The organism is Paenibacillus sp. ACRRY (assembly GCF_022346995.1).
Classification (GTDB): Bacteria; Bacillota; Bacilli; order Paenibacillales; family Paenibacillaceae; genus Paenibacillus.
Genome location: NZ_JAKRNM010000001.1, coordinates 1903161 through 2018503 on the forward strand (window position 1 = coordinate 1903161; position 115343 = coordinate 2018503).

Consider the following 115343-nt stretch of genomic DNA (forward strand, 5'->3'; position numbering starts at 1 on the left):
CTTGATATTTTGGTAAAGGAATTTCACTTCCTGCATTTTGGCAGTTACTTTGCGATCTGCGTGTACGATACCGTTTCCGCAGAACGAGTAGTCCGAAGGACGATCGCCGAAATCGCCGCCGTATGCGAGGTATTCCTTGCCGTAACGATCTTTCTTATAGATGGACTGATCGATGTAATCCCAGATGAATCCACCTTGATACATCGGGTATTTGTCTTCCAGTTCCGTATATTTGTGCATGCCACCGATAGAGTTACCCATGGCGTGCATGTACTCACAGCTGATATAAGGCTTGGTCGGATTCGCATTCAGGAATTCCTCAATGTCTGCTGGTTTGGCATACATGCGGCTCTCCATATCACTTGTCTCATCAAAACGACGATCATGGAAAACTCCCTCATAATGCACCAGACGTGTTGGGTCTGCCGATTTGAAGTATTGGGATACTTTGTAGATGACTTCACCGCCATGTGACTCGTTACCACAGGACCAGATCAGAATGGATGGGTGGTTTTTGTCACGCTCCACCATGGATACAGCGCGATCCATGACAATGTCATGCCACTCTGGCTTATCTCCAGGAATCACCCAGGAAGGCTCAACGGCGCCAAGTTTTTGCCAGGAACCATGCGTCTCCAGGTTCATCTCATCAATAACATACAATCCGTATTCGTCACACAATTCATACCAAAGGCTTTGATTCGGATAATGTGATGTTCGAACCGCATTCATATTGTTTTGTTTGATGGTGCGCACATCCCAGAGCATGTCCTCTTTGGTAATGGCACGGCCACGGCGCGCGTTGAACTCGTGACGGTTAACTCCTTTGAATACAATGCGTTTACCGTTGATATGCATTACTTTATCGATCATTTCAAACTTGCGGAAACCAACGGACTGAGGCACAACCTCAACCAGCTGGCCTGCAGCATCATATACTCGAATGTATAAACGATACAAATACGGTATTTCCGCACTCCAAAGGTTTACCTTGCCAATCTCCTCCTGAAGATGAACAAGTCCATTCGTAACATCCACACCACCCAATGTTTTCACGGTGTTTCCTTCAGCATCGCGCAGTTCGGCTTCTACTCGTGCTCCCGCCGAAGCTTTACCTTCCAGCTTCAGATCGAGGTTCAGCGTACCGTTTGTATAGGACTCATCCAGATCCGTTACCACATGCAGGTCCCGGATGTGTGCTGCAGGTACCGTATAGAGATATACGTCTCTGAAGATGCCGGAGAAGCGCCAAAAATCCTGATCTTCCAGCCAGCTGCCTGTGCTGCGCTGATACACTTCCACAGCCAGTTTGTTCTCTCCGTCCTGAAGGAATGGCGTGAGATCGAAGTCCGATGGGGTGAAGCTATCTTCTCCGTATCCCACGAACTGACCATTAAGCCACACATAGAATGCTGACTCTACTCCCTGAAAGGAGATGTATACCGGATTGTTCTGCCATCCTGATGGCAGGTGGAACGTCCGAATGTAGCTTCCGACTGCATTTTTGTCCTGTGGCAGTGCTGGCGGACGCAGTTCGTTCAATCCATCCCAAGGATACTGCGTATTTACATATTGAATTTGACCATAACCTTGAAGCTGAATGTGACCAGGCACTTCGATATCATCCCAGCCTTCACTGGAGTAATCTGTTTGGTAGAACAGTTCAGGCCGGCAATCTGGACGAATGGCATAATTGAATTTCCAGGTTCCGTTCAGGTCATAACGCATCTTCATAGTTCCTGGTGTCTGTGCTTCCTCCATTGTGCTGTAATAACGATGATCCGAGTAAGCGTTTAGTCGGTTGACCTCAAAAACGCTTACATCTCCCAGCCAGTTGATATCTGCTTGTGTTGCTTTCATCGGCTCTCTCTCCCTCTAGTGCGAAGTGTATAGTATGAGTTATTCAAGATTCAGACCTGTAATTCCTCTTCCAATAACAAACAGAAAGACAGAGGTACACCATTGCTGGTGTCCTCTGTGTTTTTTCTCTACATCAGTCTTTTCAGATGACATCCACTATTCCATTATTTCACAGAACCAACCATACCAGCGACAAAGTGTTTCTGCATAATGAAGAACACTAATGCTGTAGGCAGCGTGGCGATGACAATCGCAGTCATGATCACCCCATAATCCGGCGAGTAACTGGAGCCGAGGTTGGAGATCAGCAATGGAATCGTTTGTTGATCTGGTGTCTGCAGCACAACGAGTGGCCACAGGTAGTTATTCCAGCTGCTCATGAATGTAATGATCGCAGCTGCCGCATATGTTGTTTTCATTGTAGGCATGTAGATCTTCAGGAAGATACCCAGTTCGCTAAGACCATCGATCCGGCCTGCTTCAAGCATCTCTTTCGGGAACATTTTGGTGTTCTGACGGAAGAAGAAGATCAGGAAGGCCGTTGTGATGGTTGGCAGAATGACTGCCGCCATCGTGTTAATTCCCATAAACGGTGCAATTCCCGAGATGGTTGCAAACATCCGATAGAGTGGTACCATCAACGCTGCGAACGGAATCATCATAGAAAGCAGCAGGATGTTGAAGACGATGTCACGTGATTTCGTCCGGTACACTTCAAAGCCGTAACCAGCCATGGAACCAATCAACAGTGCAAGCACTGTGGAAATAATGGACACAATGGCCGAGTTGCCCAGTGCCTGTACCAGATTGGTGGTATCCAGCAGCTTCGTGAAGTTATCCAAGAAAGCCGAGCCAGGTAACAATCTGCCTTTGGTCACATCTACCGAAGCATTCGTGGAGCTGACGAGCATCCAGAAAAATGGGAAGATCGATATGAAGGCCACAAGGGACAGGAATACATAGGTGAAAATGCGTTTCACTTTGTTCTTAGCCATTTTTATCACCTGCCACTTTAAACTGGATGATGGACAATACAATAATCATCAGCACGATGGAATACGAAACGGTTGCCGCATATCCGAAGTCCGGTGAATATTTGAACGAAAGGTTATAGATGTATTGAGAGATGGACATCGTTGCATTACCCGGTCCACCCTTGGTGATGTTCATGATCTCATCAAAGATTTGCAAGGTACCAATCGTTGATGTAATGGACGTGAACAGAATAATTGGTTTGAGCAATGGTACTGTAATTTTGAAAAATTGAGTAAATGCATTCGCTCCATCAATACGCGCTGCTTCATAGATCGATTGATCGATATTTTGCAGGGAAGACAGATAGAAAATCATGTTATATCCGGTCCAACGCCAAGTAACGGCGATTATGATCGTAATTTTAGCCCAGAACGGGTCGGTGATCCATTGAATCGGTTCAGCAATGACATGCAGATTCATCAGGAATTGATTGACCATTCCATCTGCAGAGAACAAATACTTGAATACAACAGAGTAGGCAACCAGTGAGGTTACACAAGGTAAAAATATTGCAGTACGGAAAAAGCTGCGGAAGCGCAGTGTGCTGTCATTCAATAGAACGGAAATGAACAATCCGAGAATGATCATGACAGGGACTTGAATGATCAGATACAAAAATGTATTTGATACGGCTGTACGGAACGTTGTATCAATAAACAACCTTTTATAGTTATCGAGCCCCGTAAATTCAAGATTGGCACCCACGCCAGACTTGAAAGATAAGAGCAGTGCCTGCAGCATCGGATAGAAGTAGAATGCAACGATCCCGATGACAGCGAGCGAAATAAAAGCCCATCCAGTCAAATTATTTTTCTTTTGGAGACTGTCTCCTGTATTCATGGCTTTCACAGTATGGCTCCTCTCTCTCCATGCAACATGGATAGAACCCATGGAGCCTTCCACCATGTCCGGTCGGCAGTGTGCTTCGCCAGACGGTGGAACGGCTCCGATGCTTCCTTGGGTTCTATAAGTTACCGTGGATCATCTTAGTTTAGTTGAGCTTCAGCTTGTTTTTGTGCATCAGCCAGAACGTCGTCAATTGCTTTGCCGTTCAGGAAGTTTTGCATTTCCACAACCAGAATGTCCTCAATTGCATATGTGTTGATACCGTAGTTTACGCTAGGGATTTCTTCAGTCCATTTTGCGAAGTCTGCAAACACTTTTTGTCCACCGAAGAACTCATCTTCTTTGTTAAATGCTTCACCTTCTGTAGCCGGTTTGTATGTTCCGATTGCGCCGATACCGTTAAGCAGGTCTTGATACAATTGTTTGTCAGAACCAAACGTACTGCCAAGGAAATCTGCAGCTTGATCTGCACCAGGAACATTGTTCATAACATACCAGGAGCTTCCTCCGAGGTTGGATGCATGTACAGAGTTTGGTTGACCAGCCATTTTAGGAAGCGGAGCTACCGCCCATTGACCGGATTGGGATGCTTCTTGACGAACAGATGGTGTAATCCAGTTACCTGTTGGGATAGTGGATACGTCACCGTTATTGAAAGCTGCTACGAACTGGCTCCAGTCGGAGTTCAGTTTAACCACATTGGCATCCATCATTGCTTTGTAGGTTACAAATGCTTCTTTCAATGCTGCATTTCCAGCCAGGTCTGGTGTTTTACCATCTTCAGCAGAATACCATTTACCTGCGGATTGAATCATCATACGGATCAGACCCAGGTCATTCGGATCAAGAGTGATCAGATCTTTACCTGTTTTTGCTTTGACATCTTTACCAATTTGGATGTAATCATCCCAAGTGATATCTTGCAGATCTTCAGCTTTGTAACCAGCTTGCTCCAGCAAGTCTGTTCTGTAGTAGAGACCCGTTACACCAGAGTCAAATGGTACACCGTATTGTTTGCCGTCATAAGCTGTCGGTCCCAATTTGTAATCGGCAAAGTCAGAAGCCGTGAAGTTGGAAGACAGATCCTTGAAGGCATCAGGGTAGGCGTTCAGGAAGCTTTGTGCACGGTAGTCTTCAATCAGTACGATATTTGGAAGACCGTTGCTTGTTCCCGAGTTCAAACCTGTGTTGAGTTTTTGGATAATATCATTCTGTGCATATTCAACAACGTTAATTTTTACATCAGGATGATCCTTAGCATAAGCTTCTTTTGCTGTATTCAATGCAGCAATGTTGAACGATGGGTCCCAAGCCCAGATCGTAATTTCATTGGATGCTTTATCACCTTCGCTTGCCGTGTTGCCTCCTCCACCGGAAGAACATGCGGACAATAGCAGGACAGTAACGAGCATCAATACCCACATTTTTTTCAAATCATTCAACTCCCCTTCAACCTCTTTGTGTGTAATTTGTTTGCGTTTTCTGAAAGCGGTTGCTTTCGATGTATTCATCTTATCATTCCCAAATCGGCATTCGTTAGTAATAATTTTGTACGGATTTGTCATCTTATTGCCACAATGAAAACCTTTACAGAAACCGGTTGCATTAAATTTGGTTTTTGGTAATTCCTTTTGATTTTGGAGTATATCGAGCCAAAAATTTTACCATTGAAGCAAAATACCGCTTTCATTAATAAAAATAAAAAAGCCTTTCTAGTGGAGACCACGCCACCACAGAAAGACTTTTTATCAGTTTAGAATGTGAGTTCATGTTGCATCTGTGCCATTTCTTCAGCTTGTAATCAGCGGAAGTGTAACCGTCACTCTTGTCCCCTCGCCTGGCGTACTCATAATCGTCACACCATAAGGGGCACCATACAACAGTTCAATTCGGTCATGCACATTACGAATGCCAATGCCGCTAAACAACTGCCGATTATTTTTGGGATTAGGCAATGATTCGCCCATCGCAAACCCTTCAATACCGTCTCCATTATCCATGATCTCGCATATGAGCGTTTCTCCTGCCCGTGAGACAAGAACATGAATGGTGCCAGTCTCTTTGCGGTTAAAGGCGTGGAAAAAGGCGTTTTCAATAAACGGTTGGATGACAAGTTTGGGTACATGGTAGTGATTACAGTCGGGTGCTACATAAAAGGCCGCTTTGATTCGTCCACCATAACGGACATGATTAATGAAGACATAATTTTTCAGGTTCTCCACTTCCTGCTCTACCATGACCGTTTCGCTTACGTCGCTGATCGTATTTTGCAGTAAGGCAATCAATGCGTTAATGGTCTCTGCTGCCCGGTCCTTATTTCCCTGCTGCACGAGTACCTTCACCGAAGCCAGGGTATTATACAAAAAATGAGGATTAATCTGGCTTTGCAATGCCGCAAGTTCTGCATTGCGCTGTTCCCGCTGGGTTAATACGAGCTGATCCACGTAGTCATGAAGCTCATCCAGCATGTAATTGTACGCATGACCAATCTGCCTGCTCTCATAACTTCCACTAACCGGAATGTAGTTATCGAGATCGCTTTTCGTAATATTGGACATTTGCTTCACGAGCCTGCGCAGCGACTTTGTAATTTGGTTGGTTATTAAAAACACCAGTACAAGCGCCCCAGCCACAATGGCTGCACAAATCAAGGCAATGGTTTTCAAATCAAGCAATTGTCCCACAGCCTGATCCTTGTCAACGACGTTAATAATATAGAAACGGTAAAACGGCAGATATTCGGACAGGACTACGCTATCCTGCTCCATGACCTTTGCATTTATTCCATTATTATTGCTTTTTGTGGCCATCTGTCTGGCGTAAGAAAGAAGATCCAGCTGCTTCGTGCCAATCCATTCCTCCCGGTTCGAAGACACAATTTCCCCATTTTCATTGAGGATGACCACATCGTTGCCTCTACTCGTAAAACTGCTGTAGAACTGACGGAACACATTCTCTCTAATGGTTACATAGAGCGTTCCGTAGATCCGGCTCTCGGTCCGATCCGCCAGTGCTTTCGTAGCTGAAATCATCTGCTGTGTGCCCACGTCGGCATCCGTTCGGTAATCGTCAAAAATCAGCCGATTCGGTGTCTCCACAGCTTCGATTGTAATCGGCAGTTCTTTTAGTTCCTCTACCGACATTCTCAGGTGGGATCGATCCGTAGAATAGGTGCGCCCATTAATTCCACTAATCGTAATGCCGACCTCATAAGATTCCATAATGGACTGGATACGATCCATCGATTCCCTCATATTGTAATAGGATTTTGCCATCGTGAGAGAATCCCCCTCTCCCTCCGACAGATAACCGCGAATTGCCCCGCTTTGGCTTACGTTGTTGGAGACGGCCGCAATCGCATCATTAAAGGATTCGAATGTGGTCTTAATCTGACTGAGCACTTTGGAGTTTGTAATGCTAAATGTCTCGGTAAACAGCTTCGTCGACATATGGACAGTAGTCCATAAAATAAGTACGGAAACGAGAATGATACTAATCACCATGACGAGAAACAGCTTGGGAAACAATCCGAGACGTGATAATCCGTTCATCCATTTCTTCATGATCTTTTCCTTCTGACTTTATGCCCAGAATTTCCGACGATATCGGCTTGGTGACAGTCCGGTAAATTTTTTGAACACTTTGCAGAAATAGCTGTGATCCGAATAGCCTACCATGCTGCTGATTTCGGAAATGGTAACATCATCCGATCGCAAGAGTTCTTCTGCCTTCTCAATGCGAATTTTGTTCAGATATTCGTTGAATCCTTCTTTTTTATGTGACGAAAAATAACTGGATAAATACGATGGATTAAAATGAAAATGCTTCGCGACTTCAGCGAGACCGAGCGGTTGATCGAAATGCTCATGCATATATTCAAGCAGCATCTTCATATTAGGGTCACTGCGCTTCCCACCATCACCAGCTGTGCATTCCTGCACTTCAAGCATGAACTGGTCAAGCACTTGCATGGCCTCATTCAGACTTGAAGCTCCGTCCACGTTTTTGAAATAAGTATACTTGCTCTCTTCCAGTGCCGAAGACTGTACGTCCATATCCGCAAGGGTAATCGTTACGTTGAAAATTAGATTGCCCAAAAAGGATTTGATTTCGAACACATCCGCAATGTAGTCACGTCCCAGCGTAAGGGCATGCTCTTTCAGATACTCCCTGGCTGACTCAGTACGATTCCGCTTCACATGCTGCAAGAACATATTGACATTAAACTGGTAACCTGCCGTATGCAGTGGTGGAAGTTCACTGTAGACAAGAATTGAACGATCCCCATAATAAAAACGATATTCCATAAGTTTAATGAGCTGATTACGGTACACATCACCCATCTGGTAAAATGATGTAAAGCTGTCACTTAAGACCCAGCTGGGTCCTTTAATGCCCGCTCCATTTTCAATGGCCATCTGTTTGATCCGCTCGACCATCCATTCCTCCTTGGCAGGTTCTACATTCAGCAGGAATATAGGCATTTCATTCTCCACCGGTACCATGGCACATTCCACATCGGCAAGGTAATTTAGCAGCTTGTTTTCCGTATCCTCCTGACTTAAGTGCGAATGCTTCCCGGACACAAGGAGGCGAAAGCAATCATGTGGAAACGTGTCTCTGACCATAGCCATATCTTTTTCGTCTTCCAATGCAAAACCCGATATCATCTTCTCCATGAACTGTCCCAGCTTCCACCCTTCGTTTGAGGGTTCATACTGCAGTTCAGGAATTTTCCCGGCCGTTCGCTGAAGTACCTGCAGCAGCTCGTCGGTGTCCAGCTTCGGTTTCAAAATGTAATCTGCAGCTCCGTGCTGAAGCGTCGATCGTACATATTCGAACTCACTGAAACTGCTGAGCACAATGACTTCAATCTGTGGCTGGCTGGCTTTTAGCGTTCGCACAAATGCTTCACCGTCCATGATCGGCATCACTATGTCGGTAATAACGATGTCAGGCTTCAGCAAACGTACCTGTTCCAGGCCTTCTTCCCCATTGGACGCTTCTCCGACAATCTGGAATCCTTCCGATTCCCAATTCATATGATGCTTGATCCCCTGGCGTACCAGAAACTCATCGTCAACAATCAGCACCTTGCACAACCGGTTCATGATCGCGACCCCCTTGTCTAATCTTTCCTCTATGTCTCTACAGGTTATACCTTTTTTATATCGGATATAACGGGTCCCCAGTGTTAGCGGTTACATAAATTTTAAAGTTTTGGTTCTCTCTTTATATCCCATAATCGTTGTTAAATCAATGGGAATTGAAAGTCAAACGTATTACTGAAACAAAATCCACTCATTCATTTTACACTATTATTCGACAAAAAAAGAAGCCATGGTTCACCTAAAAGCAATCGGTGTTCCAGGACTTCTTATCATATCTTACGATCTACTTAAAGTTCAATGATTACTTGAACAAACCAAACCTCTTCATCGTACATTGAAATTCCTGCTGTGATTTACTCTGCCTGGTGCACTCTGCCATACGCATGGGTCTTCTGCCCTTTAGCACCGGGTCTAATCACAAAGACTGAACCGGCATCGGGCGTCTCCACCAAACGTTCCTCACTGATGCCTATTCTTGCGGTTGTGATATAGAGATCCTTCAAGTCAGGCCCGCCGAAACAACAGGAGGTTACCTGGTCTGCAGGTATTTCAATCTGCTCCAGCAATTCTCCGTTATTCGGGTTCCAACGTGTCACTCTTCCGCCGCCCCAGTGTGCAACCCACAACATACCCTCGCTGTCCACCGTCATTCCGTCAGGAAAACCAAAATCCTCCGGCACCGAAATAACGCTTCTCCGATTTGTGATTTCACCTGCTGCGAGATCAAAATCAAATCGGTCAATGGAACGTGTTGGCGTATCGATATAGTACATAATCTGTTCATCCGGGCTCCAGCCTAGCCCATTGGAGGTAGACACATCTTGAACCATGGTTCGAACCGGTTTGCCTTCCTCGAGACAATACAGTGAGCCTGCTTTACTTTCGTCATGCAAACTCATTGTACCCGCCCAGAACCGACCAAGGGAATCACATTTGCCATCATTGAATCGGTTGGTGGCCTTATCGCTTTCAGGATCTTCGATTGCCTTCAATTCTCCCGTGCTCAGATGGTAGGTATGGAACCCGCTGCGGAGTGCCACAACAACTTCATCGCCGCGGTAGGGAACAACAGCACCCACATGTTCACCTACGTCGTAAGCCTGATCTTGCCCCGTTTCAGGATCATAGACATGTACCTTGTAGCTTTCGATATCTACCCATAACAAACGATTGTGTTCTGCATCCCAGCTTGGACCTTCCCCCAGCCGTGCCGGGGTATGTACTGCAATGTTGAGCTTGCTCAAGCAATCACATCCTTTTATGATTTGACGCCGCCTGACCATTCAAAACCGATGGCATCCAAAAATGCTTTGGACAAAATCATGTGGCCAGTTGCATCTGGATGAACACGGTCATGAGTCAGGACTGACGTATAGAAATGATCCCAGAACGGGACAAAGGCTGCCTGTGTATCCACGAAAATGGCATCAAACTCATTCGCTACTCTACGCACAGCTTCGCCATAGATATCCATCGTCGCTCGCATAGGATCTTCAGGATTGGCCTCCAAGTAATATGGAGTCATTAAGACAAGTCCTTTTAGATTGGGGCGAACAGAAGCCACAAGTTCTCTCAAAGTGGATTCATACTCTTCCAAAAATACATGCGAATCTGCTGAAAATGGACGGTCGAATTGACGCCATACATCATTAATGCCGATCATGATTGTCAACCAATCGGGCTTCAGATCAATGACGTCGCGGTCCCAGCGCTGCTTCAAATCGCGAATTGTATTCCCACTATTACCCACATTCTGAATACGCAGCATCAATTCCGGATAAATGGAACGCAAAAGTGCGTATACCTGTGCAACGTAACCATGTCCAAGTCCAGAACTGCCTTCCCCTACAGGATGTTCACGACCGCAGTCTGTGATGGAATCGCCGATAAAGAGCAGCTTGTCATTCTTTTGCAATTTCATAGTCGTATCTCCTTCGCCCTATAGCGCATTTATAATGAGGGGTAAACGGTTACCATCCTTGATTTTTGAGCCAAGTCAGACACAGATCCGACCACGCCCGGACGGCATGATCATCTTCAGCAAGGCCGAGACCATGTGATCCTTTTTCGAATACATGCAGATCATAAGGAATACCTTGGGCACCCAGTGCAAGCGCATAACGCAGGCTATTTTCGACAGGTACGGCCTGATCATCACTCGTGTGCCAGATAAATGCTTCAGGTGCGTCAGCTTTAACCTGCTGCTCTGCGCTAAATGCTCTAATCTGTTCAGACGAGGCATCCGGGCCCAGCAGATTTTCGCGCGAACCTGCATGTCCATACGATTCCATCGTTATAACGGGATAACAGAGAATAACCCGATCCGGGCGTGAGCTTTCGCGCTCAATCGGATCTTCGTGATTCGGCTGCCCCTTATCATATAGGGTACCAAGCGTTGCTGTAAGATGTCCGCCTGCAGAGAAGCCGAGCACAGCAATTTTGGAAGGATTGATACCAAATTCCTGGGCATGGGCGCGTACATATCGGATGGCACGCTGACCATCGGATAGTGGTGCAGGATGCTGATGAGGTGCTACCCGGTATTTCAGCACAAATGCACTAATACCTGCACGGTTGAGCAATTCGGCAATTGGGGCTCCTTCGTGATCTGCAAGAAACCCGTAACCGCCGCCGGGACACACAATGACAGCGCTCTCGGAACCAGGCTGAATAAAAGGTATGAGATGTGGCATCTCTTCTTCATGCCCTTTAGCCGCATGAGGTGCTGCATGATCCCATAAGGGAATGGTTGTTGTTGTCAACTTCTATCATCCTCTCTAAGTAGAACGGATTCGATAATCCGCTTTCGTTTTCCAATTGAAGGAATCGATATCATCATAACGGCAACTGCCCCCATGCATCAATACCTTCCTGGCATCACTTTTGTTCAGGTTGTCACTGTGGGCGGAAAAACCCGGTCAGAAACCATGATCAACAGTCGTATCCCTCTCTACTTCGCTATAAATATAACGTTCGAAATTGCTCAGGTGTTACACCTTCAATTCGCCGAAATGTGGCTACAAAATGGCTCGCATCGCGAAAGCCAACACGCGCAGCCGTTTCCTTCACGGTCAATTTGCTGTTGCCTGTCATCCATTCCTTGGATTTGCGAATCCGCAGAAGAATGAAATAGCTGTAGGCCGTCATGCCGAATGATTGTTTAAACAACGTATTCAAATGTCTTGGTGTGATTCCTGGCACGGCAGCCATCTGTTCAAGCCCGATATCGGGATCCGCATAATGCTGGTCCATAAAAGCAATGAGCGGTGCAAGCCGCTCCACGGCATGCGAGATCGATGACCTACTGCCGGTCATGCCGTGTTTTTTGAGCAGGATCAAAAAGCGGTACATATCGGCGGAAGCTTCCAGACCGGACAAGTCCTGATCGCTACTGATGGAGCCCAGCACCTCCCTGCCGTAGTTCTCCAGCGGGCTTCCCGTATCCCATTGATGGAGTGCCGCCTCTCCAAGTCCAAGTGCCTCGGTGATGGCCGGGCACTGAGATCCGCCAAACGTAATATAGAGCGTCTCCCACTCCCCTAATGAAGGTACATATTCATGCGGCTCATTCGGAGGCAGGAGAATTCCGGAGCCTTCGTCAAGGACTACAGTCGAACCGGCAAAATGGAATTCCCCTGCTCCTTTCACCGTCTGAAGCCAGTGATAACAAGGATAGCCTGCAGGCCTAAGTACATTCTCCTGATTGCCGTTATAACCAATGCTTTCGATGTACAGGGGGAGCGGCTCTTCGCGCGGAGTCATGAAATATCTTCGATGTGTTGGTGAGATTAACATGGTGTTCTCCTCTCGATGTGTAAGCGTTCAGGCAATGCACATATGTTTTTCTCATTTCCATATTCTTATATGATTCATTACTTTTCTTATATTTTAAAAGCTATTTGAATCATATAATATACAATTATTCTTATACAAGAGGTGAACATATTGATTAGCAGCAAATTACCCAAAATGTTCTATGGCGGTGACTACAACCCTGAACAATGGGATCACGAGACCCATCTTGAAGACCTGCGCATGTTTAAACTGGCAGGTATCGATATAGCCACGATCAACGTTTTCTCTTGGGCTCTGATTCAGCCTGATGAGGTAACCTATAGATTTGAAGAATTGGATCAATTAATTGACAGCCTCTATGAAAACGGTGTCTACGTTTGTCTCGCAACCAGCACCGCGGCTCATCCCGCGTGGATGGCCAAGAAATACCCGGATGTACTGCGTGTGGATGCAGATGGACGCAAACGCAAATTCGGCGGACGCCATAATTCCTGTCCAAACAGTCCAACCTATCGCAAATATTCTCAGAAAATTGCCGATAAACTGGCGGAACGCTACAAAGACCATCCTGCTGTCCTGGTATGGCACATCTCCAACGAATATGGCGGAGACTGCTATTGCGACAACTGTGAGAAAGCCTTCCGTGTGTATCTGAAAGAGCGTTACAAGACTCTGGATCAGCTTAATCAAGCATGGAACACCAACTTCTGGGGTCACACCTTCTATGACTGGGACGAAATCGTTCTGCCAAGCAATCTGAGTGAGCACTGGGGTAACAACAACTCGACGTTCCAGGGCATTTCCCTTGATTACTCCCGCTTCAACTCCGACAGCATGCTTGATTGTTACCGTTTGGAATACGATGCGATTAAGAAGCATGTCCCTGATTCCGTCGTAACGACTAACCTGATGGGATTCTTCAAGCAGCTTGATTATTTCAAATGGGCCAAATATATGGATATCATCTCTTGGGACAGCTACCCGGGCCTTGCCACGCCATTCAGCTTCACCGCCATGGCACATGATCTGATGCGCGGGTTGAAAGATGGCCAGCCGTTCATGCTTATGGAACAGACACCAAGCCAGCAAAACTGGCAGCCTTACAACTCGCTGAAGCGTCCTGGCGTTATGCGACTGTGGAGCTATCAGACGATTGCGCATGGCGCAGACACCATTATGTTCTTCCAGCTTCGCCGCTCCATCGGTGCATGCGAGAAGTATCATGGTGCAGTCATTGAACACGTTGGACATGAGAATACACGTGTATTCCGCGAAGTCGCCCAGCTTGGCAAGGAGCTGCAATTGCTCGGTGACAAAACACTGGATGCTACGGTGGAATCCAAAGTGGCGATTGTGTTTGACTGGGATAACTGGTGGGCCATTGAGAAATCCAGCGGTCCTACCGTTGCCCTGAATTATGTGGATCAAATTCACAAATATTACGCTGCCTTTTTCCGCCGCAATATCCAAGTGGATATTGTCAGCGTGGATACCGACCTTAGCAAATATGATATTGTTCTTGCTCCGGTACTTTACATGGTCAAACCCGGATTTGCAGCCAAACTGGAGAAGTTTGTTGAAGCCGGCGGTACGTTCCTGACCACATTCTTCAGCGGCATTGTCAATGAGAGTGACCTCGTCACCACAGGTGGCTACCCAGGTGAACTTCGTAAGCTGCTTGGGATCTGGGTCGAAGAGATCGATGCTCTGCTCCCTGAGCAGAAGAACAGCATCGTGCTGAAAGACACCTATGGTGATCTACACGGCAAATACGAATGCGGCATGCTGTGTGACCTGCTTCACAGCGAAGGTGCTGAAGTTATCGCCGAGTATGGGGATGATTTCTATCAAGGTATGCCTGTCGTAACCCGCAACACGTTCGGTCAAGGTGAGGCATGGTATGTGGCTTCCGATCCGGAAGAGAGCTTCCTGGATGGCCTGCTGGGACAGCTTGCGGCAGCCAAAAACATCCACCCTTTGCTCGAAACACCAGATGGTGTGGAAGTAAGCGCACGTACAAAAGACGGCAAGCAGTACCTCTTCGTCATGAACCACAATGCGACCACGCAGTCGTATGAACTTGGAAATGGTAAGGCACAGGATCTCTTAACGGATCGCGAACTCTCGGGTAGCGTGGAGATTGAGGGCCGCGGTGTTCAACTGCTCGAGATGAAGTGAGCCCTACCTGTATTAAAAAAGGCGAGAAACAGAACAATAGGAAACACTTATTAAAGAATCGTTATATTTCAATCCATTCATTAGATATATGCTTCTTTCATCATAACTAACTGCTACTTACCGTATCCGTTTATCGGGGTACGGTTTTTTGCCATCATTTGTGGAATTTGGATGAGAAGGAGATAATGCCTCGTAGGGCGAATTTGGACGAGACACATATTATAAGGGCACCTGCCGGAAAAGCGCTCCCTCATCCACCAGTACACAGCAAAATTAATGCGTACATATTATTGGTGACACCCAAGATGTCACTAATCGGCTGTTACAATGGTTTTAGCACTCCGGCAACCTTTCCGGCGGCCTGACTCTCGAAACGGAGTGGCTGACATGAATAAAATAAATCGGCTTGCTGCCATCGTCATGGCATTACAGCACGGACTCGAAACAGCACATTCACTCGCAGACAAGTTTGAAGTGTCCCGTCGTACCATTTTGCGAGATATCCAGTCTCTGTCCGAGATGAACGTGCCGATTATTGCTATTTCCGGCCCTGGCGGTGGATTTCGGCTTATGGAGGGTTACGTGCTGCCTCCACTGCAGCTGGATCCGGTAGAAGCAGCGACTCTCATTTTCGCTCTTGAGGGAATTAGCCATTATGCAGATACACCTTTTCAAGAGAAACGCTGGACGGTTATGGATAAAATTAAAGGCATTATTCCGGATGACGTCATGGCTCGAATCGATCCCATGCTCAAACAGCTGAATCACTATATCCCGGAGCGCAACTATATTCTTCATCATTTGGAACCGCTCCTTGCATGTATTCCTGAACACGGTTGGCTGCGTGTCCTGTATCGTTCGGCTGCACGCCAGCGCTGGATTCAGATCCGTCCGATTCGCATTTATGCTTCTGCCGGATTCTGGTACTGTGATGCATATTCGGAGGAACATGGGGAACAGCGTGTGTTTCGAGTGGATCGGATTCTGGAAGCAGAGTCTATTGATTCCTCAAAAACTGAACAGTTAACGATAAATGCCGAGCGTGAATTGAGCCAGCCTCGCCCTTTGGAAAAGCCTTCCGTTCGTATCAAAGCCCGTTTAAGCTACTGTGCCATGGTCGAGGCAGAACAAGACAGGCACATTGGTGAGAAATTGACGGAAATTGCCCCAGATCTCTGGGAACTGTCCTTCCTCTGTCCAGCAGATCAATGGGAGTGGGCTGTTCGTTTCTTTTATCGTCTGGGCCGTGAAGCCGAAGTGATTGAACCCGAGGAACTTCGCAGCGAGATCAGGCAGCATGCCGAGGAAGTGTACCGACTGTATGTGAGTACCACTCCTAATTCTTGTACAACTACATAAAAGGAGATGCCTTAACCATGATTACTGAGCCGATTGTAACCTATGAAGAAGCTGTCCAGCGTATACAGACTGCGGGATTGCTTCCACTGGCACCGTTATTTCCCGACTTCCCTTCTCTCTCTTCGTTAACGCCACAGGAAAATTGGCATACCGATTCTCCTCTTGATCCCTGGCTGTGGCGTTCACGCCTAGCTGAAGAAGGCGTTGCAGCATACGGCAAATTTGTCAAAAAGAAAGCCATCCTCATCTCCCGCGAATGTTTCCCTTGGGTGCGCCGGTTGCTATCTGACAGCAGGACCATCCAGGAGCAATACAACGCCGGTCTGCTCTCCCGTGACGCATTCAAGCTCTATGAGCGAATCGAAGATCAGGAAGGCATTGATGGGCGGGCATTACGTGCACAGGCTGGATTTGGTGCCAAGGAAGATAAGAAGGCATTCGATCAAGGGCTACTGGATCTCCAGGGCAACACAGCCGTTGTCATTAGCGGGACCAAGGAAAAGGAAGGTCTCGCAGATGGCAAGGTGGCCTGGAACAGTTCCTCCTATGAGACGGCAAGTCACTGGATGAGTCGTCAGGGTATTGAACCCTTTAACGGCAGTACCACAGAAGCACGTGACCTTTTGCTGGACAAGCTCATGGAACACACGACTGAAGCTGGATTGATAAAAGTAAAAAAGGCGCTTGGCATCGTTTAAACCGAATCCATGGCGAGGGACTTAGATACATTCAGCATCAAAAGTAAGTCATTCAAGATTTCGTACTGTTTACAACAAAAATCCCGGAGGCCACTTTCAACATCGCCTACCGGGATCTTTAATAAGTTTATAAATATATGCAATGCCAAGGGATATACAACTTATAGAATTACACCATCTTTGAATATGGCGATTTCCCTGAACCCATGTTGCTCACTGAGCGTATGAGTACGCCCTGAAGCAATGTCAATCAACTGGCTGAAGAGCTGGACCTTCACGTCATCCATTGTCCGGCCTTCGAGCAGTTGACCTGCGTTGAAGTCGATCCAGTGTTTTTTTCGATTCGCCAGATCCGATTGCGTTGCAATCTTGACCGTAGGTACCGGACCTCCGAATGGGGTTCCCCTTCCTGTAGTAAACAGTACAATGTGAGCACCTGCAGCTGACAAGGCCGTGACGGACACCAAATCGTTGCCGGGTGCCTCTACAATGTTCAAGCCGGTTTGGGTTACACGTTTGCCATAACGAAGCACATCTACGACAGAAGAACGGCCACCTTTTTGAGTACAACCCAATGATTTCTCTTCAAGTGTCGTTATACCACCGGCTTTGTTACCAGGGGAAGGGTTCTCATATATGTTCTGGCCATGGTTTACAAAGTACTGCTTGAATCCGTTAATTAAATCCACCAAATCACTAAAAACCTGTTCATTCGCAGCCCGATTCATCAAAATGGTTTCTGCCCCGAACATTTCCGGCACTTCGGTCAGGATGGCAGTCCCTCCTGCAGCAACCAGCATATCGGCAACCGAACCCACTAGCGGATTGGCTGTGATCCCGGATAAACCATCTGAACCGCCGCACTTCAATCCGATTTTGAGCTTGCTAAGTGGCAGCGGCTGGCGCTGTTCCAGCTCGGCAATCTCCACCAGCTCTTCCATCAGGCGCAAACCCTCCTCAAGTTCATCATCGGCTTCCTGAGCCTTGAGAAAACGGACCTTCCCCTGATATTCAGGTGCGATGCATTCACGGAACTGGTCGACCTGATTATTTTCACATCCCAGTCCAATAACCAATACACCGCCTGCGTTCGGATGTTCGACGAGGGAAGCCAGCAGCTGCTGGGTATACTTCAAATCATCGCCAAGCTGCGAGCAGCCGAATGGATGAGGAAAGTGGTACACGCCGTCCACCCTGCTGCCGAACTGTGACTGCCCCATGCGTGCCAGTGCTTCGCATACCTTGTTGATGCAGCCTACCGTATTAACGATCCATACTTCATTGCGTATACCTGCCTCCCCATTAGGTCGCAAATAACCTTCAAATGTCCTCAGATGTTCCGGGGGCATATCCGCTTGAACGGATACACCAGGCTGATACTCATATTCCAGCAAGCCATGCAGTCCTGTCTTCAGATTATGGCTATGAATCCAGTTCCCCTGTTCAATCCGTTCCTTGGCAACACCGATGGAGAAACCATATTTCAGGACATCATCGCCTGGTTCGATTCCATGTACTGCGATCTTATGCCCTTTGGGCACATCATCAAGCAGTGCAAATGAAACTCCGTCTGAAAGCGTGACCGTTTCTCCCTTTGTGTAATCACGAAGAGCTATGATCACATCATCCTGCGGCTGTATGGCAATCCAGTCATGCGTTGTACTTGTTGTATTCATTCCGTCTCACCTTCCAGTAAAACGATCTCATCAAGAAGCGCTTCGCGCAGTCCTCTTCGCTCGTTCAGATTCTCTCCCCAAATGCCTGAATCCGACAATACGGCAGCCAGCCTTTCGTTCAACTGTTGTCGGTCCCTTCTGAGTGAATCATAGCTCTCCCAATGTGCAGTTAGGGCTGCAAGAACATCCGGGTCATCCCTTAGCACAACAGACTCACCGTTTAAGCGATGTCCAAGGTATCCGTCTAAAGTATTCACGGGGCGGTACAATAACAACAGTCCAGCGAATCCCCGAACCAGGCGTGTCGGCCAGCTGTTCTGAGTTTGTTCATAAGACAATAAGGTAGGCAGAAGACGCACCTTAAATTTGCCAATAGTATTTAACGCAATATCCTGAAGCTTATGATTGATATAGGGATTGAGGAATCGTTCGAACACCTCTTCAGCGTACTGGTCAAGTTGATGATCCGGCATATCCAGCGCAGGCACAATCTCCTGATGCACGGCTTCTCTGATCCACGGTCCAAATTGCGAATCCTCCATCGTCTCCCTCACATACTGCTTGCCATGAAGAATGCCAAGAGAAGACATCAAGGTATGAGCACCATTCAAAATGCGAACCTTCCGCACCTGATAAGGCTTCAGATCCTTGACCCAGTGAACATTAAGTCCAGCCTGCTTCAGCGGCAGTTTCTTGTCCAGTCCCTCATCAGCCTGAATGGCCCAGAAATGATAAGGCTCTGCTGTGTTAATCAGTTGATCCTCATAACCCCATCGTCCTGCCAGCGTGTCAGCTTCTTCCTGAGTTGGCGCACCCGTCACGATCCGGTCAACCAAATTGTTCAGGAACAGGTTATGGTTTTTAATCCAATCACGGAATGCATCGGAGTAGCCAAAGTCCTCACTGTGACGCAAAACGCAGCTTCGCAGTACATCACCATTTCCTTCGAGCAGTTCACATGGCAGATGGATCAAACCTCTGGAAGGATCACCTTCAAACCGTACATAACGCTGATGGAGAAACACGGTCAGCTTGCCCGGAAATGAAGAAACCGGCTCTCCTTCCACGTAATCCGACTGAATATATTTTAATCCTGACTCCGTCGTATTGGAGATAACAAACTCCACTGAAGGAAGCTCGGCCAGTTCCAAAAATGCCTGCCATTCTTCATAAGGATTCATGCACTGGGAAAAGATCGAAATCATCTCTGTGCGCTCCACGGCTTTACCTTGAGAAAGACCTCTGGTAATCATGGTATACAATCCATCCTGATCCCGGATCTGCTCCAGCTTCGCCTTGCCCCCTGGCCGTGGCTGGGTAACCACCACACTGCCATGGAATTTGCCTTGTCTAGCACTCTCATGAAGCATCCAGTCCACAAATCCCCGCAAAAAGTTACCTTCTCCAATCTGCAGTACCTTTACGGGACGATCCATGATTTCCTTGCACTTGCGCTGCCCGTCATTTCCCAACAGATTCAGCTTCAGTCTTGGTCGTTTGGTGCTCGCCGACATGCACACTCACCTCATCAATTATTTGTTATCATCCGAGTCCGATATCACCTGTTATATTCATCAATTGAAAACGCTTTAAATTCATTGTATCATCAAAAAAAGGAAATTAAATTGCTTATATTGCGTTAAATATACTCTTTCATGACCAGGTGTGGTCCACCGTGTATTAAATAGCTTTAGAAAGGAGTCTTTATGGCACGCTCGCCCGTTCGCACAACCATCCAGTCAGAATCAGGCATTCCCTTTCGACTGGTCTATGCAGATACGAAAGCCCCCCAGAATGAACTGCCGGATCATCTGCATGATTGGCATGAAATCATTTACGTATATCGTGGTCAAGGAACCATTTTTATCGATACGGGTCTTGAAGACATGCAGACGGGAGACTTGTTCATCATTCCTGGCAGTACAGTACACCGGGCTTTGCCGGACGAGATTAATCCTGTAACCTCTTCAGCTCTGTTTTTCAGTCCCGGATTACTGACAGCGGCTGCGGGAGGGAGCGCATCAGTCCTGCTCTCCCTGTTTGAGCGATGCCGCAGACGCAGGGTTTACAAAAGACACCTGATGCCTGAGGAACAAGCCAAAGTGACTGCATTTATCGAAGAAATTCATGCTGAATTCCAGATCGAAAACCAGCTAAGCGCCCATGCAGCCCTGCTTCGGCTTCAATTGTTGCTCATATTTCTGGAGCGTCTCGAGGACGCCGGTCCTGCCCGCTCTGTTCATTCCAATTCCGGTCCGAGCTGGCTGTCAGCCACCCTGTCCAATATTGACGATAAGTTGCGCAGCGGCCTTTCCTTGTCCGAGCTCGCTCTGCAAGCAGCAGTATCCCCTGCTCATTTCAGTCGGGCGTTCAAAAGGTATACTGGCATGACCCTAACCGACTACGCTCTAGCCCGCCGGGTGATCATGGCGAAGGAGCATCTGCTTCGGAACGATGACACCATGGCATCTGTAGCGGATGCCTGCGGCTTTGAGAGCCTACCTCATTTTTATCGACAATTCAAAAAAATCACAGGTACCACGCCTGCGGCTTACCGCAGAACGATGAATGGTTAATTTGCAAAATTGTAACATATTCTTCCATACGGCCCTTGTGGTATGATTATACGGAATAACAATGTCAGAAACGATACGTTTCTTCGGTCAGAGGAGCTTTAGATCCCATGCAAAATGAATTCAATCGCCGAAATATCGGTATCTTTGCCCACGTAGATGCAGGCAAAACAACCACAACAGAACATATGTTATATCATGGCGGCATTGTTCGCAGCCCGGGCCGGGTAGATGACGGTACGGCAGCTACGGACTCGCTGGACATTGAGAAAGAACGCGGAATTTCCGTACAGGCAGCCATGACCTCCCTCACATGGAACAATACCGTGATCGACCTCGTCGATACCCCTGGACATATCGATTTTAGCTCCGAAGTGGAACGTTCCCTGCGTGTAATGGACGGTGCCATTCTGATTTTGTCAGCTGTGGAAGGGATTCAGTCCCAGAGTGAGACCATCTGGCATGCCTTGAGATCCCTTCGCATCCCCACCATTATATATATCAATAAAATGGACCGGATCGGCGCATCTGCAGCAGTTATTATGGAACAGGTTCACTCCACGTTCTCTCCATTCGCATGCCCGGTACAATCCTGCGTTATGGATGAAGATTCATTCACCGGTGTTCACTCCGTATGGCATGATCATGCGCATGTGAATCAGCAAACGATTCCCGGACTCGTTGAGATGATTGCTGAGCTGGATGAAGAAATCATGGAATCCTACATTAATGAAGTTCCTCTTCCATCAGAGCAGATTGATTCGTCATTCCACAAGCTGGTACATCAAGGTGAAATATTTCCGGTTTGTTTTGGTGCTTCGGGGAAAGGGATTGGGGTATCCGAACTTCTTGATACGGTCACCCGGTTCCTCCCACCTCCTGCAATCCCAGAGGATCCTGCGGTCTCGGGGGTCGTATTCAAAATTGAACGGAACAAAACGATGGGACGAACAGCTTACGTCCGCATGTACGGAGGCAGCATTCACAACCGTGACACGATCTATAATACAACCAGGGGACTAGAAGAAAAAGTAACTCAAATCCGCCAGATGGATGGTCGCAAATGGGCGGATACCGGAGCGGTACACAGCGGGCAGATTGCCGCACTTTACGGTCTGAGCGAGACGCATGTAGGTGACATTATAGGAAGTCCAGACGCCGTTCCTCCCATGCCCCAAATGGCGGTGCCTTTGCTGACAGTACAGGTACACGGCCAGGATCCGGCACGTTATCCCGACCTTGTTGCTGCATTGCAGGAATTAACCGATGAGGACCCGCTGCTTGACCTGCAATGGCTTCCAGAAGACCGGGAATTGCATCTCAAAGTCATGGGGACCATTCAGCTTGAGATCCTGTCGAGCTTGTTAAACAGTCGTTTTGGACTGGGTGTTGTTTTTGACCCACCTTCTGTCATTTACAAAGAAACGCTGAGCGCTCCAGGTGAAGGATTCATCGCCTATACAATGCCTAAACCCTGCTGGGCCATTCTTCGCTTCCAAATGGAGCCGCTGCCTCGCGGAAGCGGTCTGATCTATGAATCTACAGCTCGAACAGACCAACTGCTGCTGCGGTATCAAAATGAAGTACAGCGCCGTGTACCAGAGGCCCTGTCTCAAGGCATGTTCGGCTGGGAAGTCACCGATCTGAAGGTCACGCTTGTCGAAGGAGAGCATCATGTCTGGCATACGCATCCGCTGGACTTTGTCGTTGCTACGCCGATGGGAATCATGGATGGCCTTTCTCGAACAGGAACGAAACTACTGGAGCCGCTTCTGCAATTCCGCTTGACGGTACCGGAAGAATACGGAGGCAAGGCTCTAAGCGATCTTGTGCATATGCGTGCAACGTTCGAAGCGCCTGTTATTGGCGGCGGGAGATGTATTGTAGAAGGACAGATTCCGCTGGCCTCTTCGATGGATTATCCGGTGAAGCTCCGCTCCGAAACAGGGGGACGCGGTGTACTTGTCACCTCTTTTGCCGGATATCAGGATTGCCCTCCAGATGTGAAGCCGATGCGCAAGCGCAGGGGCGTGAATCCGCTGGATCAATCCAAATATATTTTAAGCGTTCGTAATGCGATAACATCATAAACGGAGTTGAACTTGTTGTGCTGATTAAATTTTTGATCTTCGGCCTTCTATGGCGGATTGTTGGCAATCCGTTTCTGGCTGTTCTGATTCTTCTCATTATTCTGTATTTCCTGGATCGTCGCTATGTTGGGGTGTTCCCTAGTTTCATGAAACCGATCAAACGCATGCGTACGATCTCACGGCTGCGTCAGCAGATTGCGATGAGTCCCAATGAAGTCTCTTCCAAGCTTGACCTGTCCAGACTTCTGATCGAACGCAAACGTTATAACGAAGCTTATGAATTGCTTCTGGAGCTTGAACGTCCCTACGAGCAATCTGCCGAGTACTGGGAGGCATTGGGAACGACAGAACTTCACCTTGGTCACATGGAAGCAGGTGAGCGGCATATCCTGCAGGCTCTAGGCATCAATCCAAGAGTTAAGTATGGTCAGCCTTATCTTACCTTAGCTAATGCCTTTAAGGAGTCCGATCGAGACAAGGCATTGACCTATGTACAACAATTTCAGGATATCCACTCATCCTCGAGTGAAGCTTATTATTTGCTGGGTTCCGTCTACCGTTCGCTGGAACGAACCGCAGATGCCAAGCATGCCTATGAGCAATCCCTGAACGTCTACCGCTCCCTGCCAAAGTACAAGAAGCGCCAGGAACGCCGGTGGGCTGTCCGCAGTTGGTTCCGCAAGCGCGGATTGTAGGAACCCCGATATGTCGACAAGTGTTCGGTATACTCTCAGGTAGAGTCAAATGCCATAACAAAAGAACGCCGATTCTGTTTAAACAACAGAATCGGCGTTCTTTTGTTTGATGTCAATCACTGGCAGCTGCCTGTTCACGTTAATAATTTGCGTAACCGCTCCTCATTACGATTCATCCAGAGGATCCGCTCTCTTAGCTTCATGATCTGGTTAACTGCAACATCGGGCTCATCCGTTCCTTCGAACATTCGGCTGATAAAATGCATAACTACATCGAGACTGCGCAGCAGAATAAGCTGCGGAATAGCCAGCAGTTCATCCGGCTCCAGAATCACCTGTTTCCGAAATCCTCGGATAAGTCCTTCCAGCGCCTCCCACATCCATTCATCACTCTTGTCCATAGTTAGCAGGTCCGACATGGGAACAGCCAGCTCCATGACGCGCAGATCCCATGTGGCAAACTCAAAATCCAGAATGGCACAAATTCGGCCATCGTCATCCGACAAGACGTTTGATGCATTCACATCTCCGTGAACCAGTTGATGCGGAAGATTTTCCATTCCGTTTAGAGCCTCGAACAAAGCTGGAAGCACAGGTAGCAGATCCTGCATTTCTTCTGCGCACGCCTGCAGCCCGCCCGGTGGTGATGTACAGAGCTGTATCAATTTTTCTGGCGGACAGAGTGGATACGCCTCTTGAATTTGATAATATGGCGGGTATACAGGTTCAAGAGATATTTCCAGTGCGGCCAGAGCCACAGATAGCAAACCCGCCGCACTTCCCAGTTCAACAAGCTGATCTGGCGTATTCCACACCGGGTTCTTGCCCGTACTATACGTAAAGAGGGCTGCGATTTTGTTCTGTCCATTACTCGGATCGTAAATAGGATGAAACGTGTGTCCGTCCCCCTTTATGGCTTTGACCGGAGCAGGTACCCTAAGTCCGAAGTCCGATTCTCTCAGTGCTGATAACACATGGTGCTCAAAAGCAATTTTCACAAGATCCGTATGTGTTTCGTACACTCTGAGAACGTAACGCTCGTCATCCATTTTAAGCATGTACGTTGTATTGTTCATCCCGCCGTATCCACGTTCCGCTTCCCAGCAGGATTGAGGTGAAAATACAGATAACACTTCCTGTATCAGCTGCCGTTCCTGATCCTCATGAGGACGTAAATGAATGTTGTGCACCGATTAAAACTCCTTCATCTGCAATATCTATATGAATCGACAAGATAAAACCCCTTATTCTCCCCATCTTAACGTAAGCCCTAATTTGGGTCCAGTCTGAATCAGGTATGCCCACAGCCATAATGTCTTAATTGAGATCTCTAGTCAAAAGGTCTATACCCCATACGATTGAGTTGGTCCGCAATAACACGATACCCTCTTGCATTGGGATGAACACGATCCCAGAACAACAATTCCCGTTCATGGCCTTCAAACCGGTCATATACCTGAGCACAGGCGTAGTTCCCCGACCCTGCACCATTCAAAAAGGAATTATACTGACGAACCCAATACGCTGCCTCTGCGGCTTGAGGATACGGGTTGTACAATCCGATCGTTCGGACCAAATAGGCACTGTTTCCTTTTAACTGACGGATATGTCTCATGATCTGTGACACGTTACTCCGGGTATCTCCCAGCACCTGTGTCATTTTACTTGCGCTTGGCATACCTCCACTGGCTTTAAATGTGCGAATTAGATCATTTCCGCCAATGGAAATTGTAATCATGTCCGCTTCGCGCAGAGACTGTCGTACCCTTGTGTTGGAAGATACCATTTGCATCAGTTCACCAGAGGTGAGTCCGTTGACCCCCATATTATCCATCGACACAAATGTGCGAACATTCATCTCTGCCATTCTGCGGTACAAAGGAACAAAGCCGGTGCCCAGCAGCGCGCCTGTGCCTACCGTTAACGAGTCTCCAATGGCCGCATATCGATATACCATCACCGTCGCCCCTCTCTGCTAACTTATGACTGACTGCTATATCTATATGAAAGAACCGAAGACAAGGCGCGGGATGGTGTCCGTAGGCGCATACCTTAATTTGACGAGATACACATATTCCCTCGAAAATGAAAAGCCCCTACGAAAATATTCATATTTCGTAGGGGCAATATATGATTACAACTACATGCTCATCGTACGGTCTGAATCCGCCGAATCATTCTGATCCTTATTAGGGAAAGGCCACCAGTTGGCCCGGCCGAACATCTTCACCATGACAGGCACGAAGAACGGCAGGAACAACAAGGAATACAGGACCAAACCACTAAGAACAACTGTAGCAATCTGCATCATGGAGAGAACTCCGGATGGATACATGGCAGCAAAGGTTCCGCTTAGAATAACGGCTGCCGACAGAATGACCGTACCCATGTTTTTCATGGCGTACAGCATCGCATCCTGAACTCTCATGCCTTTATTTTCATTGAAGCGATCCATCAGGAAGATACTGTAATCCACACCAAGCGCGATCAGCATCACGAATCCGAAGAATGGCGTAACCCAGCTGATGCCCGCAAAACCAAGAATATTCACGAATATCGCTTCGGTTAAAGCCATCGATGTGAAATATGCCAGCAACAGGGAAACGATCAAATACAGCGGCATGATCACGGATCTCAAAAGCAGGACAAGGACGATAAATGTACCTGCGAGCATAAGCATAACCGTGCGCGTATAGTCGTTGTTGGAGATCTCCTGTAAATCCGCGAACGTGCTGGTTACCCCGCCAACAGCAATGTCTGCTTTTTCCAGCGCACTTCCCTGTACAGCACGGTGAACCGCAGCTTCGATATCCGGTACGCGATCAATCGCTTCAATACCATACGGATTTTCAGCGAAAATAACATCTATCGTCATGGTCTTCCGATCCTGGGACAGATACGTATCGAATACCTGTGCAAAGTCTTTGTTGCTCAACGCTTCTTCAGGTACATACCAGCCGGCCAGATCGGAATCCGGTGAATTCTGCAGCTGTGTCAAATAATCCTGTGCGGAATCAAGACCACCGGACACCTGCGCAATTCCGTCCACACTCTGATTCAAACCATCTGTTAATTGGGTCAGCTGACCACTCAGGTCCGAGAAGCCTTGGCTAATTTTCTCCTGACCACCCTGAAGCTGGCTGAGTCCATCCTGGATGGAAGGAATCTCGCTGATCACTTTACCTTGACCATCTGCTGCCTGCTTCAGCCCGGCTTCAAGCTGTCCTATTCCCGTTACAATCTGACCCAGCCCACTAGCCAGAGCCTGTTGTCCGGATGCAGCGGAAGCGAAGCCTTCGTTAGCCTGGTTGATCCCTGCAGCAGCTTGACTCAGATTGCTTTGAATCTGTCCCAGTGCCTGGGCAAGCTGGGCTGTACCTGTTCCCGTTTCACCAAGCGTACCTTTGACCCGCAGATAGTCTGCGTCCTGCAGCAGGTCAGGGTATCTTTCTTCAAGCGCTGCAAATGATTCATTCAGACTGGTAAGCGCCGTAGATATGCCTGTCAGCTGTTGCTGAATTTCCCCGGTACCCTCGCCAAGCGCAGCTACGCCTGCACCAGCCTGACGGTAAGCGTCAAGCAGCTGATTACTCGCCTGAGCCAGCTGGTCAGCACTTGTTTTCGCCTGCCGCAGCCCTGCTTGCAAATCACCAGCACCGGCCGAGCCGTCACGAATTCCTTGCTCAATCTGCTGAAGGCCTTCGGACAACTGGCTAATTCCCGATTGCAGCTGGGACGTACCTTTGCTCAATTCACCCGCACCACTTGCTGCTTCTTGGATCTGAGGTTCATTTTTACTTAATTGACTGCTCGCCTCGCTCAAACCATCACGGATTTTATCCAGACCCGTCTTCCCTTCCCCGAGTCCGTCCGACAAGGTTCCCACTTGTTGGGTCACTTCGAAGTCCTTAATCTCGTCACCCGTCGGCCTTGTCATGCTGCGTACCCCGGAGATTCCTGGAACCTTCTCCACTTCACGACTGATTTTCTCCGCCACGGCCATATATTTGGCATTGTCCATCGCCTCGTCGTTCTGAATGACGATCTGACCTGGCAGTGATTCACCCGGACCGAAGCTGTCTGAGATAATGTTGAACGCTTTTACCGAATCATACTTCTCACCAATCTCATCCAAGCTGTTAAACGATAATTTCCCATCGTAAGTGGCCAGAAGCGGCACACAGACAGCTGCAACAATAAGCAGTGCAGCCCATGGGCGTTTTAGAGAGAAGCGACCCGCTGCACCGTAGATCTTGCTCTCCGCATGTTCGAGTGAACCTTTGGAAGGCCAGAACAGCTTCTTGCCCAGCACCGCCATGAAGAACGGAACGATGGTAACCAGAGCGAGCATCATCACGCCAATGCCGACTGCGACTGCCACGGCGGAACGGTACAGCATAAACTGCGCAAAACCGATGGCCACGAAACCAACCAGCACGGCAAGAGCAGAGAAGAATACCGTTTTGCCTGCTGTCCGATAGGTAGCAATAATCGCTTCCCACGTCGTTTCATGATGTGCCAATTCTTCCTTGAATCGGCTGATGAGCAGGATACAGTAATCGGTACCAATCCCGAACATGACGGCCACCATGAAAATCTGCGTAAAGGTCGAGATCGGGAAATCCACCCCATCTACCAGGAATGCAACAATCTGCTGCGATACAATATAGCTGATGCCCACGGTAAGCAGAGGGACAAACGGAGCTACAAACGAACGGAATACAAGGAACAAGATAAGCAAAATAAATACAACCGTAATATACTCCGATTTCTTGAGTCCCTCCTGGGAACTCTCTACCGTATCTTCATCGATTAATCCTTTACCGGTTATGTAGTGTTCCACATTGACCGAGTCCAGCGTTTCATTAAGATCCTCACGCATTTCCTTGACGGTACGATCTCCCTGATCGATAGAAAGGGACGTCAGGATCGTCTTTCCATCAGCAGAGATCATTTTGTCTGACAGCTCTGGCTGGGAGAAGGGCTCCAAGATGGACAAAATGCCGAGTTCTTCTTTCTTCGACTCCAGCTGCTTTACAGCCTTTTCTGCCTCTTGTTTGCCTGTTGTACCCAAACCATCCGGGTTGTAAAATACAAGTGCCAGCTGACTGCCCTGCTGTTCGCCTTTTTGTGCAGCAGCTTCATCGAGGATGGCAGCTGCCTGGGTGGAAGAGTACCCTTCCGGGACCGAAAACTGTCCTTTTTCCCGAATCAGTTCACTCATGTTGGGGGCTGTGAACATCAATACGGCAGCCACCACAACCCATAACCCCATCAACCACCATCTTGCTTTCAGAATCGTTCTCATTCGCTCTCCTGTCCTCCCTCATTCGTAAGCAAGGTTGCCAGCTTCTCAAAGGATTCAATAAAATTCTGTACTTCCTCCGGCTTAAAGTGCACCAGGTACGGCTCCAGAAGCTGCTGTATTTCCCGCTCTGTCTCGCGATATACCTGACGGCCTGTATCTGTCAGTGTCAGATAGACCACTCTGCGATCCCGCTCATCCCCCGCCCGGTGGACCAGATCCCGATCAACCAGCTTGTTAACCAGTGCCGTGATGCTGCTTTTGCCGACGCAGAGGAGCTCTGACAGATCCGAGGGTGTGCAGGATGGTTTCTCCTCAATCAAACGAAGAGCACAGAACTGGTCTGTTGTCATGGTCTGCCCCACCTGTTCACGGATTCGAGTATCAAACTGTTTGGTTACCAGGAACGATGCATCCAGATAACGGTTCACCAAACTTTTGGCATCCGGTGTGTTCATGTTCATTCTCCTTTCTGTCCACATAGTTCACTTATCGAACTATTCTCCAATGAAACTATTCTATATTGAAACTATCCTGCAAAGCAATACTTTATTCCTGTTATTTTGTGTTTTCACGACAAAAAACAGGGCGTAAGGCTTAGCTCCCAGCCAAGTCAATCGCCCTGTTTCTCATTTAAATACTGGTCTCACCATGTTAATGGTGGTCCATCAACTATTCTTCAATTGCATCCTCGTCTTTTTCCAGTATACAACGGAATCGTTCCACACCTGGATATAACTCACCAAGGCTGTATACGACAAACCCAGTATTACGATAAAATTCCACAGCTTCCTGGTCCGTCTCCGCGATCAGCTTGTCGGGATTAAACCTCTCCAGCAGCTGTGCAATCATGCCACGGCCATAGTTTTTGAATCGGTTCTCAGGTAATACCGCAATATGTTGGATGGTAATCTCGCTGTTCCCTGTTTTCTCATACCCGACCAAGCCGACTAACTGTCCCTCATCTTCATATCCATCCAGCAGTAGCTCGTCCTTATCCACATATTGTTGCAGCGCATGCCCGACTTGCTCCGGGTCCGGAAAAACCGAGTAGGACAGCAATTCCTGCACCTCCGGCTCCTGTATGCGTGATTTCAGATTAATCAACACTCTTATTCCCCCTATAACTTGCTTGATTCCGTTATCGTATTGTAGTCGTTAGCCTATCAAAGTTCAAGCCCCGTACCCTTTTAACTGATCCTGAAGCGCAGCAGGAGTACCCTGATTCACCTTAATACCAGCCAATTGATAAGCATCCAATATTGCGCCGCCAACGGCTGGCAGTTCGCTGGATTTGTAATCGAATTCTCTTCCTGTAGATGGATTGGTTTGACCTAAAGCTTTCTGAACGGCAGCCTTCATATAAGATGAGGTCAAACAGCTTCCAGTCAGTGTGTAAGAGACCTGTTTGGATTGAAAACAGCTTGCCAGCATAAGAATACCCACAACAGCTGTATCTGCCGCCGAGTCACATACCTTCATTGCAAGTGGAAATTGCTGCATGGCAGCTTCCGTCACCAAAGGTGCCATCTGGCTGAATTTCCGATTCATCGCCTGTTTATCATCAGCAAACCCTGCAGCTCCATGCGCTGCGAGCTCCGGCACTGAACGCACATTCCAATATGCAAGAATCTGTTCGATAAAGGAATGATCCTCTTGCTCATATCGGCCTGCCAAAACGGAATGTACGGTATCGTAAGACAGAAAACGCGCTGCCGTCGGAGCATAGTGCCCAAACTGGTCGTTTCGAAGCCAAATTTCTTGCTCTGTCCTGCCAAGGATCAAGGACCCCGTGCCACCAATTGCCACGATTCCAGGCCTACCGTTGAAGGCAGCTGTATGAGCAATATGCGTATCGTTTACGGCACTTCTCCTCCCAAGGATGCCCGTTTTGGCAAGAACACCATCGGCCCACGCGAATTCTTCATCCCGGTCCAGACCTGCCATACCAGCTTGAATGGCAGCCACTTGTTCTACATTAATGCCCGCCTGCTCCATCGGCTACGGCCACTCTTGTATGACTTCCCCCACCATCAATGCCTACCACATATGTATTCATGTGTCTCCCCCATACTCTGATAATAGACTGTACTAACACCGTTTCCTTCTTGTAATCAAAAGCAGAACTGCCGGGCTGCATAACTTCATACTTCCCGGCAGATTCTGCTATTGCTTCTGTACGGCAAAACGAAGCAGTTCGCAGCGGAACTGTGTCGGTTCATCGTACTTTTCTTCTTCAATGGTCTGAGTCACATGTTCCTGAAGCAGGATATTCCAGCCAGCATATGCTTCTTCAAGCAATTGGGTGGCTTTGGCTGTAGACAGGTTTAGTTCGATCAAAGGCTCAATTCGCCGACCGGTACGGATCTCCTGCTCCTCTACACTTGTACTCATCGTAATGCAATGAATTCCTCCTGTGCGTGTCCCTGCCTGAAGACGATTTAGCGCTTCCAGAAAAGCATTTTCATCGGATACGTGCTCCAGGCAGGAACATGCCGCAATGAAATCAAAAATATTCGGCCTGATATCATAATGCTCCACGTCTGCTTTCTCCGCTTTCACCATATGATCCACCTGATATTTCTTCGCATATTTCCGAAGTCCTTCTACCGCTTCATCCAGCAGATCCACACCAATAACCTCGCTGTTCGTTTGCTGCAGACGCTGTGCAATGGGAATGGTATGTCGCCCTACACCGCATCCTAGATCAAGTACTCGCAGTTCCGATTGGTGTGCAAGCAAACGTTCCAGCATCTCCATCACCATCGGCATCGGTCTAGCCATCCATGTTCCGTCTGCGAATAGCTCATTATTCTGATAAAAGTTGGAATGGTAACCTGCCTCCGCTTTGCGCGCGGCTTCGAATTGTTCTTTTCCCATGAATGGCACCCCCATATTAATCTAGAATTGGATTGTCAGCGTTCCTGAGACCGAAATTAGAATGATAGCCCAAATGACTAACACGAGCAGGGCACCTGTGACAAGCATTTTCCCGGTGTCCCTTTTGTAAGGATCGTCATTAAATAACATTACCCCGCCAATGGCAATCGCTATCGGAGGAAGAAGAATCGCAACTAGAATAAGCAATCCTATGGAATAGCGATCCAATAGAGCCTCTTCGTTTTCTTCCATTAGTGTTGTCCCCGCAGGAACGGTCTTCATTGCAACCAGATTGCCACATGCTTTGCATTTGAACTCGTCTTCACCCATCTCCTGTTGACAGTAAGAACAAACTCTTCGTGAACGCGGCATGCTGCACCTCCTTGGCATAAGCACCTATTCTTAACTACCCAGCATATCTAATATCTAATATCTAATATCTAATATCTAATTCGCACGCTGCAACGTTACCTTGTTCAGGAAGGCTTCAAGGACTTCCACATAACGCACTCGGTCGACCTGAAAAGCTGTACCGTGACCTGCACGGGGAATGGTCAGCAACTCTTTCTCCGTAGGACAAGCTTCATAAAGCCGGTACACCATCTCCGTGGGGACAAAGGTATCTGCCTCTCCATGAATAAATAGAATGGGAACCTGTACCTTCGCAAGCTGTTTGAGAGCCGATGCCTCCTCGAAGGAATACCCTGCTTTCCATCTGGAGATCAGACTTGTCACAGGGATAAAAGGAAAGGCCGGCAATCTGTACAATTGTTTAAGCTGAAACGTTAGCTCATCCTTCACCGATGTATAGGAGCAGTCCGACACGATGGCTTTGACCTGATCCGGCAGAGGCTCCCCGCCTGTCATAAGAACCGTTGCACCGCCCATGGAGATTCCATGCAGCACAATGTCTGTCTGGCTCCCCACCTTATTGATCGCCCAATGGACCCAATCGACGTAATCCTTCCGATCCAGCCAGCCGAATCCGATGACGTCACCTTCACTTTGACCATGAGCGCGATCATCAGGCATGAGTACGTTGCAGCCTCTTTTCTCCACATAGAACCTTGCAAAACCTGCCATTTCTCTGCCTCTCCCCGAATAACCGTGCGCCAGAATTACCGTCTGACTCGACTTACCCGTTGAAGCCAACCATATTCCCTGCAAGTTCAACCCATCGTGAGACGTGATGCTTACTATTTCACCATCCTGCATGTCCAACCATTCCAGGTCTGATGCACTGCTGATTAATTCATTATCCGGTTCAGGCATTAGATTCGGATTATCGATTAAAAATGGTTTTGGCGCTCGCCGAATAGCCGTTTTGAAAAAGTATAGTCCTCCGATCCAAGTCGAAATAAGAATAACCAGAATAAGTGCTGTAATCCCGTATATTAACATGAATGCTTCTCTCTCCCTCTCAAGATCTTCTTTCCATAAACACTTTTGGATACATGTTCTTATGTACACTCGTTTTCAGGCGAAAAAACAGGTTTGCTGCCCTAACCTATTTCGTTAAGACAGCAAACCCTTAAATAATCACTTTCTCCAAAGCTTCACAGGCTTCCTGATATGCTGGCATCAATGCACCAAGCAATGGCTCAGCCTTCCTCACCTGACCTGTTTTGGCAAGCTGTTCAATCCTGGCAAAAAGCGTTGAACAATATTCTATTCCAAGACTCAAACTGCCGGATTTCAGATCATGCGCACATTCCGCAGCTGCAATATGATCTCCGGAGACAACGTATCTCCGAAGCACTTCAATTTTGCCAGGTGTTTCGTTACGATACATGCCCAGCAGCATTTCAAGTATCGACTGCTCACCGTCACTGTTTAATTCGCCAATCTCTTTTACAATGCTCATATTCAGCACTTCCCGAGGTTCCGAGGCATGCTGCCATTTTTGAATTACGTTTTTTAAGGATTCCAGTGTAAACGGCTTGCCAATGAAATCATTCATCCCAGCTTCGAGACACTTTTCTTTCTCTCCATCCATGACGTTGCCTGTCATCGCAATAATCGGAATGGCATGACGCATTTCATCCTGCTCCATAGCCCTTATTTTACGTGTTGCTTCAAGTCCGTCCATAACCGGCATCATGTTATCCATCAGTATGATTCCGTACCTCTTGCTAAGAAAGGCCGCAACAGCCTCTTCTCCGTTGGAAACGGAATCAACCTCGATTATTCCAAGTTTCTTAAGTTGCATCAAAACAACCTGACGGTTTATCAGATTATCATCTGCCAATAAGATTGGCAGAGAATAAGGTTCCTGGAGTAGAGAGCCAGATTCATGTGAAGAATCTTGTCCCATTGGAACTGTGGGTTTTACCGATTCTGACTTGCGCCCCATAGGAATTTCAAACCAGAATGTCGAGCCTTTGCCCTCTTGACTTGTGACGCCAATCTGACCGCACATCAACATCACGAGAGATTGACATATGGACAACCCCAGCCCTGTTCCTTCGTATTCCTTGGAACGCCCCTTTTCCGTCTGAACGTAGGGTTGGAACAAGGTTTTCTGATCGTCTTCGGCGATACCTATTCCCGTATCCTCTACTTCAAATCGGATCCATTGCGAGTTCTCATCTTCCTGAACTAGGACAACTCGAATGCTTATTGACCCCTCTTTTGTAAATTTGTTCGCATTTTGAATCAGGTTCATTAATACCTGTGTAATTCGTGTGGAGTCTCCCTCAAGAACCCCGGAGATTCGCGGATCACAATCCACGGCCAGCCGGTTCCCATTTTGAATCACCTTGGGCTCCAGCAAACGAACGATATAATTAAACGTAGGCTCAAGTTCGACATCTCCCATTTCAAGACGCATCTGACCTGCTTCCAGTTTGGAAAAGTCCAGAATATCCTGAATCAACTTCAGCAGAAGTCTCGCTGCCTCTTGAATCACTTGAACCGAATGTTTCTGTTCTTCGGACAAGGAAGAATGTTGCAGAAGTTCAGCCATGCCTAATATTCCATTTAAGGGTGTACGGAAATCATGGCTGATTACGGCAATAAATGAACTCTTGGATTCCCCTGCGGATACCGCTTCTCTTCGGGCAGCATCCAAACTTGCGTTATTTTTAGCAAGCAGACGCTGAAGCGTCACCAGCTCATTGTTCATTTCGGAGAATTCGCCCAAAATTCGCTCTTCCTGTTCCTTGCTGCGAATAATCTGATCAGATAAATGCTCGATCGTTTTGCGAAGCTTTTCGATCTCGCCAGTTTCATTAGACATTACGTCATTCCTCTCTATTCGCGAATCATACCAACGTTGCAGTTGGCAGATTGCTGGGCCAGCAGACTTTCTGCAACGGCAACGGCCTCATCAGCTCCGGGAGCATAACCATCTGCCCCAACTGTCCTCCATAACTCCGGATCAATGTTGAATGGATAACCTCCTACCATGATTTTCACATGCGAGGTCGCCGGGTGATTACGAATCATTTGGATGAGTTCTTTGGCAAGATGAAGATGAAATGTCATGGTTACCGAAATAGCCACTACATCTCCCTGATGACGCTCGATTGCCTCAAGCAGGCTGCCATTGGGAACATTTGCCCCCAAATAATACGTATCCCAACCTTCCATCTCAAACACGTCAGCAAGCATACGTAAACCAATCTCATGCTGTTCACTGCCTACGCACGCCGCCACCAGCTTTTTCTGCTGCGGCTCATGAATTAACCAGCGCGGATACAGCCGCGAGATGATAGCCTGTGTCGCAGCCGTACAGAAGTGCTCCTGAGCGACACTAATCTGGCTAAGCTGCCATAAGCGGCCAATTTCGTATTGAGTGGGTTGAAATATATAACGATAAATATCGCGAATGCTTGCTCCGCTTTCCAGCTCGGCTTCAATAATACTGAATGCTTCTTGGCGTCTGCTATCCAGTAGCGCCTGTAAATAAGACTTCGCAGCTTGGCCGTATGGAAAAGATTCGTTGACGAATCCCTGCGTTACCTCATGATGCTGGGTTTGATAGATTCCCATTTCCAGATAATCTAGAACAAGTGACTTGGATGCATCATCGAACTCTTCTTCTAACGTCTCTTTGATTAGATTTAAATTAATGGCTAGATCATCCGCCGAAACGTGATAACCTGCCAATAGCGTTTTTAGCCAAGATATATAATGAGTAAATAAGTTAGGACTCTTAACCAGGACACTCTCTGCCAGGTAATTCAAACTATATTGCGAATCCTGTTGGGTGCGCATTCTGCCATTTTCACCAAAACGTTCAATCAAATCAGGTTGAAGCGTATACTGCTTCTCCGTTATTTTATCAGCTAGCCCACCTGCTGCTTTCAGCAAGCGTTCCCCAGCTTCCTGATGGGTCATTACGTTATCCCTCCTCTTGCTGAGCAATCGTCTTAACCATCATGGAATATCCATGATACAGTCATTCGATTTCAATCAGCTGTTGATCGGGAAATGCTTTTATTATTATACATGAACTCCAACAAGAAACGTTTCATTTGGAGCTGCATATTAGAACAATTTTCCTATATTATGAGCATTCCTGCAAGTCATTTAGCCAGTTCATGCCCTTTTTCTCAAACAAAAAAAACCGGCCTGCGTTATGGACGCAAGTCGGTTTTTCCTTCAGCGGCAAGTCCTAGTTTCTTCAATAGGCGAATGGCATCAGCTTTCTCCGATGGCTCTAAACCTTCCATCGCATCGATGATAACCTGATGATGTCCAGGGAATATTTGGGTGAATAAATTTCTTCCCTTTTCCGTCAATTCAGCATAAATGACACGGCGGTCTTCCTTGGATGCACGTCTAAACAGCAAATCCTTGTTTTGCAGCTTATCCACTACATAGGTGATGTTCCCGCTGGACATTAGTACTTTCTCTCCGATTTTTTGCAAGGCTTGCGGGCCTTTATGATATAACAAATCCAGCACCCCGAATTCTGTCGTATTCAGTCCATGACTCTGGATGTCACGATTGGACCTTGATGTAACAGAATTGTAAGCTCGAGCGAGAACCACGAATAATTGCAATGATAGTTCCCGATTGTCCTCCGTATTCGGCATTTCCATAATCCTCCGTCAATTGTTTGCAAATTCAGACTGCGTTTCGATGCCAAGCAACGTTTTCATCCCTCACGCAGCACTTCCCAAATACAAGTTATTACAAATAATGCGCCAATTGCCCAAGTATCCTTCAATCATTTGATCAATCTTAGGAACGATGGCGCTCATCAATACTACCGTCATCTTTGGCCAGAATCACCGTATCGGCCATGTCAACAAACAAACCGTTATCGACTACGCCTGGCAGCATGTTTAATTGTACATTGAGTTCAGCCACGTTTGCTATGGATTCCATCCGACAATCTGCAATCAGGTTTCCATTGTCCGTAAGGTAGCGCTCATCCCCATTCATTCGCCACTCTGGTCGGCAGCCCAGCTTCTCCAGCGCCTGGAAGGTCCATTCCGATGCAAAAGGAACCACTTCTACCGGCAGTGGAAACTGTCCCAATTGCTGAACCGCCTTGCTGCCATCAGCAACAATGATGAGTTTATCACTGTTAGCCGCCACGATTTTTTCACGCAAAAGAGCACCGCCGCCGCCCTTGATCAGATTGAAATGAGGGTCGACCTCATCTGCACCGTCAATCGTAATATCCAGCCTTCCAATCTGGTCGAATGGGATGATCGGAATCCCCCACTCGCGAGCCAGCTTGTCCGAAGCTTCCGAAGTCGCCACTGCCTGAATTTGCAGCCCCTCGCGCACACGCTCTCCCAATCTGCATATCGCAAAATATGCTGTTGAGCCTGTTCCGAGTCCAACCTTCATTCCATCCTGAATGTATTCTGCCGCCCGCTCTGCTGCAATTTTTTTCAGATTCATCTAAAATAAACCCCCGCCTGCTTATGATTTGAAAAATGCACACTGTCTTTATTATAGATAAAACCGCTTCCGATGTATATCCATGCCGAATGCCATGCAGCAGGAAATTTGATCTAACGACAAATCCCGAATTCCACCATTTCCTGCTATGTAAGTTTATGGTTAGTTAAAATGGTGTAAGAAATCTAGCACTATATTATTACGTTAAAAGACAAACGGTAATTTCTCCTCATTACACTAGCTTTCAAGCATGGAGTCACTTTTAAGGTTTAAAGGTGTTTTTTTGTATCCTCCTGCTATAAAATAAATACGGAGACTAGAAAATGGAAATTCCTCCAAATAAACAGTTCTAAATACCTATGTAATAAGTGGTATGTCCGCAAATACGTAAATTATTAAAAAAGTTTTAACAAAACTATTCAATTTATCAACATTTCTTACGACATATTAAGTATAGATGTGTTTTAATAATTAGACACCTATGGATTATGAGGTACAAAAGTCTCTGCATTAAGACTGCGAACCCAAGACCATGGTCGCATACATAAGCTCTGGAGGGGGATCAACAAATGACTTAATTGGCTGCATTCATGCAAGCAAATAAAAGGTTTGTTAATTACAAGAAGATCAGGAGTGGAATTTAGTGAAATCATTTAGTTGGAAAAGCATGTCCTTTTTCTCAAAAAACCTATTACTTTCATTTACCAACATCATTATTATCGGGGTTGCACTGATTGCGAGCAGCTATTACTTTCAAAAGACAGTTCTCGTAGACCAGCTGCATGGACAAGTAGAACAAATTACTAAAAAGTGGGCCGAGGGAATCAACGCAGCCGACGTAGAGGCCGCTATTGCGGAAGGCAGCTATGACGGAAAAGTGCAAACCCAGTTACGCGCTTATTTCGATGAAATGCAAGAGTACTACCCGAATATCGCCCAAGCTTATATCTTTGGTGTAGAGCTAGGCGGAGATACAAAAAGAGAAACTTCTCTCGTAGCCATGCCAACCAATCTGAGAGAAGCATTCCAGAGCGATAATGTTAATATTGGCGACATGTATGAACAACCTGTTGTTGTAGCCAATGCATTAAAAGAAATGCTTAATACCGACCGTCCAACCTTCACGACTTTCTATTCAGATGATTTTGGCACGTGGACAACCATCGCTTATCCGATCAAGGACAGCAACGGCAAAATCTTCTCTTACTTTGCAGTCGACGCAGATGCAACAGCAGTTCCTGCCGGACTGAAATCCCTGCTTAAAAACGGGATCATCATTCTGGTTGCATTCCTTCTGTTGTTCCTGATTATCCAATACCTAGTAGTCAAAAACACGCTATCCCCAATTCGTCACCTGATCAAAGGTATCGATGACGTTAGCCGGGGTAATTTGAATGTCAACATTCCGACAGGAAAAGACGACCTCGGACTTGTAAACGAGAAGTTCAACACGATGGTTCGCAAAATTAATGACACAATCGTTAAAGTGCAAGTCACTTCTCAAGAGGTTAACCAATCTGCCAAAGAGTTGTACGAGGTATCTGAGAAAAACAGCGAGAACGCAGATTCCATCAACAGCAATGTAACGCAAATTACCTCCAATATCCGTGGACAGGAACAAGCAAGTATCGATAGTGCCCGTGCCATGGCCGAAATGGCGACTGTGATTCAAACGATTGCCAGCAGTTCCGCTAATGTAGCTGATGAAGCTTATGAAATGGAGCGCCGTTCCCAGCAGGGTAATACGGTCGTACGCCAAGTGTCTCAGCAAATGACACTGATTACGGAATCTGTAAAAAATACGGCTTCAGCAATCCAGGTTCTGGAGAGCCGTTCACAAGAAATCGGGGATATCCTGAACATCATCACTGGCATTTCCAGCCAAACCAACCTGCTTGCATTGAACGCATCCATTGAAGCAGCTCGTGTTGGTGAAGAGGGCCGAGGATTTGCTGTTGTTGCTGGTGAGGTTCGTAAGCTCGCGGAACAATCCGAACAATCTACAAGCCAGATCGCCGTATTAATTGATGAGATTCAAACCGAGATCAAACAAGCTGTCCGCGCAATGGAAAAAGGTACGGCAGAAGTCGATACCGGACTTGATGTTGCGGATCAGACAGGAAAATTGTTTGAAGATATTCTGGAAGCTGCGAAGAAAGTATCGAATCAGATCCAGGAAGTTTCCAGTGCTACAGAAGAAATCTCTGCAAGTACCGAGGAAATGACTGCAACTGCGGATGATCTATCTGCCAGCGTTAGCAAAACAGCAGACAACAGTGAGCGTATTGCCGCTTCCGTCGACGACCAGAAGGCTTCCCTGATCACCCTTGTTGATTCCTCCACCCGTTTGAACAGCATGTCCGAAGAATTACAAGAATTGATCTCTCACTTTAATGTAAGCAAGTCCTAAACAACAATAAAACGAACGTTATAATTAAGGAGGAAAATAGACGTGATCGATCATCACTCTTCATCTTCCCAGACAGTGGAATCTGAGTTGCCAGTTCTCCAGATTCCACTGGATTTTGGGCGCCGTCAACAATCATTTTCGTATGAATCAGCTCATATACAGCTGCAGCCAACACAGAGCCGTGAACTCACTCAGAAGTATGGCTCAACGTCAATTTATAACGCGCTCTTGTCGGCATATGCTGCCTTATTGTTCCGGTTATCGGGAGAACAGGAATTAGGCATTGGTACACTTGATCCGGATCGTTCTGCATCAGTTCTGCTGCTGCAGGTACATGGCAAGATGAGCTTCCGTGAGCTAATTCGTCAAATTACCGTTTTGCAAGAAAAAGAAGATACTTCGGTGCAGCCGGGTTCTTACCCGGAAACCTTGTTTATGTTTAATAGTGTTCAGCTTCCTCAGGCTCCGCAGGTGCTCAATTGGAGTATCCGTGAGGAGCAGGATGTATACACTCTCGACTTGTTCTTTGATGCATCCCTTCTGAAAGAAGCAACCGTGATGAGATATGCTGAGTACTACCAAACCCTGCTTCTCTCCATGATTCGGGATGAAGACGTGACTATTGGCTCCGTGGATATTTTGTCCGCCTCTGACCGGACGCTGTACCGTGAGATGAATGACACCTGTGTGACTGAACCTGAGCATCAGACCATCCATGGCTGGTTTGAAGCTACGGCAGCCGAGTATCCCGATTCGCCTGCAATCACTTCCCCATTTGGCCGGTATAGCTACAGAGAATTGAACGAACGTGCCAATCAGGTAGCTCGTGTACTACTTTCCAACGGACTGCAAAAGGGTGAGTTCGTCAGCATCTTCATGGAACGCAGTCTGGAAACAATCATCTCGCTGCTCGGCATTCTGAAGGCAGGCGGTGTATACGTTCCGATTGACCCTGAGCATCCGCAGGAGCGCAATAGTTATATCGTGGAAGATACTGCTTCTTCTTTTGTTCTAACCAAGGAGTCCTCTTTCACGGAAGCTTCACGGTTATTCTCCGGTATTCCTACCGTACGTCAAATTCTGGCTGTGGACGGACGTCTGGCCGGGTTTGCAGCAAGTAATCCTAATCTGGATATTCAGCCGGACGATCTCGCTTACATCATCTACACCTCCGGATCTACAGGCAAACCCAAAGGCGCACTCGTGGCCCATCGTGGGGTTGTCAACCTTGGGAGTGTCGTGCAGCGCGATTGTGACATACAAGCCGGCGACGTTTTGACTCAGTTTGCTACATACAGCTTCGATGCTTCCGTCTGGGATACGATCGGCGCACTGTTCTATGGAGCAGAATTGTATCTGTTATCTGCCGAGGAACGTGTATCAGTAGAGGAGTTCGCCACGGCAATTGAGCGCACAGGTACAACGATCATTACGATCCTGCCTACGATCTTCTTTAACCAGCTTGCATCCTATCTATCAGACGAAGGGTTCCACAAGCTGGCCAAAGTTAGAATTATTACCGTTGCGGGCGAAGCCCTCTACGGAGAACAGGTTCGCGCCTTCCAGCGCAAATTTGGTAACCAGATTGATATCGTCAATGTGTACGGGCCTACCGAATGTACTGTGGCGACTACGACACACCGGATCAGTGAACAGGTCCCGGATCATGTGGCTAACATTCCAATTGGTAAACCGATTCATAACTACAAAGTGTATATCGTCAATGAAGAGCAGCAGCTCTGCCCTGTAGGCGTGCCTGGTGAAGTATATATTGCTACCCCAGCCCTGGCAAAAGGGTACTTGAATCAACCAGAACGTACAGAGCAAGCCTTTATTGATAACCCTTTTGCAATCGATGAGAAAATCTACAAATCTGGTGATATTGCCAAGCTGCTCGATACCGGTTTGCTGGAATACGTCGGACGTAGTGATTCACAGCTGAAGATCCGCGGTCATCGGATTGAGATTGGTGAGATTGAGGACCATTTTGCTCGCCTTGAAGGAATTCAGGATGTTGTGGTCATTCCGAAGAAAGAATCGGACGGTCAGAACATGCTTGTGGGATATTTCACTTCCAAGGACGGCACTACTCTATCCGTAGACCATATTAAAGCCCAATTGGCAGACAAGCTCCCATCCTATTTTGTACCGAAATGGATCTGTCAGCTTGATGAAATGCCTATCGCACCTACCGGCAAAATTCACCGGAAAGCGATGGTATCTCTACCAAACGAGGAAAGACATGAAAACCGGCCGGATCGGGTCATGCCTGAGACAGAGACCGAGGCGATTATATTCAATGCCTGGAAAGAAATTCTCGGACACAGTGATTTCGGAATCGAAGACAGCTTCTTCACGATCGGTGGCGACTCCTTGCGAGTAATCCATGTCCTGGTTATTCTGAAGCCGCACTATCCACAGCTGAAGATTGCCGACTTCTTTGCAGAGAAAACCATTCGTTCCCTGGCACTTCGGGTACAGTCACTTGCGCAGATTACCGAGCAAACTGCACCTTCCGCTGAGCACACTGGCGTGATGACCCAACTGGCTGAGCATCCCGTCGAATTGGCATCCCAACTGGGATACCCTGAGATCCGCAAGCCGGAACATGTTCTGCTAACAGGCGCTACAGGCTACCTTGGATCACATGTGATGCAGCAGCTCCTTCTTCATTCGGATGTGACAATCCATACGCTTGTTCGTCGTCCGTCTGACGGTAATACAGCCATGCAGCGTTTAAGCAAGGTTATGGAGGGATATTTCGGCCCTGAGATCAGTACACTTCTCGCTTCCCGTGTGGAGATTATCGAGGGAGATCTGGAGCAGCCTAACCTGGGTTTAACCGCTGAGCAGACCCGTCATGTACAAGCCCGGATTGACCGTGTAATTCACTGTGCCGCAGACGTAAGACACTTTGGAGATGCCGAACAGTTTGCCAAAACCAATGTAGAGGGTACTGTGGCCCTGTTGAATCTGGTTCGCAGCAAACCAGGCGCTTCCTTCCATCATGTCTCAACCATGGGCATACCGGAAGATCTGGCACTCAGTGGACAATGGGAATCATCCCTTCAATATGACCGTTTCCCGGCAGATCTGCATGTAGAGAACCTGTACTCTGACAGCAAACTTGAAGCGGAGAAAGTATTGATGATCGCAGCAGAGGAAGGTGTACCTGTAAGCATCTACCGTGCGGGTAACCTGACATGTCATTCGGAAACGGGACGTTTCCAGTCCAACATTGACAGCAATGCCTTCTACCGGATGATCAAAGCAATGCTCCTTCTCGGTAAAGCTCCTGCTGCCGATTGGTTGGTCGATTTTACCCCGATCGATTATGCAAGCCAGGCTATCGTGCATCTGGCTCTGCGTGATGACACGGCTGGACGGGTCTTCCATATTTGTAATCCCGAGTCGATCCGTTACGACTCATTGATTGCTTCCATCAATCGTGCGGGGTATGAAGTCGAAACGCTGCCTTTTGATGAATATACCAGCTGGTTATTCGACTCATCCATCAGCAAGGATTCAGAAGCCCTGCAGCTTGCCATTGCCCAATTGGAAGGTGACGGTGCGAAGGATTCAGCATATGTATATGCCTGCCCGGTAACAACAGCGTACGTTGAACCAGCCGGAATTCACTGTGCAAAAGCAGATGACTCATTCATCTCCAATATGCTGCAATATGCTGTTAACATTGGATATTTCCCTGCTGCTAGTCAGCCGCAGCTTGACTCTTCCACATCACATATTGTGGAGTAAAACGATTCATTTATAAAAAACAAACAAGCCACTTGGCCGTCACTTCAGACAGCCAGGTGGCTTGTTTGTTTTTATGTCCAGCGTATTATAGCAATAATGGCTAGATGAGCCGGGTAAAAATAGCGCCAGATCCACCTTGGTCCTTTCAAGCGAAAACCTGCCCCGTAAAACTGCGCAATCGCAATGCCTAACGTAGCCAATACGCTGTACATTTGGACTGAACTGCTGTAGAGCTGGATATATAGAGCCGTTAACAAAACATGCCCCAGCACCAGTACAGGTCCCTGGAAGTACCGGAACAACAGTACTAGCAGCAGTCCATACATGCCATAATCCATGGCCGTCATCTCCATGACTATGCCTGCCCCAATAACAATCGGGATGCCCAGTAATCGGTTCGGCAGTTTGTCCAGTACCAGCAAAACCAGCAGTGACGACCACAGGGTCCATACGACGTTTAATGACAGGTGATTAAATGCCGCCATGAAAGGGACTTGGGAGATCACAGCGATCCAAAAAAGACGCCAGATGTATTTTTGTACATTGCGTGTATGCTTATACCCGATATAAACAGCAAATGCATAGATGGGAAAAGCAATCCGCCCAATGATCCTCAGTTCCTCAACCTGCGGATAAAAGACAGCCCCTATATGATCGATCAACATCGTGATCATGGCGATCCACTGCATCATTTTGCGTTAATCCCTCCCTTATCTATCTCTACTTCAAACTTCAAATATCCCTATTCGAGGTTATTCACACATTACGTTCATAATACAGGAAGTGATTATCTTTCGCATACCCCTCTGATTCATATAATGCCTGTGCCTGTGTATTGCTAATCGCTGTGGATAAGGTTATTCGAACCGCCCCTGTCTCGCTGGCGAAGTTTTGTGCAGCCTGCATCAACTGACGCGCTATACCTTGCTTGCGGTGATCCATATGTACAAATAAGTCATTAAGCACCCAAATAGAGCTCATAGACACTGAACTGAAGCTCGGATATAACTGAACAAACCCAGCTATATTCCCTGGACCAGGTTCCAATTCAGATTCAGACTCTGCCATCCATATAACAGATTCATTCTTTCTCAAGCGCTCCTGAATGTACTTTATGGCTCCCTCCGTATCAGAAACCTGGTTGTAAAACATTCTGTATTGGTTAAATAATTCACCTATCTGCTGGGCATCATCAAGCCCTGCCCGTCTAACCCGATATACCATCTGTTCCTTCCCCCTTAACAACGAACTGATCTCTCCATATTTCTTATTTAGTTTACGGCATTTCGAGCGATCCACCCATTCATCATCTGCATCAAAGTTTGCAATATATTCTACTTCTATAAGAATAATTCCATACAACCGTCGCCAGACTATAGACTTAATCACTGATTTTGTTCAGAGTTCGCAGATAAAGGAGAGCATTCATGACAACTGAGCCCATCCTCGAACAGCTTAAAGCGCATTTAATCGGCATCGCCGACATCATTTATCAGCCCTTACAGTTAGGCCCGGTTAGTGGTGTTCTTATCTATATACAGTCTATTGTGGACACAGCGACTATGCGAAAATCCATTATCAAGCCACTGCTGGAAAAGGTATCTGAAAATGAAGTCGATTCTCTTTTTTTATCACGTGTCATCAGCGGAGAGTTTTTTACACTGGAGTCCAAACGCTCTGACTCTGCAGAGCAGTTGGTGGATGATATTCTTTCTGGTAACGCAGCACTGTACCTGGAAGGATTGTCAGGTATGCTTTCGTTTTCCATTCAAAGTTATCAAAAACGCTCTGTACCTGAATCGACCAATGAGGTCGTCGTTGTTGGACCTCAAGAAGCTTTCATAGAGGATATTAACGTTAACATGTCACTGCTACGGCATAAGATCAAACATCCAGACTTCAAAATGATCAAGTTTACCATCGGCAGATACACAAAAACTGAAGTTTATGTGGTGTATATCCAAGGATTATGCAAAGCAGACATACTGGAAAATGTGCTGGACAGTCTCGGTGAAATCGATATGGATAGCAGCTTAGGGGTAAGCTATTTATCCGAGTTTCTTGAAGAACATCCCCTGTCTCCGTTTCCACAGTACCAGTATACCGAAAGGCCAGATACGGTCGCTGCGGCTTTGGTAGAGGGACGTATCGGCGTAATGCAGGATGGAACCCCATTTTCGCTACTGATTCCGGTGACCTTCTTCTCCTTAATGCAATCCTCTGAGGACTACTATCAGCGATTTCATTCTGCATCATTTATCCGGATGATCCGGTTGCTATTTTCGGTCATCGCCTTTTTGCTACCCTCTGTTTATGTTGCGGTGACAACTTTTCACCCGGAAATCATTCCGACCAATCTGCTAATTACGATCGCTGCTGCCAGGGAGAATATTCCCTTTCCAGCATTAATCGAAGCCATCATTATGGAAATAACCTTTGAGGGATTACGAGAAGCAGGTATACGTATTCCCAAGCCTTTGGGTCAAACCGTATCCATTATCGGCGGAATCGTCATCGGACAAGCAGCGGTTCAGGCCGGCATCGTATCCGCACCGTTGGTCATTGTGGTCTCTATCACGGGCATTGCCGCTTTTATTATCCCGCACTTTGAACTAGGTCTGGCATTTCGGCTGCTTCGTTTTCCAGTTCTGCTTATGGGCGGAACGTTAGGCTTGTTTGGCGTATTGATATCCATCTATCTGCTTTACTGGTATATGGTTAGCCTGCGTTCCTTCGGTGTTCCTTACATGCAGCCTTTTGCTCCCCTGGTGCTTCGGGATTTCAAAGATACTTTTGTGCGCGTCCCGTGGTTTCGGATGAAAAAAAGAACCAAAGCTTATGCAGCGGATAATGAAACGAGGCAAAAGACACCATGAAGGTTCGCAATTTGTATCGAAAAAGTGGACTTATGCTAATAAGTTTCCTCCTGTGCAGCGGATGCTGGTCTAAGGTTGAGATCAACGAGAGAACCTTTATTACAGCCATGTATGTCGATAAGGGGGAAACACCTGGGGATATCGAAATAACACTCAGTATGCCCCTGCCTAATCGGCTTGCACCCGAAGGAGGTGGGTCGAGTAAAAATCCTTATGCCATCGTATCAGCTACCGCACCAACGATAGCTGATGCACTTGAGAAAATTCAGACTGACTTAACACGAAAAATATCTTGGGGACATACTCGGGTCGTTGTTTTTGGCGAAGCCTACGCAAAGGAAGGAATTGAGGATACATTGGCATGGATTGCTCGAGAACCTCTGTTTCACCTAAGCAGCTACATTATGGTTGCCAAAGGAAAAGCCAAGAATGTCTCCGATCTCACACCTGTATTCGAAGAAACACCAAGTGATGTACTACGGGAATTCTCCACTGAAGAAAACCTACTAAAAACTCAAGTACTTAATATCTTTGCCGCAGAAAAAATGAATCAAGGATTTGCCTCCCTCCTGCTGACTGCCCAAAAAAGCTACATGGCAAGCGAGGATGGCGAGTTGAAAAAGTGGGTGAGCCAATCTGGAGCAGCCCTATTCAAACAAATGAAGATGGTTGGTACTATTTCCGACGAGGAGGCTAGGACGGTTTCCTGGGCAGAGCGAAACCTAGATTCAATGACCATATCTGTTCGAACCAAAAAAGAAAAAGCAAGCATGACGCTTTATGACATGCACTCCGATGTTCACGTCCGCTTGGAACAAGGTGAGCCGATCTTTGATATCAAACTCATCGGGAAGGCTGAACTAAACTCGGTTATCCCCATTCTCAAAGCAAAGGATATTGTAGCGGTGAGGGATATCGAAAAGGCTGCTGGGGAAAAAGTAAGTGCTCAGCTAACCAAAGCGATTAGGTTCGGTCAGAGTAAAGGGGCCGATATATTGAGGCTGGGGTACCGCCTGGAATGGAGGTATCCAAAGATTTGGAAAACACTTCGTCCTAAATGGATTAGCTATATAAAAAATGATTTGCAGTTCCATGTCACTACTGATATCAACATTCAGTTTGTAGGATCAGAGTCTAGCTTTTGATGGGGTCACATACTGGCTCCCCAATCAATTACACAGGAGGAATCCGATGATAGCCGTACTATTGTTTGCCGGGCTTTATTTAATGGACTGGTCGTTCTTTCGTTCCAGTAAGAAAACAATTAGATATGGTTATTTCATCTTACTGATTTTCTATCTCACGTGGAATACACTGGCGGTGAGCTGGCCTGGATGGCCTAATCCCAATGATATGATCAATCTAGTCTTTGGTTGGGCTGACCAAATATCACAATAGGAAAGGTGACTCCCATGAACCACCTCACTGCTGGACAAGCATATCGTTTCATGTTTGTTTATTTATATTCAGAGCCTGTTGCCTTTCTATTGCAGCGATTATTCAAAATGAGCGGGTATCAAGGCTGGCTCTCCACGATCGGTGGCTTTCTACTCAGTCTTATATTTCTTATATTCACCTACAAGCTGGGCTCGCTCTATCCAGACAAACCTTGGCTGTCATTCGGGGAGAAGATTGTTGGCAAATCTGTGCATCAAATTTACATCGGATTAATTATTATGCTGTGTATCTATCTCTTGTCCATAGATGTGGAAAACTTCATTGTATTCCTCCAATCGATGTACCTTCCCGAAACTCCTATTTGGTTAACGGCAGGGATAACCCTCTTGTGCGTTAGTCTATCTGCCCGTTCCGGATTATTTACCATCGTGTTTATGTCTGAAGGTATTTTTGTCGTACAGCTGATTACCTCCACTTTTCTTGTACCGACTGTAGGAGGCGGAGGCAATCCTGGAATCCTGACATCCATGCTGACCCATCATGAACTATCCGAAATCATATTCGGCTCCCTTTCAACTATGCCTTGGTTTTCCGAGTGGATGATGTTTCTATTCCTTGCGCCTGCTATTGCTTTCCGGCGTAATATGCTCAAAAGTATGTTTTTTGCAGGAGGAACGGTAGTAATATTCATCATCGTTTTTTGGATGTTTACATTAATGAATTTTGGACCGTACGTCGCTGCAAGTTTCCGTTACCCCTTGCTGGAGATGATACGATTTGCCCGCTACGGAGATTTTCTGGATAATCTGGATCCTGTGTTAATTGCTATCTGGTCTACAACTATGTTCACCCGAAGCTCATTTCTCTTATATGTGGCTTCCGTCTGCCTTTCAAAACTTGTTGGTATCAAACAACAAAAATCCTTCGTTTATCTGCTTGGTGGAACTGCTGCGGCCATAGTGCTTCAGTATGCAAAAGATGCAGCTTCATATGAACTAGCTATCCGCTCCTACGCGGTACCCGTGTATACCGTCATCATTGAGTCAATGCCTATACTATATATATCCATATATTGGATTCGTTCTATGGCAAAAAGGCGAACAGGAGCGTAACTGGCTCCGTCGCCATGGTACTTTATTGAAAATCACTTTAATTCAATACGTTGATTTTGCGGATCAGGACTTACATCAGGGAAAATAACCCCTTTTTTCAAAATTAGATTGGCATACTGGGCACGTTCACCGGTAGCAACGATAGCATAGGCACGTGAAGCCCTCTCATAGAACGAAAATCGCTCCTCTTGATCGAAAGCATCTGTGATACCCTCATGCTCCAAAATCAGTCTGCGGTAATCCTCCCATATAATTGGAACGACCTGATCTCCCTCTACAACCTGCATGACGGCTGCAGGTCTTACTGCATACGTATCAAGTGGATACAAGCTCAATATGGCATCCAATAACTCTACGGTTCCCACCGCATCACAACGGATGAGATGCCTGGCATGGCTGGCTGCAGGGAAATTGCCATCAGCGAGAACCAATTCGTCCCCATGCCCCATCTCAGACATAATCTTAAGCAGTTCTGGAGGAATTATTGCAGGAATGTTTTTCAGCATACTCAGCTCTCCTTGTTAGCTCCACATCGAATGGAGCAGAATGGCCTTCGATATTCCAAGATGACATCCTTAACTTTCCACCAATGCAGTTCACTTCCATTCTATCAGTATTTTCTAACTTCGCACAATCCAACTTGAAAGTTGTTTATATCCAATTTGCTTTGACAAAATTCGTTGCATAACATATAGTTGTTATAACAAGTAATTAGTTTGAAGAGATGATTCATAGGAAAGTGAGGAACTACGTTCGTATGGACTATTCGCTAGAGCAATCTGTCGGATTTATGCTGGGCTTCACGTATCGCAAAGCTGCTGCTTTACTTGCGACCCGTTTTAAACCTTACGATATAACAACAGAGCAATTCTCTGTTCTGTTCAATATTGATAAGGGAGAAGGCGTGAACCAAAAGGAAGTTGCCCATCGCGTTCTGAAGGATCAACCCACCACTGCACGCATTATTGATCTACTTGAGAAAAAGGGATGGGTTGAACGTCGGACCAGTGAACAGGATCGCCGAGCTTATCTCCTCTATCTGACTGCGGAAGGAAAAGCGTTGATCGATATTCTGGTTCCCATTGAAAGAGAAATGAATAAAGAACTTGCTGAAGGTATACCCGAAGACCAGATGGAAGCATTTAAACATACTCTTTCCCTCATTAATCGCAACTTGTAATGAACTGAACATCCAAGGGGGAATGAATTCATATGAAAGACCGTTCTACACAGGTTAAACTTTGGACCACCGATTTTATTTTGCTCATGCTCTGTAACTTCCTGCTTTTTCTACAGCTGCATATGATTGTTTCTCCTCTTCCTTCCTACGTACAGGAACGATTCCACGCCAATGCTTTTGAAGTCAGCTTATTCACCTGTCTGTTTGCACTTAGTGCAATTGCAGCACGCCTCTACTCAGCCAAAGCACTCGAAAAAGGCCTCCGTAATGCCATGATCTACATTGGCCTGTCTGTAGCCCTTCTTGCTACCCTCGGGTATTATTTTGCTGCCGGTATAGCTGTGCTGTTACTGCTGCGCATGGTTTTTGGTGTTGGTTTCGGAATGAGCAGTACCGCGTTCCCAACCATGGCTTCTGACATCATTCCGGTTAAACGAATGGGAGAAGGTATGGGCTATTTCGGGTTATCTACCAGTCTTGCCATGTCCATGGGTCCCATTATCGGGGTAACGTTGCTGCAGGGTTCAGGATTCATAACACTTATGCTGTGTACAGCCGCCGTGATCGTAGTCATCTATCCACTCAGTTATTCGTTAACACGTAAGAAAGCAGCACATTCACACGCTGGTTCAGCTCAAACTTCAGCCGGGCCCATAGCGAACGTCTCCGGAACGAAGGAGAAAATTCCTTTTAATCGCAAATTGATCTTGCCAAGTATGCTGAATTGTTTGTTATCCATCACCTATGGTGGACTTGTCGGTTTCATTGTGTTATACGGGAAAGAGGCCAATCTGGCCAACCCTGCTTTATTTTTCTTGTTTAATGCATTAGCTGTACTGCTTGTCAGACCATTTGCGGGCAGATTGTATGACAGTAAGGGACCCAAAGCGCTGCTTATTCCTGGAGCGATTTTTGTGGCTATCGGGCTGATTATCCTCTCTTTTGCAACGTCCATGCCGATTTTATTTGTCGCAGCATTCATATACGGCATTGGGTATGGTTCCATGCAATCTTCACTGCAGACCTGGATGATTCAGATTGTAGCTCCAACCCAGCGCGGGATGGCGAACGGCATGTTCCTGAATACACTTGATTTGGGGATTGCTATGGGAGCTCTGCTGCTTGGTGCTATTGCCTCCATGACAAGCTACACGGACATGTACCGGTATTCTGTCATCTTCATGATTGTGTTCCTGCTAATCTATCTTATCCAAGGTAAACGAAGTGGATCTTTCGCAGTTTCTGTTCATCCGCTGCTTGCCCATACGCATATATCAGCCGCGGATTCAGACTCCAAAGAGCAAACTTCAGACACATCCGTTCAAAAATAAATTCCTTTCAAATTAAAAGACGCGTTTGCCGGTTGAGAATCTTGTTCTCACCAGCAAACGCGTTTTTGTTATCTTTGCAGTTCGTTAAAATGGACTTTTCTTTCGCCTAATGGGTACCCGTCTAGGTACGTGATTCGTCTCCGCATTCCGCTCCAACTTCTCAGGGGCTTCCGAGCTGGACTCATTCCCTTTTTCCGGCTTAACCGCAAATAATGTGAGCAGACCACCTACCGCTCCAGTAGCTGCAATTACAATAAAAAGAATAAAATGCGAAGTACCAATGAGTAGGGATACCACCGGTGGCCCCAAAGAAACGCCAATAAAACGCATACTGCTGAACAAGGCTGTAATCGTACCGCGCTGCGCTTTGTCAACGCCTTCAGTAATGAGTGCATCAAGACATGGAAGCGTGGCACCAATCCCTGCACTACCCAGAGTGAATAATCCCACCACCAGATAGATGCTATCCCAGAGCCCCATAATGACCAGAGAGCCGGTCAAAATCACCAGTCCCGTAAAACCTACCCACTTCATGCGAACCTTACTCTTGCCAATCCATTTACCTGCGAGGAATGACGACAAGCACAGGGCTGCCAACGGTATTGCGAGCACAAGACCTTTAAGTACACCTTTTAGCTGGTACTCTGACTCCAGCGTTTCCGACAAATAAAAAAGCACGCCAAATATAACAAACATGCAAATTCCACCGATGGCAAAGAGTGCATACAGCCAGCGGCCTTTTTGTTTCAGCACTGTGCGAACGGATGAGACAAATTCGGAAAAGGTCGGTGGCTTCTCTTTTTTCTTCGGCGTTTTCACCAGAAAAATAACAAGTACCAGTGAAAGCAAACAGAGCACCGGTATCGCCATAAACGGCAGGTACCACAGCCAAACGGCCAGCGCAGCACCCAAAATGGGGCTTATGACTTTACCGAACGTATTGGATGTTTCGATAATACCCAAACTCTTGCTGACCTGCTTTTCGTCATCAAACATATCGCCAACAAGGGGTATAACGATGGGAAAGGCTCCAGCTGCGCCTATTCCTTGCAGAAACCTTCCGCCAAGTATGGTCCAATACGCTATGCTTCCGTCCAGCATTAATGCAGCTCCGCCTGCCACCGCACCCCCGGCTGCCGCTATAATAAGGCTGGGGATTATGACCGCTTTACGTCCAAACCGATCGGACAGATACCCTGCAATCGGAATCAGCAGTATGGCGACTACTGCGTATACCGTGATAAGCATGCTGACCTTGAAAGAGGAAACTTTCAGTTCACGCTCAATTTGCGGAAGGATCGGAATCAACATGGAGTTACCCAATGTCATAATCACCGGGATGGAAGCAAGTGCGACGAGGTCCCACTTTTTATCTTTCATGCCTTAACCACCTTTACGAGATCGGAAAACAACATTGTTAGTGTGGTTAGTTCACCAATTGATTATACGGGATATGTAAAAAAGTTCAGTTACAGCATGTTAAAAAACCGTTCTGGATTTTACAACCCAGAACGGTCTATGTGTATTATTAATCGTATTGAAATAGATCGTTTTCACTCCGCTGAAATACCTAACATTTTAATTTGAACTGTTGAATGGCCGCTCCACCTTGGAACACAATATATAAACGATCAAGTTCCTGCTCAGGTTGGATTGGGCATTGGACCGTTGTCCATTGGATGTCAGAACGATCTTGACCCGGTGTGGATTCAGAACCATTCATGGGCACAGGACATGTTCCGAGAAGCGCCCCATCTGGCCCTCCAGAACGTATCTGCAGTTCTCCACCTTTTCCAAAAGCAGCTACCCGTGCTTCCAATGTATGCGCTCCTTGTGTTCCGTTATTCAGGAAAGCAATCCAGGACAGCTGATCTTCCTTATACAGTGGTTCTCCAGGGACAATGGCCCGAACTGCCGATCGTCCTTCCAGACACTCATCCAGGAGCACACCTGCATACTCATCAAAATTCTCAGCAAATGTTGGCAAGTCCAATTGGCGGGCAGGTATAACCTCCCCTTCAATCTCCATATCGGCTGTCTGGCGAATATCTTCCGAGGAGCGCCCAGCCATAATGGACCAGGTCGCTGTCTCCACGCAATACCGATCACGGGTGACATCCCAGAAGGCAAGCTTTTGAACAGGAATTTCAAAAGTTACTGTCTGAACTTCGCCAGATGCAAGATGGATACGTTTAAAGCCAATTAATTGCTTCAAAGGCCGCTTTACTCGGGATGTCTGTGGACGCCCATATATCTGCACCACTTCATCACTTGCGTACTCTCCTGCATTTCGGACTTGTAGTTCAACCTTCAACACATCAGCTCCGGATTCACCTGTTATCCGCTTAGCACTGATTGCATCATATTCGAATGGAGAATAAGTCAAACCATGACCGAATGGATATAAAACCGGACCCTCATGGTACATATAGGTCGTACTGTTATTGATAATATCGTAATCCATGATATCGGGAAGCTGGGACTCATCCTCATACCAGGTCATATTCAGTCTGCCTGCCGGAGCATATGTGCCAAGCAGAACATCCGCAACCGCGTGTCCAAGCTCTTGTCCTGCATGAGTCAAGTATACGATGGCTGGAGCTATGTCCTTTAACTCCTGCAGTGCAAATGGATAACTTCCCACAATCACAACAACGGTATTGGGGTTTACCTTGCGAACCTCTTTGACAAGACGAATTTGCTCAGATGGAAGTGTAAGACCTGGCCGATCAATTTCTTCCTTGCCGTTAATATAAGGACTATTACCGACAACGACTACAGATAGGTCACTTGCTTTCGCAGCAGCTACTGCTCGCTTAATACCATCAATCTCGATATGCTTCACCAGCGGTACTGGCTTCTTCGCTCCAATCGCCGAATTACTCGCATTCGATGCTTCCGTGCCATCTTCTGGTGAATCAGCAACGGGTGCCAAAACATGCTTGTCCCGATGCTCAGCAAGTCCCAATGGAAGTCCATTCCACGTACGCATTAAGCTTCCGTTATCGATCTCGGGATCAAATTGCACAACTTCCTTTACAAACCATCCCCCGATCTCTGGTGCAATCGCCTGATACTTGCCTTCTTCGGTTAACGTAATATAGCGATTATTCTTCACACTTCGCAGCGTATGACTTCCCCATCCCCAATCCTGATGAACGAACACAGCCTTCTCCGCACTGCCTTCCGCAACGGCTACAACGGTTCCTTCATCTCCGATGGATAATACCTGCCCTTCTGTAGTCTGGAGACTAATTCGATCATTTCCATCCTCATAGATGATCTCTGCATCAGCCAATCGACTCCGCAGACCGTCCAATGCGGTGATCCGATACGGTAGCGTACCGCTATACCAATCGGTGAATACTGCACCCGCGAGAGGTCCAACCACGCTTACCTTGCGAAGTGCATCCGACTTTAATGGGAGCAACCCGTCATTTTTCAACAATACAATAGATTCTACCGCAGCTCGATAACTTAATTTGGCGTGTTCCGGCGCACACAGGACAGACTCTGGTATAGAAGCATATGGATTAAGACCCGAACGGTCCAGTTGTCCAAGACGCATGCGAACCCCGAAGATGTTGCGAATAGCCCGGTCCAGATCTTCTTCCTTCAGCAAATCTCGATCAAGAGCCTCTTGCAATGCAGCGACCACCAGATCCACTTCATCGGTCAGACAATCCACACCTGCTTTTAAAGCACCTGCCGCAGACTCGGCATGCGTCGCATGGTATCCATGATAGTTTACGGTTTGGGAGAGGTCTCCCCCGTCACAGACGATAAAACCAGGCATAGCCCATTCGCCTTTGACCACATCGTTCACATAAAGGCTCTCAATTGCAGGCGTGCCGTTGATGGAATTATAGGCTGTCATCATAGACAAGGCACCGCCCTCAACAAAAGGTGTCTCGAATGCTTTAAGATAGTACTCTCGCAAATTCCGAGGATCAATGCTGGATGAACAATTCAGCCGGTCTTTCTCGTTATTATTGGCGAAGAAGTGTTTTAGCGTAGCGACCATTTTCAAATAAAATGAATGATTCCCCTGCATACCTTGCACGAGAGCTGCTGACATCTCCCCTGTGAGCACAGGGTCTTCACCATAGCCTTCTTCGGTTCTTCCCCAACGTGGATCACGCTCCAGATCAACGGTTGGTGCCCACAGGGTTAAACCGTGCCGTTCAGGTTCGCGATGGTGGTAGGCTCTGGCCTCATCCCCTATGACTGAACCAATTTCACGCATGAGTGCTGTATTCCATGTACTTGAGAGTCCGAGAGGCTGCGGAAAAACGGTTGCTTCCCCTTTCCAGGCCACCCCATGGGCAGCTTCCCCTCCAACGTTGTATGCAGGAATTCCCAGCCGCGGAACAGCTGCTTCGCGTGTAGGAATCAGGCTGATCTTCTCTTCTATCGTCAATCGTTTAATCAGGTCATCAAGTCTCTGTTCGAGCGGCAATGCTGCATCCCACATGGGGTACTGTTCATATTCCTTCATACTTACTCCTCCTAATTAGTGGTATGGTTCTATCATCATCTTCCATTGTTCCAGGAGCTCCAACGTACGTTGATTAAACTTCTGGTGCCAAACGCAAAATCACATCCGAATAAGCAGCATGCTCCAGCTGTATTTGGTAAGTTGTATTGAAAAGTCCGCCCTGCAAGAGGCAATACTCTTTCACTTTGGTAGCGGTTCCAAAAATCTCTCCACCAATCGATATAATATCTCGGTAGGTCTACCCTAGATCATACTATGATTTACTCGCTGCAACCACTTCTGCATGTCTCATTTGTAGACAAACAGAACGGCACCTTGCGGTACCGTCCTCTAAGTCATGTGTGCAAATTACAATTGAATCGTGAGCGAGCTTACGCCTGTTGCTGCCGTTACTACGATGCCTTGTTCACCAGCTGTCTGGGATCCACCCTCGACACTGGATACACTTTCGATGCCGCGAAGTACCACATTCCATGGCTTGCCTGCACCTTCAGCACGTACCTCCAGAACAGATCCGTTACGGGTTACGTTCACAATCAGTTCCTGCTCAGCCTGTTGGTTTACAACAACCGCTTGAGCCGTGTTGCCATCAGAAAGCTCGAACAAATGCAGGGAAACTTCATTTGCAAAATCATAATCCGGTTTGCTATTCGTCGCGCCCACTGCAATCAAACTGTTTGGTTTGATCATCATTGGCAATGTGCGGAAGTTATGATTCTCACGTACAAAACGACCGCCTTGTACTTTATCGCCTGTCAGGAAGTTTGTCCACGTTCCTTCTGGCAAGTAGTAAGTTACATCGCCTTCCTTATTAAAGATCGGCGCTACAAGAATCGAATCCCCAAACATGTATTGCGTATCCAGGCTATATGTTGCAGGATCCTCTGGGAAGTCCAGCACCATGGCGCGCATCATCGGGATACCTTTCACAGTCGATTCCTGAGCAGAATTGTAAAGGTAAGGCATCAAGCTATTTTTAAGTTTGGTGAAGTCACGAACAACGTCCACGGATTCTTCATCAAATAGCCAAGGCACACGATAGGAAGTACTTCCGTGTAGACGGCTGTGAGAAGACAACAGTCCGAATTGTACCCAGCGTTTGTATACGTCAGGTGTCGCTGTATTTTCAAATCCGCTGATATCATGACTCCAGAAGCCGAAGCCGGAAAGTCCGAGTGACAAGCCGCCGCGAAGCGATTCAGCCATGGATTCATAAGTAGAAGAGCAATCTCCGCCCCAGTGAACCGGGAACTGTTGACCACCTGCTGTTGCCGAGCGGGCAAACAGGGCAGCTTCGTTCTTGCCAATTTTTTCTTCAAGCAACTCAAATACTGCTTTGTTATAGAGATGTGTATAGTAGTTATGCATTTTAACCGGATCGGAGCCGTCAAAGTATACGACATCAGTCGGAATTCTTTCGCCGAAGTCTGTCTTGAATGAATCTACACCTTGATCAAGCAGTACCTCCAGCTTACTCTTATACCACTTGACAGCATCCGGATTCGTGAAATCAACCAGCGCCATACCGGCTTGCCACATATCCCACTGCCATACGCTGCCATCAGCTGTTTTCACCAGATAACCGTTCTCCATACCTTCATCAAACAAGTAGGATTTTTCTGCAATATAAGGGTTGATCCAGGCACATATTTTAAGACCTTTGTCTTTCAAACGGCGAATCATGCCTTCCGGATCCGGGAACATCGCTTCATCCCATACGAAATCAGACCATTGGTATTCCTTCATCCAGAAGCAGTCAAAGTGGAATACGGAAAGTGGAAGATCACGTTCAGCCATGCCGTCCACGAAGTGGTTAACGGTTGCTTCATCATAATCCGTTGTGAACGATGTTGTCAGCCACAGACCAAACGTCCATGCCGGTGGAAGCGCTGGTTTACCTGTTAATTTCGTATAATTATCAAGTACATCCTTCGGATTGTCACCGCCGACAATGAAGTACTCCAAAGTCTCGCCTTCTACGCTGAACTGCACTTTAGATACATTCTCAGATGCAATTTCATACGATACGCGTTCAGGATGGTTTACGAATACACCGTACCCTTTGCTGGACAAATAGAAAGGAATGTTCTTATAGGACTGCTCGCTGCTTGTACCGCCGTCCTCATTCCATGTGTCAACCACTTGACCATTCTTAACAAATGGTGTGAAGCGCTCACCCAGACCGTAAACGTATTCGCCTACGCCAAGATCAAGCTGCTCGCGGAAGTATGCTTCTTTACTCGGACCAGTAATATAACCAGCCGCTCTCTGACCGCTGCCTGTAATCCGTTTTCCTTCATACAAGAAGTTGACGTCCCAACCCTTTGTTTTGTCAATTTGAACTTCAAGATTGCCGCTTTTCAAAACAGCACCTTGTTCATTTTGCGTGATGTCAACATTTACATCTTGATAGTTGAGTTCAAATTCAGGACTCTTTTTTACTCTTCCTTTATGGTGATTCAAGGTTACACGAATAACGTTAGGCATAGGTGAGCTGTACGTTGCTTTCAGCAATGTACCGTTCAGCGTATCACCTTTGGTGCGAATATATTTAGTTGCCGCATATACGGTCAAGGAATCCCCTTTTTGCACAATATCACGAATGTCAGTCGGGTTTTGAATTTGGTATCCTTCACGAGTCATCCAGAATCCATCAGTAAATTTCATGTTTTCTTTCCCCCTTCGGTTATACTATAATAATATTGATATTAATCATGGTTTTCTTCCGATATTTTGACCAAATATATCACGATTTTGATATTTTCCACCCGCTTCTTAAGCAAGATCACCAATCTATGGAAACGATTACATTAATAATGATACCATAAAGGAGGACCTTCTATGGAACGCGAACGATTACGGGAGGACCGAATCCACGGGAATGCAATGTATCCTGTCAGTGTTTACCCGGATATTGAACAGCTCAATGGAGATAGCATTCTGGATTGCCACTGGCACGATGAGATGGAATTTACGATGGTTACTCAAGGCAGTGCAGTGTTCCAGATTGACATGAACACCGTGGAGGTAAAAGCGGGCGAGGCAATTTTTGTCAACCGGGGTGAAATCCATGCAGGCTATCTGAAAAGCGACCTTCCCTGTGTCTTCTCCTCTATCGTGTTCAGTCCCGAGCTGCTGGGCAGCCGTACCTTCGATGCTGTACAGGAGAAGTTCATTGGGCCGCTCGTTCATAAGACTCTTATCCCTCCATTTCATATGAAGCCGGAGGATGACTGGGGGCGTGAGATCCTGCTGCATCTCCAGCGTATTTTCGCTGATCATGCTAGCGGTTCTGAAACCTGTGAGATGACAACCAAAGCCTATCTGTATCTCATTTTCGCCCGTATGTTTGATCACATGCGCCCTGCACCTGTCAAAGGTACCGTGCCGACAGGCAGCCATGACAAAGTAGAGCGGCTCAAATCCGTTCTTGGCTACATTCACAAACGCTACCCTGAGCCGCTAAAGCTGAAAGAACTGGCGGATGAGGCCAATATGAGTGAAGGACACTTTTGTCGTTTTTTCAAGCAGATGGTACAGAAAAGTCCTGTTGACTATATTAACTATTACCGTGTGCAGCAAGCCTGTTACCAGCTCGAGAACACGGATCACAAGATCGTGGATATTGCCATGGATGTCGGCTTTGAACATCTAAGCTATTTCATCACCACATTCAAAAAACATAAAAATACCACCCCCTCGCAGTATCGGAAAATGTTTTATGAAAAGGTGGCCATGGAGCCTGCCCTTATATGAAGCAAATAAAAGGTGCCTACAGCGGTTATGCTGCAAGCACTTTTTAATTTTTGCTATGCCTAGTAGCGTATTATTCTTTCAACGTTTTCCAGGAAGTGTATTCATGAATTGAGAATCCCTTAAATGAGGAGTGCTCTGCCGTCAACTTTTCCACCAGCTTAAGCTGAGACTCCATGTACGCTGATCCTTCTTCATAAAATGTAATAAAGTCACCTTCCTTGCTCTGCTTCGTCTCAACGGCAATCGAGATCGCTTTGCCCAGCTGGGAAGCTTCTGCAAGCTCGTCTTTTGCAACGCTATAGATTGCTGCAGCCGTATCGCGGTAAGCCATAATGGTGATCGAATCAAATTTGCGGATCATCCAGCTGCTCACAGCCATTGTTGAACCCGGAATGTTGTAGTTATCCAGCCAGAAAGGCAAATCTGCAGCTACAGGCATATTCATCAGTGCAGCGCGGTCAACGATGTATTGAACATTCCCTTGCCACTGAGTAATGACGCTTGCCTGATTGGTTTTCCACTCCGGATGGACATGCGGTTCAATATCAAGATGAATCCCAGCAAATTTCTCGTTAGGTTCTACCTGATTTTGATAGGCTTCAATCCAGTCGAGGAAACTTGCAATCTGCTCTCTGCTTTCGGTTAGTCCCCAAGCCGCTCTTCCATCCATCACATCAACCGCGATATTGTAAGCTCTGGCCTTACGAATGAATTCTGTATAGTAGGGAATCTTCACATCGCGATTGATCTGCAGATAGATCGTGTTGATATCATGATCCACGGCAAATTTCAGCACCTCTTGCGGATTTTTCTCGATCTGAGTGGTATCCCATACCCAAGTCGCTCTAAGTGGCCCTTCAACGTTGCCATGAATGGATTCATAACTTTCTACAGAACCCTGTGCAATGGACTTGGATGAGAACGTTACACCTGCAATCAGGACCAGACAGCTGATGATTTTAATAAAATGAAACCCCCGCTTGCTTTGCATATTTGTACACTCCCCTTGTAAATTACCGCTCCATCGTCGTATTACGGAAGAATGTTTGTCGTTTTACCCTTCATTTTATGAATCAGATAAACGATTTGTTTATGCATTTGCTTTCATATGCAATATCATCTTCTAGACTTACGACGAAAGGATCATATAAGATTATTTCGGGAATTCACACTTCTGTATTCATAGTTCTTAAGTCTCATTTATTAAAAACTTTTTAATTTACACAGATAATTTCCACAACTTCTGTCGTTATTGCCATATTTGAATGACCAACAGAAGACCTAGGAAGCGTTTTCTCAAAAAACACAAAAAAGCCGCCATAAAGGCGACTTTCAGTCTTCCATATTCACATTTACCCATCTATATGTTGTCATTTCTATTCATCACGTTCTTACAAACCAGCCAGTAAAAGAGATCATGCCCTCATTTCATGTCCCGGCAGGTGTAATTGGGCTGTTTTCCGTTGTCTCATCAAATAGCGTCACCAGCTCAATTCCGTCTGCCGAGATCCGTACTAATCCCTTATCCGACAAACGCAGCTCAGGGATAACAACGAGAGCAAGCAGGGAAAGTGTCATAAAGGCATTATTCAGAGTACAGCCTGCCGATTGCAGTGCTTCACTGATTGCAGCAGATTGTGCAGCGACTTCTTCAAAGGGCTCGGTGGACATTAATCCTGCGATCCGAAGCGGAAACTCGGTTAAACCCTCATCCGTAATCACGGCAACCCCGCCTTGCATGCGAATTACCCGATTACCTGCCTCCACCATCAAGGTATCATCGTTACCGATAATGAGAAGATTGTGACTGTCATGAGCAACTGTCATTGCAATGGCAGCAGGGCGGGTGAATCCAATGCCGCCAACAAGGGCAACTGCCTTGTTTCCGGTTTGTTTATGTCGTTCCAGGACTGCGATTTTGCAGATATCCCCCGTTGTGGACACTACTACCCGACCGTTTTGCACGTTTACAGGGACATGTTTCTCTTTCGTATCCACATGGTTTTCGGTCACATGAATGATTTTGGCCCCAATGGCTCCCTCTTCAATCGGCGCCGACAGCTCCATATCCTTCGGCTGAATATTAGCTTCCAGTTTCACCGTGTTCAGCGCTTCTTCCGGATAGGTGAAGCTATCCCAAACGGCCGTCATCTTCCCCTTCTCTGCGACTACATGCCCGGCAGCAATGGTCATACCTACACGTACATCTGCCAGTCGGCCATCGAGCAAGATGATATCAGCTATATTGCCCGGGATAACTGCACCAATATCACGAGCCACACCGAAACGTTCAGCTGTGTTTATGGTTGCCATTTGGAAGGCAGTCACGGGTTTGACCCCCTGCGAAATGGCGAGTCGAACGACGAAGTCCATATGTCCTTCTTTAAGCAGCGATTCGGAACTCCGATCGTCGGTCACCAGCATCATTCGGCGAGTATCCAGTCCGAGTTCGGTACAGGCTTTGATGGTTTCAGCCACATCATGCCAGGCTGATCCCTGACGCATTTTGGCATACATGCCGAGTCTCAGGCGCTCCACAACATCTTCCTTTGTCACACATTCATGATCTCCCGTCACACCACTTGCCGCATAAACAGGTAAACGCCAGTCGTCCGCTGCCCAAGTAAAGTGACCGTCCGCCACCTTACCTGCTCGCAGCGTCGCCTGAATTTCGCCGATCATCGTTTCATCCCCGTATACGACACCCGGGAAGTTCATGACCTCACCGAGACCAATCATGTCAGGGCCCCAGGAGAGAGCCTCAGCCACTTCCTCCGGTCCAATGTAAGCCCCTGTCGTCTCCAAGCCAGGATGTGTTGAAGGCACACAGGAAGCCACCTGCATATAGGCTGCCATCGGCGTGGTTCTCGCTTCATCCAGCATAAGTCGCAGACCCTTGAGTCCAAGTACGTTGGAAATCTCATGCGGGTCAAAAAAACCACCGGTTGTACCGGAAGGAAGTACAGCTCTCGCAAACTCCGTCACCTTCATTTGGGTACTCTCAATGTGGCAATGTCCGTCCAGCAATCCTGGAGCAATGTATTTGCCTTCTGCTTCGATAATGCGTGTATGCTCTCCGATCGTATGACTCACATCCTTGCCAACATAGGCAATTCGAGCCCCTTGCACCGCAACCGACATATCCGGCAAAATTTCACCCGAGATGACATTAACCAGCGTCCCTCCCCGAATGACTAATGTCGCCTTCAGATCTCCCCGCGCTGTTGCTACCAGATCAGGTACACAATCTGCCATTAATGGCCGTTCAAAAGATGGTTTGTTCATGCCACTGCCTCCTTCATTCATTAACGATCCAAAAAAATATATTGTTACGATTATATGAGTCCGCACGGCATGTGTAAAGAAAATTCCCACCAATTGTGCATGCATACAAATTGCAGCTCAATAATTATCCACTGAACTAAACCCATTTATTCTCATGTCAGGAATGGTTACCTATCCCAATCCTCTCATTCCATTTATCCTAGTCGAAACCTTACCCTACATAGAAAGACTCCCGCTCGAGGGAACGGAAGTCTTCTCATATAAAAGAATCACCTTGTTTAATCTGTTTGCACCGCAGATACATGGTTAATGGCATATAATTGCTGCGGTTGTGAAGTTATGAACGGACTTGGTTCACCAAGGCTGTACACATGAAGCAGGTGCATCGCTCGGGTACAAGCCGTATAGAACAGTTTGCGCTCGTGCTCCTGCGCATATTGTTCTGCAGAACCGTCATAGATCAGCACCGCATCGAACTCCACCCCTTTTGCAAGGTATGCCGGTATGACATGCACCCCCCGTTCGAAGGCAAGTGTTGTCTTTTTGATCAATTTCGGCGCAGCAGGCAGTACACGGCTTAACGCTTCATGCACATCCTTGCTCTCTTCAGCCGTCTTACAGATCACCGCAACTGATTCATATTCTTCCTGAATGAGATGGCTAAGATCTGCTGCAATCCTCTTCATATGCTCCTCAGTATTGGATGACACAATGACTGCAGGCTTCTCGCCGCTTCGATTGAACGGAATGATCTCCTCCCCACCGGGAACCATCCCCCTTGTAAACTCGACAATCTCCTGTGTCGAACGATAGCTCCGCGTGAGTTCGATCACTTCGGTATTCTCCGGTCCATACAGGTTTGTGAGTGGCCCAGTACCACTGAGTACGGAAGAATGGGCATAAATCGCCTGATTAAAATCACCCAAGGCTGTTATTTTCGCTCGAGGAAACAGTCTCTTCATGAAAGCCAGCTGGAACGCAGAATAATCCTGCGCCTCATCAATAATGACATGTCTTATATTCGAATTGATATGGAATCCAAGCAGCAGCTCCCGCAAATAGAGATAAGGTGTAATATCCTCATAAGCCAGTTCCTGTACTTTCATTCGGCGAAGGGTCATGCTGCAGATTTCATCCCAGTGGGCTGGCAGTGCCTCGCCTTCCAGTAGTCGAATCATCTGTGCCTGGTCCTGGAATAGATGCGCATACAACTGGCGAATATCCACGAATCGCAGGGATTTGATCCACTTCCGCAATGGCTTGAGCCGATCACTAACCACCATGCGGGCCAGAATCTCCCGTTCCTGTGCAAAATCATCGAACGTATCCACTTTCCCTTTTTGTTTGCGTTTCAGCCGCTGATAAGCACGCTGCAGATCTTCCGGTTCCATCAGATCCAATTGCTGATCAACCCAGGGTGCTTCCAATTCGCTTTTGCCAAAGGCCGACAATTCCTTCAGCATCCAGTCCCGAAGCATTTCCAGACGATTCACCAGCTTCACGGATGACCCGAAACTGTAGAATTTCTCAGCCATTGCCTCCGCTGTTACAACCGCCTGTCCCTGGAACCGCACAGGTTTGAATTTCATGCCCTCCGACATCAGGCTGTCCTTGAATCGCGTAATCACTTTCAGGAATGATTCGGAGGACTTGAAGCGGATGCCTGACATGCGTGCCGTGTATCCTGGATCCCCCGTATTGGAAAGGACATATTCAAGCTGAATGAATGGATCCTCCAGCTGATATTCGCGCCCAAGCCTGCGTTCCAGGTACTCCTGAAACGTCGTTTGCAGCATATTTTCTTCCCCAAGCTCAGGCAGTACCGTGGATACGTAACTGTTGAACATCGGGTTCGGCGAAAAGAGTACCATCTGATCTGCTTGCAAATGCTCGCGATACTTGTATAGAAGGTAGGCTACACGCTGCAGTGCAGCTGACGTTTTGCCGCTGCCGGCTGCGCCCTGTACAATCAGCATGCGTGTACGGTCATTGCGGATAATTCGGTTTTGTTCCTTTTGAATAGTCGCTACAATGCTTTTCATCTGTGCATCCGATGTACGGCTCAGCACCGCCTGAAGCAGCTCATCCCCAATCGTAACACCGGTATCGAACATGAAGCGGATACGTCCATCCCGAATGACAAACTGCCGTTTCATTTCGATATCGCCGCTAATTTCCCCGCTCGGAGTATGGTAAGTGATTGGTCCAGGGGCACCATCGTAATACAGATTGGATATCGGCGCTCGCCAGTCGTAGACCAGGAAGGATTCTTCCTTCTCATCAAGCAGTGAGGCAATACCTAAGTAAATCCGCTCTGCTTGCGGATAACCGTCTTCCTTAAAGTCGATACGTCCAAAATAAGGCGAGTGATGCAGTCGTTTCATTTTATCCAGCGCAGCTGCCGTATTCAGATGACTGCGTTCCCGATCAGACAGGACCTGCGATTGCTGCCGCATGCTGGTAGATGTTTCCCCAACATCATCCGCCTCACTGAAGTTCATGGTGACTTCATCCCAGAAGTCCTTTCTCATCTCCACAACTTCATCCCGGAAGGAACCAACCTCCTTTTCAAGGTCGGTTATTTTCCGCTCGATCTGATCGGTTACTGTATCTACTCGATGCTGCTCCTCGCTCCATTGCTGGTTAGTACTCATATGTTAATACGCCCCTCTTTCCCCGGATTGTGTCCTCAAAAGCCCATTTGACAAGCCCGAAAAGGATATGGTATAATTAATTAGAAAGTAAACATTTAAATTTTATGTTAATTAGTTCTAATTTTCTGAAAACCATTTTTTATTGTACCAGTGACAGCGTCCCGATGCAAGCGGCGGCGTTTTTTGTTGTTTCTACTTTTAAATATTATGAGTAGCGATCAAGCAGACCTCTTTATTATTACCCTCGAATTGGATGAATATAGATATGGTTCGTCTTCTATTGGCGCAATTCTGCAATCGTCTCTTTCCACCTTGCTATAGATGCCACCTCTTCTTTTAGTTGAAACGTGATTCCTGTTGTGATGTCAGCATACGGAGCACGATCCACGCGCACGCTCGCCACATGAGCCTCATACCGATCTCTAGGATGAATGGCTTCCTTCAACGGAGGAAGGGCTACGATCTCCAAGCGCACATACATCAATTGATGCTCATGTACGGCAATCAAGGTAGCCTTACCTGTTCTGTTCATATTCATACTTGTTTGTGTCCCTGGCCATAATGCAAGTCTAAGTGTATCCGGGTTCATAGCAATAATCTCACCCACACTAATCATGGCCTGATGCGGCCATCCTTCCTCTGACACGGTTAGCAGCTGCATGGCGTCATGCTGTTTCTCCTCCAATTGATTACCACTCAACCATTCAACAAATTCTGGATCCAGATGTTTATCGTTCATATTATTCTCCCTCGGTTCACTTGAATGATCTTCATCATTCTGATGTTATGTATACAAAACAACCCGGACACAGTTGTCCGGGTCACACGTTGTTCTTCTATTGTATCTGATTGGAAAGCCAATGTGCAATTGACACTAAGGCCATTTGAGCCAGTTCAAAATTTTATCCTGTGATTCCTTGTCTTCACTTGAACTATGCACATGTTCGGCAAGCCTGTTGAGACGTTCCAGCTGATATCCGTAATCGTATATGGCTGCAGCAACGATGGATAGTCTCAGCATACCTTCCTGATCCATATCAAACTGGGATATGGCTTGTTCCATGAATCGATCATTATCCAAAATAAACTGCGCCGCCTCTTCACCGTTCGGCTTCAATTTATCCTCGAATTTGAGCAAGGCGTGCTCATGGAATTTAATGACCAATTCAAGGTGTGTATCAAAAAACTGATCCATCTCTGGCGTCCGCTGTGCCTGGAAATAATGCCGCTCCACGGAATCAAGCACGTCATACCCTTTTTGCAGGCTCAGCAGCATTTGTTTATATACAACCATCTGCCGGGTCTCGCTGAATTTGGAACGCTTCATTTTCTTCTGTTCTTCCTCGAACAAATTGTATTTATCCGAGAGCGATTTAATGGAACCGCCCAGACTGCCCTTCTCATCCCTGAAAACGACTTCCTTGATCTCATCCGAGATGGACGTGCGTAACAGGAGTGACATGCTGTTGAACACATTCTGGATCTGCTTCACAAACTGCACCTTGGGCTTAGGTGGAAACACCGTGATGTTAATGAGAAACGCAGATACAATACCAACAAGCGTCAGCAGGAACCGGTTTAATGCAAAGTGCCAGTCACCGGAAGCTTCCATAATGGAGACGACGGTAACCAGAGTCAGCCCTACGGTCTCACCCATATTCAATTTAAGACAAATCATGATAACAAGCACAATGATCAATCCCACTGCGATTGGCTCATTGGACAATACCATACCGCCCAAGAGGGCAACAATGGCTCCGAGCGTGGTTGTCTGCAATTGATCCAGGAAATACTTCCAGGAACGATAAATCGATGGCTGCATCGCGAAGATGGCAGCTATGGCAGCCGGTACCGGTGACTGCGGATTCAAGAACATGCTCAGGTACAGAGCAAGCGTTACCGCAATTCCTGTCTTAAGCACGCGTGCTCCAAACGACACGGTAACCCCTCCTTACCTGTACTCTCATTTTGAACTAACCCATTAATAATCATTATTACCCCGTATTTCTTTTTTTGTTGAATTATTTTGATCCAATACTCCACTTTTTCATCCATTAACGATAACAGCAGCCCCTTTTAATGTCCCATAGCCATGTAACTTCAACATAAATTTTATCAGAACGACTTATTTTACCACGGACGCTCTGTGGTTACCATGTGATTCCTCATAATGTTTGTTTCACAAGACTAGATAACCTGCTTTCTTGCAAAGAAAAAAGCAAACCTTTGGAATGTGGTCTTTGCCACCACCAAAAGTTTGCTAATGAATGGGTTTGATTATCGCTCACAGTTTACAACGGTGCTTTACCATCTGTACCTTCCCACTCCCGCTTGAACTGCTCCACGAACTCTACCATAAACGCATGGCGCTGCTCGGCCAGTTCCTTGCCATAGGATGTATTCATGAGATCCTTCAGTTTAAACAGCTTCTCGTAAAAGTGATTGATTGTCGTGCTCCGTCCATTCCGATATTCCTCCCGGGTCATCTGCTCCCGTGGCGGAAGGGTAGGATCATACATTTCACGGCCTCGCGCTCCTGCAAAAGCAAACGTGCGCGCGATCCCTATGGCACCGAGCGCATCCAGCCGGTCTGCATCCTGCACAACTTGCGCCTCCAGGGAAGAAACAGCAGGGCGCTGTCCTCCCGCATAAGAGATTGTGCTGATGATGTTAATCACAGCTTCACGGGTGATTGGTTCTAGCTGCTGCTGATCCAGCCATTCGTTCAGCTTTTTCATCCCGGCTTCCAGACTTTTGTTCAGCTTCTCATCCGGCACATCATGCAGCAATGCAGCCAGCTCACAGACAAAAGGATCTGCTCCCATTCGATGGGCAAGCTCAACAGCAAGCGCCGTAACTCGTTCGATATGCTGCCAGTCATGTCCGTCAGTATGCCTCTCAGCATCTCCTCGAACAAAGGCTCTGGCGGCACGAAGGACGGACTCTCCAGCGGATATACCATCTACATGGTCAAGAGGTCCGGATGAATGTATTGTCAGATTGGAATTGTCGTCCACGGTTACTCTTCCCCGCCTTCTCGGACCTGTTCGCGCGGAATACGCCGGGCAACACCAGTTCTCACTGCCGCTTCAACTACACGCTTACGGATCGACTTGACCACCTTCTCGTTAAATACGCTTGGAATAATATAATAACGCGTGCGTTCCTCATCCGAGATGGCAGAAGCAATGGCCTTGGCGGCAGCGAGTTTCATTTCTTCATTAATCTCAGTCGCACGGCAGTCCAGAACAGCTCTGAACATCCCCGGGAAACAAAGCACGTTATTAATCTGATTCGGATAATCCGAACGGCCTGTAGCCATGACGGCCACGATATCCTCCGCCACAGCTGGCATAATCTCCGGTACCGGGTTTGCCATCGCAAATACGATGGGATCATCAGCCATGGATTGCACATCTTCACGGGTTAACAGATTGCCACGGGATAATCCAATAAATACATCTGCTCCGCGAATGACATCCCGCAATGAACCCGACTCCAGCTCCGGATTGGTTCGCGAAGCATAGTCACTCCACACCTCATTTTCATAAGTCTGTGTTCGGACAAGTGCTCCCTCACGGTCAACACCAATTAAACGGCTGGCTCCAGCTGACAGGAGAATATTGCTGCAAGCCACCCCTGCGGCGCCAATACCACACACAACGACCTTCACATCGTTAATAGATTTGCCAACAAGTTTGAGGGCATTAATCAGCCCCGCATATAACACAACTGCGGTACCATGCTGGTCATCATGAAAGACCGGAATATCAAGTTCCTCATTCAGCCTTCTTTCAATCTCAAAACACCGCGGAGAAGAGATATCCTCCAAATTAATACCGCCAAAGGCAGGTGAAATCGCTTTCACTGTACGAATGATCTCCTCGGTATCCTGTGTATCCAGGCAGATCGGGAATGCATCCACACCTGCAAACTGCTTAAACAGCATGGCCTTCCCTTCCATGACCGGCATCGCAGCACGAGGTCCGATGTTCCCCAGTCCGAGCACGGCACTGCCATCCGATACAACGGCAACCGTGTTCCGCTTAATAGTCAGCGAAAATGCCTTGCCCGGTTCATCGGCAATCGCCGAACATACACGAGCAACATCTGGTGTATAAACACGTGACAAGTCTTCCCGGTTATGAATCGGCGTTTTGGGAGTGACTTCGATTTTGCCGCCAAGGTGCAGCAGAAACGTGCGGTCAGACACGTTAATAATGGATACACCTTTGAGCTGGCGTACCGCTTCTATAATTTTACTGTTATCCTGTGCGTCCGTTACCGCAACTGTCAAGTCGCGCACACTCACATCCTGATTGGTCGAAATCACGTCGATGGCAATGATGTCTCCCCCAGCTTCCGAGATGGCCGAAGCCACTTCGCCAAACTTGATATCTTTCGTTGTCATTTCCAGCCGAATAATAATGCTGTTGCCGTCCAGATTTCTTTGATTCATTCCAATTCCTCCCAGACTGAAAGTCTTGAGTTGCACGTTACCTGTTTCTCTTCGCTGTACATGCACTCTTTTCCTTTATCTTGTCCAGAAAAAGTGATAACTGCTACGTGGCTTCAAACAAAAAAAGACCGCCCTTACGTCTGATCTGACGTGTAGGACAGCCTTCATATTTATCTATTTACGTTCAGCTGATCTTCTCAAGACACGGATGTCATACGGCTGCAGAACCAAATGAGCATGAACTGCATCACCATGAAGCAGGTCCGTATAAGACTGCTTGTCCAGCTCCAGCTGCTTGCTTTCCGGTGTATAGTTCTGTACAAATACATAATCCGATGTACCATCGGTCCGCAGATGCGCAGTGACTCCTGCTGGAAGTTTGGTATCAAGTGCACGTTCAATTCCCAGATCTGCAATGAGCTTGCCATAGAAATCATCATAGAACGGTGCAGTGAAACGTGTTGCTATATAATACGCTTTACCCGATCCCAATCGGTTAACGGTTAACGCAGGTCGTCCGGCATAAAAGTCTGAACGATAGGTTGCCAGCGTTTCCGCCCCTTCCAGATGGATGAGATCACATAATTCGATTGCATCGTATTCGGCCTGCAAACCGAGTTCGTTTCCACTCACAGGAATAGCCCCATTCTGATCCCGGTCATGCAACCCGTCGATCTCTTCGGACCAGATCCCAAGCGTTTTGCGAAGCGGACCGGGGAAACCTCCCAGGAAGCATAGGTCATTTTCGTTAACGATCCCTGACCAATAGGTTCCGACGAATGTACCGCCGTTTTCGACAAATCGCTCAATCCGTTCGCCTACACCTTCCCGCACAAGGTAGAGCATCGGTGCGATTAGCAATTTGTACTTGGATAGATCGGCTTCCATGTCGATTACGTCTAGAGGTACTCCTTTTTTCCAAAACGCATCATAATGCCACTCTACCGTCTGCTCATACTTCACGCCAATATTACGTGGTCCTTGGGAATCCTTCACTGCCCAGCGGTTCTCCCAGTCAAAGACGATGGCCACCTCTGCCGGAACGGATGTGCCTACAACAGCTTCCATTCCTTCGAGAGCCGTTCCTACGTCCGTCACATCCTTAAACACACGTGTGTGTTCATGTCCAACATGATCCACGACAGCGCCATGCAGTTTCTCGCTGGAGCCTCTGCTCTTTCTCCATTGGAAGTACTGCACACTATCCGAACCATGAGCTACCGCTTGAAGAGAAGACAGCAGATGCATGCCTGGGCGTTTCAGCTTGCTGGTCTCCTGCCAGTTCGTTGAACTTGGCGTGCTCTCCATCAGCAGGAACGGCTGTCCACCTTTGATCGAACGAACAATGTCATGCATCATTGCTATTCTGGAGGCCTGTTTATCTTCCTCGTCCGCATCATGCCATGTCGGGTAGCTGTCCCAGGACAGGAAGTCCAGAATATCGGCAAACTTCCAGTAGTTCAACCCTTCATAAAATTCCATCAGGTTAGTGGTGACGGGCAGATCCGGATTACTTGCTTTGAGCGGCTTGGTTTCATGCACGATGAAGTCTGCTGTCTGATCCGTAACGAACCGGCGCCAGTCCAGATTCATTGCATGCACCTGTGTCTCACCATGCGGCGAAGGAGATTCTACCTGACTCCAGTCTGTAACCGTATGGCTCCAGAACGTAGTCCACCAGGAATGATTCAATTCATCAAGCGTGCCGTATTTATTTTTCACCCAGCCGCGAAAAGCCTCCTGACAATAATCACAATGGCAATCACCGCCAAATTCATTGGAAATATGCCAGCCGATGATCGCAGGATGATTCGAATAACGTTCGGCGAGTTTCGTATTGATTGCCGTTACCTTTTCCCGGTATACAGGAGATGTATAACAATGATTATGACGGAAACCGTGCAGGTTGCGAACCCGATTGGCTCCTACACGCAATACCTCCGGGTACTTGGCTGACATCCAGGCAGGTCTTGCACCGCTTGGTGTCGCGAGAAAGGCGTAGATACCATTTGCTGCAAACGTATCCAAAATACGATCCAGCCATTCGAATGTATATACCCCCTCCTCCGGTTCAAGGGATACCCACGAGAAAATGCCAATGGACATCACGTTGCACTTGGCAAGCTTCATCAGGCGGATATCTTCTTCCAGCACCTCAGGATATTTGAGCCATTGCTCCGGGTTATAATCTGCACCATGCAGCATATGCGGCACCTTTGTACTTACAGGTGGAAATTTATAAGTCATATTTCGAGTCTCCTTGTCCTTATGTTTAATAGTTCTCTATCTGATCAATGCCGAGCCCTTCGGCGTATCCGTTTCGGATTCTCCCGAAATTGCCTCAGCCTTCAAAGCTGTAAACGATTCCAATTTGCAGCCTTTAAAATCAAACATCGTCAAATTGCCCCAGTTGTTCGGATGTCCAACAGACCATTCCGGCTTACTCGGGATCCATGCAGGTTCCCAATAGTAAAAACCTTGACCCAATCCTCCCGAAACCTCCCGAATTATCTGGAGTAAGTCCTGCAGGTAGCGCGCTTGGCCTTCCACACTTGCCGGATAACCTGGCAGCAGCAGATCTTCCTGATTCAGGATCCACTCGTGATCTTCAGGTTGTTCCAGTGTCCAGGGATAAGCGGTTTCAACCACGTTAATGGGCTTGCCGTATCTGGCGGCGAGGTCATGCAAATTGTCACGCAGCGCGTCCAATGTTCCATGCCACCAAGGATAATACGAGAGTCCAATTGTATCGAATTCCACGCCAAGTTCTTCGAAACGGTCGTAAAACTTCCGGCTTTCCACGTTATCCCCGCCACGATCAATATGAATCATGATGTTGATATTGGAATCTACGGATTTAACAGCAGCAATACCGTACTTCACCAGTCCTGCAAAACGTTCCCACTGTTCATCGGTGTCGTGCTCTTCACCGCTTACCCGTCCTTCATCCCACAGCATGCCAGGGGTAATTTCATTCCCAACCTGCACCATGTCAGGCAGCGCGTCATGCTCTTTTAACGTGCGAAGCACATCTGCTGTATACGTGCACACCGCCCGCTGAAGCTCTTCATAAGACAGATTCTCCCACGCTTTGGGCTTCCACTGGTTGGCCGGGTCAGCCCAGCGATCCGAGTAATGGAAGTCGAGCAGAAATTGCAGCCCTTGTTCTTTGATCCGTTTGGCAATCGCTACGGTTCGCTCCAGATTGCAGAATCCTCCCACAGGATCGTTCCAAATTCGCAGACGAATCGCATTAGAACCGTTCACCTTCAGGATGGACAGCAGGTCCTGTTCCTTGCCGTCCGTGTCGCTGTAGCTCCCTCCATGCTGCTCAATTTCATCCATAAAAGACACATCCATCCCAAGAATGAATGGCTTTTTCTCCAAGTTGCTCACTTGTTCAACCTCCATCGGATTAGATTTAGCGACCAGGCTCAGCCTTTAACTGAACCCAGTGTCATGCCTTTGACAAAGAAACGCTGCAGGAACGGGTAAACAATCAGAATTGGGGCACTCCCGATAAAGATCTGTGCAGCTCTTACCGTAGTTTGCGAGAGAGCCTCCATTTCTTTCGGATTCATGCTCATACTGCTCATATCCCGTCCAATAATGACCGTTTGCATAAATGTAGCCAGTGGATAATCCTTGGCGTTATTCATGTATAACAGACCGTCAAACCAGGAATTCCAGTGGAACACCATGCTAAACAAGGCAATGGTAGCAATGGACGGCATTGATATGGGCAGGAAGATCGTGAACAGTGTTCTGAAATGGTTGGCTCCATCCATCAGTGCCGCTTCTTCCAGCTCTTTTGGAATACCGCGGAAGAAGTTCAACATGAGAATGACCAGGAAGGTGTTGACTGCTCCCGGGAGTACCAGCACCCAGAAGGAATCCATCAGGCCGATCTTCTGAATAACCATATAGAACGGAACCAGTCCCCCATTAAAGATCATACTAAAAACGAAAATCCATGAATATATCGTTCTTCCCTTAAATTCACTATTTTCTTTGGATAACGGGTATGCCGCCAAAAAGGTAATCAGCAGGGTAATCGCTGTACCAATGACGGTACGAAGCAGTGAGATCCAAAGTGAGTTCAGGAAGATGGGGTTATTCATCGTTTTTTTGTAGGCCTCAAGCGAGAAGCCGACTGGCCAGAGATTGACCAGATTCGCATCGGCGGCTGCCTTCGAGCTGAAGGACACCGCCAGAACATGGATCATCGGTACGATACACATGATGGCTACCAGAATCAGAAAGCAGGTGTTAATTATATTGAACACGCGATAAGGCATTGATTTGTGATACATCGTGGTCCCTTCTTTCTTTTGTTCATTCGATTAGAATATGCGGTATCCGGCGTACTTTTTGGCTAAGCTGTAGGATACAAGGATCAATATCATGCTGATCACCGACTTGAACAATCCAATTGCCGTAGCGAAGCCCATCTCGCCATTTTGCATGGCTGAACGATATACGAATGTATCAATGATGTCACCTGTTTGATAGACGAGCGGATTGTACAAGTTGAAAATCTGGTCAAATCCGGCATTAAGTACATTTCCGAGTGCCAGTGTCCCAACGACCATCAGCATCGGCACAAGTGAAGGCACCGTGATGTGCAGCGTTTGTTTCCATCTTCCAGCTCCATCGATTTCTGCTGCTTCGTAGAGCGCGGGATTAATCCCGGCAAGAGCAGCCAGAAACACGATCATGTTATAGCCAAATTCCTTCCACACATCCGTCAGAATGACCGTCGTACGGAACCAGCTGTTATCACCAAGGAAAAAGTATGGCCCGAGTCCGAAACTTCCCAAAACCCGGTTAACCAAGCCACCTGTTGACAGCAGATCGATCAAAATCCCGCCCAGGATAACCCAGGACAAGAAGTGAGGCAGATACACCAGTGTCTGAATGGTTCGTTGTATAGCCATCTTGCGAATCTCATTTAGCAAAATGGCGAAAACAAAGGGTACAAATAAATTAAATATCAGTTTAAGTACAGCAATGATCAATGTATTCCATATCACCTGTAGGCTGTCTTGACGTTCAAACAAGAATCGGAAGTTATCCAGCCCAACCCATTCCGAGCCGCTAATGCCAAGCCAAGGCTTAAAGTTTTGAAATGCCATGACAATGCCGCCCATAGGAATATAACTGAATATGATCAGAAAGATGATGGCTGGCAGCAGCATTACGTGAAATGGCCAAGTTCGTTTCAAAGTTCTCATGATTGCTCCCCCTGTAATTCTTCCTACTCAAGGCTTCCTGAGTGGCTTATACTGCGATTATATCAACCGTTTACGTGGGTCAAACAGCACATAAAAGCAATATAAATGGCACAAAAGCAACCACTTTGGACTAGCACCCCTATCAAGCAAAATGGATAGTCACAACGACAAAAAAGCGCACAGACTTCTACTGTCTGTGCGCCGAAAATCATTATTTTTTTACGCTATCATACCACTCGTTGACCTCTTGTGTGATCTGGTCACCACCGCCTGATTTCCACGTTTGAACAAAGGTATCAAACGCATCTATAGGATTTTTGCCATAAATGATTTCATTAAATGCCTGATTCTCGATTTTGTTCAGATAGTCGAGCTTGGACTTCATCGTTGTCGTCGTCGGACCTGTGAACATGTTCTTGAATGAGATCTCTTCCTGACCAAGCAGTACTTTCGCTGCAGCTGGCGTTTCCTTACCGTAGTTGACGGCAACATCCTTCTCCAGCTTCGTTTCAGGCTCTTTGCCGTCTGCCAGGTTCAACAGTGCTTTCATCTGTGCATCCGGAATACGGGCACCATCACGCACAAGCAGATAACGGACAACGTTCACATATCCGCCTTCGATTTCATCAATCGGCATTTGTTTACCGTCAGCATCCAATTGATAGTCATACTTTTCAAACAGACCGTTATCATACGGGCTTCCTGGTGCAGGATCCGCATAGTTGTCGAACAGGTAGTTTTCATAAGTAAAGAAGGCTTCAGGATGCTCCATGTCTTTCTTAATCAGGATAACACCATTTACAAACTGTGTACCATGACGCATGGCTTTACCTTCAGGTCCTACTGGAATTTCGATCGGCTTCCAAACGGCACTCGGCACATTTTTCACTGTATCCAGCAGCGGCCATCCGCTCATCCAGTAAGGGCCTGGAATAATACCCGCTGTACCCGCTACAGCAGGCTCTGCCGTTTTATTCTCATCCCACAAAGCTGCTTCCTGTGGAATATATCCCTTTTGCAGCCACTCGCTCAGTTTGGTCAAACCTTGTTTCATGCCAGGGTTGATGGAGCCATACTCCAGCTTACCATCTGCACCCAGATTCCATTGGAACGGCAGCGTACCGTAAGCACCGAAAATCCAGGATGGATCACCCATCCAAGTATTCATGGACGTTTTGAAACCGATACTCAGTGGAGTGACCTTGTCTGGAGCCAAACCATCCGGGTTTTTGTTTTTGAACGCTTCCATTACGGTTTCCAGTTCGTCAATCGTTTTTGGCGCTTTCATATTCAGCTTGTCCAGCCAGTCCTGACGGATCCAGAGCAGGTAGTCATTGTTGTAGGCATAGTCGAGTACCGGTATACCCATTCTTTTGCCATCACGGCTGTACTGGTTCCATACGTTCGGATCCTGCTCCATTGCTTTCTTCCAAGTATCGGATGCGTATTTATCGAAAAGTCGACCAACTTCCTGATACATGCCGGAGTCAATTAAATCCTGAGCGAGCAGGTTGTCGCCCACCGTTACCACGTCAGGCATCTCCTGACCGGAAGACATCGCCAGGCGAAGCTTCGTTGCAAACGCACCATTGGTGTCCGTAACGGACCACAGGGATTTGATATTGATACCGAACTTCTCTTTGGCCCACTTGGTTGCCACGTTGTTTTCCATCGATTCACCATTTTTGAACTTCAGCTCCGGGTCAATCCCCCATGCTGTCGTAATGGTTACTTCAGGATCATATTTTTCTTTGTATTCGTTTTCAATGGCAGACGAGCTGGAGCTCGCACTCTCACCGCCACTGCCTCCACCGCATGCAGTAAGAATGACAGCCAAACACGTTGTCGTAGCCAGGAGCGGCAGCCATCTCTTTTTTGTAGATTTCGCTCTCATTGTTGTTCCCCCTCAATCAATCGTTTTGGTTACCCTTTCATTATAGGCCTGCCAGGCCTTTCAGCCTATGTCACGAAAACAAGATTTCTGCACCTTTGACAACCTATATATTGGAATGGAGGATGAAATTATGCCTGGTCACGGAATTCATTCGGCGTCATGCCGTAATGCTTTTTGAACATTTTGCTGAAATATTGTGGATTTTGATATCCAAGTTCACTCGTAATTTCGTAAATCTTCTTATTGCTGTTCTTCAGCAGATACAGTGCGCGCTCCATCCGCATACGAATCATGTAGTCCCCGAGTCCTTCACCCGTTTCGGCTTTGTAAATCTTCGACAGATAAACGGGATGCAGGTATACCTTGTCGGCAATCATCTTCACGGACAGATCCTGCCCCGTATCTCTGGTAACCATCTCCTGAACCTGCTTGATAACATGCCTGCGGCTCTGGGTTCCCGCCTGATCGGACAACTCTTCCTGAAGCTTCGCAAGCATTTCCGTAGCCCAGCGTCGCAACCGTTCGGGAGATTGGATCAACTGATGTGCCAGCAGCAGGTCAAAGCCTGCATGATCGATCTCGTGCACCAGATGACCCTGCTTGTGCGCGATATACATGAACGCATTGGTCACAGACAAATACATCTCATATACGTGCTCTCTGGACAAACACACCCGATCTGCCGCGTCAAATACAGCATTAAGCTTGCTTGCTGCAGCTTCCCACTGCTTCGTTTCGAGTAACTGGGGCAAAACGGGAGGTTTATAGAGTTCTTCCAGCGCTTGTGCTGCATCGTTATCCATCCGCTGGGACCTATCCTTATCCATGAAAATGATCTTGTTCTCTTCTGGTCCGGAAAGGACAAGTGATCCCAGACTTCGGCGGTAAGCCGCGGTCATTTCTCTAAAAGGAAACGGAGGTGTGACTACCATGGACAGATCGCCCTGCAAATACCGAATGACATGCTCCCGGAAGGTACCTACCGGTCCGGTCAAAGCTTCCTGACTCATTGTTGCTCCGTCCACCCGAACTTGATGCTGTAGAAACATGACCAGACATTCATGCGGCCCTCGTCCAAACCAGACTCTGAACTGGTCCCCGAGAACTTCCTCTGCAATGTTGCCAACCGCAAAGTCCATCAGGTCCAGTGATTGCTGATCCATGGAAGAGAATCGACCTGTAAGACGAATGAGGAGCATAACCACAGGTTGTTCGGGTTCAAGTCCAATCTCATATTGCTGCAGCTGTTCGCGTAGCGCACGCGTTGTAATTTCACGGCCAAGCAGCAGATCATGCATCAGATTTTCACGCAAAATTTTATAATCCGACTTCCGGCTGTACAGGAGCCGGTGATATTTGTCAAACTCATCCCACTCCCCACGGAGGGACGTGATCGCAGCAGAGACGGAAGCCATAAATTCTTCATCATTGACGGGTTTCAGAATATAATCGGATGCCTGCAGCTGGATTGCCTTTTTGGCATAATCAAAATCACTATGCCCCGTCAGCAGAATACAACGGATATGAGACCATCTGCTGCTCACCTCTTCAATCAGGTCCAATCCGGTCATACCCGGCATACGAATATCGGTAACGACGATATCTACCGCATTTTCCTCCATGATCTCCAGCGCTTCTTTGCCGGACGCTGCACGAAGTACCGTCGTTACTCCCAGCTCTCCCCACGGGATGGTCATTTCAAGACTTTCCGTTACATACGTTTCGTCATCCACCAGCAGTATATCGATCAACGTTCGTCACTCCCTGTCTGCTACATTCGCAATATATTTTCACTCTCGAAAAGCGGTCAATGGCTGTCATTCACTCTGTATCGACACTTCTTCCTCGTCTATTTCATCTTCCGCTGGCCATGACAAGGCGACACAGAGCCCCCCCAGTGGGGATTCGGTTATGTTAATGCCTGCCTGTTCTCCATACCGCAGCTGCAATCGTTGATTGACATTCCACAGACCACAGCCCATATCCTGATCCATTGTGCCTCTGAGCTTGTCCAGCAGCTTATCCCGCTTCTCACTGGTCATGCCCTGTCCATCATCTTCGACCCTTAGAATCATGACACCATTCTGTTTTTCTCCGGATACCCTGATCTCTCCAGCATCTGCATCGGCTTCAATGCCGTGAATTACCGCATTCTCAACCAAAGGCTGCACGATAAGGGGCGGAACCTCCTGTCTCATCATGCTGTCTGGCAGATCAATGCGATAACGAATCCGATCCATGCGCATCTGCTGGATTTCGAGATAACAGTTCACAAATTCGATTTCCTCTTTCAGCGGCACAACGTCACGTTCCTGTCTGGTTGTATAGCGATAGTATCTGGATAAATTATGTGACATGGCTACCACGGCATCTACACGTTTCAATTTCGCCATACTTGTGATAAAAGAGAAACAGTTATAGAAAAAGTGCGGGTTAATCTGGGATTGCAATTGTTTCAGCCGGGCCTCGCGTACGTGGATCTGTTCCAGATACACATGCTGAAACAGCTGCTGAATCTGTTCCACCATGGAGTTGAAGCGCTCGGACAAAAAGCTGAATTCATTCCGGCCCTTCGGCTGAATTCGTACCGAATAATCTTCCTGCTTCAATCGCTGGAATCCGCGAATAAGCTGCTTCACAGGTACCTGTACCTGAACGTACAACAGATAGGCGGCCAGGAAGCTCATGCCGAGCAAACAAATCATCGAAGAATAGAAAAGCACATTCGATTGATGAATGGGTTTCAATATATCGGATAGAGGCATATAATCCACCAGATACCAGCCTGTCGTGCTGGACTTAACCGTGTTGACCATGTAAGGTTCGTTGTCGATGACCACAGTACGGTTATCCACATCCTGAAGTTTATGAATGGCCAATTGATTCATCAGCCGATTGGTCAGCCCACGATCCGAGGTTCGGTTATAGATAACTCCGGATTCCTCACGATAATAAAAGGGATCATGTCTCCCATCGTCCTTGAACTTGTCCAGCATATCCCGTATGTTATCGCTATCAAATTCCAGCTTGATAATGGTCTCCGCATTCACGGCGGGGTCCTTAATTCCATAAGGAGAAGCGGTAATCCAGCTGAACATGAATTTCTCGTCTTCCCCATCCTCAATCTTGCGGACATCCCAGCCCGAAACAATACTTTCCCTGAGTGCCTGCTTGTCATAAAAACGGGCATCCCGTTCGGAGACTACCCTGCCCATGGAAGGGGAATATAAATATAATTTCGTTGTCCAGTTCGACGAACTTTCCTGAATACTCAGCTTGTTCTGGATCCGCTTGACCAGATTGATTGCATCGAGGTCAAAATACCGGCTATCGGTATAAATCCGGCGGAAGCTCGCAATATCCGGATCATGGATGAGAAGATTAGGCCAGGACGATAACAGCTCAATGTGCGTATTCACCTGATTTTGAAAAAACTCAAGCTGGTTGCTATTGGAACGATTCAATTCATCCCTGAGTACGGCCGTCGTTTTGTGATTCGAGTACCAGTAGAGCAATACAACGGGAATTAGCATAATCAGAATCAAGATCACCATTTTGGAAAACAGATTGGTCCGGTATGACATTATTCATCTCACCTTGTCTAAAATTGTCGTGACATTAATTGTAATGATGTAAGCGGTAAAAACAATCACTTTTTTTGTCCATGCAGTTCTCCGCCTTCGCCCATTCACCAGAGTTAATCAAACCGGCTCATTTATAGCGTAAGCGTTACCATATTGAGGATAAAGGTCACAAAACCAATATTTCTGCACTAAATGCAACTTCCACATCACAAAAAAGCCAGCCTATTGGCCAGCTCTTCGCGGATAACATCGCTATTGCATGCTTCTTGAAATCTGTTTCTATATGTATGTATTCATTCATTAGTGAGACTTATGGTATGGCATAATCAAATACAATGTTCTGACCTTCTACCTCCACATCCAGTACAATATCCCTAAGCTTGCCCCTGACCTGAAGCGGTGACTGTGCAGAACCTGAGAATGCAAGTTTGCCGGTGAACGTGCCATGAGGCATGATTTCAAGATGGATCGGCTGGAGTTCAACGGACTTTAAAGCTTCGTATAAAGGATCATCCTGCTGCCTATAACTTCTCGCCAAGTCGGGCAAAATCACGGCTGCGACGGGCTGCCTGCTATAATTTTTGAGTGTGAGATCACAGCTTACTCTTGTATTTCCATCCAGAGCCACTTCGAACATGCAGGAGCTATCATTCTGAAGATAAGATACGCCATGGATGCCAGTGGAACCCCATTTGGCGACATACATCACCTTATCCGTTATGTAGGAATAACTTAAAATAATGACCACGACGATCAGCCAGAGCTGCCTTGCGAGCCGAGGATACGAAGACTTTATTTCTTTGCGGGTTAGATAAAAACTACATCCTAATAAACCTAGTCCTATAAATAGCGTAATATGTACACCGCTCATGTACGCTGTGGTATAGGGGGATAACCCCATTTTGGATAACATCCGATCTCCCACCGAGTAACCCAGGTGGTGATTAAACGTAAAAATGATGGCAAAAAGCAGCAAAATCGCAGAGAACGCTAATTTCGTCCTCGACACAGGAACACCCCCTATTTAGCCACCTGATTATATCATAAATTTCCTAATTATGGTGTACAATCCATATCAAAAAAATAAATCAAGGCATCTTCGACTATTGCCGAAAACACCTTGATTATAAGAAGTACTGCTATTTGGCTAGGAATGCGTCGAGCTGTTCCTGTTTGGCAGCAATGATTTTATCGATACCTGCGGCCTTCAGCTTCTCCAGATACTTGGTAATCATTTCGTTTGGATCCACTGCTCCGGATGTCATGCCTGGTTTGAACTGTTTGTTTACGTTATTAACCGCTGCAATTTCGTTTTTGACGGACTGGCTGTTGAAGGTAAAACCAAGTGCAGGCGACTTGACTCCCTTGGCATTAAACTCCTTGAACTTCTCCCACTTCTGAGGATCTTCATTATCCCAGAGGAAGTTCAGGAACTGGTTGCCAAGCTGCCACTGAGCACCAGGATTATAGGTGCGGCTGTTCGCATCCACGCCTTCAGGCAGCGTGATAATATTGTCCTGACCGTCCTTTTTCACATAATGCTTGCCTTCGATTCCGAAGTTCAACAGATTATTGATTTCCTTATCCGAGTGGAGCAGGTTGATGACCTGCATCGCTTTTTCCGGCTGCTCGGAAGAACGTGAGATGGCCAGCATGGCACCGGAAGCATCCCCGGTTGTGATCGTCGGCTCTGTCATTTCAATCTGCGTCAGCGGGTATCCGACGTACCCTTCTTCTTCCTTGTCCTTCCCCGGTTTCATGCCATCCGTCCACATAAACGCTTTACCAGCCTTCGCCTGGTCTTTCGGGAAGACGTTGGAAGTTGCCGCATCGCTGTTGATGTACCCCGCTTGGTACCATTTGCGTGCCAGTGCAGCGGCCTCCTTGAATTCAGGTGTCTCCACTTCGTTCAGCACGGTCGTTGTGCCAGCTGTCTTGGAGATGACTCCAGGTACGGATGCATCACCGAGATAGTCCCAATCCAGATTCTCCAGCAATCCGTTACCATTGGTGTTCGACATATAGAATGGAGTAATGGCTGGTTCGTTTTCCTTGATTGTTTTCAGCAGAGGCTCCAGATCGGTCCACGTTTTTACCGTGGTCAGGTCAAGTTTGTATTTATCCGCGAGATCCTGACGCACCAGAACACCACGAGTAGCTGCCAATTCCTTGTTTGTCGGAACGCCGTAGTTCACACCATCAACCTGTGAACCTTCCAGGAAAGCAGGGTCCAGATTTTTTTTGATATCCTGCCCATATTGATCAAGCAGGTCATTCAGGGGCAGGAACGCACCTTTGGCCACGTTGACAGTATAGTTCTGCCAAGCCGCCGTGAAAATAATGTCCGACTTTTCTCCGGAAGAGATCATCAGATTGAGCTTGTTATCCCACTGTCCCCAGTCGATTGCGTTAATCTTGAGAGTAGCTCCGATCTTGGGCTCCATTTTTTTGTTAATTTCGGCTTCCACCAGTGCCACGTCTTTCTGTGGTGTCCCCGGATAGTACAGCGTTACTTCATACGGCTTGGCTGCGCTTTCCCCTGAACCTCCGTTTTCTGCCCCTTGTGTTGTTCCGCCTTGGTCTGATGAACATCCGGCAAGCACCAAGCTGAATGCCATAACAGCTGCCGTAAGTCGCGGCCATACCTTCATTGATTTGATCAACTGAACCCCTCCCATTAATGTTGAACTTTGAGCACACGATTTCCCCAATTCGCATGTAACCCGGATCTAACTCAGAACCTTCACTGCATTGTATATATGCCCTTTCACTCTATCTTGGGATCATCCACTACCCCGCTGACCGGGACGGAGTTATCCCTTCACAGCACCCACCGTCAGACCTTTAATAAAGTACCTTTGGAAGAACGGATAGGCCAGCACAATCGGACCGATGCCCACGACAGCCATCGCCATTTGCAGCGTCTTGTTAGGAAGATTCAACAATCCGCCCTGTGATGAAATCTGTGAAGAAACATTGGAGTTGGATGTTAGATATTGAATATCGAGCAGTGTTCGGTACATGAGGTACTGAAGACTGATCGTCCGGTTATCAGAGATAAAAATCATACTGAGATACCAATCATTCCAGTAGTTCAGCGTACTAAACAGCGCCACGGTAGCCATAACCGGTAAGGAGAGCGGCAGCACGATACGTGTAAACGTTCGGAGCTCACCCGCTCCATCAATCCGAGCCGATTCAAGAATGGATACCGGAATGGAATTGGCGAAGAATGTCCGCATCACCAGAACGAAGAACGGTGATAACAATAACGGCAATATCAAGGCCAGAATGGAATTTTTCAGATCCAGGACATTGACATATACGAGATACCAGGGAACGAGCCCCCCGTTGAACAACATTGTGAAGAAAATAAAGAAGGCAAACCATCCGCGATAGGGCAAATCCCTTCTGGAAAGCGGGTAGGCATATAGTGCTGTCAACGCCACGCTGGTGATGGTACCTACCACCGTCACGATGATGGAAATGCCGTAGGAATGGATAATCTGATCCATATCCTTGAACAAAAACTCATAGGCGGTCAGGCTAAACTTCTCGGGTATCAGCTTGTATCCGTTTGCAATGACGGTTGTCTCGTCCGAGAAGGAAATAGCGAAGACAAGCAAAATCGGAACGATGCAGGCTATGGCATAGAAGATGAACATCGCGTGTATAATGGACGCGGAACGCCGCGATACAGCAAGTGGGTTACGTGATTTCACAGCAGACTTGCCTCCTCTCAAAATAATGCATTATCTTTATCCATTCTTCGGACGATCGTATTGGATACAAGCACAAGTACAAATCCGACAATAGCCTGATACAGTCCAGCCGCTGAAGACATCCCAATGTCACCACCAATGAGAAATGTGCGATAGACATAGGTATCCAGCACGTTCGTTACAGGGAACAACGCCCCCGATTCCAATGGAACCTGATAGAACAGACTAAAGTCCGCATAGAAGATTCGGCCGATCTGGAGCAAGGTCATGATGACAATGAGCGGAACGAGAAACGGGACCGTAATAAACCGGATCTGATGCCATTTGCTTGCTCCGTCCAATACGGCGGCTTCGTAGTACTCTTCATCTATGCCTACCACAGCTGCCAGATAAATGACGGCATAGTATCCGATGTTTTTCCAGGTGTTCACAATCGGCAAAATGTACGGCCAATACTTCGGCTCCGAGTACCAGTCAATGGGCTGCCCGCCAAAGAGCTGCAGGATCGTCGAGTTCATAAAACCCGAATCCTTGCCGAGAAAGGCCAGAACCAGATAGCTAACCACGATCATGGACAAAAAGTAAGGCAGAAGCATCAGGGATTGATACAGTTTGGACATGGCTTTGTTCTTCACTTCATTCAGCAGGATCGCAAGCCCTACCCCCACAAACAGATTCAGCGCAATAAATACCGTGTTATACGCGATTGTGTTGCGTGTAATCTCCCAAGCATCACTCGTTGAGAACAGGTACTTGAAGTTATCCCAGCCGCTCCAGGGACTGCCCCAAATTCCGTCGGCGTAATTCACATTTTTGAATGCAATCAGGACGCCGAACATCGGCATATAGTTGTTTACCAGCAGAAACAGGATCCCTGGCAAAAACATAAGATACAAGACTTTGAACTTACCAAGATTGTACAATACAGACTTCCGCTTGCGGACTGATCTATCCGTTATATCCGCTACCCGTACACCCTTGCCCGCCTGGGGTTGTGTCTTCATAACCTCTTCTCCCTCACTCCTCTTGATTTCCTTCCTCAGGATGAAGCACCGCTGTGTATCCTGTGGTTCAAGTATAACTGCGGGGAGCTGCGGCCCAATATCTGCTGTGGTGACCTTTTCACTAATCAAATGATGACATTTGCATGATACAAAACAAATAAAACAAAAGACGCAGCATGCTGCGTCAACGCTAGACCGTCCTGGACTGTTTGCGGAACTCCTGTGGCGTAATGCCCGTGCACTTTTTAAACATTTTCGTGAAGTGAGAGTAGTTATAGTAACCCACCTTGCCAGCAATATCCGTGACCTTTACGGTGGACTCAGACAACAGGGTTTTGGCTTTGGCTACCCGTCGCTGCAATATAAATTCTGAGAGAGACATCCCTTTTTCCTTCCGAAACAGCCGGGACAGATATGCAGGATTGAAGCCGGCAAACGATGCCAGTTCCTCCCGCATCAGATCTTCGCCAATATGATTCTCGATATATATGCACAGTTGGTCCACAATCGTCATCGGACTGTGATCATCCGGATACAAAATCGGAATGGCACGATCAATCAGATCCAGGGACCAAAGCTTTAACTGCGGCAAGGAGCGTGTAACCATACTTTCTTCAGGCTCACGCTCACCAGGATACAGACTGCGTACGGAAACACTTTTCTGATGAAGCAGGGGATAGACCACATGCAGCATGGCATGATAGAACAGGCGCAGAATTTCAGGGGATAACTGTTCCTGGGCAGCCAGCAGCTCAAATATTTCTTCCACGCGTTCCCGAAGATCATCCACTTTGCCGGTTTCAAACAAAATTGACAGCTCCGAAAACCAGGGGATTGGCAGAAATCGGTCCTCCGGTTCCTTCCCCTGCTCATCATATACGAAGACTCCCTCAAGCTCTCTGATGTTGCGGCGCTCCATATCCATCAGTTCGTTCAGCATACCCTGCAATTCGGTTACGGCCACGGGTGCACCTACATAACAGGACAATCGGCAATAGAAATACGTCCCACACTCCCGAATATACAGCTGACAATCCTGTGCCACCTGGCTTGCAACAGGTACGACCCCATCCTGCTCATACGCAAGTACGATATTCAGACCGCTATGGTCCTGAAATACTTCTCCCGGCCGATCGCCAAGTATCATCTCCCTCGCTGCATTCCGCAGGGCATATTCCAGTACCTCCTCATCACGCAAATCGAATTCTCTTACCCACTCCTCTACCGATATGACAATCGGCAGAATCCGGGCGTGCGGGTCAATTTCCGCACCATAGACTTCGGCCAACTCCTGCAGTCGCGGCTTGGTTAGGGTGACGCGCTGGGAAATGGCATCCTTCCAGAACCGCTCCGTCAGCAGTGGTTTGTGGGTTTGCCAGCGCTTGTATACGGACTCATATATTTCATTGGTACGCGAACGCTGCTCTCCGGCCTTGAGTTTATCCACAGCCTGCGTAACGACCTTAAGAAGTTGATCAGCCTGGGCAGGTTTTAGCACATAATCGAAGCTGTTTAATTTGATCGCTGTCTGGGCGTAATCAAACAGGGCATGACCTGTCAGGAAGATCGTCAAGATGCCCGGAGCATGCTTCAGTACCCAGCTCTGCAGGTCCAGTCCGGTCTCTCCCGGCATTTCAATATCAGAGATCATGATCGAGATGGACTGGCTATGAAGCACCATTCGTGCCTCTTCCGCATCACCCGCACTAAATACCTGATCGATGCCGGCCAAACGCCAATCAATCCCTTCAACCATGGCCTGAAGAGCATAAACCTCATCGTCCACGATTAATAAATTTCGCATCAGTTCAAGCTCCCCCTTCTTCCTCTTCCATTTGGGCGGGCAGATACAGGATCACTGCGGCTCCGCCAGCATTCAGGTTTTGGAACTCCAATTTGGCTGATTCATCGTATTTCACTAGCAAGCGGTGAGCAACGTTCCAGATGCCGATGTGCTGTCCACTTGGGTCTTCCGCATACTTACCCTGCTGTAGACGCGCAAGCATGTCTTGTTCGAAGCCGACACCATTATCCTCAACTGAAATCCTTAATGTTGTGTTTTGCTGTCTATCTTCAACCTCAGTATGTGGTGGACTGGATAACGTTTTCGTTAGGTTGGCTGAGATGCGTATGACAAATGGTTCAGTACGCCTTCTAAACCCGTGAATAATGGCATTTTCCACAAAAGGCTGGAGGGTTAAAGGCGGCAGCACGTAATGACCAAGCCCTTCATCCACGTCGAGTGAAAAATCCAGCTTACTCGGGAACCTGAGCTTCTGGATCTCCAGATAGTGACGAATGTGTTCAAGTTCTTCATCCAGCCGGATGACGCGTTTGCCTGCCCGGAGACTGAACCGAAAATAATCCGCCAGATGTCCGGCCATCTGCTGGACCAGTTCATGTTTTTGCAGTGAAGCCAGGCTATGGATAATGTTCAGGGAATTCAGGTAAAAGTGAGGGTTGATCTGCATCTGAAGCTGTTTGAATTCAGCCTCCCTGGTACGCAGCTGTTCTTCATAGACATCGATTTTCAGATGCTGAATCTGGCTGGTCATCTGATTGAAGCTGTGTGTGACGAACTCTAATTCCGATGAAGTCGGTGGATCAAGTCTCACATCGAGTTCTCCACGACTGACTCGTCTCATCCCTTTGATTAATGTATTCATAGGTCGAAACAGCAACTGACGCAGGAAAACCAAGGCCGTGATCAAAATAACCGCGGCACCAATAGGCAGCAGACGAATAATCTGCTGAAAAAACGGCAGGTTGCGCAGCATATCCTCTTCGGGCAACAGGACAATATAGTTCATGTCGGACATCGCTGATGGCAAGCCCAGCATCAGGTACTGCCGTTCATCCCCCTTGGATGTAACCTCCGATATGACCTGGTAGGGATTCTCCAGACCGGAGAGATGTGCTGAAGCCAGCTTGATCTGCGCCGAGCTGAGGGCTGAACCGGACAGCGCTTCCCCATTGCTATCCACTATAACGGCACCTCCCCGTTCACCGGATTCAGTGAATTGTTCGGGATGATTCAGTGCATTCATATCCACCAGCGCACCAGCGTAGAACTGCTGATTAATTCGAACCGTTTTGACCAGTGCATTCCATCCACCACCACGTACAATGCTCCATTCTGGTCGCTGGATCTCATCGTCCAATTGCATCATCTGTACAGGCATGCTTTCCCGGACAAGTGACATTTTGACGTCATAACTGCCCGAAGTCGCCAGCAGCAGATCATCATTTACCGCATCATATAGAAAGAAGGAATCAATCAGATTGTAGAATCCGATATCTGTCATGAATTTGTTCATGATCCGCTGTTTCGTAATGATATAGTCCCCACTGCCGTACTTCAGAAAAAAAAGTGAAATGATATCCGGGTCCCGCTCGCCCAGGCTGTATAAGTACCGATTGGTCTCTTGCAGCACGCGCTCATTCTGCTCCACACTCTTCGCGAGATGATTCATGTTGGTAAGGGATACTTTGTCTCGCACAACTCGGATTGCATAGACATTGTTGTAATACAACAGCAGAAACAGCGGCAGCATGATCAGCGTTAAGCCAATTATGAATTTGAAGCGCAGTGAACGGATGAAATTCATGGATTCCCGCCCTCTTATTCTCAATGTTTTGTTTGACTGTCCATTCTGTAAACGTTATCAAAATTAAAAAAACTTACTAATCTGTTGCTATTCAAACTACCGTTAAACTTTCCATATTTCTTCCTTAATCGTGGCATGTTCATTGTAATCATGCTTCTTGCGTGCTGTCTATAAGATGAAGTGACCTTTCTCTGTCAGCTCTGGTGACCTGATCACATCGTTCATTCGATATGTATCGTCTAACCAATTCTCCATTTGCAAAAAAAATCCTGCTGGTTGTCACACTCACACGTTCTCTGCAAAAATAAAGCCTTCGAGCCCTCCCCTTCTCCATGAACGCCCGGTCCTGACATGCATACGATATATCACGCCTTAGGACTAAGGTGGAAGGAGGTATGCGGTGTGAATATTCAATTGGTACCGTTGCATTATGTATATTTGGCTTTTATCGTACTCATTATAGCCGTCATGATACGGCGCCGGGATACTACGATCATCTGTGTTGCCGGGATTATGACGATTGGATTACTGGCAACAGAGACGTTAAGTGGTGCGGTGTCAGGAATCTTCAATAGTTTTGTATACGCTGCGAAAGAACTGCTCAGCACGATCTTTATCATCTCGATCATTGTCGCCATGAGCCGGGTACTGATTCGCACAGGTATTAATGAAGTAATGGTTGCTCCACTAACCCGATTTATCCGTTCTCCGCAGGTTGCATATTGGGGAATTGGGCTGATCATGATGACGGTCTCCCTGTTTTTTTGGCCTTCACCAGCGGTAGCGCTGGTCGGAGCAGTTTTGCTTCCCGTTGCCGTTCGTGTAGGACTTCCACCCATTGGTGCCGCCATCGCAATGAATCTGTTCGGACATGGTATCGCCCTCTCGGGAGACTATATCATTCAAGGGGCACCCAAACTGACAGCAGATGCAGCCGGCCTTCCGGTTACTTCCGTCATGACGGCAAGCATTCCGCTGGTCCTCGTGATGGGTGCAGTATCCACACTGACGGCCTTCTGGATGTTACGAAACAAGATGAAAAGTGGCGTCGGGACTCAGATGCGTTCTCCTTTCCCAGGTGAACCATTAAACGGGGGTCCTTCTCCCTCCGAAACTTTGGCTGGAGCCGGAGTCGTACCTGTACAACAACGTCAAGCGATCCCGATACGATTGCAGAAGGCATTCGCCCTACTTATTCCGTTGTTATTCGCAGTAGATGTTATCCTGATGTTTGTTCTTAAGCTTCAGGGCGGGGACGCTACAGCCTTAATTGGAGGTACTGCAGTACTAATCCTAATCACGGTCACCCTCGCAGCACATCGGCATGAAGGCCCTGAAGAGACAACGAATTATTTAATTGAAGGATTTCAGTTCGGCTTCAAAGTATTTGGCCCGGTTATCCCTATTGCAGCTTTCTTTTATCTGGGGGACGCAGCCATCACTGAATTGTTCAGTCACCCTCTACCCGATGGATCACATGGTATAGTGAACGACCTTGGTGTTGCTCTTGCGGGTCTGGTTCCCTTGAATGACACGGTAGGTGCGATCACGATGACCTTGATTGGAGCCGTTACAGGAATGGATGGTTCGGGGTTTTCAGGGATATCCCTGGTGGGGTCCATCGCTTCAATGTTTGCCGGCACAGCAGATTCAGCCCCCGTATTAACAGCACTCGGTCAAGTTGCTGCCATCTGGGTCGGCGGAGGTACCTTAATCCCTTGGGCTTTGATTCCAGCTGCTGCCATCTGCGGAGTCAGTCCATTTGAACTGGCGCGTCGCAACCTGAAGCCGGTACTGCTTGGTTTAACGGTCACGACGATCGTCGCCATCTTCTTACTATAATTCGTGTAATCCTTTTACCTATTTTTGAAATAAAGTACGCTGCCTGGCCCAGAGCCATAGTTTGTGCCTGCTCCAATCGGCTAGATGCAGCAGCTCCACATAAGGGTCACCCTGTAATCCGAGCACTGCGGCAAAGGCTGGCTCTGTCTTCAATCCAACCGATTTCAGTCTGCGGATCTCGGCGTGACCTTCGGCACCCCAGAGCTGCAATAACTCCCACTCGACTAACATATGAAGGTAAGCGTTTTGTTTATTGACCGGCAACGATTGGGCGTAAATCTCCAATGGCCAACCCTCAATCTGAAAAGAACAGGTCACATAGGCACTAGGAACATCCCCACCTAGCCCCGTTCCGCGTTGACAAGAAAAATGCTCCATCCCGCTAAAATGCTGAGTCACTACCATCTCGAACGCGTTCAGATCAGGAGCTTCACACAAGATATCAAGATCACTGCCAGGAATGTCTATATCAATGGGTACGGTTCCTGCCGGATAAGGGGTATATGCCTCCAAAATGGAGAACAATTCACTCTGCAGGAGCACCCGGTAAGCATCCCGCTGCCGTTCGTTCCCGGAAGCCAGATGTGCCAAAACCTCAGCAGTTGTCTTCATGGAACCTGGGGCAGCCGAATCATTCCGCTGCTCCTGTGATCACCTGTTTCACACGACCAACTTGCCCACTTGTCAGGCGAACCTTGATGCCATGGGGATGCGTGGGTGACTTGGTCAGCAAATCCTTGACGATTCCCCTCGTCAGTTTACCTGTGGGCTGATCTTGTTTCAGTACGATATCCACTTCCAGGCCTGGTTTAATGTTCACTCGTTGTTGTCCGTTCATAATGCAATCCTCTCCTTCCTCTTGCAACGTCAATCCATTCAGCTAGTTAGAGCAAAGCTTCATCTATTGTAAATCTTTTGGATTTAAAACAAAAGCCATGCCCGCTGCATGGTAACGTGCAGCGACCTTATTTCGGGTCTGAATCCGGAAGGGATGATTTGCTCTTCATCTCCCGCAGAGCGGATCGATAGACCTCATCCGCACTCTTTTCAACTTCATTAGAGGTGGTTATAACCGGTTCCTCTTGAGGTTCAGCAGGCTTGCGAAAATGAAGCAGAGCCCGACGGTACTCACTATCGTTTCCTTTTGTTTGAGTTTCCTGCTGCCTGGCTTGATGGCTCACTTCAAACCTGTTTTTCGGCAGTTCAGTTTCCGTCTTCCTCTCTCCTGGTCCATTCGGTTCCGTATAATCCACCGGGTCTGACGAATCCAGCAATTGTTCCTCTGGCTGCTCGTTCCCCTGCACAAGGACAGGCTCCCGCTCCGTCTCAGCCGTTTGGGCAGCTTTGGCTTCTGCAGCTCTGCGGGTTGATTTTGAGTTAAAGATCATGAGAAAAATAACCCCGAGTAAAACAATTACTGCCAATATAATCAACATCTGAGTATCCTCCTTGTCATCGCCTGTGGCAACTTATCAATATATTGGTTCCCCAATCTGCGAATTATATTTCATGTTGTTTCGTATAGAGCAGCTGAGTACCGGGAATGCTCCAAACAGGATTGTCAGCAGAAGAACATATTAGGAGGAATGAACCATATGAACTCTCGTGCCATATTGATCAATATCATTGTCATTCTGGTGATTTTGGGGGCAGGTGCCGCAGGCATATACTACTACAACCAATCCACCAGCTATGTGAAAACGGATAATGCGTTAGTCACGGGTCAGCCCATATCCATCGCTTCCACCGTTAGCGGTGAGCTCCAAACGTGGAAAGGGAAAGTAGGTACCTCCTATAATCAAGGGGATACGATCGGAACCGTCTCTGCAGGCGGCAAATCAACTCCAATCACCATGCCTGTTGCCGGCACCGTTGTCCAGGCAACCGCTGTAGAGAACTCATTGGTATCTGCAGGTAATCCACTGGCTAGAGCCTATGATTTTAATAACTTGTATGTGACCGCGAATGTGGAAGAAACCGTCATCGACAAAATCAAAAGCGGACAAATCGTTGACGTATACATCGATGCATTTCCAGATACCACACTAACAGGCAAAGTGGATCAGATTGGGCTCGCTACGGCTTCATCCTTCTCCCTATTGCCGTCATCCAATACCAATGCCAATTACACCAAAGTTACGCAGGTTATCCCGATTACCATTACGATTGAGGGTTACAAAGGTCTGGGTGTTGTCCCTGGCATGAGCGCCACTGTGCGCGTCCATATATAAGGTCTGCCGATGGATAATCAATTGCCGCTCGGAAGAACCATTGCCGTCCTGCTGCTCGGCGCCTTTATCGCCATTCTGAATCAGACTCTGCTTAATGTGGCGATCCCCCATCTGATGAATGACTTCAACGTCTCGGCTACAACAGTGCAATGGCTATCGACTGCCTATTTGCTCGTAAATGGAGTGCTCATCCCCATTACAGCCTATCTGATTGAATCATTCGGGACACGTAAACTATTCATCACAGCGATGCTGCTGTTCACCGTTGGTTCTGCCATCTGTGCAATCAGTCCGGGATTTACGGTCATGCTGATTGGTCGTATTGTACAAGCCAGTGGTGCCGGCATTATCATGCCGCTGGTCATGAACGTATTTTTAACCGTATTCCCTCCCGAGAAGCGAGGAACAGCGATGGGTACCATGGGAATAGCCATGATGTTTGCTCCAGCCATTGGTCCTACCTTGTCAGGCTGGATTGTGGAGCACTACACATGGCGCATTCTGTTCTATATGGTTATCCCGCTGGCTTTGCTCGATATCCTGTTTGCTTTTATCTGGCTGCGAAATGTGTCCAAGCTCAGTTCTCCCAAATTCGATGCGTATGGTGCTCTCTTTTCAACGATCGGATTCGGGTTCCTGCTGTATGGATTCAGCTCTGCCGGTGACAAGGGGTGGAGCAGTGCAATTGTACTGTTGACCTTGATCATCGGTATTCTGTTCATCACGTTCTTTGTTCTCAGGGAAACTGCAATGAAACATCCCTTGCTGGAGTTTCGTGTGTTTAAATATGATATTTTCACCATTTCCACACTGGTCAGTGCCACCATCAACATGGCACTTTTCGGGGGGATGCTTCTGTTACCCATCTATCTGCAAAATATAAGAGGTTTCTCCCCTCTGCAATCGGGTCTGCTGCTGCTGCCAGGTGCACTTCTGATGGGTGTCATGTCACCCATATCAGGAGCGTTATTCGACCGGATCGGCTCCCGGCCACTAGCTATTGTAGGCTTGCTGATCACGGCATTTTCTACCTTTGAATTCAGCAAATTGACCGGGGAAACGTCTTATGGTCACATTATGATGCTGTATACTCTTCGGAGCTTCGGCATGTCCATGCTGATGATGTCCGTGCAGACCGAGGGCCTTAACCAGTTACCCCCTCATTTGACCAGTCACGGTACTGCGATGTCCAATACGATCAGACAGGTAGCAGGTTCGATTGGAACAGCCCTGCTGATTACCGTTATGGCTACACGCTCAGGCATTCATTTGGCTGACTTTAGCAATACGGTCACGACAACCAATGTGCCCCTGACTGAACAAGTCGGGCTGCTGGGCACGCAGATGGCTGCCGTAGCAGGTGTGCCACCTGAACAGGGTTCTGCACTGGCGTTACAGCAGTTATACGGTATCGCAGTCCAGACCTCGACGATTGAAGGCATTAACGATGCCTTTATTGTTGCCACCTGGATATCCATTATTGGTTTGATCCTTTCGCTGTTTCTGCGACGTGCAAGAACCCGCCCCCGTGCGGTGAAGACTGAACAATAATGCTACCTTGAACATCGTAAAAACCGCCGGTCTCTCCTATGAGAAACCGGCGGTTTTTAGTTATGGAGCGCTATTTTAAGGAAACGCCATCCTTCGCTGCTTCTTTTGCCTTCACTGCAAGCAGTTCTGATACGGTGACGAAACGGTATCCCTCTTGCTGAAGCTTGGGCAGTATTACTTTTAGCGCAGCAACAGTCTGGCTCCTTCCTTCCACCTTGTCGTGAAACAGTACGATATCCCCATTGCGCGCGTTTTTCAGCACCTTGTTCGTAATGGCTGCTACGCCAGGAGAAGCCCAGTCTCGGGTGTCCTGATGCCAAGACCATAACACAATGGTATAACCTTTTTGTTTTGCAACATCAATGACCATGTCATTGTAAAATCCGCCGGGGGGTCGGAACAGCAACGGACGTGGTACCCCAGCAGCCGTAATGGATTGCTCAGCCGCAACCATGTCCTGCGTAAACTTGTCCTTGGCTGTGGATTTGACCGCATAAGTATGAGCGTAAGTATGATTCGCCACTTCATGCCCTTCCTGCTGTTCCTGCATGACCAGTTCAGGGTACTTTTCCGCCCATTTTCCCAGTACAAAAAAAGTGCCCTTGGCTTGGTACTGCTTAAGCAAAGCCAGAATTTGCGAGGTCTGTACCGGATCAGGACCATCATCGAAGGTCAACGCAATGAGCTTGTCATGGGTAGGTACCTCCCACACAATCTCTCCTCGTTCTTCGTAATATTGACGATTCTTCTGTACCGGCTTTGCATAGGCAGAACTGGTGCCTAGCATGAGAATCAGGGTGAATAATCCGATCGTTCGGGCTGCCTTCAGGTTCATGTTTAGGTCCTCTCTTTGTCGTCAAACGTAAACTCCCTGTTAGCATTTCCCGAATTGCCGGAACTATTTAACGGAAAATCTGGTCAATCACTGCGATCTCCTCGGCAGACAACTTCACATCCAAGGTTTTCAGATTGTTGATGACCTGTTCCGGTTTCTTGGCCCCTGGAATGAGTGCATCAATCGAAGGCTGAGTCAGGTACCAGGCCAGCACGAGATGTGCAACCTCTGCATTTTTGGATTCAGCAATGCTGCGAAGCTGTTCCACTTTGTCCAGATTGCGGATAAAGTTCTCACCAGTGAACAGCGGATTTTTGGCCCGTCCATCCTGGAAGGTCGTATCCCGATTATATTTACCACCCAGCAGTCCGGCTGCGAGCGGGAAGTATGGAACAAAAGAAATGTCATGCTCTGCCGTGTACGGAAGCAGTTCTTTCTCAGCCTCTCGTTTGAACAGATTGTATTCGGATTGCAGCACATCCACGTAACCATCCCGGTTCGCTTCACGCAGCTGTTCGATGGAGAAGTTGGATACACCGATCGCGCGGATTTTGCCATCGTCTTTCAGTTGTTTTAATGCGCCTACTGCTTCATCCTTCGGCGTCTGCTCATCCGGAAAATGGATGTAGAACAAGTCGATGTAATCTGTCTGAAGACGTTTCAAGGCTTCCTCCACCGAGGCTTTCAGAAAAGCAGGAGAGTTATCAATCACCACGTTGCCATCCACGAATTTGTGGGCTGCCTTGGTGGCGATGACGGTTTGCTGACGCAGCCCTGTTTCCTTCAGGACCTCTCCAATTAAACGCTCTGAATGTTCAGGTCCATAGATGAAAGCCGTATCCACAAAGTTAATACCTTGTTTCAGCGCTGTACGAACCACTTCCTTGCCTGTTTCATCGTTCAGCATATCCGGGTAGATATTATGTCCCCCTACTGCATTTGCACCCAATCCTATCGGGTTAACAAGCAGCTCGGTTTTTCCCAAGCGAGTCTGTTGTTGTGCCATGATTCATCCATCTCCTTTTCCTGAGCGTTGGTTAGATGCATAACATAAGAAAGTTCTTCTTACGATGAACCCATTATATCAAAACCATATACATATATAAAATATCGGATTTATCGGATTAGCTATTTTTCAGTACGGTCGCTTCAACGTCGTTGATGAATCGGCGCAGCTTCGCAGCCACATCTCGATTGATTTCACCATTCTCATACAACTGTTGTACCGTGTTACGCTGCTCTTGAATGGCTACCATTTGCAGCTCAAGCTTCTCCTGATTGAACGGATCTTCGGTCTTGCCCTGATTCCAACTTCTTAGTCTGGCGATCACCCGCTCATACTTGGCAATCACGGACAGAGCCACAGGCCGATTGCCATCGTTCATATGAGCACGAATGGACTTGATAGCCGCTTCCGAAGTACGAAGTTTAACCTGACGAAACAGATCTGCATTTTCAATCATAAACGGCTGCTCCGGTTTTTCCGAACGATTCGTAAAGAGATGCCCAAGTACACGTCCGATCTCGCTAATGGAGAACATCATCTGTGTATTGGTGCGATTGGCCAGCATCATTTCCTTACGGTCCAGCCAGCTGTTACATTTAAACGCCGCTTCAGACGCAATCACGTTCTCATCCATCATATTTTCAATTTCCTTGCGCTCCGCCCGCGTACCAATAAGATTAATGGCCGTTTCCTGCTTCAATATATCCTTGCGTTTGCCCGCCGTCATCTGTCCTGCAGCCTGCCTGATGTATTTTGATAAATCAGAGACTACAGCAAGTGCCGCAGCTTTGTTCTCGTCGGTCATCTCGGACTTGACTGCCCGAATGGCCGCATTAAGCATAATGTCCTGTGCCTTTCGTTCTGTCGTTTGCTGAGAGCCATCAGCAGCTTTTTCATCATTCTTGGCGAGTACAGGCAGAAACACGCTTGCCGCGATTAACGTAAACAGAATGACTCCGGCTGCCAGGAATATGATCAAATCCCGTTCCGGGAAAGGGGATCCATCCTGAAGCACATAGGGGATGGAGAATGCACCCGCAAGGGTTACTGCGCCTCTCACACCTGATAGGGAGATGATGGTCATCTCTTTCAACCTTGGTTTTCCAATCGGGGACTTCTTGCGAAACCACTCATTTCCCTGCCAGAACAGATAGATCCAGACAAAACGGAGCAGTAACAACAACACGGATATTAGTCCTACATACCCCAGTACCTGCAGATTGTTAAAGGTTACATTCTTAAAGATTGTACTCAGCACATCCGGAATCTGGACACCCAGAATGACAAACACCAAACCATTCAGAATAAATAAAATAACGGACCACGTGCTTGCAGAGACTACCTGCATCTTCAACTGAACCGATTCAGTTCGGTCACGTTCAATGGCATGGATAATACCTCCCGCCACAACGGCCAAAATGCCTGAGACGCCAATCTCTTCACTCACCAGATAAATAACGAATGGCGTAAGAATCTGCAGCAGCATATGTATGGTGACGTCCTCCATGCCCAAACGCCGAATCCAAACACCGAGCCGAATGAGCAGAAAGGATAGCAACGCCCCTACCAGCAGACCACCAATGGCAATGATGAGAAAGCTAAACGATGCCTCAGCCAAAGAGAAAACGCCTGTAACCGTTGCTGCTATGGCAAATTTAAATGCAACCAGGCCGGATGCATCGTTCATCAAAGCTTCGCCTTCAAGAAGTCTATGTATGCTTTTGGGCAGATGTACACGCCCTGCCATAGCGCCAACGGCTACTGCATCGGTCGGGGACAGGATGGCTGCAAGAGCAAAAGCGGCAGGCAGCGGAATAGTTGGAATCAGCCAATGAATGGCATAACCAGCCACAACTACGGTCACGAAGACCAATCCCAGTGCCAGCAGCAGAATGGGAGCCCTTAAATTCCACAGTTCATGCCTTGGTGTTCGTTTGCCATCGTTGTATAACAGTGGAGCGATAAAGAGTACAAAAAACAGTTCCGGATTCAATGGCAGATGTACCCCAGCTGGAAGTAGCGCAATCGCTACCCCGAGGACAATCTGAATGAGCGGAACCGGGATGAACGGTACAAACCGATTCAAGATGTTCGATAAACCGATAAGTACCAGTAATACAAGTACCGCAATAAACAATTCCATGATGGTAATCCCTTTCCTCTAAATGAAGTAATAACCCAATCGGAGTAGTCTTATTTTAACATATATCTGTTTTTGTTATAAAAATGTTGTCATATCCATTACCCCGATAGTGCAGACAAGAATAGCACAGAGCAAGAATTCAGTTTGGATTTGTTTATAAGATGTTACAATATGCTCAGGACAATACCCGTTTGGAAAGGAACTTGGTAACTATGGCATTTGGAATTAATCGGCAGGAGTTGTCAGAATGGAAAGACCGTGTATCTCGCGGTGAACTTGCTTATCTTACTCATTTCTGGATAGATCCGCGTTTCCCCGGTGTTACAAGCGTAACCAAAGTAGGCTGTTCGAATCTGGAACGGCTTGAACACTGGTGTCTGGAACATGGTCTTGATCCGCGTTATATTCATCGGCGTCAACCTTTTCCCCATTTTGATCTGCTTGGACAGAAACAAAAAGAAATTTTGATGGAGATTGGCCTAACGGACCACATTCATCGCTTCCATCTGTAATAGACAGCTTGAAAAATGAAAAGCGTCAGCCTTCAACATTCGTCCCTACCGGGGGCGAATCTTGAAGACTGACGCTTCAATGCAGTTAATCAACGATGTGTTTGTTCCAACGCTTTCATTTTTTCCAACAGTTTCAGTTCAATTTTCTTCAGCATCCCGACCATCTGCTGCTGCTCTTCTTCCGTAAGCGCTTGTAGCAGTTCCCATGTCATACGTCCACGGTTGGCATTGAGGGATTTGGCCAGCTGTTCTCCATCTTCCGTCAGGGACAGCCACACAATTCTTCGATCCTCTTCACTGCGTACTCGCTGAATCAACCCTTCACTCTCAAGCTGATTCAAAACAATTGTGGTAGCTCCGGATGATAAACTGAGCTGCCTTGCCACATCAACAGCCATACAGCGCTGTTCCCTTAAAAGCATGCCCAATATATGACTCTTAGTCGGATTCAGTTTGCAGTTTGTTTCTGTTTTCTGCTGCTGGTCCAATACCTTATTTTTATATCTGAAGAAGGCCTCCAACAATTGATCAATGTTTGCCAATTGAGAGTTTTGCTCCGTATCCGGGCTCATAAACGTTCCTCCTGCCTTTCATCATAACCTTCCTAACATTGTAACATATTTGTACTTTTTTGTTTGTGAAAAATGCGCTTGCTCCATCATATTAATCGTTGTTTCTAAAGTTCATGCTTATTTTTGCGATTCATGTGACAAGCTACCTCATAGCATGATAAATGATGCATCTTGAGGAGGTAATGGAGCTTGAACATTTATATTGTTTTCGATAGCGAGGGCGGTCATACACAGGCGCTGGCTGAGGCGATTGCAGCCGGGGCAGCCAGTGTGCACGGGGCCACCGTTCATCTGCACTCCACCGAAGAGGCAGATGTATACAAACTGGTGGAAATGGATGCCATTATATGGGGATGTCCAGGTCATTTCGGTTCAATCAGCTCCGGTCTGAAAAAATGGATCGATAAGCTTGGTTACCTATGGGCTGAAGGGAAACTCGTGGACAAAGTAGGTGCTGTATTCTGTACGATTGCCACCGAACATGGAGGACTGGAATCAGCATTACTTCATCTGCTGACCCCGATGCTGCATCAGGGAATGATTATTACTGGCCTGCCAGGAAACTTTGCCGACAACGCATTATACGGTTCCTATTATGGCGTTGGGGTTACCTGCCCAGTGGATAGTGACGTTCTGTTAAGCGATCAAGGTATTGCTCTTGGTAAAGCCCTTGGAGAACGTGTCGCCCGGATCACCAATCGTCTAATCACTTAGACCGTGTATCATTCGGGCGGATGTATCTTACTGTTCTCAAGCCTGCGCCTCCCTTCACGAAGTGAGAGTAGACCGCAGGCTTGAGTCCACTTCACTTCTAAGTGAAGTTGCAGCTGCCTATTGCAAAATCGAAGAAGGTTTGTTTATAATAACTAATATCTTAAAGTTACTTTTAGTTACTTAATAATTTTTATAAATTTGTTGTCAGAAAGTAATATAATAACATAGCAAGGGAATTTTATGTATGAATGATATTAATCCATTACAAGTTGATGTCTGTATTGTTGGAGCAGGACCAGGCGGGGCCCTCCTGTCATACTTGTTGAACCGCCAAGGGATATCAACAGCATTAATTGAGCGTCAGCCTCATCTTCACAAGTCATTTCGCGGTGAACTGCTTAACCAGGACGGCGAAGCAGTGCTGAGCAAGCATGGGCTCTATTCGGGTGTAGCTCAGCTTGGAGCTATGCCTTTGGAGCAGATCCAGTATTGGGAAAACGGACAGATTATCCACACGGTTTACCCTGCTGAAAGAGAATCCCATGTGGGTATCCATGTACCGCAGGATCATCTGCTGGATTTCATTGTGTCACAATCACAAGCCCTGCCGCACAATCATGAGAAGGTTCTGTTAAATACCGTGATGACTGGACTGCTCCGAGATAAGACAGGAAAAACGGTGGGCATTAATGTTCGGCAAAACAGTGTTCCGACTTCTATTAGAGCAGCTATTATTGTGGGAGCAGACGGACGATATTCGGCTGTACGCAAACACTCGGGCCTTACCCCGGATATCCGCAAGCATGGTTACGATCTATTATGGGCCCGAATTCCCGCGCCTGTAGGCTGGGAACCAGCCGTTCGAATGGCGAGCATGAACGGTCAGCAGCTGGCACTGTTCTCCCAATACGGCGGGTACGTACAGATTGGTTGGAATATTCCACAAAGTTCCTTCTCCAAGCTGCGTGAGCAGCCCTTTGCCCCTTTTGTGGAGAAACTCGTGGAAGCCTTCCCGTGTCTCGCGGAATCGGTCGCTGCACATATTCAGAACTGGAGCGATTTTGTACTGTTATCCGTTGAGAGCAGTTACAGCGAGTCATGGTCTCAGGATAATGTGGTTCTGCTCGGTGATGCGGCACATACCATGACACCTACAGGAGCCTTTGGGCTCAATGCAGCGTTAGAAGATGCTGATGCACTTGCAGAGATCATTATTCGGATGGCCTCTGATCAATTTCAATCTATGGAACTATTGAATCAGCTTCAGGTGATTCGCGGCGACAAAGTGAAACAACAGCTTGCTCGTCAGGTGGAGATGGAATCCTCCTTTCAACAGCGTTACGAATCCCTGCGCTAGCAACCGCTCGAAATTTATACCATTTAATTCAAATATGCCGATGACTTCTGTTCAGAAGCCATCGGCATATTTGGGTTCAATTTTGCAATTACACTTCGCGACCATTCATTGCACTTACCCGAAGCTCATTCAGCGGCAGCGACTTCATCTCTGGATGACGCAAGTGCACCGTTCGGCTCTCACCTGGAAGCAAATCGAAATAGTTGTCACTGAAACGGACACGTCCCACCGGAAGCTCCAGTTTGACCAATCTTGCGATGGCAACGCTGGCTGTAACAGTTACAGACTGCTCCTCCTCATTGACATGCACACTGAGTTGGGACAAAGGCAGCTCGATGTCCTTCGGATCACGCAGGAAATATCGGTTAAGCGGAGCAGCAAACCCTTCCGATACCAGTTCAATCATGACTTCTTCCGCACGTCTGCCCTGCAGCACTGCGGCTTCACTTAATGCTCCAACCTTCGAAGAAGACTGGGCTTCAACTTCCACATGCAGTGTATCAGAGTATACTTTCTCCCCATTCAGCAGAAATACATTAATCCGAAGCTGTCCCCGTAACCCCTCGAGTTTATCGTTTACGACCCATAATGCAAGCGGATCGCCTGGCTCATGTTCCAGTGAAAGCAGAATCGGATGGAAGAATGTCTTCCCATAATAAAAGGATGCTTTGGGCAGCAGCTCATAATCAATCATGGACCAGCTCGTTCCCGGCCAGCTGTCGTTCAGCTGCCATACAAGCGCGCCACTATTCCGATGATTGATCCGCCGGAAATGTTCAATTCCATACCGTAAGCCTTCCGCTTGAGTCAGCATCGAGTAATTCATGTATTCTTCAATCGTTTGTGGAATTCCAGTGTAGCCCTCCATCAGAAGAATGCCCTTTTGATGATTAGTATCCTTGTTGCGATAGGCCATCTCCGGACTTCCCCAGTAGAACTGCCCTTCAGGCATATTTTTCTCAAGCGTATAACGGTTAGCCGATGCATGCATGCCGAATTCACTACTGAACAAGGCATCGTCCTTTTTATAATTTTTGAATGTTACGCCCTTAATGCTGTAGTCAAGCAGCGGTGGCTCACCATGCTTTCTTGGATAAACGGAACCATGCCATACCTGCCAGTTGTGACGGTCACCAACATCCGGATCATTGGCATCATTGCCGTCCTTGTCTCCAAACGGTGAAGATGGCCAATACGGACGGGACGGATCCAGACGTTCCAGAGCCTCAGGAATCAGCTCATGATAGATCAGCTCCCCATAGAACGGGCTGGTGATGTCTCCGCTGGCAGACTTCATATCGTAAAGCCAGTCAATCTCGTTATTACCGCACCAGAGGGCAAGTGATGCCCGGTTTCGCAGCCTGATCACATTATTTTCAACTTCACATCTGACATTTTCCATAAAATCTTGATTGAAGTCAGGAAATAATGCATTGGCAAAGGCAAAATCCTGCCACACTAACACTCCTTGCCGATCGCATTCATCGTAAAAGACATCCTTCTCATAGATGCCACCTGCCCACACCCGCAGCATATTCATGTTCCCTTCAACGGTCAGCTCAATGAGCTCCCGATATCTCGAGGCGGGAATAGCTCCGATTAGATGATCAGCGGGTATCCAGTTTGCCCCCTTGGCATATATTTTGATTCCATTCAATATAAAAGCAAATGAGTCTTCTCCCAGTTCATTGTGGAGGGCAAGTTCAATGGTTCGTAACCCATAGGGCTCGCTATAACGATCCACTTCAATGCCATCGGCGTATAGGGTAACCTCCAGCGTATATAAATACGGTTCACCCAGATCATGCGTCCACCACAATCGCGGCGAGGGCACAGCCAGTGTTGTATCTGCCTGTCCGCCTTGTACAGTAAGCGCATCAGCTTGAATCACTTCCTCACCGCCCGCATCCAACAATCGGACATCGCATGTCGTGACCACAGCGCGCTTCAGTTGCTGTCTGCTTCGGAAGGACATCACCGATTTCACATTTGCCGTCACGTCGATAACCGCCTGTTCTTGGTTGACGGACTTGGTCCGGGCAAACACACTCTCCAGCTTCGCCACCTTGCGTCTCTCCAACCGGACTGCACCCCAGATGCCAACAGTAACCATGCGTGGCCCCCAGTCCCAGCCGAAATTCATCGCCGCCTTGCGCAGCCAAGGCCGTTCCTTCGTATAGGATGACCAGTCGAATGTCTCTTTGTCCCGGTTGTGCAGAGAAAGCGGATCGAATCGAACGGCGATAGCATTCCACCCATGACGGACCAGTGTCGTTACATTGAAGGTATGGGACATGAGCATGTTGGCTGTTTTCCCCACTTCATGTCCGTTCACATAGACCGTTGCAAACGTATCCAAACCTTCGAAGACAAGTTCGAAATGTTCCTGATCCTCTTCCACCTTCACCAGGTTAAAGTTGGTACGATACCACCATTCCTTTTGTTCGATCCAACGGCTCTTGGCATCGTTATGCCCGTAGTATGGCGGATCAATTATGCTCCTTGCCACCAAAGCTGAATGAACATCGCCTGGCACTTCCGCCCCAATCCAGAAACGGTCATCCAGCGCCGCAGCCGCAATATCCATCGTCCGTTTTTCCCCGACCTCAAAATGCTGGATCTTCCATTGCCCTGACAAATCCTGACTTGAATCACTCTTCTTCATCATATGCCTCGCTCCCCAGATCCCTGAATCATTCCACATCATCGAAAACGTTTGCAGAAACAAGTACAACCATTCGTCTGCTAGCTTCCTGAAGGCTTGAATGCATACGCCTCTTCGCGAAATTCACTCGGGGTCTTGCCTGTATGTTTTTTGAATAGCCTGCTAAAGTATTTTACGTCTTCATATCCACTCATGGCAGCGACTTCACTGACTTTGGCAGGAGAGACTGCCAGCATCTCCATCGCCCGCCTTATACGCATATTCGTTACAAAATCCCCAAACGTTATGCCTGTCTCTTTTTTGAACAGCTCGCTGAGATGTCCCGGGTGCAAATGGATTTGGCCAGCCACCTGCTGTAGACTGATTTCTTGTGCCAATCCGGATTCCATGTAAGCAATGGCTTTTTGCACATGCGAAGCCTGCCCTTGGCCCATTTGGCTATAATATGTATGCATCAGACCATACAAATGGTGAAACAGCATATCCTGAAGGTCCGCAGCATCTGCATCAGGTTCCGGCACCCATGGATCATATCGTGCAGGCTCTTTCCTTCCTATTGCACGCATCGTACGAACCAGCCAGCGTTGTCCTGCGATGACCGCAGAATGCAAACAGGCATTGAATGATTCCGGTGTTACTTCCGGGTCCATCATGAGTTCTTTCACAAGCTCTCGTGTCCATGTGGTGAGTGTGACAGGGTCATTATCGAGCAAAAGGGTTCCTAGCACGGTTTCTTCCTCATGCGTAAGTAATGTTTTACCACCCCTGCGGTTTTTCACATGCTCGATGCTCCAAATCTTATCGTCAAGCAGACTCATATATTGATACGCTGCGGATGCCGTTAAATAGCTTTCATGAAGGTATATCTCGCCACAGACCGGATGGCCTACAGCTGCACGCAGCTTACATTTCAGAAGCTGCTCCATATGATTAACCACCGTTCCCAGCGTGTTCAGTAATTCCTGCTGCCTGCTCGTTACCTGCATTACACCAATAATCTGTTCCTTATGAATATGGGCGGCGGCGCCAGGCAGCATATCCTCCAGCATATTTTGCACGGCAAATCTCAGAAGAGCAGCAGAAGAGCGACTCCATCCTAGCGCACGAATAACGAATACAACCTGCTGATAGACCTGACTGCCTTCCAATGATATATTAGCAAACCCAGCCGCTCCCGGCTTCAAAAAGGCTGGACACGAACCTGTATTCACATCACCTTCAATAACCCACCGTTCAAACAACCGCTGTTTATTCTCCTGCAAAAGTCGCCCTTCCTTGGACTTTTCTGCCCAGCTGTCCATCACTCTTTGCTTGGCCTGAAGAACCGTTTTGATGATCTCTTCCGGTTTGCTCGTCTTTAACAAATAATCCGTCACACCCTGGCGAATTGCCTGCTGAGCATAAGAGAAGTCATCGTAACCTGACAAAATAATGACCTCCAGCTCAGGCAGCAATTGCAGCCCTTCATTTGCAAGCTCAAGCCCTGTCTTGCCAGTCATACGGATGTCAGTCATCAAGATGTGCGGACGCTCTTCAGCCAACCGGGATAACGCTTCTTCAGCCGAGGCTGCAGGTGTAAGGAGATCAATTCCCAGCTCGCCCCAGGCAATAACGCTGGCAAGTCCGGTGCGAATGATCACTTCATCGTCGACAATCAGTAGTCTCATGGCGATTCCTCCAGAAAGGGTATGGAAAATGAAATACGGGTCCCTCCACCGACACGGCTGTCCATTTCAAGTTGAGATGCCGCACCATAATGGAGCAGCAATCTCTCATTAACATTGTGGATCCCGTAACCACCAGCAGAGGGAGTCACTTCCGGCATTCTTTCCTTCAACTGTTCCAGCCTCTCCTGCTCCATGCCGACACCATCATCCAGCACCAGTACGTTCATTCGTGCTTCATCCTGGTCTTGACGAATCATGATGGTGATCGTTCCCGGACCATTCTTGGGCTGAATACCATGTACCATGGCATTCTCAACGAGCGGCTGAAGCAAAAGCTTCAGCATCATCCGCTGCTCCAGTGCAGGATCCACAATATAGTGCACCGAAAATTTATCAGGGAAGCGGATGGACTGCACCCTTACATAATGCTGGATATGGGCAATCTCCTGCCCAACAGGACAGAAATCCTTGCCGTTGTTCAAGCTAATGCGCAGGAAATCACTTAAGCCTTCGACCATATCTGCAATCCGGCTCTCTTTCGACATCAGGGCAATCCAGTGAATGGACGAAAGAGTATTATACAGAAAGTGGGGATTGATCTGCGCCTGAAGTGCCCTGAGATCTGCTTCTTTCTTACGGGCTTCACCCTGTATAACCTCTTCCTTCAGGCTCTCGATATGTGCGCCGAGCAGATTGTAACTCTCTCCGAGTCTGCCGATTTCATCATCACTTTCAGATCGGAACAAGGGCAGCGGCCGATCCGGGTCAATACGGGACAGGTGCCTGGTGAGCACACGGAGCGGCCTTGTCACGCGGCGGACGGTAAACCAGACCAGTCCTGCGCAGATTACAGCAGAAGCAACCACGGCTACAGCCGTAAGAATCAGAATATACCCGTTCTCCGACTTGTATTGATCGTAAGGTACTGTTCCAGTCAACATCCATCCAGTTAGCTGTTCCGGGTAATAGAGCAGCGTCCGTTTGTTTTCTCCGCTGCCATAAGTAGTCGTCCCGCTCTCGCTTTGCCGAATCAGCGTCTGCAATCCAGGTTCGACCTGCTCCAGAGTCTGCCCAAGCCGGGATTTATCCATGGAGGACAGGATCTCTCCGGATTGCCCGACCAGCTCCAGATGCCCTTCGCCTCTGCCAAGTCCCAGCGCGGCCCAGTCTTTGGAGATGGCCTTTTCATCCAGGCTGATGGCGAGCCATCCGATGGGTCGATAATCATGAATGCTGCGGATGGGACGCACCAACGTGATCACATTTTGTATACCTGCATAGTTGCGGACCGGGTAGACGCCGGTCCACGTTTTTACCGCATCGCCACGAGGAGTTGGCGGATCGGAAGTACCCGGTTCATACCAGGTAGCCGTTGTCAGAACGGCATCAAACCGATCCGGATATATCGCTATATTCGCGATATATTTCTTAGACGCGGCCAGATTGGTCATTCTGCCAACAATGTCCACACGGTCCAGTTCATGATCTTCATTTCGGCTCAGATACTGCTGAATATCGCGCTCTCCAATCAGGAAAATCGAAATATTCTCGGCGTCCTGCAGCATGTAGCGAAGATTGGCTTCCACCTGTTTCAGCGTGTCCATACCGGACAGTTTCGTTTTCTGCTCGGTAATGCGGGAAGAGATCAGAAATGCGAACAGACCCAGCGCCAGCAGCGGCACAATCATGGAGGCAGTTACGACAACCGAGAGCTTCCTCTGCAGCGATGATGTGAGCCAGCTTCCCAATTCTTTTCCTCCTCTGGATGCGCATTCGTTTAACCCTTAACCGCTCCAGCCGTCATGCCTTTCATAACCTGTTCCTGAAAAACAAGATATAGAATAATGGTCGGAATAACCGACAGGGTCATGGCGGCCAGCGTTAATCCATAATCCGTCTGGTATCCGTCTGCGAAGTTCGCAATCGCCAGCGGTAGCGTTTTCAATCCTGTCTTGTTAATGAATACAAGTGCAAACGAAAAGTCATTCCAAGCATGCAAAAAACTCAGAATCGTAACAGTGGACAGGGCAGGCACTGACATCGGCAGCATGATCCGGGTAAATAGTCCCCACAGACCTGTTCCATCGATAAACGCCGCTTCTTCAATATCACGCGGTACACTTGTCAGATATGCCGTCAGTACAAAGATGGCTGTTGGCAATGCAAACGCCGTATACGGCAGGATTAAAGCCCAGTACGTATTCAACAGAGACATCTGCTTCATCAAAATAAACAAAGGAACCAGTGTGCTATGAATGGGGATCAGCATACCTACAACGAAAAAGGTCATGACCAGCCCTTTCCAGCGAAACTGGAATCGTGCCAATATGAATGATGCTAGAGCTGCAATAAACAGAGTCAAAATCAATGATCCCAAGGATACCACCAGTGAGTTACCAAATGCCGTTCCCAGTCTGGAGCTTTCCCATGCATTGCTGAAATTGGCCACATTCCATTGGGCTGGCAAGCCAAATGGCCTGCTGTAAAAATCTTCATTCGTTTTGAAGGCACTAATCACAAGCCAGTAAAACGGATACAATGTTAAAATACCATACACCGTCAGCAGCGTCCAAACAATTCCGCTGCGCAGCCGGCGAACCGGATGGCCTGAAGCTCTTCCTGGTGAAGGCATCGTTACAGGTGTCGTACTCATTTACAGTTCCCCCTCTCTTCTAGTTCTCTTTTCTCTTGCGACTGGTCACCCACTGGCTTGTTCCAATGAGCAGCAAGGAGATCAGTACAATGGTTGTCGAGATAGCACTACCGAAACCGTAACGATAGGTTGTAAACGTTGAATTATACATATACGTAGCGAGCAGCTCGGTTGCATGAGCCGGGCCACCTTTGGTCATGATGTACACCAGATCAAACGACTTCAGACTGCCCGAAATACACAGAATGATCGCAACCTGCACGGTTCCCCAGATCATGGGCAGTGAGATCGACACCAGCTTACGGACGCCCGAAGCGCCGTCAATTTTGGCAGCATCATGAATTTCACCAGGAATGTTTTGCAGTGCAGAGATGAAAATAATCAGGTACAAACCGACGAAGCTCCACAGCAGTGGCGGTACGAGAGAGAAGATGGCAATCTTGTCGTCAGACAGCCATTGCAGTTTCCAGCTCTCCAGGCCGAGCGCATCAAGCAGGAAGTTCAGGATCCCGATCTGCGGATGATAGATATACTGCCAGATCATGCCGATAACGACGGTAGACAAGACCATGGGCAGAAACACAGCCGAGCGCAGGAAACGCTGCAGCGGATTGCTTTTGTGTAAAATGACCGCGAGCATCAGCGCTAACGGAATCTGACCGAACACGGAGGCCAGTACAAAAATGACGTTATTTTTCAGTGCTCGCCAGAATACCGGGTCATGCCAGATCTCCACATAGTTGTTCAGACCGATATATTTGGACTCCCCGATGCCGGACCAGTTGAAGAAACCGTAATAGGCTGACCATACAACCGGAACAAATACAAACAATGCATAAATGATGACTGCCGGAGCAAGCCCCAGCATGATAAAGCGACGACTGCGCAGTGCATTCATTCCTTCACTTCCCTTCATTAATACCTTCCATATCCCCTTCATACCTTGAAGCTTGCAAATGAAACGGAAAACCCCTCCCCTGCCGGGAAGGGGCTATAACTCCTCAGTTAATCCCATGAAGTACGACTCACCGAGCGTTTCCAATCTACAACCTATTCCTCATCCATTCTGTTAGTTGCCAGCAGCATTGGCTTGTGCAGCCTGAATTTTGGCGGCGATATCTTCCGCTTTGCCGCCCATCAGCAGTTCCTGCAATCCGTTATTAATAACTTCAACCGTTGCAGACCCCAGCTTGGAATCGTAAACCGGATTAATCTTCACTTCCTGCATCAAGTCATACAACTCGACGAACAAAGGATGTGCCTTGGTTTTATCCAACTCAATGTTGTAGCTAACAAGTGTACTGCTATCCAGCGTAGCCTTTTGGCCATCAGGTCCAGCCAGGGCATAGAACAGCTCCATGGCTGCCTCTTTTTGGGCCCCACTCAGTTTTTTGCTTACACCCAAACCAGTACCTACCACGCCTGATGTGGTTCTTGGCTCTCCCTCACCACCATCTACCGAGGGAAGAATAGTAATATGTGTGTTGTCCAATACCTCTGCAGGTGCGTTGTTCACCAGGTTCGCCAGGGCCCATCCACCATTCATGACCATGGCTGCTTTCCCCTGAAAATACAGCTGCATCATCTGTGTCTCGTCAATGCTGTTGAACCCATCCTGAAATGCTTTGCTGTTACCAAGCTCCTGCATTTTGTTTAACGCCTCGATAAATTGCGGATCGGTAAAACTGGCACCATCCTGGGCTGCTGCTTTCAGAAACCAATCTGTACCCGTAATCCGATCTGCCAAGGTACTGAAGATCGTCGATTGTGCAACCCAGTTTGCCTTGTTCCCCAGTGCCATTGGAATAACCTTGTTTTCATTAAACGTTGCAATGGCCTGTTCCAGTTCAGCCCACGTTTCAGGAACTTTGACGTTATATTGTTTAAACAGTGCCTCGTTGTAATAAATGAAGGAACTTGGCGCCAGATTCATCGGTACGGAGTAGATGTTCCCGTCAACCGTATATCCATCCAGTGCGTTCGGGATGAAGTTGTCCCTCCATTCCGGCTTCGCGTCCAGCTCTGTGTTAATAGGCTGAAGCAGATCACCTTTTACAAACTCTTTCGTCATGGCATCCGGCCACATGACAAACAGGTCCGGCATTTCATTCGCAGCTGCTACGGTACGGAGCCTTGTTTTAAGGCCGTCTGTCGGCAAGCCCTCATCCACCACTTCAATATCTGGATGTGCTGCCCGGAAATCTTCAATGATTTTTCGCATGGCTACTGCCTTTGCATCCTGTCCGGTCCAGTTATGCCACAGCGTAACCGTGACTTTATCATTGCTGCCCGTTCCTTCCGAAGCATCACCGCCACTGCAGGCCGCGAGTACCATCGAAAACAAGGCAATTGCCACAAAACCCGAAAGCCATCTTCTTAACATCTCTATACTCCCCCTTGGCTGATTGAATACCCTCATTGTAAATGGTAACGCTATCATAACGTAAGGTGACGATCCACGGATGGAGGGGTGAAAAATATCGGATGCCCCACTTGCTATCAGTTGTAATAAGAACAAAAAGAGCTCTCGACGTGAGAGCTCTTGAAGCAAACAATCTATTTATTATGAAAAAGAATAAGTTCAATTTATTTCATGCTGCTTTTGATAAGTGCAGCGAAAGCTTCCGAGCCTTCCTTCGTCAAATGTACGCCATCTTTTTCAAAATACTCGTTGTGGCCCTCGCTTGCACCGTTCCAGTCAATGAGGGAAACATTACTGTAAGATGAGGCTGCTTCGTTCAGTGCTCTGTTAACCGTTCGTTCCCAAGGACGTGGGACACGTACAGTAACCAAATATACATGATTCTCATCCTTAAGGTAATCAAGCACTGAATTTAGGCTTTTGGAATTGAATGATCCGTTGGTTCCAAGTTCAAGTACGACCTGACTGCCCAGTTGATCGTTTCGTTTGAGCCCATCCAGGACATCGGCTGCCTCCCACATCTGACGACCAACGTGACCGTCCACATGTACCCCGGACATATGCTGCTCCAAGTAAGGCTTGGCATCCAAGATGACCGAATCCCCTATCACGGTATAGTGGATCTTGCCGTCTTCAGCAGGAGGCGCTTGTTCTCCATTCTCTTGCGAAGCATCTCCCGGTTGATCCTGGTTGTCCCCTGTATCAGTCTCGTCATTATCGGCATGATCCGTATTTCCAGCAGCATCTTCAGCAGTCTGGTTCGGCTCATCAGCAGCCGTTCCATCTCCTTCATCGGATGACGGTTCTTCCGATTGGGAAGGCGTATCCGGCTTCGACGTCTGCTCTGCTGGCTTGTCTTGCTGATTGCCACCGTCATCTGCAGGCTTGTCGTTCTTCTGCGGTGCCGGCTTCTGGCCGGAACCTGCAGTATCAACGGGAGCCGGAAGAACATCCTGTCCTATCTCTTCATGCACAGCATGTTCTCCATTTAATGTGGCAGACATCGATGCAGAATGTGAATCGGAGTTCGCCGCAGAAGAAATCATCATCTGTGACACGGTGAAGCACATAAACAGAACAGACATCACCAATCCACCCCGCTTCAACCATATCTGATGCGTACCAATACCGTTCCGCCCTCTACCCCATAGCCGGGACCAGGTGTCACGGAATCCGTTATAGCGGATTGGATTCTCAATAAACTTTAATGATAATGAAGCCAGCACTACAGTTGCTGTCACCTGTAGAATCATTCGAACCGGATGTAAACCTCCCGTATCGACCACAGGACTTGTCAGAACAATTACAGGATAATGCCAGAGATAGAGCCCATAGGAACGCTCCCCAATCCATCGCAGCGGTTTTGCACCAATCAGGCGTCCCAGCATCGAAGAGGGGTGAGCCAACACAGCGACCAGCAGCGTAGTAGCTATGGCTTGAAGTACCATCCCCCCTTGGTAGAGCGAAGGTTCATATTCACTGCTGTTCAGCATCATGTAGACCAGCAGGGCCAGCGCTGCCAAGCCCGATACATCGAGCACGGCACGATTAAGGTTCGCAAGGGTGGAGGATAGTTTGCGGCTTGGCCACACAACAGCCAGTGCAGCTCCGGCCAGCAAGGCAAAAGCACGCGTATCCGTACCATAGTATACACGGCTCGGGTCCAAATTCGGATTATATATGATAGCCATTGCACCAGCAGATAACTCAGCGGCTACGACAATGAAAACAACGAGCCATCCCTTCCTTTTGAACAGCTTAATGGAAAGGACAAGGAGCAGCGGCCACACCAGATAAAACTGCTCTTCCACTGCAAGTGACCAGAAATGTCCGAACGGTGATGGAGGACCGAAACTATCAAAATAGGATACATCATGGAAGATATACCACCAATTGCTTATGTATAATACACCCGCTATAACGTCCCCACGCAGGGCAGCAAGCCGGGAAGGATCTGTGAAAAGAAGCCAAATCATTACCACTGCAGTCATGGTGAGCATGCCAGGCACGAGACGCCTGATTCGTCTCACCCAAAAATCACCGAGTGAAATGCGTCCATGTTCCTGCCATTGGGACACAAGAATATCTGTAATCAGATAACCTGATAAAACAAAGAATATGCCTACACCGAGCAAACCGCCGGGAATAAAACTCAGATTAAGATGATACCCAATCACAGCAAGCACGGCAATGGCCCGCAAGCCATCCAGTCCGTTCATATGACGCCTGTTGTTCAACGTTTGTGACATTCGCGCCCCTCCTTGTTGCTTCGGGCCCACATCGTGGAGGTCTGTGGCAGTTGCAAATCAACTTGGCTTCGCATCGTGATTCTGGTTGTCATTAACATACGTATTGCACCTTTCGTCATTCATTTCCAATATATCGATCAACACTCACGTTTAGCATTATACGCTCAAGCGCAGTGTAATAAATTACAGCAGTAGTTACAAAGTGGTGAAACGATGTAACCTTTCCTGCCAGCTTATATAGCTGTAAAATCATACTCCAAAATTGTCGTTTAATACAGTCTTTTTCTTGGGCTGGTTAATATTACCTCACTGCCATATCAATACAAAAAGACCGCCCACTTCCTCAGCAGCCACAATCCATTATAAACCTATCCCCCGCCGGATTGAAAGTTTTGCCCATAAATGCTTCTAGATGCCTAGGACTCTGGAGGTGAAAAGGACGAATCCTTTCTTCATTCCCGGAATCTTGGAGTTGAAATCATCCTTTGAAGCCCGTTGATTCTACGTTAGGTCATACAAAAAAGGGCGACCAAAGTGCTGGTCACCCTTAACGGTATTCTTTTCATCACATTGACTTGGATGATGTCTATCTTCTAATTACATTTGCTGTATCCACATTGGCTGCAAGTCTTGCAGCCTTCAATATTGATCAATGAAGCTGAACCACAGGAAGGACACAAATCTCTCGACGCTGTATAGGTTAATAACGGTTCGTCCACAATCACCGATTCAGAAATTTGATCCACACTCTGGCCTGCCTCTTCATTAGTACTCTCTTGAGGGATGCTCTGTACATGACTTTCGAGCGCCTTCGCTACTGCATCTGCGATGGACTCTACCCGGTTTACACCAAAGCCAATCGCTCCCGAACCACCGATGCCTTTGAGATGTTTGATAAGAAGCTCCACTTTATGTCCGTGATCACCATATCGCAGGAACAGGGAGCATACTCTTCCCAGCGCTTCCGCCATGGCGAATACATCCGAACCTGCTTTACCCACGTTCAGGAAGATCTCCGCCGGAATGCCACCAAGGTCGTTAATCGTAATGTAGGCCATGCCAAACGGAGTATTTATTTTGTACGTTGCTCCCCGCAGCACCTGTGGACGACTCTTGTACTGTTTATCCAGTACTTTGGCAGCAGACGAAGCCGCCACGCTTGTTTTGCCCTCGGTCTCGGTTTCTGTCTCCGAAGGT

General features: G+C 47.5%; 88 protein-coding genes (2 of these 88 cut by a window edge). 21 read left to right on the forward strand and 67 right to left on the reverse strand.

Annotated features, from left to right (window positions below; genetic code table 11):
• The 10 genes from lacZ to MH144_RS08255 all read right to left on the reverse strand — a co-directional run.
• Positions 1–1860, reverse strand: partial view of a beta-galactosidase, LacZ type gene (gene lacZ, locus MH144_RS08210; protein WP_239298996.1) — the 5' portion only. It extends 1188 nt beyond the left edge of the window; the window shows 1860 of its 3048 coding nt (coding positions 1–1860); the start codon lies at positions 1858–1860; the stop codon falls past the left edge of the window.
• 164 nt (positions 1861–2024) lie between these two features.
• Positions 2025–2855, reverse strand: a complete 831-nt coding sequence (locus MH144_RS08215; RefSeq protein ID WP_239298997.1) for a carbohydrate ABC transporter permease — start codon at positions 2853–2855, stop codon at positions 2025–2027.
• Positions 2848–3735: a carbohydrate ABC transporter permease gene (locus MH144_RS08220; RefSeq protein WP_095287984.1), complete on the reverse strand. Its 888-nt coding sequence runs from the start codon at positions 3733–3735 to the stop codon at positions 2848–2850. The genes MH144_RS08215 and MH144_RS08220 overlap by 8 nt, the downstream gene beginning before the upstream one ends.
• Before the next feature lie 146 nt (positions 3736–3881).
• Positions 3882–5174: an ABC transporter substrate-binding protein gene (locus MH144_RS08225; protein ID WP_239299297.1), complete on the reverse strand. Its 1293-nt coding sequence runs from the start codon at positions 5172–5174 to the stop codon at positions 3882–3884.
• A gap of 357 nt (positions 5175–5531) precedes the next feature.
• Positions 5532–7304, reverse strand: coding sequence for a sensor histidine kinase (locus MH144_RS08230; protein WP_239298998.1), 1773 nt, complete (start codon positions 7302–7304; stop codon positions 5532–5534).
• A gap of 18 nt (positions 7305–7322) precedes the next feature.
• Complete coding sequence (locus MH144_RS08235; RefSeq protein WP_239298999.1) at positions 7323–8852, reverse strand: response regulator transcription factor; 1530 nt, start codon at positions 8850–8852, stop codon at positions 7323–7325.
• 353 nt (positions 8853–9205) lie between these two features.
• Entirely contained in the window at positions 9206–10096 is an 891-nt protein-coding gene (locus MH144_RS08240; RefSeq protein ID WP_239299000.1) for an SMP-30/gluconolactonase/LRE family protein, read from the reverse strand.
• A 14-nt stretch (positions 10097–10110) separates the two neighbouring features.
• Positions 10111–10773 (reverse strand): SGNH/GDSL hydrolase family protein, encoded by a 663-nt coding sequence (locus MH144_RS08245; RefSeq protein ID WP_239299002.1) that lies wholly within the window; start codon positions 10771–10773, stop codon positions 10111–10113.
• 49 nt (positions 10774–10822) lie between these two features.
• Positions 10823–11614, reverse strand: a complete 792-nt coding sequence (locus MH144_RS08250; RefSeq protein ID WP_481857323.1) for an alpha/beta hydrolase — start codon at positions 11612–11614, stop codon at positions 10823–10825.
• A 196-nt stretch (positions 11615–11810) separates the two neighbouring features.
• Positions 11811–12647 carry an AraC family transcriptional regulator gene (locus MH144_RS08255; protein WP_239299004.1) on the reverse strand — a complete coding sequence of 279 codons (837 nt, stop codon included), beginning with the start codon at positions 12645–12647 and terminating at the stop codon, positions 11811–11813.
• Between the two features lie 150 nt (positions 12648–12797).
• On the opposite strand from MH144_RS08255, the gene MH144_RS08260 reads away from it, so the two are divergent.
• The 3 genes from MH144_RS08260 to MH144_RS08270 all read left to right on the forward strand — a co-directional run bounded on the left by MH144_RS08260 (position 12798) and on the right by MH144_RS08270 (position 16882).
• Positions 12798–14825 (forward strand): beta-galactosidase, encoded by a 2028-nt coding sequence (locus tag MH144_RS08260; RefSeq protein WP_239299006.1) that lies wholly within the window; start codon positions 12798–12800, stop codon positions 14823–14825.
• Positions 14826–15212: 387 nt separating this feature from the next.
• A complete protein-coding gene (locus MH144_RS08265) occupies positions 15213–16184 on the forward strand; it encodes a helix-turn-helix transcriptional regulator (protein WP_239299007.1) in 972 nt (323 codons plus the stop codon).
• A 17-nt stretch (positions 16185–16201) separates the two neighbouring features.
• Positions 16202–16882 carry an AlkZ-related protein gene (locus tag MH144_RS08270; protein ID WP_239299008.1) on the forward strand — a complete coding sequence of 227 codons (681 nt, stop codon included), beginning with the start codon at positions 16202–16204 and terminating at the stop codon, positions 16880–16882.
• Positions 16883–17043: 161 nt separating this feature from the next.
• On the opposite strand, the gene MH144_RS08275 is transcribed toward MH144_RS08270, so the two are convergent.
• Positions 17044–18558, reverse strand: a complete 1515-nt coding sequence (locus tag MH144_RS08275) for a UxaA family hydrolase (RefSeq protein ID WP_239299009.1) — start codon at positions 18556–18558, stop codon at positions 17044–17046.
• Entirely contained in the window at positions 18555–20072 is a 1518-nt protein-coding gene (locus tag MH144_RS08280) for a tagaturonate reductase (RefSeq protein ID WP_239299010.1), read from the reverse strand. The genes MH144_RS08275 and MH144_RS08280 overlap by 4 nt, the downstream gene beginning before the upstream one ends.
• Before the next feature lie 192 nt (positions 20073–20264).
• Here MH144_RS08280 and MH144_RS08285 point away from each other — a divergent pair, with 192 nt between their 5' ends.
• The 3 genes from MH144_RS08285 to MH144_RS08295 all read left to right on the forward strand — a co-directional run bounded on the left by MH144_RS08285 (position 20265) and on the right by MH144_RS08295 (position 23916).
• On the forward strand, positions 20265–21134 hold the full coding sequence (locus MH144_RS08285) for an AraC family transcriptional regulator (protein WP_239299011.1): 870 nt from the start codon (positions 20265–20267) through the stop codon (positions 21132–21134).
• A gap of 107 nt (positions 21135–21241) precedes the next feature.
• The gene (locus tag MH144_RS08290) at positions 21242–23221 is read left to right on the forward strand and encodes an elongation factor G (RefSeq protein ID WP_239299012.1); all 1980 of its coding nucleotides are present in this window, start codon (positions 21242–21244) and stop codon (positions 23219–23221) included.
• 17 nt (positions 23222–23238) lie between these two features.
• Positions 23239–23916 (forward strand): tetratricopeptide repeat protein, encoded by a 678-nt coding sequence (locus tag MH144_RS08295; protein ID WP_239299013.1) that lies wholly within the window; start codon positions 23239–23241, stop codon positions 23914–23916.
• A gap of 134 nt (positions 23917–24050) precedes the next feature.
• Here MH144_RS08295 and MH144_RS08300 read toward each other — a convergent pair whose 3' ends face one another.
• The 14 genes from MH144_RS08300 to rpiA form a co-directional block, all read right to left on the reverse strand.
• Complete coding sequence (locus MH144_RS08300) at positions 24051–25106, reverse strand: phosphotransferase (RefSeq protein WP_239299014.1); 1056 nt, start codon at positions 25104–25106, stop codon at positions 24051–24053.
• 140 nt (positions 25107–25246) lie between these two features.
• Positions 25247–25873, reverse strand: coding sequence for an SGNH/GDSL hydrolase family protein (locus MH144_RS08305; protein ID WP_239299299.1), 627 nt, complete (start codon positions 25871–25873; stop codon positions 25247–25249).
• Positions 25874–26056: 183 nt separating this feature from the next.
• Positions 26057–29224: an MMPL family transporter gene (locus MH144_RS08310; protein ID WP_239299016.1), complete on the reverse strand. Its 3168-nt coding sequence runs from the start codon at positions 29222–29224 to the stop codon at positions 26057–26059.
• Positions 29221–29679: a MarR family winged helix-turn-helix transcriptional regulator gene (locus MH144_RS08315; protein WP_239299017.1), complete on the reverse strand. Its 459-nt coding sequence runs from the start codon at positions 29677–29679 to the stop codon at positions 29221–29223. Before MH144_RS08315 ends, MH144_RS08310 begins: the two co-directional genes overlap by 4 nt.
• Positions 29680–29893: 214 nt before the next feature.
• Complete coding sequence (locus MH144_RS08320) at positions 29894–30331, reverse strand: GNAT family N-acetyltransferase (RefSeq protein WP_239299018.1); 438 nt, start codon at positions 30329–30331, stop codon at positions 29894–29896.
• 63 nt (positions 30332–30394) lie between these two features.
• Complete coding sequence (locus MH144_RS08325; RefSeq protein WP_239299019.1) at positions 30395–31219, reverse strand: hypothetical protein; 825 nt, start codon at positions 31217–31219, stop codon at positions 30395–30397.
• On the reverse strand, positions 31200–31361 hold the full coding sequence (locus tag MH144_RS08330; protein ID WP_239299020.1) for a hypothetical protein: 162 nt from the start codon (positions 31359–31361) through the stop codon (positions 31200–31202). Before MH144_RS08330 ends, MH144_RS08325 begins: the two co-directional genes overlap by 20 nt.
• A gap of 26 nt (positions 31362–31387) precedes the next feature.
• The gene (locus MH144_RS08335; RefSeq protein ID WP_239299021.1) at positions 31388–32101 is read right to left on the reverse strand and encodes a class I SAM-dependent methyltransferase; all 714 of its coding nucleotides are present in this window, start codon (positions 32099–32101) and stop codon (positions 31388–31390) included.
• A gap of 21 nt (positions 32102–32122) precedes the next feature.
• Positions 32123–32473 (reverse strand): hypothetical protein, encoded by a 351-nt coding sequence (locus tag MH144_RS08340; protein ID WP_239299022.1) that lies wholly within the window; start codon positions 32471–32473, stop codon positions 32123–32125.
• Between the two features lie 75 nt (positions 32474–32548).
• Positions 32549–33502, reverse strand: coding sequence for an alpha/beta hydrolase (locus MH144_RS08345; protein WP_239299023.1), 954 nt, complete (start codon positions 33500–33502; stop codon positions 32549–32551).
• A gap of 130 nt (positions 33503–33632) precedes the next feature.
• A complete protein-coding gene (locus MH144_RS08350) occupies positions 33633–35339 on the reverse strand; it encodes a hybrid sensor histidine kinase/response regulator (protein WP_239299024.1) in 1707 nt (568 codons plus the stop codon).
• A gap of 14 nt (positions 35340–35353) precedes the next feature.
• A complete protein-coding gene (locus MH144_RS08355) occupies positions 35354–36442 on the reverse strand; it encodes a cobalamin B12-binding domain-containing protein (RefSeq protein WP_239299025.1) in 1089 nt (362 codons plus the stop codon).
• A 239-nt stretch (positions 36443–36681) separates the two neighbouring features.
• Positions 36682–37143, reverse strand: coding sequence for a MarR family winged helix-turn-helix transcriptional regulator (locus MH144_RS08360; RefSeq protein WP_095287899.1), 462 nt, complete (start codon positions 37141–37143; stop codon positions 36682–36684).
• Between the two features lie 148 nt (positions 37144–37291).
• Positions 37292–37963 (reverse strand): ribose-5-phosphate isomerase RpiA, encoded by a 672-nt coding sequence (gene rpiA / locus MH144_RS08365; RefSeq protein ID WP_239299027.1) that lies wholly within the window; start codon positions 37961–37963, stop codon positions 37292–37294.
• 667 nt (positions 37964–38630) lie between these two features.
• On the opposite strand from rpiA, the gene MH144_RS08370 reads away from it, so the two are divergent.
• Entirely contained in the window at positions 38631–40373 is a 1743-nt protein-coding gene (locus MH144_RS08370) for a methyl-accepting chemotaxis protein (protein ID WP_239299301.1), read from the forward strand.
• A 42-nt stretch (positions 40374–40415) separates the two neighbouring features.
• Complete coding sequence (locus tag MH144_RS08375; RefSeq protein ID WP_239299029.1) at positions 40416–44132, forward strand: non-ribosomal peptide synthetase family protein; 3717 nt, start codon at positions 40416–40418, stop codon at positions 44130–44132.
• Between the two features lie 71 nt (positions 44133–44203).
• Here MH144_RS08375 and MH144_RS08380 read toward each other — a convergent pair whose 3' ends face one another.
• The gene (locus MH144_RS08380) at positions 44204–44824 is read right to left on the reverse strand and encodes a TraX family protein (RefSeq protein ID WP_239299031.1); all 621 of its coding nucleotides are present in this window, start codon (positions 44822–44824) and stop codon (positions 44204–44206) included.
• A gap of 64 nt (positions 44825–44888) precedes the next feature.
• On the reverse strand, positions 44889–45521 hold the full coding sequence (locus MH144_RS30960; protein ID WP_239299032.1) for a GNAT family N-acetyltransferase: 633 nt from the start codon (positions 45519–45521) through the stop codon (positions 44889–44891).
• A 38-nt stretch (positions 45522–45559) separates the two neighbouring features.
• On the opposite strand from MH144_RS30960, the gene MH144_RS08390 reads away from it, so the two are divergent.
• From MH144_RS08390 to MH144_RS08405, 4 genes are read left to right on the forward strand one after another with little or no spacing between them, the layout of a single operon-like run.
• Positions 45560–47008, forward strand: a complete 1449-nt coding sequence (locus MH144_RS08390; RefSeq protein WP_239299034.1) for a spore germination protein — start codon at positions 45560–45562, stop codon at positions 47006–47008.
• Positions 47005–48153, forward strand: a complete 1149-nt coding sequence (locus tag MH144_RS08395; RefSeq protein ID WP_239299036.1) for a Ger(x)C family spore germination protein — start codon at positions 47005–47007, stop codon at positions 48151–48153. Before MH144_RS08390 ends, MH144_RS08395 begins: the two co-directional genes overlap by 4 nt.
• A gap of 46 nt (positions 48154–48199) precedes the next feature.
• Positions 48200–48406 (forward strand): hypothetical protein, encoded by a 207-nt coding sequence (locus MH144_RS08400; RefSeq protein WP_239299038.1) that lies wholly within the window; start codon positions 48200–48202, stop codon positions 48404–48406.
• 14 nt (positions 48407–48420) lie between these two features.
• Complete coding sequence (locus MH144_RS08405; protein WP_239299039.1) at positions 48421–49518, forward strand: GerAB/ArcD/ProY family transporter; 1098 nt, start codon at positions 48421–48423, stop codon at positions 49516–49518.
• Positions 49519–49550: 32 nt separating this feature from the next.
• Here MH144_RS08405 and MH144_RS08410 read toward each other — a convergent pair whose 3' ends face one another.
• Positions 49551–50024 carry an RbsD/FucU family protein gene (locus MH144_RS08410; RefSeq protein ID WP_239299040.1) on the reverse strand — a complete coding sequence of 158 codons (474 nt, stop codon included), beginning with the start codon at positions 50022–50024 and terminating at the stop codon, positions 49551–49553.
• Positions 50025–50275: 251 nt separating this feature from the next.
• On the opposite strand from MH144_RS08410, the gene MH144_RS08415 reads away from it, so the two are divergent.
• Positions 50276–50698 (forward strand): MarR family winged helix-turn-helix transcriptional regulator, encoded by a 423-nt coding sequence (locus tag MH144_RS08415; RefSeq protein ID WP_239299041.1) that lies wholly within the window; start codon positions 50276–50278, stop codon positions 50696–50698.
• A 32-nt stretch (positions 50699–50730) separates the two neighbouring features.
• Entirely contained in the window at positions 50731–52029 is a 1299-nt protein-coding gene (locus MH144_RS08420) for an MFS transporter (RefSeq protein ID WP_239299042.1), read from the forward strand.
• Positions 52030–52113: 84 nt separating this feature from the next.
• Here MH144_RS08420 and bcbE read toward each other — a convergent pair whose 3' ends face one another.
• The 3 genes from bcbE to yicI all read right to left on the reverse strand — a co-directional run bounded on the left by bcbE (position 52114) and on the right by yicI (position 59194).
• Entirely contained in the window at positions 52114–53409 is a 1296-nt protein-coding gene (bcbE, locus tag MH144_RS08425) for a bacillibactin exporter BcbE (protein WP_239299043.1), read from the reverse strand.
• Between the two features lie 190 nt (positions 53410–53599).
• Positions 53600–56527, reverse strand: a complete 2928-nt coding sequence (locus tag MH144_RS08430; RefSeq protein ID WP_239299044.1) for a glycoside hydrolase family 3 C-terminal domain-containing protein — start codon at positions 56525–56527, stop codon at positions 53600–53602.
• A 348-nt stretch (positions 56528–56875) separates the two neighbouring features.
• Positions 56876–59194, reverse strand: coding sequence for an alpha-xylosidase (gene yicI, locus MH144_RS08435; RefSeq protein WP_239299045.1), 2319 nt, complete (start codon positions 59192–59194; stop codon positions 56876–56878).
• 174 nt (positions 59195–59368) lie between these two features.
• On the opposite strand from yicI, the gene MH144_RS08440 reads away from it, so the two are divergent.
• Positions 59369–60283 (forward strand): helix-turn-helix domain-containing protein, encoded by a 915-nt coding sequence (locus MH144_RS08440; RefSeq protein ID WP_239299046.1) that lies wholly within the window; start codon positions 59369–59371, stop codon positions 60281–60283.
• Between the two features lie 70 nt (positions 60284–60353).
• Here MH144_RS08440 and MH144_RS08445 read toward each other — a convergent pair whose 3' ends face one another.
• The 20 genes from MH144_RS08445 to MH144_RS08540 all read right to left on the reverse strand — a co-directional run bounded on the left by MH144_RS08445 (position 60354) and on the right by MH144_RS08540 (position 89727).
• Positions 60354–61274, reverse strand: a complete 921-nt coding sequence (locus tag MH144_RS08445) for a hypothetical protein (protein WP_239299048.1) — start codon at positions 61272–61274, stop codon at positions 60354–60356.
• A 437-nt stretch (positions 61275–61711) separates the two neighbouring features.
• Entirely contained in the window at positions 61712–63568 is a 1857-nt protein-coding gene (locus MH144_RS08450; RefSeq protein WP_239299049.1) for an adenine deaminase, read from the reverse strand.
• Positions 63569–63846: 278 nt separating this feature from the next.
• Entirely contained in the window at positions 63847–66222 is a 2376-nt protein-coding gene (helD, locus tag MH144_RS08455; protein WP_239299050.1) for an RNA polymerase recycling motor HelD, read from the reverse strand.
• 277 nt (positions 66223–66499) lie between these two features.
• On the reverse strand, positions 66500–66961 hold the full coding sequence (locus MH144_RS08460) for a pyridoxamine 5'-phosphate oxidase family protein (RefSeq protein ID WP_239299051.1): 462 nt from the start codon (positions 66959–66961) through the stop codon (positions 66500–66502).
• A 135-nt stretch (positions 66962–67096) separates the two neighbouring features.
• A complete protein-coding gene (locus MH144_RS08465; protein WP_239299052.1) occupies positions 67097–68161 on the reverse strand; it encodes an FUSC family protein in 1065 nt (354 codons plus the stop codon).
• Between the two features lie 352 nt (positions 68162–68513).
• Positions 68514–69179 carry an HD domain-containing protein gene (locus MH144_RS08470; RefSeq protein WP_481857341.1) on the reverse strand — a complete coding sequence of 222 codons (666 nt, stop codon included), beginning with the start codon at positions 69177–69179 and terminating at the stop codon, positions 68514–68516.
• Between the two features lie 62 nt (positions 69180–69241).
• Positions 69242–70681, reverse strand: a complete 1440-nt coding sequence (locus MH144_RS08475; RefSeq protein WP_239299054.1) for an NAD-dependent malic enzyme — start codon at positions 70679–70681, stop codon at positions 69242–69244.
• Positions 70682–70855: 174 nt separating this feature from the next.
• Positions 70856–72928, reverse strand: a complete 2073-nt coding sequence (locus tag MH144_RS08480) for a beta-galactosidase (RefSeq protein ID WP_275439967.1) — start codon at positions 72926–72928, stop codon at positions 70856–70858.
• Positions 72929–72964: 36 nt separating this feature from the next.
• Positions 72965–74077, reverse strand: a complete 1113-nt coding sequence (locus MH144_RS08485) for a glycoside hydrolase family 53 protein (protein WP_239299055.1) — start codon at positions 74075–74077, stop codon at positions 72965–72967.
• 38 nt (positions 74078–74115) lie between these two features.
• Positions 74116–74994 (reverse strand): carbohydrate ABC transporter permease, encoded by an 879-nt coding sequence (locus MH144_RS08490; protein WP_095287918.1) that lies wholly within the window; start codon positions 74992–74994, stop codon positions 74116–74118.
• Between the two features lie 30 nt (positions 74995–75024).
• Entirely contained in the window at positions 75025–75915 is an 891-nt protein-coding gene (locus MH144_RS08495) for an ABC transporter permease (protein WP_239299057.1), read from the reverse strand.
• A gap of 211 nt (positions 75916–76126) precedes the next feature.
• Positions 76127–77809, reverse strand: coding sequence for an extracellular solute-binding protein (locus tag MH144_RS08500; protein WP_239299059.1), 1683 nt, complete (start codon positions 77807–77809; stop codon positions 76127–76129).
• A 128-nt stretch (positions 77810–77937) separates the two neighbouring features.
• Positions 77938–79560, reverse strand: a complete 1623-nt coding sequence (locus MH144_RS08505; protein ID WP_239299060.1) for a response regulator — start codon at positions 79558–79560, stop codon at positions 77938–77940.
• Between the two features lie 66 nt (positions 79561–79626).
• The gene (locus MH144_RS08510) at positions 79627–81393 is read right to left on the reverse strand and encodes a sensor histidine kinase (RefSeq protein ID WP_239299061.1); all 1767 of its coding nucleotides are present in this window, start codon (positions 81391–81393) and stop codon (positions 79627–79629) included.
• Positions 81394–81703: 310 nt separating this feature from the next.
• The gene (locus MH144_RS08515; RefSeq protein ID WP_239299062.1) at positions 81704–82402 is read right to left on the reverse strand and encodes a hypothetical protein; all 699 of its coding nucleotides are present in this window, start codon (positions 82400–82402) and stop codon (positions 81704–81706) included.
• Between the two features lie 130 nt (positions 82403–82532).
• On the reverse strand, positions 82533–84056 hold the full coding sequence (locus MH144_RS08520; RefSeq protein WP_239299063.1) for an ABC transporter substrate-binding protein: 1524 nt from the start codon (positions 84054–84056) through the stop codon (positions 82533–82535).
• A 150-nt stretch (positions 84057–84206) separates the two neighbouring features.
• Complete coding sequence (locus MH144_RS08525) at positions 84207–85115, reverse strand: carbohydrate ABC transporter permease (RefSeq protein ID WP_239299064.1); 909 nt, start codon at positions 85113–85115, stop codon at positions 84207–84209.
• Between the two features lie 17 nt (positions 85116–85132).
• Positions 85133–86119 (reverse strand): ABC transporter permease, encoded by a 987-nt coding sequence (locus MH144_RS08530; RefSeq protein WP_239299065.1) that lies wholly within the window; start codon positions 86117–86119, stop codon positions 85133–85135.
• A gap of 190 nt (positions 86120–86309) precedes the next feature.
• A complete protein-coding gene (locus tag MH144_RS08535) occupies positions 86310–87923 on the reverse strand; it encodes a response regulator transcription factor (RefSeq protein WP_239299066.1) in 1614 nt (537 codons plus the stop codon).
• A gap of 4 nt (positions 87924–87927) precedes the next feature.
• A complete protein-coding gene (locus MH144_RS08540; RefSeq protein WP_239299068.1) occupies positions 87928–89727 on the reverse strand; it encodes a sensor histidine kinase in 1800 nt (599 codons plus the stop codon).
• Positions 89728–90129: 402 nt separating this feature from the next.
• On the opposite strand from MH144_RS08540, the gene MH144_RS08545 reads away from it, so the two are divergent.
• Positions 90130–91569 carry a hypothetical protein gene (locus MH144_RS08545; RefSeq protein WP_239299070.1) on the forward strand — a complete coding sequence of 480 codons (1440 nt, stop codon included), beginning with the start codon at positions 90130–90132 and terminating at the stop codon, positions 91567–91569.
• A gap of 18 nt (positions 91570–91587) precedes the next feature.
• Here MH144_RS08545 and MH144_RS08550 read toward each other — a convergent pair whose 3' ends face one another.
• From MH144_RS08550 to MH144_RS08560, 3 genes are all read right to left on the reverse strand, one after another.
• Positions 91588–92181: a DUF4269 domain-containing protein gene (locus MH144_RS08550; RefSeq protein WP_239299071.1), complete on the reverse strand. Its 594-nt coding sequence runs from the start codon at positions 92179–92181 to the stop codon at positions 91588–91590.
• A 19-nt stretch (positions 92182–92200) separates the two neighbouring features.
• Complete coding sequence (locus MH144_RS08555) at positions 92201–92407, reverse strand: YwbE family protein (RefSeq protein ID WP_095287993.1); 207 nt, start codon at positions 92405–92407, stop codon at positions 92201–92203.
• 127 nt (positions 92408–92534) lie between these two features.
• The gene (locus MH144_RS08560) at positions 92535–93005 is read right to left on the reverse strand and encodes a hypothetical protein (RefSeq protein WP_239299072.1); all 471 of its coding nucleotides are present in this window, start codon (positions 93003–93005) and stop codon (positions 92535–92537) included.
• 159 nt (positions 93006–93164) lie between these two features.
• Here MH144_RS08560 and MH144_RS08565 point away from each other — a divergent pair, with 159 nt between their 5' ends.
• Both MH144_RS08565 and MH144_RS08570 read left to right on the forward strand, forming a co-directional pair.
• Positions 93165–93800, forward strand: coding sequence for an efflux RND transporter periplasmic adaptor subunit (locus MH144_RS08565; RefSeq protein WP_095287931.1), 636 nt, complete (start codon positions 93165–93167; stop codon positions 93798–93800).
• Positions 93801–93809: 9 nt separating this feature from the next.
• Positions 93810–95351: a DHA2 family efflux MFS transporter permease subunit gene (locus MH144_RS08570; RefSeq protein ID WP_239299073.1), complete on the forward strand. Its 1542-nt coding sequence runs from the start codon at positions 93810–93812 to the stop codon at positions 95349–95351.
• A gap of 70 nt (positions 95352–95421) precedes the next feature.
• On the opposite strand, the gene MH144_RS08575 is transcribed toward MH144_RS08570, so the two are convergent.
• From MH144_RS08575 to MH144_RS08585, 3 genes are all read right to left on the reverse strand, one after another.
• Entirely contained in the window at positions 95422–96186 is a 765-nt protein-coding gene (locus tag MH144_RS08575; RefSeq protein ID WP_239299074.1) for a polysaccharide deacetylase family protein, read from the reverse strand.
• 67 nt (positions 96187–96253) lie between these two features.
• The gene (locus MH144_RS08580) at positions 96254–97192 is read right to left on the reverse strand and encodes an aldo/keto reductase (RefSeq protein ID WP_239299075.1); all 939 of its coding nucleotides are present in this window, start codon (positions 97190–97192) and stop codon (positions 96254–96256) included.
• A gap of 118 nt (positions 97193–97310) precedes the next feature.
• On the reverse strand, positions 97311–99335 hold the full coding sequence (locus MH144_RS08585; protein WP_239299076.1) for a Na+/H+ antiporter: 2025 nt from the start codon (positions 99333–99335) through the stop codon (positions 97311–97313).
• A 212-nt stretch (positions 99336–99547) separates the two neighbouring features.
• Between MH144_RS08585 and MH144_RS08590 the strand changes: the two genes are divergently transcribed.
• Positions 99548–99847: a hypothetical protein gene (locus MH144_RS08590; protein WP_239299078.1), complete on the forward strand. Its 300-nt coding sequence runs from the start codon at positions 99548–99550 to the stop codon at positions 99845–99847.
• 89 nt (positions 99848–99936) lie between these two features.
• Here MH144_RS08590 and MH144_RS08595 read toward each other — a convergent pair whose 3' ends face one another.
• Positions 99937–100419, reverse strand: a complete 483-nt coding sequence (locus MH144_RS08595; RefSeq protein ID WP_239299080.1) for a MarR family winged helix-turn-helix transcriptional regulator — start codon at positions 100417–100419, stop codon at positions 99937–99939.
• A 189-nt stretch (positions 100420–100608) separates the two neighbouring features.
• Here MH144_RS08595 and MH144_RS08600 point away from each other — a divergent pair, with 189 nt between their 5' ends.
• Together MH144_RS08600 and MH144_RS08605 are read left to right on the forward strand one after the other, a co-directional pair.
• The gene (locus MH144_RS08600) at positions 100609–101133 is read left to right on the forward strand and encodes an NAD(P)H-dependent oxidoreductase (RefSeq protein WP_183521029.1); all 525 of its coding nucleotides are present in this window, start codon (positions 100609–100611) and stop codon (positions 101131–101133) included.
• A 244-nt stretch (positions 101134–101377) separates the two neighbouring features.
• Complete coding sequence (locus MH144_RS08605) at positions 101378–102490, forward strand: FAD-dependent monooxygenase (RefSeq protein ID WP_239299081.1); 1113 nt, start codon at positions 101378–101380, stop codon at positions 102488–102490.
• 88 nt (positions 102491–102578) lie between these two features.
• Here the strand turns inward: MH144_RS08605 and MH144_RS08610 are convergent, their stop codons facing one another.
• The 8 genes from MH144_RS08610 to MH144_RS08645 form a co-directional block, all read right to left on the reverse strand.
• Positions 102579–105155: a beta-mannosidase gene (locus tag MH144_RS08610; protein ID WP_239299305.1), complete on the reverse strand. Its 2577-nt coding sequence runs from the start codon at positions 105153–105155 to the stop codon at positions 102579–102581.
• A gap of 80 nt (positions 105156–105235) precedes the next feature.
• Entirely contained in the window at positions 105236–106822 is a 1587-nt protein-coding gene (locus MH144_RS08615) for a helix-turn-helix domain-containing protein (RefSeq protein ID WP_239299082.1), read from the reverse strand.
• A complete protein-coding gene (locus MH144_RS08620) occupies positions 106819–108570 on the reverse strand; it encodes a cache domain-containing sensor histidine kinase (RefSeq protein ID WP_239299083.1) in 1752 nt (583 codons plus the stop codon). The genes MH144_RS08615 and MH144_RS08620 overlap by 4 nt, the downstream gene beginning before the upstream one ends.
• Before the next feature lie 29 nt (positions 108571–108599).
• Positions 108600–109454: a carbohydrate ABC transporter permease gene (locus tag MH144_RS08625; protein ID WP_236146797.1), complete on the reverse strand. Its 855-nt coding sequence runs from the start codon at positions 109452–109454 to the stop codon at positions 108600–108602.
• 40 nt (positions 109455–109494) lie between these two features.
• The gene (locus tag MH144_RS08630) at positions 109495–110373 is read right to left on the reverse strand and encodes a carbohydrate ABC transporter permease (RefSeq protein ID WP_183521506.1); all 879 of its coding nucleotides are present in this window, start codon (positions 110371–110373) and stop codon (positions 109495–109497) included.
• Positions 110374–110544: 171 nt separating this feature from the next.
• Positions 110545–111858 carry an extracellular solute-binding protein gene (locus tag MH144_RS08635; RefSeq protein WP_239299084.1) on the reverse strand — a complete coding sequence of 438 codons (1314 nt, stop codon included), beginning with the start codon at positions 111856–111858 and terminating at the stop codon, positions 110545–110547.
• 203 nt (positions 111859–112061) lie between these two features.
• Positions 112062–114146: an acyltransferase family protein gene (locus MH144_RS08640; protein WP_239299085.1), complete on the reverse strand. Its 2085-nt coding sequence runs from the start codon at positions 114144–114146 to the stop codon at positions 112062–112064.
• Positions 114147–114739: 593 nt separating this feature from the next.
• A protein-coding gene (locus MH144_RS08645; protein ID WP_239299086.1) for an adenosylcobalamin-dependent ribonucleoside-diphosphate reductase crosses the window boundary here: on the reverse strand, positions 114740–115343 show its 3' portion. It continues 2042 nt past the right edge of the window; 604 of the gene's 2646 nt are visible here — the last part of the coding sequence; its start codon lies beyond the right edge, outside the window; its stop codon occupies positions 114740–114742.

Bases quoted from the DNA above. Each gene is read 5' to 3' on its own strand.
- MH144_RS08625 (WP_236146797.1), bottom strand. From the start codon at position 109,454: ATGCCTTCACCAGGAAGAGCTTCAGGCCATCCGGTTCGCCGGCTGCGC.
- MH144_RS08495 (WP_239299057.1), bottom strand. From the start codon at position 75,915: ATGAGAACTTTGAAACGAACTTGGCCATTTCACGTAATGCTGCTGCCA.
- MH144_RS08390 (WP_239299034.1), top strand. From the start codon at position 45,560: ATGACAACTGAGCCCATCCTCGAACAGCTTAAAGCGCATTTAATCGGC.
- MH144_RS08410 (WP_239299040.1), bottom strand. From the start codon at position 50,024: ATGCTGAAAAACATTCCTGCAATAATTCCTCCAGAACTGCTTAAGATT.
- MH144_RS08380 (WP_239299031.1), bottom strand. From the start codon at position 44,824: ATGATGCAGTGGATCGCCATGATCACGATGTTGATCGATCATATAGGG.
- MH144_RS08290 (WP_239299012.1), top strand. From the start codon at position 21,242: ATGCAAAATGAATTCAATCGCCGAAATATCGGTATCTTTGCCCACGTA.
- MH144_RS08280 (WP_239299010.1), bottom strand. From the start codon at position 20,072: ATGTCGGCGAGCACCAAACGACCAAGACTGAAGCTGAATCTGTTGGGA.
- MH144_RS08590 (WP_239299078.1), top strand. From the start codon at position 99,548: ATGGCATTTGGAATTAATCGGCAGGAGTTGTCAGAATGGAAAGACCGT.
- MH144_RS08555 (WP_095287993.1), bottom strand. From the start codon at position 92,407: ATGAACGGACAACAACGAGTGAACATTAAACCAGGCCTGGAAGTGGAT.
- bcbE (WP_239299043.1), bottom strand. From the start codon at position 53,409: ATGAAAGATAAAAAGTGGGACCTCGTCGCACTTGCTTCCATCCCGGTG.
- MH144_RS08360 (WP_095287899.1), bottom strand. From the start codon at position 37,143: ATGCCGAATACGGAGGACAATCGGGAACTATCATTGCAATTATTCGTG.
- MH144_RS08595 (WP_239299080.1), bottom strand. From the start codon at position 100,419: ATGAGCCCGGATACGGAGCAAAACTCTCAATTGGCAAACATTGATCAA.
- MH144_RS08475 (WP_239299054.1), bottom strand. From the start codon at position 70,681: ATGAATCAAAGAAATCTGGACGGCAACAGCATTATTATTCGGCTGGAA.
- MH144_RS08315 (WP_239299017.1), bottom strand. From the start codon at position 29,679: ATGAACACACCGGATGCCAAAAGTTTGGTGAACCGTTATCTGGATGCA.
- MH144_RS08640 (WP_239299085.1), bottom strand. From the start codon at position 114,146: ATGTCACAAACGTTGAACAACAGGCGTCATATGAACGGACTGGATGGC.
- MH144_RS08370 (WP_239299301.1), top strand. From the start codon at position 38,631: ATGTCCTTTTTCTCAAAAAACCTATTACTTTCATTTACCAACATCATT.
- MH144_RS08560 (WP_239299072.1), bottom strand. From the start codon at position 93,005: ATGTTGATTATATTGGCAGTAATTGTTTTACTCGGGGTTATTTTTCTC.
- MH144_RS08605 (WP_239299081.1), top strand. From the start codon at position 101,378: ATGAATGATATTAATCCATTACAAGTTGATGTCTGTATTGTTGGAGCA.
- MH144_RS08445 (WP_239299048.1), bottom strand. From the start codon at position 61,274: ATGCAAAGCAAGCGGGGGTTTCATTTTATTAAAATCATCAGCTGTCTG.
- MH144_RS08420 (WP_239299042.1), top strand. From the start codon at position 50,731: ATGAAAGACCGTTCTACACAGGTTAAACTTTGGACCACCGATTTTATT.
- MH144_RS08450 (WP_239299049.1), bottom strand. From the start codon at position 63,568: ATGAACAAACCATCTTTTGAACGGCCATTAATGGCAGATTGTGTACCT.
- MH144_RS08480 (WP_275439967.1), bottom strand. From the start codon at position 72,928: ATGACTTATAAATTTCCACCTGTAAGTACAAAGGTGCCGCATATGCTG.
- MH144_RS08540 (WP_239299068.1), bottom strand. From the start codon at position 89,727: ATGAATTTCATCCGTTCACTGCGCTTCAAATTCATAATTGGCTTAACG.
- MH144_RS08570 (WP_239299073.1), top strand. From the start codon at position 93,810: ATGGATAATCAATTGCCGCTCGGAAGAACCATTGCCGTCCTGCTGCTC.
- MH144_RS08615 (WP_239299082.1), bottom strand. From the start codon at position 106,822: ATGAGACTACTGATTGTCGACGATGAAGTGATCATTCGCACCGGACTT.
- MH144_RS08350 (WP_239299024.1), bottom strand. From the start codon at position 35,339: ATGTCTAATGAAACTGGCGAGATCGAAAAGCTTCGCAAAACGATCGAG.
- MH144_RS08500 (WP_239299059.1), bottom strand. From the start codon at position 77,809: ATGAGAGCGAAATCTACAAAAAAGAGATGGCTGCCGCTCCTGGCTACG.
- MH144_RS08330 (WP_239299020.1), bottom strand. From the start codon at position 31,361: ATGCAGCCCGGCAGTTCTGCTTTTGATTACAAGAAGGAAACGGTGTTA.
- MH144_RS08415 (WP_239299041.1), top strand. From the start codon at position 50,276: ATGGACTATTCGCTAGAGCAATCTGTCGGATTTATGCTGGGCTTCACG.
- MH144_RS08245 (WP_239299002.1), bottom strand. From the start codon at position 10,773: ATGAAATTGCAAAAGAATGACAAGCTGCTCTTTATCGGCGATTCCATC.
- helD (WP_239299050.1), bottom strand. From the start codon at position 66,222: ATGAGTACTAACCAGCAATGGAGCGAGGAGCAGCATCGAGTAGATACA.
- MH144_RS08270 (WP_239299008.1), top strand. From the start codon at position 16,202: ATGATTACTGAGCCGATTGTAACCTATGAAGAAGCTGTCCAGCGTATA.
- MH144_RS08395 (WP_239299036.1), top strand. From the start codon at position 47,005: ATGAAGGTTCGCAATTTGTATCGAAAAAGTGGACTTATGCTAATAAGT.
- MH144_RS08535 (WP_239299066.1), bottom strand. From the start codon at position 87,923: ATGCGAAATTTATTAATCGTGGACGATGAGGTTTATGCTCTTCAGGCC.
- MH144_RS08550 (WP_239299071.1), bottom strand. From the start codon at position 92,181: ATGAAGACAACTGCTGAGGTTTTGGCACATCTGGCTTCCGGGAACGAA.
- MH144_RS08235 (WP_239298999.1), bottom strand. From the start codon at position 8,852: ATGAACCGGTTGTGCAAGGTGCTGATTGTTGACGATGAGTTTCTGGTA.
- MH144_RS08565 (WP_095287931.1), top strand. From the start codon at position 93,165: ATGAACTCTCGTGCCATATTGATCAATATCATTGTCATTCTGGTGATT.
- MH144_RS08335 (WP_239299021.1), bottom strand. From the start codon at position 32,101: ATGGGAAAAGAACAATTCGAAGCCGCGCGCAAAGCGGAGGCAGGTTAC.
- MH144_RS08285 (WP_239299011.1), top strand. From the start codon at position 20,265: ATGGCACGCTCGCCCGTTCGCACAACCATCCAGTCAGAATCAGGCATT.
- MH144_RS08440 (WP_239299046.1), top strand. From the start codon at position 59,369: ATGGAACGCGAACGATTACGGGAGGACCGAATCCACGGGAATGCAATG.
- MH144_RS08340 (WP_239299022.1), bottom strand. From the start codon at position 32,473: ATGCCGCGTTCACGAAGAGTTTGTTCTTACTGTCAACAGGAGATGGGT.
- MH144_RS08585 (WP_239299076.1), bottom strand. From the start codon at position 99,335: ATGGAATTGTTTATTGCGGTACTTGTATTACTGGTACTTATCGGTTTA.
- MH144_RS08255 (WP_239299004.1), bottom strand. From the start codon at position 12,647: ATGTTAATCTCACCAACACATCGAAGATATTTCATGACTCCGCGCGAA.
- MH144_RS08275 (WP_239299009.1), bottom strand. From the start codon at position 18,558: ATGAATACAACAAGTACAACGCATGACTGGATTGCCATACAGCCGCAG.
- MH144_RS08490 (WP_095287918.1), bottom strand. From the start codon at position 74,994: ATGTATCACAAATCAATGCCTTATCGCGTGTTCAATATAATTAACACC.
- MH144_RS08405 (WP_239299039.1), top strand. From the start codon at position 48,421: ATGAACCACCTCACTGCTGGACAAGCATATCGTTTCATGTTTGTTTAT.
- MH144_RS08580 (WP_239299075.1), bottom strand. From the start codon at position 97,192: ATGGCACAACAACAGACTCGCTTGGGAAAAACCGAGCTGCTTGTTAAC.
- MH144_RS08575 (WP_239299074.1), bottom strand. From the start codon at position 96,186: ATGAACCTGAAGGCAGCCCGAACGATCGGATTATTCACCCTGATTCTC.
- MH144_RS08610 (WP_239299305.1), bottom strand. From the start codon at position 105,155: ATGAAGAAGAGTGATTCAAGTCAGGATTTGTCAGGGCAATGGAAGATC.
- yicI (WP_239299045.1), bottom strand. From the start codon at position 59,194: ATGAAATTTACTGATGGATTCTGGATGACTCGTGAAGGATACCAAATT.
- MH144_RS08510 (WP_239299061.1), bottom strand. From the start codon at position 81,393: ATGTCATACCGGACCAATCTGTTTTCCAAAATGGTGATCTTGATTCTG.
- MH144_RS08265 (WP_239299007.1), top strand. From the start codon at position 15,213: ATGAATAAAATAAATCGGCTTGCTGCCATCGTCATGGCATTACAGCAC.
- rpiA (WP_239299027.1), bottom strand. From the start codon at position 37,963: ATGAATCTGAAAAAAATTGCAGCAGAGCGGGCGGCAGAATACATTCAG.
- MH144_RS08215 (WP_239298997.1), bottom strand. From the start codon at position 2,855: ATGGCTAAGAACAAAGTGAAACGCATTTTCACCTATGTATTCCTGTCC.
- MH144_RS08230 (WP_239298998.1), bottom strand. From the start codon at position 7,304: ATGAAGAAATGGATGAACGGATTATCACGTCTCGGATTGTTTCCCAAG.
- MH144_RS08635 (WP_239299084.1), bottom strand. From the start codon at position 111,858: ATGTTAAGAAGATGGCTTTCGGGTTTTGTGGCAATTGCCTTGTTTTCG.
- MH144_RS08305 (WP_239299299.1), bottom strand. From the start codon at position 25,873: ATGGTATATCGATATGCGGCCATTGGAGACTCGTTAACGGTAGGCACA.
- MH144_RS08630 (WP_183521506.1), bottom strand. From the start codon at position 110,373: ATGAATGCACTGCGCAGTCGTCGCTTTATCATGCTGGGGCTTGCTCCG.
- MH144_RS08430 (WP_239299044.1), bottom strand. From the start codon at position 56,527: ATGAAGGAATATGAACAGTACCCCATGTGGGATGCAGCATTGCCGCTC.
- MH144_RS08310 (WP_239299016.1), bottom strand. From the start codon at position 29,224: ATGAGAACGATTCTGAAAGCAAGATGGTGGTTGATGGGGTTATGGGTT.
- MH144_RS08460 (WP_239299051.1), bottom strand. From the start codon at position 66,961: ATGAACGATAAACATCTGGATCCAGAATTTGTTGAATGGTTGAGTGGT.
- MH144_RS08325 (WP_239299019.1), bottom strand. From the start codon at position 31,219: ATGGAGCAGGCGGGCATTAATGTAGAACAAGTGGCTGCCATTCAAGCT.
- MH144_RS08345 (WP_239299023.1), bottom strand. From the start codon at position 33,502: ATGTTAATATACGGGATTACAGCACTTATTCTGGTTATTCTTATTTCG.
- MH144_RS08355 (WP_239299025.1), bottom strand. From the start codon at position 36,442: ATGACCCATCAGGAAGCTGGGGAACGCTTGCTGAAAGCAGCAGGTGGG.
- MH144_RS08530 (WP_239299065.1), bottom strand. From the start codon at position 86,119: ATGAAGACACAACCCCAGGCGGGCAAGGGTGTACGGGTAGCGGATATA.
- MH144_RS08400 (WP_239299038.1), top strand. From the start codon at position 48,200: ATGATAGCCGTACTATTGTTTGCCGGGCTTTATTTAATGGACTGGTCG.
- MH144_RS08220 (WP_095287984.1), bottom strand. From the start codon at position 3,735: ATGAATACAGGAGACAGTCTCCAAAAGAAAAATAATTTGACTGGATGG.